Raw genomic sequence first — 113547 nt, forward strand, 5'->3', positions numbered from 1 at the left:
CGAAGCCGAGGCTGCGGGCGCGCTCGCGCAGGATGATGGCCGATGTCAGCCCGCCGGTCTTGTCGAGCTTGATGTTGACGGCGTCATAAAGCCCGAGAAGCTGTTCCAGATCGTCGGGGCCGTGGACGCTCTCGTCGGCGCAGATCGGCACCGGATGCGGGATCGAGCGCAGGATCTCGTCCTTGCCCTGCGGCAACGGCTGCTCGATGAGCGAGACCTTGAATTCGGCTGCAACAAGAAGGTGTTCGCGGATGTTCTCCGGCGTCCAGCCCTCGTTCGCGTCCAGAATGATGCGGCTGTTCGGGGCGGAACTTGCGACCGCATGGATGCGAGCGCGATCGTCCTCGGTGCCGACCTTTACCTTCAGGAGCGGGCGGAACGCATTGGAACGCGCCTGCGCGGCCATCTCGTCCGGCGTTCCAAGCGAAATCGTCATCGCGGTCGACAGGGGACGCGGCGGCATCGCGCAGACGTCCGAATGCGCGCGGCGCCCGCCGATCTTCGATTCGAGATCCCAAAGCGCACAGTCGACCGCATTGCGCGCGGCGCCTGCCGGCATCAGGTCGATCAGCGTGCGCCGATCCGCCCCGTCGCGGATCGCGGGCATGACCGATTCGATCACGGAGCGAACCTGATCGAGACTCTCACCATATCGTGAATAGGGAACACATTCACCGCGGCCGACGTTCTGTCCTTCTGTGATCGTGCAGGTGACGACTTCTGCCTCGGTCTTGGAACCCCGCGAAATCCTGAAACTCCCCGCAATCGGGAACCGTTCTATCTCGGCAGAAATGTCACGCCGCATGAGGGAATTCTCCAGTGCTGAAATCGCGTCCCGGTTGGCAAAGTGACAGCCGAGAAAATCGTGAGTAAGACTTCCGCCATGTTCAGGAAACGTGAACCGGAAGCAAGTCAGGCTTCGGCTGAAAACACATTGGCGCGCCCTGCGGTGGAGTGGCGCGACGAGGGCGGTCGCCTTGTCGCGAGGCTGTCAGGGGACTGGGACACGCAGACCGTCGCCGCCGTCGATCGGGAGATGCGCGATCTCGAAGGCCGGAACACGGCCGGGCAACTGGCCATCGACGTGTCGCGCGTCGGGCGCATGGACACCGCCGGGGCGTGGCTGATCGAGCGGCTTGCCCACGCCCATCGCAGCCGCGGGGCCGAGGTTGCCGTGTCCGGCCAGACCGAATCGCTCGGCATCCTTTTCGATGCGGTCGGCGAGGCGCTGCGAAAGCCGGTCGAGCCCCGATCCGACGATCGAATCTCGATCTTCCTGCGTCCCATCGAGGGGCTGGGAAAGACGATGCACAGCCTCTACGGCGATTTCCTCGCCTCGATGCATATTCTGGGCGCGACGATCCGCGGCGGCCAGTTGAAGCTCGGGCGTGGCCATTCGGTGAACCTTGCGGCGATCTTCAACCAGATCGACCGGATGGGCGTCGGCGCGATACCCGTGGTCGTCCTGATGTCCTTCATCGTCGGGGCCATCGTCGCCCAGCAGGGCGCGTTCCAGCTTCGCTATTTCGGCGCCGAGATTTTCGTCGTGGATCTCGTGGGCATTCTCGTCCTGCGCGAGATGGGCGTGCTGTTGACCGCGATCATGGTCGCCGGTCGCTCCGGCAGCGCCATCACCGCCGAGATCGGCTCGATGAAGATGCGCGAGGAGGTCGATGCGCTGACCGTGATCGGCCTCAACCCCGTCGGCGTCCTCGTCTTTCCGCGGCTGGTGGCGCTGGTGATCGCACTGCCCTGTCTGACGGTGCTGGCGAATTTCGCGGCCATCGGCGGTGCGATGACGGTGACGTGGATCTATTCGGGAATCACGCCGGATGCGTTTTTGGACCGGATGCGCGCCTCGATCGACATCGGAACGATCATGGCCGGTCTGATCAAGGCGCCCTTCATGGCGCTGATCATCGGCATCATCGGTTCCGTCGAGGGCATGAAGGTCGGCGGAAGCGCCGAATCGCTGGGACGACATGTCACGACGTCGGTCGTGAAGTCGATCTTCGTCGTCATCGTGCTGGATGGCCTGTTCGCCATCTTCTACGCAGCGATCAATTTCTGAGGGCGCGATGAGCGAAGCGACGATCCAGACCGCTCCGGTCCACCTGCATCCCGCACCCGAACGCGACGTCGTGCTGCGCGCGCGCGACGTGACGGTTTCCTTCGGCAGGGCGACGGTTCTGGAAAATCTCTCGCTCGACGTCTATCGCGGCGAAATCCTGGGCTTCATCGGACCATCGGGCGCCGGCAAGTCGGTTCTCCTGCGCACGGTCCTCGGCCTCAACCGCAAGCAGGCCGGTGCGATCGAGCTTTTCGGAGTGGACATCGACAGGGTTTCCGACCAGCAGCGCGTCGCCATCGACATGCGACTTGGCGTTCTTTTCCAGCACGGCGCGCTCTTCTCCGCGCTGACGGTGAAGGAAAACATCCAGGTTCCGATGCGCGAATATCTCGACCTGCCCAAAAGGCTCATGGACGAGTTGGCGATGCTGAAGCTCGAACTGGTCGGGCTGAAGCCGGACGCGGCCGCCAAGTTCCCGTCCGAATTGTCGGGCGGCATGATCAAGCGCGCGGCCCTGGCGCGCGCGCTCGCTCTCGATCCCGACATCGTCTTCCTCGACGAGCCGACTTCGGGTCTCGATCCGATCGGCGCGGCCGATTTCGACGAACTGGTCGACAAGCTGCGCAATACGATGGGCCTGACCGTCTACATGGTGACGCACGACCTCGACAGCCTGTTCTCGGTCTGCGACCGCATCGCCATTCTCGGCAACAAGAAGGTGATGGTCGACGGGACGGTCGAGGAACTGATGAATTACGACGAGCCGTGGGTGCAATCCTATTTCCGCGGAAAACGCGCGCGCCAGATCGACATGTCCGCGCGCGGTTGAACGAGAGAAGCTGAATGGAAACACGAGCCAATTACGTCACCGTCGGCATCTTCACGCTTGTCGCCATCCTGTCCGCCTTCGCCTTCGTCTACTGGACCGCGGCGGTCGGCGAGCGCGGCGAGACGGCCAGCGTGCGCATCCTGATACCGGGCTCCGCGTCTGGCCTGGGACGCGGCAGCGCGATCCTGTTCAACGGCGTGCGCGTCGGCGACATTCGCCGCGTCTATATCGATCCGCGCAACCCGGCCGCCGCGATCGCCGACGCCGAGATCGACAGGCTGACTCCGATCACCCGCTCGACGCAGGTCGATGTCGGTCTCGCGGGCCTGACCGGACAGGCCAATATCGAACTGCGCGGCGCCAATCTCGACGAGCCGAGCCTTCTCGACGAGGCCGATGCGAACAACACCGTCGCCGAACTGACGGCCAATCCGTCGGCCGTGACGAACCTTCTCGAAAGCGCCCAGTCGATCTTTCGGAGGGCCGACTCGGTTCTGACGGAATTCGAAGGCTTCGCGACCGACGTGCGCGGCCCCCTCGTCGAATCCGCGCGCAACGCGCAGCGCTTTTCCGAGGCGCTCGGACGCAACGCGGAAGGCATCGACACATTCCTCGCCAGCGTCTCGGACCTCTCCGGCACTCTGTCGCGCGTCTCGGGCCAGCTCGAATCGACGCTCGGCGCCGCCGAGACTTTCATCGCCGCGATCGATCCCGATCGCATCAATGCCGTCGTCGGCAATGTCGAGGAATTCACGGGCGATCTGCGCGTGGCCGGCGACGGCCTTGCCAACATCATGGCCAATATCGATCGCGCCTCCGCATCCGTTGCCGAACTGACCGAGAGTGCTCAGGGCACGTTCACGCGCGTCGACGGCGCCGTCGCCAATGTCGAGGCGATCATCGGCGAAGTCGATCCGCAAGTGATTGGCGACGTCGTCGCCAATTTTTCCGCCGCCAGCGACACCATCCGCCAGGTAGCGGCCGACGTCTCATCCGTCGCCGAAACCGTCAGCGGCAGATCCGACGACATCGATGCAATCATATCCGACGCGCGTCTTCTTGGTGAGCGCCTCAATCAGGCATCTCTGCGGGTCGATTCGGTTCTCATGCGCGTCGACGATCTTCTCGGATCGGGCCAGGCGGATGGCGTGATCGCGGACACGCGTGAGACGCTCCGAAGCTTCCGCCAGGTGGCCGACACGCTCAACGAGCGCATCGACAGCCTGCTCGGCTCGGAAGAGACGGAAGGACTGATTGCCGATGCCCGCCAGACGCTCGATGCCTTCCGCGGCATGGCGAACACCATCGATGCGCGTGTCGACGACGTGCTCGGCTCGGAAAACACGCAAGGGCTGATCGCCGATGCGAGCGCCACGCTCGCCGCCTATCGCCAGGTCGCGAACACGCTCAACCAGCAGGTCGGCGTCATCTCGGGCAACCTGTCGCGGTTTACCGGTCAGGGCTTGCGCGAAGTCGATGGGCTGGTGCGCGACACGCGCCAATCGATCAACCGCATCGAGCGTGCGATCACCGATCTCGAGCGCAATCCGCAGCGCATTCTCGGCGGCGGTGCGGGCGAGGTGCGTCAGTTCGACGGGCGCCAGCGCCGATGAGGGAACCAATCATGTCAAATGATAATTCTATGTCGGCGTGCGCGCGAAAATTGCAGCCTCATGCTGCGAACAATCAGTCGGGGGTTGATCAGTGACATTGCGTTTTCGATTTCTGGCCGCTGCCGGACTTGCTCTTTCCTTGTCCGGCTGTGCGTTGCTGGGCGGCGGCCCGGCTCCGCTCGACACGTTCGAGTTGACGACGACGGCGACTGCGGCGAGCGGACCACAACGCGGGCGAACCCAGGTTCTGATCGCCGAACCGACCGCATTGCAGTCGCTCGACGGGCAGGAGATCGTCATTCGAACCTCACCCGGTTCGATCGAGTATCTGTCGGGCGCGCAATGGTCGGACCGCCTTCCGCGGGTTATCCAGGTGCGGCTGTCCGAGGCGTTCCAGGCATCCGGCCGTCTTGGCGGGGTCGGCCTGCCGGGGCAGGGGCTCGCGATCGATTATCAGATCGTGACGGAGATCCGCTCCTTCGGCGTTCGCGTCGACGGCGGCGCGCGCGCCGATGTCGGCCTCTTCGTCAAGGTGCTGAACGACCGCAACGGTTCGGTCCGCGCATCGCGCCTGTTCACCGCACAGGCGCCGGTGGCCGGAACGGGAAATATCGCTTATGCCGCAGCCCTCGATCAGGCGTTCTCGCAGGCGATAAGCGAACTGGTGCCCTGGGCCCTCTCGGCTATGTAGCGGCCGCGTCGCCGATGCAGGCGCGACGCGTGAGCGAGCGGTTCATCGCGTCGATCTGGCCGATGGCGAGATTGCGCCGCCGCACCTCCTCGGCCCGAAGGTCGGGGATCAGCGGACCGACACCCATGAAGCGCGATTCGGTCGACGGCGTGCGCTTCACCGTCTGCGACAAACCGTATTGCGCGGCCAGCGCATTGCGCTCTCCGATCAGTTGCGGGCAAGGCGTGTCGTCATAACGGATCGAATTGACCACCTCCGCTTCGAGACCCTCGTTCAATGTCGTACAGCCGGAAACTGCAAGAAGGCCGAGAGCGAAAACGAGGTGAATGGTCTGGTGCATGGATGGCGGACTTTCGTGAGTTCGGCGGCATAATGCACGGAATCCGGCCATGTTCCAGCTTGATGACGGTTCGGGATCGCGAATCTGCCGCAATCGGTGCTAGAACTCCGTAACGCAGCGGATTCGGGGTGTTTCCGCGCAATCAGGGCAAATGCTGGAGGGAATCTTGACTTCGATGAAGCTCGCCGTCGCTGCGACGGCTCTCATTTTCGCAGGCGGCTGCACGACGGACCCGTTCACCGGCGAACAACGCATGTCGAACACGGCAGGCGGTGCCGCGATCGGAGCGGGCCTCGGCGCGCTCGCCGGCCTTGCCGTCGGCGGCAGCGACCGCGCGCAGCGCAATGCCGTCCTGATCGGTGCCGGCGTCGGTGCGCTCGGCGGCGGCGCCATCGGCAATTACATGGACCGGCAGGAAGACGAACTGCGCCAGCAGCTTCAGGGCACCGGCGTCTCGGTCACGCGCCAGGGCGACCAGATCGTCCTGAACATGCCGTCCAACGTCACCTTCGATACCGACCAGGATCAGGTTCGCGGCGAGTTCTACAACACGCTGAACTCGGTCGCTCTCGTATTGCGTCGCTATGAGCAGACCGTCGTGGACGTCAACGGCCACACCGATTCCACCGGAAACCCTGCCTACAATCAGGGCCTGTCGGAGCGTCGCGCGCTGTCGGTCGCGAATTATCTCAACGCCCAGGGCATCGACGGTCGCCGCTTCGCCGTCAACGGTTTCGGTGATCGCCAGCCGATAACGTCCAACGCGACGCCGGAAGGGCGCCAGCAGAACCGCCGCGTCGAGATCTACCTCGCGCCGATCACCTGACCGGATAAGCAGACGAAACGAGAAGCCCCGGATTTCGGGGTTTTTCGTCAGAGCGCCTTGGCGATCCTGGCCGCCAGCCGGGCGTTGTTCTCGACCAGCGCGATGTTGGTCTTGAGGCTCGCGCCATCGGTGAGTTCCAGCAGCCGGCCGAGAAGATAGGGCGTCACCGCCTTGCCGCTGATGCCCTTGGGGCCGAGTTCGGCTTGCGCCTGCGCGATGTGGCCGGCCATGATGTCAGCTGGAATTTCCTGGTGCTGCGGCACCGGGTTTGCGATCAACATGCCGCCGCGCAATCCCAATTCCTGTCGCGTCCTGTGGAAGCGCGCAATGTCTTCCGCCTCGTCGAGCCTCAGCGGCGCGGGCAGGGGAGAGCGCGACGACCAGAAGGCCGGCATGACGTCCGTCCGGTATCCGACGACCGGAACACCGCGCGTCTCCAGAACCTCCAGCGTCTTTTCGACGTCGAGAATGGCTTTCGCACCGGCCGAGACGACGATGACCGGCGTGCGCGCAAGTTCGTCGAGATCGGCCGAAATGTCGAAGCTCGTCTCGGCGCCCTTATGGACCCCGCCAATCCCGCCGGTGGCGAAAACCCCGATGCCGGCGAAGTCCGCCGCGATCATCGTCGCGGCGACGGTGGTTCCGCCCGTTTTCTTCTGCGCGACGGCGAAAGCGAGATCGGCGCGCGACAGCTTCATTACATTCCGGGCCTGCGCGAGCGCGTCGCGTTCGCCATCGCTGAGCCCGATCTTTATTCGTCCCTCGACGATGGCGATCGTCGCTGGCACCGCGCCTTCCCCCCGGATGATCTCTTCCACCCGTGCCGCCATCTCGCCATTCTGCGGATAGGGCATTCCATGGGTGATGATCGTGCTTTCAAGCGCGACGATCGGTTTGCCGGCCGCCAATGCTGCGGCGACTTCGGCCGAGAGATCGAGATGAGATTGGCTTGGCGTCATTTCAGGCTCCGGGTCACTTCCGGCACGTCGGCCAGGCGGTTCAGCAATTCGGTTTCACCGAAATTCGCGACGACGGTTTCGCTCTGGATCGTCAGCGATGCGGCGGCGATGCCATGGCGCACCGCCTCGCAAAAGTCCAGCCCTTGCAACATGCGCGCCATCGTCACGCCCGCAAGCGAATCGCCGGCGCCCGTCACGTCGCGTACGTCGGGCGTGCGTGGAGGCGCGAGAATCGCGGGCTGGCCGTTGTCCAGCAGAAGCAGGTGCCCGGCGCCCGCCGTCACGACGGCACGCGCGAGATGCGCCGCATCGAGCGCGGCGATCAGCTGATCGTCGCTCGCCCCCAAGGCAAGCCCGGTGATGGCACAGGCTTCGTTGCGGTTCATGAACAGGACTGCAAACGAACCGAGGATCGGCTTCAGTCGCAATATCTTGGCCGGCGAAACGCCGATTGCAAAAAGCGGCCGCGCATCGATCGAGCCGGCCAATCGTTCCAGCGCCGTCTGTGGCAGGTTGGCCTCAGTCAGAATGCCGCTGGCCCTGCCGAGGGCGTCGCGAAAAGGATGACGACGCAACTGCTTGTCGAACGCCTGTTCGTAGAGCGCCATGTCCGCAAAGCCGCAGACGAGTTCGCCGCTTTCTTCCAGAATGGCTGTGTAGCTCGGCGTCGCGCGGTCCAGAAACGTCGCCGAAAGGTCCTCGATCTTCGCTTCGGCGATCGCCTTTTCGACCAGCCACCCGGCAGCGTCGCCGCCGCGCACTGAGAGCATCGCCCCGCTCGCGCCGATCAGGCAGGCATTTCGCAGCGCATTGAACGCGCCGCCGCCGACCTCCTCACGCATCGCTCCGGGATTGGACGCGCCAGGCCGATAGGCGCCGGCGATGACGCCGCGCCGGTCGATATGCGCACCCCCGATGGCCAGAATCGCAGGTCCCGGACTCATGGCGCGATGCTCCTGCGAAGCCGAAGATGCGCACGATATGACGATGACGCGACCCTGGGGAAGGTGGAGAACATAATTCGAACATGCATGGCGAAACGTTGATGTTTCAGTGGCTTGACCCCACTTGCAAAGTGAGAACAAAAAAGGTACAAAAATCCACGGGACACGGAACTGTCCATCTTCGCTGACCAGCACGGGGTATGTATCATGGCTCAGAATTCATTGCGGCTTGTAGAGGACAGATCTGTGGACAAGACAAAGGCACTCGACGCTGCGCTTTCGCAGATCGAGCGTGCATTCGGCAAGGGCTCGATCATGCGGCTCGGCGCGAACGAGCAGGTGGTGGAGATCGAGACCATTCCCACCGGATCGCTCGGACTCGACATCGCGCTCGGCGTCGGCGGCCTTCCAAAAGGACGAATTATCGAGATTTACGGACCGGAAAGCTCGGGCAAAACGACGCTTGCGCTGCACACGGTCGCCGAGGCGCAGAAGAAGGGTGGCATCTGCGCCTTCGTCGATGCCGAACATGCGCTCGATCCCGTCTATGCCCGCAAGCTCGGCGTCGATCTGGAGAACTTGCTGATCTCGCAGCCCGACACCGGCGAGCAGGCGCTGGAAATCTGCGACACGCTGGTCCGCTCCGGTGCGATCGACGTGCTCGTCGTGGATTCGGTCGCGGCACTTACGCCGCGCGCGGAAATCGAAGGCGAGATGGGCGATTCGCTGCCGGGCCTCCAGGCACGCCTGATGAGCCAGGCGCTGCGCAAGCTGACCGCTTCGATTTCGCGGTCCAACACCATGGTCATCTTCATCAACCAGATCCGCATGAAGATCGGCGTCATGTTCGGCTCGCCCGAGACGACGACGGGCGGCAACGCGCTCAAGTTCTATGCTTCGGTGCGCCTCGACATCCGCCGCATCGGCTCGGTCAAGGACCGTGACGAGGTCGTCGGCAACCAGACCCGCGTCAAGGTCGTCAAGAACAAGCTCGCACCGCCCTTCAAGCAGGTCGAGTTCGACATCATGTATGGCGAAGGCGTATCGAAGACCGGCGAACTGGTCGATCTCGGCGTCAAGGCCGGCGTGGTTGAAAAGTCGGGCGCCTGGTTCTCCTACAATTCCCAGCGCCTCGGTCAGGGGCGCGAGAATGCCAAGCAGTTCCTGCGCGACAACCCGGCCGCTGCCCGCGAGATCGAACTGGCACTTCGCCAGAATGCCGGTCTGATCGCGGAGAAGTTCCTCGATGAAGGAAGGCCCGAGGATGGGGACGGCGATTCCGGTTTCGATGATGCGTCGGGCATGTAGGCGCTTCGCATGATGGATGTTGAAGGCCGCCGGCTCGTCCGGCGGCTTTTTTGATGGAAAGCGCCGCCGGTCCCGGACCGTTCGGAAACGTTCCTTTCGGATTTCTGGACAGCGCCGGGACCCGAGGATAAAAGGCCTTTCCTTCCCTGATGTCGGGGCCAGCCAGCACATAAAGGTTCGCAGATGAGTGGCGTCAACGAAATCCGATCGACCTTCCTCGACTATTTCCGGAAGAACGGTCACGAGGCGGTGGCGTCCAGCCCGCTCGTTCCGCGCAACGATCCGACGCTGATGTTCACCAATGCGGGCATGGTTCAGTTCAAGAACGTTTTCACCGGTCTCGAGAACCGCCCCTATTCGCGCGCGGCCACGGCGCAGAAATGCGTGCGCGCCGGCGGCAAGCACAACGACCTGGACAATGTCGGCTACACCGCGCGCCACCACACCTTCTTCGAGATGCTCGGCAATTTCTCGTTCGGCGACTATTTCAAGGACGAGGCGATTCATTTCGCCTGGAATCTGATCACGAGAGAATATGGGATCGACGCGAGCCGCCTCGTCGTGACCGTCTATCACACGGACGACGAGGCCGCGGCGCTCTGGAAGAAGATCGCCGGCCTTGCCGACGAGCGCATCATCCGCATCGCGACCAGCGACAATTTCTGGGCGATGGGCGATACCGGCCCGTGTGGGCCGTGCTCGGAGATTTTCTACGACCATGGCGAGAGCATTCCCGGCGGTCCTCCCGGCAGCCCGGACGAGGATGGCGACCGCTTTATCGAGATCTGGAACCTCGTCTTCATGCAGTACGAGCAGATTTCGAAGGAGGAACGGATCGACCTGCCGCGCCCGTCGATCGACACGGGCATGGGCCTGGAGCGCATCGCAGCCGTCCTTCAGGGCGTTCACGACAATTACGACATCGATCTTTTCCGCGCCCTAATCCGCGCCTCCGAGGAAGCGACGGGTGTGAAGGCGGAGGGCAAGAGCCGCGCCAGCCACCGCGTTATCGCCGACCATCTGCGTGCCTCGAGCTTCCTCATCGCCGACGGCGTGCTGCCGTCGAACGAAGGCCGCGGCTATGTCCTGCGCCGCATCATGCGCCGCGCCATGCGCCACGCGCAGTTGCTCGGCGCGGCCGACCCCTTGATGTGGCGGCTGGTGCCGGCTCTCGTGCGCGAAATGGGCCAGGCCTATCCCGAACTGGTGCGCGGCCAGGCATTGATCACCGAAACGCTGAAACTCGAGGAAACGCGCTTCCGCAAGACGCTCGCACGCGGCCTTTCGCTGCTTTCCGACGCAACGGAGACCCTCGGCGAAGGCGACCGTCTCGACGGAGAAACCGCTTTCAAGCTCTATGACACCTACGGCTTCCCGCTCGACCTGACGCAGGACGCGTTGCGCCAGCGCGGCATTTCCGTCGATACGGATGCCTTCACTTCGGCCATGGAGCGGCAGAAGGCGGAGGCCCGCGCCAACTGGTCCGGCTCGGGGGAGGCTGCGACCGAAACCGTCTGGTTCGGCATTCGCGACAGGGTCGGCGCGACCGAGTTCCTCGGTTACGACACCGAAGCGGCCGAAGGCGTCATCTCGGCCATCGTCATGCATGGCGCTCAGGTCGACGATGCTTCGCAAGGCGACGAAATTGCGGTCGTCGTCAACCAGACTCCGTTTTACGGCGAATCGGGCGGGCAGGTCGGCGATGCCGGCCGCATGATCGGCGAAGGATTCGCAATCGACGTCACCGACACGCAGAAGAAAGCCGACGGCTTGTTCGTCCATTTCGGCCGCGTGACATCGGGCACGGTGAAGACCGGAGCGGCAGTCGAACTCAAGGTCGATGCGGCGCGCCGCGCGCGCATCCGCCGCAATCATTCCGCGACCCATCTGGTTCATGAGGCGCTGCGCGAGGTGCTCGGCACGCATGTCGCCCAGAAGGGCTCGCTCGTCGCGCCCGACCGCCTGCGCTTCGACTTTTCCCATCCCAAGCCCATCGCGGCCGAGGAACTGGCGCGCATCGAGGAACTTGCCAACGAAATCGTGCTGCAAAATGCACCGGTGACGACGCGACTGATGGCCGTGGACGACGCGATCGCAGAAGGGGCGATGGCGCTCTTCGGCGAAAAATATGGCGAGGAGGTCCGTGTCGTGTCGATGGGCATGGCGCTCCACGGCGACAAGGCCGGCCAGAGCTATTCGACCGAGCTTTGCGGCGGAACGCATGTCGCCGCCACCGGCGACATCGGCATCGTGCGTCTTCTGACCGAGGGTGCCGTGGCCTCGGGCGTTCGCCGCATCGAGGCGCTGACGGGCGAGGCGGCGCGGCAGCATCTCGACGAGCAGGACAAGCGCCTGAAGGCGGCGGCGACCGCGCTGAAAGTCGCTCCGGCGGATGTCGTCACGCGCCTTGAAGCCGTTCTCGACGAGCGCAGGAAGCTGGAGCGAGAACTTGCCGACGCCCGCAAGAAGCTGGCGCTCGGCGGCGGCGCAGGTCCGGCCGGCGCGCAGGAAGCGGAAACGATTGCCGGTGTCGGCTTCCTCGGCCGCGTCGTCTCGGGCGTGTCGGCCAAGGATTTGAAGCCGCTCGCCGATGACGGCAAGAGCCAGGTCGGCTCCGGCATCGTCGTCTTCGTCGGGACGGATGATGGCAAGGCGAGCGTCGTCGTCGGCGTCACCGACGATCTGACGAGCCGCTATAGTGCGGTCGATCTCGTCCGCGCTGCATCTGCGGCCATCGGCGGCAAGGGTGGCGGCGGTCGTCCGGACATGGCGCAGGCCGGCGGCCCCGATGCGGCAAATGCGGACGCGGCCATTGCGGCGGTTCGCGAAGCGCTCGCCGGCTGAATGGCCTGATGCCGGAATGAAAAAAGCCGCGGGAGTCCGCGGCTTTTTGTCCATATGAACGACCGTCGATCAGTCGTTCCAGATTTCCATCGAACCGACTGCGGTAGCATCCGCGTTGAGCACGAGCTGGTTGTTTTCCCAGGTGAACTGGTCAAGCGGGACAACGACGTCCTGATCGGCAAAGCCGCCATTGCCTTCGAAGTCGACCACGAGAGCCGTTGCGGTGCCGGCTTGCGTTCCGACCACCTCTTCGACCTCGCCGACTTTCTCGCCGCCGGCATAGACGTCCCAGTCGTCGATCTGGTCGACGGTCGCGTTGAGCGCGGGAACCTGAACATTGTCTTCGATCTCGACCCATGCCGTCTGTGCGAATGCAGAGCTGGCCAGAAGGGCGGACGAGACGAATGCGAGGGTAACGGTCTTGGCGAACATGGACTGCTCCTTGAAATTGATACTCGCCTTCAATGCACGAGGGATGGTTTGGTTCGCCGAATAACGCGGTTTGTATAAATGAAAGGGCGGCCGAGGAAGCCGCCCTGTTCAATTTACATTCAGCCTGGTCCTCAGGCGGCCATCGCCTTTTGCAGGTTCTCGTCGACCTTGTCGAGGAAGCCGGTCGTCGAGAGCCAGGGCTGGTCGGCACCGATGAGAAGCGCCAGATCCTTGGTCATGTGACCGGATTCGACGGTCTCGATGCAGACGCGCTCGAGCGTCTCGGCGAAGTTCTTCAGTTCTTCATTGTCGTCGAGCTTGGCGCGATGCGCGAGGCCGCGCGTCCACGCGAAGATCGACGCGATCGAATTGGTCGAGGTCTCCTGACCCTTCTCGTGCTGGCGGAAATGGCGGGTCACCGTGCCGTGGGCGGCTTCGGCCTCGACGGTCTGGCCGTCCGGCGTCATCAGCACAGAGGTCATCAGGCCGAGCGAACCGAAGCCCTGCGCGACCGTGTCGGACTGGACGTCGCCGTCATAGTTCTTGCAGGCCCAGACATAGCCGCCCGACCATTTGAGCGAGGCCGCGACCATGTCGTCGATCAGCCGGTGCTCGTAGGTGATCTTCTTTTCCTTGAACTTGTCCAGGAACTCGGTCTCGTAGACTTCCTGGAAGATATCCTTGAAGCGGCCGTCATAGGCTTTGAGGATCGTGTTCTTGGTCGAAAGATAGACCGGATAGCCGCGCAGAAGGCCGTAATTCAGCGAGGCGCGAGCGAATTCGCGGATCGAATCGTCGAGATTGTACATCGCCATGGCGACACCGGAGGCTGGCGCATCGAACACTTCATGCTCGATGACCTGGCCGTCCTCGCCGACGAACTTGATCGTCAGCTTGCCGGCGCCGGGAAACTTGAAATCGGTCGCGCGATACTGGTCGCCGAAGGCGTGGCGGCCGACGATGATCGGCTGCGTCCAGCCCGGAACGAGGCGCGGCACGTTTTTCATGATGATCGGCTCGCGGAAGATGGTGCCGCCGAGGATGTTGCGGATCGTGCCGTTGGGCGAGCGCCACATCTTCTTGAGGCCGAATTCCTCGACGCGCGCTTCGTCCGGGGTGATCGTCGCGCACTTTACGCCGACGCCGTACTTCTTGATCGCTTCGGCCGCGTCGATGGTGATCTGGTCGTCCGTCGCGTCGCGGCTTTCCATGCCGAGGTCGAAATATTTCAGGTCGACGTCAAGGTAGGGGTGGATCAGCTTGTCCTTGATGAACTGCCAGATGATCCGCGTCATCTCGTCGCCGTCGAGTTCGACGACCGGATTTGCCACCTTGATCTTCGCCATGAGAAATGCCTCGCTGTCTGTTGGGAGAAGGCGCGACCAGAGCGGGACGCGCCGGGAATTTGCGGCCCCTATAGCATTGTGCGCCCGGAAGGCAAAGCCGAACGGACGCAAGGCTTTGGACGCAATGGGGAGAGGTTCGAATGAGCGGCGACGTGCGGTTTTTCCGGTTCGATACCGGCCAGATTTCCCTCAATGTCGCCGAGATGGGGGATCGAGGCAAACCACTGATAATCTGCCTGCACGGCTTTCCCGAATATTGGGCGGCGTGGGAAGGCGTGATGCGCGCGCTTGCGGATGATTTCCATCTCGTCGCACCCGACCAGCGCGGTTTCAACCTGTCCGACAAGCCGCAGGGCGTCGACGCCTATCGATCGAAGCACATCGTCGCCGATCTTGCCGCGCTCGCCGACCATCTGTCGCGCGATAGGCCCTTCGTGCTCGCCGGCCACGACTGGGGCGCGTCGATCGCCTATGCCTACGCGTTCGCGCATCCCGAGCGCCTGTCGCATCTCGTCATCGCGAACGGCGTTCATCCTGCGCTTTTCCAGCGCGCGATCTCGCACGATCCGGAGCAGCGCAAGGCGAGCCAGTACATGAACCGCCTGCGTGCCGAGGGCGCCGAGTTGCGCATGGCGGAAGACGACTATCGTCGCACCTTCAACATGCTGTCGGGATTCTCGAAGACGGCGTGGATGAACGAAGACGAACGCACGCGTTATATGGAAGCGTGGAGCCGGCCCGGCGCGATGACCGGGATGCTCAACTGGTATCGCGCTTCACCGATCGCCGTTCCCGCCATCGGTCAGCCGGCCGCACATTCGCCGATCGACGACATGCCGGATGCGGCAATGCGCGTTCGCTTGCCGCATCTTCTGCTCTGGGGCGAGGCGGACGAGGCCCTGCGTCCGGTGACGATCGCGGATCTCGCCGACTATGCGCCCGACCTGATCGTTCGACGCTTTTCCGACAGCGGCCACTGGATCTTGCATGAACGTCCGCAAGCCGTGGCAAGTGCAATCCGCGAGTTCGTCGGCTGACGCCTGTTCCGTTTTTTCCGCGCCTGTGCCAGTGGTGAATCCGCATCGATGAACGGGAAAGACATGGCAGGCACCGACCGCGACCGCACGCTGATCCAGGAAGGACCGGCGATCATCCTCGTCGAGCCGCAGCTTGGCGAGAATATCGGCATGGTCGCGCGTGCCATGGCGAATTTCGGCCTGGCCGAACTGCGCCTCGTCAACCCGCGCGACGGTTGGCCGAGCGAGAAGGCCAGGGCTGCCGCTTCGAAGGCGGATCATGTCATCGACAAGGTCCGCGTCTTCGAAACGCTTGCCGAAGCGATCGCCGACCTGAACTACGTGCTCGCCACCACGGCCCGCCAGCGCGACGGCTTCAAGCCCGTGCGCGGGCCGGTTTCGGCGGCGGGTGAGCTGCGCCGACGGTTCGGCGCGGGCGAGGGGATCGGAATCCTCTTCGGGCGCGAGCGGTTCGGCCTCGACAATGAGGAAGTGGCGCTCGCCGACGAGATCGTCACCTTCCCGGTCAATCCCGCCTTCGCCTCGCTCAACATCGCGCAGGCCGTCCTCCTGATGTCCTATGAATGGATGAAAAGCGGTTCGGAAACCGAGCAGGTGCCTTTTTCCGGCCCCGTCATCGAGCAGGCGCCGAAGGCGATCTTCGCCGGTTTTTTCGACCATCTGGAATCGGCGCTCGACGCGCGCGGCTACTTTCGTCCTGCGGCGAAGAAGCCGCGCATGGTCGACGCCTTGCGCGCGGTGCTGACCCGGCCGGGCTTCAGCGTCGCCGAGATAAAGCTCCTGCGCGGGGCCCTGAACTCGCTCGACTACTACTCCCCGAAAGAGCCGCGCGGCGCGGGATATTCGAAACGCAAGGCCGAGGCGGACGCGCAGGGTCGCGAGCCGGGAGACGCGGATGGCTGACCGGCCGATCATCCTGTTCGATTCAGGGATTGGCGGCCTGACCGTCCTGCGCGAGGCACGCGTCTTGATGCCCGACCGGCGCTTCGTCTACGTGGCCGACGACGCGGCGTTCCCCTATGGCGACTGGGAGGAAGAGGCGCTCAAGGCGCGGATCGTCGAGCTTGCCGGCAAGCTGATCGCCGAGCACGACCCGCTGGTCTTCGCCATTCCCTGCAACACGGCCTCGACCTTGGTTCTCCAGGATCTGCGCGCCTCCTATCCCTCGACACCCTTCGTCGGCACGGTGCCGGCGATCAAGCCGGCTGCCGAGCGTACACGCTCCGGGCTGATCTCGGTTCTGGCAACGCCGGGAACGGTCAAGCGCGCCTATACGCGCAATCTGATCCAGTCCTTCGCGACCAGATGCCATGTGCGGCTCGTCGGCAGCCAGTCGCTGGCGCGTTTTGCCGAGGCGCACATTCGCGGCGAGCCCGTCGATACGGATGCGATCCGCGCCGAGATCGAGCCCTGCTTCGTCGAGCAGGACGGCCGGCGCACCGACATCGTCGTCCTTGCCTGCACGCATTATCCCTTTCTGGCCAACGTGTTCCGGCGACTCGCGCCCTGGCCGGTCGACTGGCTCGACCCGGCAGAGGCGATCGCGCGGCGCGTTCTGGCGCTTCTGGACAACAAGCCGGCCGGCGGCGGCGACCGCAATGTTTTCGACCACGCGGTATTCACCTCGGGCAATGCCGATTTTGCGGTCAACCGGCTGATGCAGGGTTTCGGGCTTCAATCAATCGCCCGGCCTTGAAATCACGGCTCCGTGCCAGCCATATAGGGCTTGGCCATATAGGACTTGGAATGGCGGCTGAAGCCGTGTATTGAGCCGCGTCGCCCCGCGTCACCTTTCGCGGGAGAGAAAAGATCACCCGGATTTTCTTATGCAAACCATCCTCATCGTCATCCATTTGCTCGTCGTTCTGGCGATGGTGGCCGTCGTGCTGCTGCAACGTTCCGAAGGCGGCGGCCTCGGCATCGGCGGTGGGGGCGGCGGCAATTTCGCTGCCGCGCGCGGTTCGGGCAATCCGCTGACGCGGGCGACCGGCATTCTGGCCGCGATCTTCTTTGCGACATCGCTCGGCCTCTCCCTGCTGGCCCGCTACGGCGAACAGCCGACCGATTTCCTCGATCGCATCCCGACCCAGCAGCAAGGCCAGCAGGCGCCCTCGGGCTCGGGCGGCGTGCTCGACCAACTCGGCGGAGACGACATTCCGACCGCCCCGGCAGCGCCTTCCGCACCGTCATCCGACGATGGCGCAGCGTCAGGCGCACCCGCAGCACCGGCAACAGACGAAGCGCCAGCCGCGTCTGCAACGGATACGGATGCGGCACCGGTCGAACAGGATCAGGTTCCCACCGGCAACTGATTCCATTTGGCGAGCTATCATCTGGCGGTTGTGTTCTTGTGATCACAGCCGCCCGATTTCGTTTGCGTCGCAGCATCAAGGGCCTTGCAGCCCTTGAGGGTCGCATGGCGGTTTTGATATGATGGCGATGTCCACGCGTGTCGTGGAACGCATTGGCGCGCGCGGCGCAAAGGGGCTTTCGACATGATCAAGCGTATCGCTCTGGCAATCCTTCTTGCCGGCTTCGCAACCCAGTCCTTCGCGCAGGAGCCGCCGCCGGTGTTCGTGTTTCCGCAGGAGAAGGCGGCGCCCGTCGCGCCGCGTCAGGTCGTCAAGCCGCAGCCGGCCCGCATTGCCGCACCCGCTCCTGCGCTGCCCGTTCAGGACGTCGCTACTATCCGCACCCAAGGCAATATTGGTGAGTTGCGATCGACGGCGATGGTCTCGACCGGCTTCATGCGGCCAATGGAGACGGAGCTTCTGCCCGAAACCCGCGCGCTCGACGAAGTGCTCGGCGAGCGCGAGAAGGTCCGCAAGTTCACACCGAAGCCCGAGCAGATGCCGGTCGTGGTTCCGTTCTCCGGCTATGAGCCCGGCACCATCGTCATCGATCCGCAGGCGCGCGTGCTCTATCTGGTCGAGGATCGCCGCTCTGCACGACGCTATGCGATCGCGGTCGGCAAGGACGGTCTCGAGTTCAAGGGCACCGCCAGGGTCGGCGACAAGCAGGAATGGCCGCGGTGGTTTCCCACCAAGGCGATGCAGGAACGTGAGCCGCAGAAGTATGGCCAGTACAAGGACGGCATGAATGGCGGACCGGACAATCCGCTCGGCGCGCGCGCGATCTATCTGCACCAGGACAAGGTCGACACCCATGTTCGCATTCATGGCACCAATCAGCCCGAGACCATCGGCAGCGCCTCGTCCAATGGTTGCTTCCGCATGATCAACGAGCACGTCATGGATCTCTATTCGCGGGTCAGGGTCGGCGCCGAAGTCGTCGTTCTCTGATCCCTTCTTCCACCCCTAAATGCGCCGGCCGAAGATTTTTGGCTGGCGCATTTTCATTTGTGACGGTAAGCACCGACTCCCATGGCGCGATATGTATTCATCACCGGCGGCGTGGTCTCCTCCCTTGGCAAAGGCATTGCAGCAGCGGCACTCGCCGCCCTTTTGCAGGCCCGTGGCTATCGCGTGAGACTGCGCAAGCTAGACCCCTATCTCAATGTCGATCCGGGCACGATGTCGCCCTATCAGCATGGCGAGGTGTTCGTCACCGACGACGGCGCGGAAACCGATCTCGATCTCGGTCATTATGAGCGCTTCACCGGGCGTTCCGCAAACCAGCAGGACAACATCACCACCGGCCGCATCTACAAGAACATCATCGAACGCGAGCGGCGCGGCGACTATCTCGGCGCGACCGTGCAGGTCATTCCGCACGTCACCGACGAGATCAAGAATTTCGTCCTCGAAGGCAATGAGGACTACGATTTCGTTCTCTGCGAGATCGGCGGCACGGTGGGCGACATCGAGGCGATGCCGTTCCTCGAGGCCATCCGCCAACTCGGCAACGATCTGCCGCGCGGACAGGCGGTTTACATCCATCTGACGCTGATGCCCTGGATTCCGGCGGCCGGCGAACTGAAGACCAAGCCGACGCAGCATTCCGTCAAGGAACTGCGCTCCATCGGCATCGCGCCGGACATCCTGCTCGTGCGCGCCGACCGCTCGATCCCGACCGAGGAGCGCCGCAAGCTCTCGCTGTTCTGCAACGTGCGCGAGACGGCCGTCATCCAGGCGCTTGACGTGTCGCACATCTATGACGTGCCGATGGCCTACCACGCCGAAGGGCTCGATTCGGAAGTGCTGGCCGCCTTCGGCATCGACCCGGCACCGAAGCCACGCATGGAGCGCTGGCAGGAGGTCTCGAGCCGTCTGCACAATCCCGAAGGCGAGGTCACCATCGCCGTCGTCGGCAAATATACCGGCCTCAAGGACGCCTATAAGTCGCTGATCGAGGCCCTGTCGCATGGCGGCCTGGCGAACCGGGTCAAGGTCAAGCTCGACTGGATCGAATCGGAAGTGTTCGAGAAGGAAGACCCGGCGCCGTTCCTCGAAAAGGTCCACGGCATCCTCGTTCCCGGCGGCTTCGGCGAGCGCGGCGCCGAGGGCAAGATCCTCGCCGCCAAATTCGCACGCGAACGCAAGGTGCCGTATTTCGGCATCTGCTTCGGAATGCAGATGGCTTGCATCGAGGCTGCTCGTTCGCTCGCCGGCATCGAGAACGCGTCCTCGACCGAATTCGGCCCCGCCAAGGAACCGGTTGTCGGCTTGATGACCGAATGGCTGAAGGGCAACATGCTCGAAAAGCGCCAGGCGGCCGGAGATCTCGGCGGTACGATGCGCCTCGGTGCCTACAAGGCGGCCTTGAAGGAAGGCACGCGGATCGCCGACATCTATGGCTCGACCGACATTTCCGAGCGCCATCGTCATCGCTATGAGGTCAATGTCGACTACAAGGATCGGCTGGAGGACAGCGGCCTCATCTTCTCCGGCATGTCGCCGGACGGAGTGCTGCCGGAGACGATCGAATATGCCGACCATCCCTGGTTCATCGGCGTTCAGTATCACCCGGAACTGAAGTCGCGTCCGTTCGAGCCGCACCCGCTATTCGCCTCGTTCATCGAGGCGGCGGTCGAGCAGAGCAGGCTTGTATAAGGGCTAGGCAGCGATTGCGCGCAGGAATATCTGCGCGCAGTTTTCCCAGCGAAACCGCTCCGCCTGTCTGCGAGCGGACTCGCGCGGGATATTTAGCGCCGCGAGGCACGCCAGCCGCAGATCCTGATGCATCGCCCCGCTGCCTTCGGTCAGGATGTCGACCGGCCCGGTCACCGGATACGCCGCGACGGGAAGCCCGCTCGCCAAAGCCTCCAGGATCACCAGCCCGAACGTATCCGTGCGGCTGGGAAAGACGAAGACGTCGCTCGACGCATAGGTCCGCGCCAGTTCCTCGCCGAATTGGGGGCCGGCGAAACGCACATGCGGGTAGCGCGCCTTCAGGAAGTCCAGATCCGGACCGCCACCGACCACCAGCTTGGTTCCCGGCAGGTCGAGGTCGAGGAAGGCGGGAATGTTCTTTTCCACCGCGACGCGACCCACATAGAGGAAAACGGGACCTGGCAGCCCCAAATCCGAGCGATTCCCCGGATTGAACTGGTCGAGGTCCACGCCGCGTCCCCAGGGCGCGATGCGCGTGAAGCCACGTTCCTGGAGTTCCGTCACAAGCGAAGGGGTCGCCGCCAGCGTGGCGATGCCGGCATTGTGGAATCGGCGCAGCAGCAGATAGGACAGGCTTTGTGGAATAGGCATTCGCGCGCGAAGATATTCAGGAAGGCGCGTGTGGTAGCTCGTAGAGAACGTCCTGCCCCTCTTGAGGCAGTCGCGGCGGGCCAGAATGCCAAGCGGTCCTTCCGTCACGATGTGGATATGGTCGGCGCGCGCATCATCGATCGCCCGCGCGATGGTCTTCGGCCGCGTTATGGCAAGCCGAATGTCGCGATAGGTTGGCATGGCAAGCGATCGAAAGCCTTGTGGCGTAAGCAGCGTCGTGTGGATGCCGAATTGTTCGAGTGCCGCGATCAGACTTTTCATGGTCCGCACGACACCGTTGACCTGCGGTTCCCAGGCATCTGTCACGAACAGGATTCGCATCTGGCTTCTTTCCAGCCGAGTCGATTGGCCGCAGCCTATTCACACAATGTGACGGATGTGTAACAAATTGCAGACATGATTGGCTGCTCTCGAAGAGGCAGCCATTTTTCGCAAGAGGAACGTCGATCGGCATGATTTCGTTGAAGTCCCCACGCATGATGGCCGCAGCGTTCGTCGTCGCGCTGGGCGGCATTGCGACAATTGCTATGCAGACCGTGCCGGAACTGATCCTTTTTCGCGAAAGGCTGGTGCTCAGCGTCCTTCATCTGGAAAGCGACGCCAAGCTCGAACCCTTCGACATGAAGACCCATGACGGGCTGACCCTGCGGAGCTGGTACAAGCAGCCCGACCCCGGCAAACCGGTCATCGTCTATTTTCCGGGCCGCGTCGGCGACCTGGTCAAGAAGCCGAGCCATCTCTTCAAGCTTGCCGAAGAGGGCTATGGCCTGCTGCTCGCCGGCTATCGCGGATATGGCGGCAATCCCGGCCGGCCGAGCGAGACGCATCTTTATCGCGACGCCGCGGGCCTTCTTGCGAAGCTGGCGGTCGAGAACATGGCGCCCGACGGGACGATCCTCTACGGATATTCTATGGGCACCGGGATAGCGAGCTATGCCGCCAGCCAGATCAAGCCGCGCGCGGTCATCCTCGAAGCGCCGTTCACCAGCTTTCGCGATGCCGTGCGCCAGCAGGCGGGCAGGGCGCCGGTCTGGCTCGTGCGCACCCAGTTCGACACGCGCTCGCGGATCGGCGAGATCGACGTGCCGATCCTGCTGATGGCCGGCGGGCAGGACCAGGTGACGCCCGCGACCTTTGCCCAAAAGCTCGCTTCCCTGAACGAGACGTTCGCATCGCTGCACATTTTCAAGGAAGCCGGTCATGGCGATATGTTCGCCCACGGCGCCCTCGAAGCGGTCACCGGCTTTCTCGAGCAGTTCCGGCTGCCCGAACTCCTGCCGGATCTGGGCGGCGGAACGGCACAGGCCGCGCCGCTGGAACCGGCGACGCACTAGCCTTGCACCCGAGCCCGCTTTGGGGCAAACCGCCGCGATGACATTGACGCTGCGACTTCTCGACCACTGCGTCCTGCCGGTGCCCGATCTGGCAACGGCGCGCGCCCGCTATGAAGCTCTCGGATTCACTGTGGCGCCACAAGGCACGCACCCGTTCGGCACGATCAATTCCTGCGTCTATTTCGCCGACGACACCTTCCTTGAGCCGCTGGCAATCGGGGATGCGATCAAAGTCGCTGAGGCGATCGAGAGCAGGAACGTCTTCGTCGCCCGCGATGCACTCTATCGGCAGGCGGTCGGCGCTGACGGCTTCTCGGCGCTCGTCTTCAAGACGGACGACGCGATGGCGGATCATGCGGGCTTTGACGAAGCGGATTTTTCCGCCGGACCGGTCCTCGATTTCTCACGCGCCTTCGTCGATCCAAAGGGACGAAGCGGCAAGGTCTCGTTCCGGCTCGCATTCGCTGCGGAGCCGACAAGCGATGCCGCCTATTTCTTCACCTGCCAGCGCATCGAGGCTCCAGCATTGGCCGGCCGTGCCGCGCTCGAAACGCATCGCAACGGCGTGGCGGGCATTGCCGGCGTCACGCTGACCGCCGTCGATCCGCAGGCGCAGGAGGCATTCCTGTCCACACTCGCCAACGGGCCGGTCGGCCGGGCAAACGGCGCTCTCTCTGCGCATCTGGGCAATTCGCGGCTTGCGATCGAGCCCGCAGACGGACCGCTTCGCCTTGCCGCCATCCACTTCGCCGTCGCCGATATCGATGCGACTGCCGAAGCGCTTGCGGCAGGAGACGTGGTCTTCGAGCGGGAAGGCGGCAAGCTGACGGTGCGGCCCGCATCCGGTCAGGGCGCGATTTTCACTTTCGAGGACAGATCATGATCCGCCCCAACGCCACCGTATCCGTCGGCAACATCGTCATTGCCAATGATGCGCCCTTCGTCCTGATCGCAGGCCCCTGCCAGCTCGAAAGCCGCGACCATGCCTTCGACATGGCAGGCCGCCTGAAAGAGATCACCGACAGGCTGGGCCTCGGCCTCGTCTACAAGTCATCCTTCGACAAGGCCAACCGCACCTCGCTCAAGGGAACGCGCGGTGCGGGCCTCGACGCCGCTCTCCCGGTCTTCGCCGACCTGAAGCGCGAGTTCGGCTTTCCGGTGCTCACCGACGTCCACACCGAAGAGCAGTGCGCCATCGTCGCGGAAGTGGTCGACATTCTCCAAATCCCGGCCTTCCTTTCGCGCCAGACCGACCTTCTGATCGCCGCCGCGAAGACCGGCAAGGTCGTCAACGTCAAGAAGGGCCAGTTCCTCGCGCCCTGGGACATGAAGAACGTCGTAGCCAAGGTGACCGAATCGGGCAATCCGAACGTGCTCCTGACCGAGCGCGGCGCGTCCTTCGGCTACAACACGCTCGTCTCCGACATGCGCGCGCTGCCGATCATGGCCGGGACCGGCGCACCGGTGATCTTCGACGCGACCCATTCGGTGCAGCAGCCGGGCGGGCAGGGCGGATCGTCGGGCGGCGAGCGTCGCTTCGTCGAGACGCTGGCGCGCGCTGCCGTCGCCGTCGGCGTCGCGGGCGTCTTCATCGAGACCCATCAGGACCCGGACACCGCACCCTCGGACGGGCCGAACATGGTCCCTGTCGAGCAGATGGAAGCGCTTCTGACGCGCCTCGTCGCCTTCGACCGCATCGCGAAATCGTCGGAACATTCACCACGCTGACTGGTTTGATGCTCAACGGGAAACAACCCAAGGAGCAGATCAATGACCACCGCAACGGGCCACACGCAGGCCATCCGCGCATCGCGCGTCATCGGCACCAATGTCTACAATACCGAAGGCCAGCATATCGGCTCGATCGAGGACGTGATGCTGGACAAGACGTCCAACAACATCATGTTCGCCGTCATCGGTTTCGGCGGCTTCCTCGGCATCGGCGAAAGGTACCACGCAATTCCGTGGTCGGCCCTCGACTACGAGAAGAACCAGGAAGGCTATGTCGTCCCGTTCACGCGCGAGCAACTCGAAGCCGCGCCGACGCACGACATCGACGAACTGACCGGTTCGGACGGCAAGGCCGCGCGCGACGCGTCCTATGACTACTACAAGGTCCAGCCCTACTGGTACTGATCCTAATCGATTGATCCCGAAAGGCCCCGCTTGCGGGGCTTTTTGCGTTGGGCCGTCATTGCCTTTTCGCAGCCTTTCGCTAAGAAACCGGCACCATTCCCAGCCAAAGGTGCATCCGCCATGACCGCAATCATCGACATTACGGCCCGCGAAATCCTCGACAGCCGTGGCAATCCGACCGTCGAGGTCGACGTTACGCTGGAGGACGGTGCATTCGGTCGCGCGGCCGTCCCGTCGGGCGCGTCGACGGGCGCCCATGAGGCGGTCGAACTGCGCGATGGCGGCGCCCGCTATCTCGGCAAGGGCGTCGAGGGTGCCGTCGAGGCCGCCAACGGCGAAATCTTCGAGGCGATCGGCGGCATGGAGGCCGAGAACCAGCTTCACATCGACCGCACCATGATCGATCTGGATGGCACGCCCAACAAGGCGCGGCTCGGTGCCAACGCGATCCTCGGCGTTTCGCTCGCCGTCGCCAAGGCGGCAGCGCAGTCCGCCGGCCTGCCGCTCTACCGCTATGTCGGCGGCGCAGGCGCGCATGTCCTTCCCGTACCGATGATGAACATCATCAATGGCGGCGCCCATGCCGACAATCCGATCGACTTCCAGGAATTCATGATCATGCCGGTCGGTGCGGAGAGCTTCCGCGAGGGGCTGCGCTGGGGCGCGGAAATCTTCCACACGCTCAAGAAGGACCTGAAGCAGGCCGGGCACAACACCAATGTCGGCGACGAGGGCGGTTTCGCGCCGAACCTGAAGAGCGCCGAGGACGCGCTCGATTTCGTCACCAGGTCGATCGAGAAGGCCGGCTTCAAGCCCGGCGAGGACGTCGCGCTCGCGCTCGACTGCGCAGCGACCGAGTTCTTCAAGAAAGGCGTCTACGACTATGAGGGCGAGGGCACGAAGCGCGACGGGCAGGCCCAGGCCGAATATCTCGCCAAGCTGTGCGACGCCTACCCGATCATCTCGATCGAGGACGGCATGGGCGAAGACGACTGGGACGGCTGGAAGGCGCTGACCGATCTCGTCGGGGCCAAGGTCCAACTCGTTGGCGACGATCTCTTCGTCACCAATTCGGCTCGCCTCAAGGATGGCATCCGCATGGGCGTCGCCAATTCGATCCTCGTCAAGGTCAACCAGATCGGCTCCCTGTCGGAAACGCTCGATGCGGTCGAGACAGCGCACAAGGCGGCCTACACCGCCGTCATGTCGCACCGCTCGGGCGAGACCGAGGATTCGACCATTGCCGACCTCGCCGTCGCAACCAATTGCGGGCAGATCAAGACCGGTTCGCTCGCCCGCTCGGACCGTCTCGCCAAGTACAACCAGCTTCTGCGCATCGAGCAGGAACTGGGCCGCTCGGCGCGCTATGCCGGCCACTCGATCCTGCGTTCGGGACGCGCTTCGTAACCGTCCATTAAGCATGGCGGGTTCACATGGTTCTGTTCAAGGAATCGCCCCATGTGGACCCGTCATCACAAGCAGCGCAACACCGGCCGCCTGATCGTGCCGGTCGTCGCATCGGCCTTTCTGGCCTATTTCGGCTATCACGCCTTTCATGGGGCATACGGCATCGACGCCAAGCACCGGCTGGAAGAGCGCGTCGCCATCCTCCAGTCCGAGCTGGACCGGCTCGTCGAAGAGCGTGAGGCGCTTGAAACAAAACTCGTTCTCATCAATGATGGAACGATCGAGCGCGACATGCTCGACGAACAGGCGCGCCGGGCGCTCGATCTCGTGCGCGACGACGAGGTGGTGATCTACCTCGATCGTTGATTAACTCAAATCAAGTTAATCGTCTAATTCCACTGTTTTTTCAGCATCTTCGATGAATATCCCCTATGCGAAATCGGCATAGCGGGAACGAAGTCCCCATGCTAGCCTAAGGTCAATATCCGGGTATGCTCACATGCCCGGTCGTCCGCAAAGAGACAGGCTCCGGGAGACCAAGGCATGGCAACAGCCGCCAAGAAGGCGTCGCGCGCAAAGTCCGACGCCAAATCCGCTTCTGCGATCAAGACGCCGCCGCCTCTCGAATTTTCGAAGGAGGAAGAGCACAAGGCTTATCGCGACATGCTGCTGATCCGCCGCTTCGAGGAGAAGGCGGGCCAGCTTTACGGCATGGGCTTCATCGGCGGCTTCTGCCACCTTTATATCGGCCAGGAAGCGGTCGTCACCGGGATGCAGATGGCCCTCAAGGAGGGCGATCAGGTGATCACCGGCTATCGCGACCATGGCCATATGCTCGCCACCGGCATGACCGCGCGCGGCGTGATGGCCGAGTTGACCGGGCGCCGCAGCGGCTATTCGCGCGGCAAGGGCGGCTCCATGCATATGTTCTCCAAGGAGAAGAATTTCTACGGCGGACACGGCATCGTCGGCGGGCAGGTCTCGCTCGGCACCGGCCTGGCCTTCGCCAACCGCTACCGCGAGAACGACAACGTCTCGCTGGTCTATTTCGGCGACGGCGCGGCCAATCAGGGCCAGGTCTATGAGAGCTTCAACATGGCGGCGCTGTGGAAGCTGCCGTCGATCTACATCATCGAGAACAACCGCTACGCGATGGGCACCTCGGTCGCCCGTGCCTCCGCGCAGACCGATTTTTCGCAACGCGGCGCCTCCTTCAACATCCCAGGCATCCAGGTCGACGGTATGGACGTGCGCGCGGTCAAGGCCGCCGGCGACATGGCGGTCGAGTGGGCGCGCGCCGGCAACGGCCCGATGATCCTCGAAATGCAGACCTATCGCTATCGCGGCCATTCGATGTCGGACCCGGCGAAATACCGCTCGAAGGACGAAGTGCAGAAGATGCGCTCCGAGCACGACCCGATCGAGCAGGTGAAAGCGCGGCTGATCGAGAAGAAATGGGCCACCGAGGACGAACTGAAGGCCATCGACAAGGAGGTTCGCGAGATCGTCGCCGATTCGGCGGAGTTCGCGCAGAACGACCCGGAGCCCGATGCGTCCGAACTCTACACCGACATTCTTCTTTGAGGAGCGCGCTCGATGCCGATTGAAATCCTGATGCCCGCGCTCTCGCCGACCATGGAAGAGGGCAATCTGGCCAAGTGGCTGAAGAACGAAGGCGACAAGGTCGTCGCCGGCGACGTCATCGCCGAAATCGAGACCGACAAGGCGACGATGGAAGTCGAGGCGGTCGATGAAGGCACGCTCGGCAAGATCCTGATCGCGGCCGGCACCGAGGGCGTGAAGGTCAACACGCCGATCGCCGTCCTGCTCGAAGAAGGCGAAAGCGCCGACGACGTCGGCAAGGCGTCGAAATCTGCCGCCAAATCCTCCGACGAGCCCGAACAGACAGCCGATGCCGCCGGCGGCAAGGACAAGCAGGCGACGGAAGAGCCGTCTGCCAAGAAGGACGGCGCATCCGTTCCTGCCGCGCCGAAGACGGAAGTTGCCGCCGATCCGGACATTCCTGAGGGCACCGAAATGGTGCCGACGACGGTCCGCGAAGCGCTACGCGACGCGATGGCCGAGGAAATGCGCCGCGACGAAGATGTCTTCATCATGGGCGAGGAAGTCGCCGAATATCAGGGTGCCTACAAGATCACCCAGAACCTGTTGCAGGAATTCGGCGCCAGGCGCGTCGTCGACACGCCGATCACCGAGCACGGCTTTGCGGGCGTCGGCGTCGGTGCGGCGATGGCCGGGCTGAAGCCCATCGTCGAATTCATGACCTTCAACTTCGCCATGCAGGCGATCGACCATCTCGTCAATTCGGCCGCAAAGACGCTCTATATGGCCGGCGGCCAGATGGGCGCGCCGATCGTCTTCCGCGGCCCGAACGGCGCGGCGGCGCGCGTCGGCGCCCAGCATTCGCAGTGCTATGCCGCCTGGTATGGCCACATTCCGGGCCTCAAGGTCGTCATGCCCTATACGGCCGCCGACGCCAAAGGGTTGTTGAAGGCCGCGATCCGCGATCCGAATCCGGTCGTCTTCCTTGAAAATGAAATCCTATACGGCCAGACCTTCGACGTGCCGAAGATGGATGATTTCGTGCTGCCGATCGGCAAGGCGCGCGTTCACAAGACCGGTAAGGACGCGACCATCGTCTCCTTCGGCATCGGCATGACCTATGCGGTCAAGGCCGCCGAGGAACTGGCGGGCGAGGGGATCGATGTCGAGATCATCGACCTGCGAACCATCCGTCCGATCGACATCGACACGGTTGTCGAGAGCGTCAAGAAAACCAATCGTCTCGTCACGGTCGAGGAAGGCTTCCCGCAATCTTCCGTCGGCGAGCATGTCGCCAGCCAGGTGATGCAGCGCGCCTTCGACCATCTCGACGCGCCGATCATCACCGTCGCCGGCAAGGACGTGCCGATGCCCTATGCGGCCAATCTCGAAAAGCTCGCTCTGCCGAGCGTCGCCGAGGTCGTCGAGGCCGTGAAGGCCGTCACTTACAAGGCCTGAGGGAGAGCGGACCATGCCGATCAACATCACCATGCCCGCGCTCTCCCCGACGATGGAGGAGGGCAATCTGGCCAAATGGCTGGTCAAGGAGGGCGACAAGGTCGCGCCCGGTGACGTCATCGCCGAGATCGAGACCGACAAGGCGACGATGGAAGTCGAAGCCGTCGACGAGGGAACGGTCGCGAAGATTGTCGTTCCGGCCGGTACCGAAGGCGTCAAGGTCAACGCGCTGATTGCCGTACTCGCCGAAGAGGGCGAGGATGCGGGGGCGGCCGCCAAGGCGGAGGCGTCGAAGTCGGAAGCAAAGCCCGAAAAGGCTGCCGAGTCGGCGCCGGCGGAAAAGCCGAAGCAGGCCGAGGCAAAGGCCAAGGCGCCTGCTGCGCCGCAGAAATCCACCGGCAGCGAACGCACCTTCGCCTCGCCGCTCGCGCGCCGTCTCGCCAAGTATGCCGACATCGATCTTTCGGCCGTCACCGGCTCCGGCCCGCATGGCCGTGTGGTGAAGGCCGACGTCGAGGCCGCCGCGAAGGGCGGCGCCGCCAAGCCCGCGCCTGCCGCCCCCGCGCCGGTCAAGGGCATGTCGGACGAGGCGATCCTCAAGCTCTTCGAGGAAGGTTCCTACGAACTCGTCCCGCACGACAATATGCGCAAGACCATCGCGCGCCGCCTCGTCGAGGCGAAGTCGACCGTCCCGCATTTCTACCTGACGCTCGACTGCGAGATCGACGCGCTGCTCGCGCTGCGCAAGCAGATCAACGACGCCGCCCCGGTCAGGAAGACCGAAAAGGGCGAGGCGCCGGCCTACAAGCTCTCGGTCAACGACCTCGTCATCAAGGCGATGGCGATGGCGCTCGTCGCCGTGCCGGATGCGAACGTCTCGTGGTCGGAAGGTGGGATGCTGAAACACAAACACGCCGATGTCGGCGTGGCGGTGTCCATTCCCGGCGGACTGATCACCCCGATCATCCGCAAGGCCGACCAGAAATCGCTCTCCGCCATCTCCAACGAGATGAAGGACATGGCCGCCCGCGCGCGTAACAAGAAGCTGAAGCCGGAAGAATACCAGGGCGGCACGACGGCCGTCTCCAATCTCGGCATGTTCGGCATCAAGGACTTCGCCGCCGTCATCAACCCACCCCACGCGACGATCCTTGCGGTCGGAGCGGGCGAGGAGCGGGCAGTGGTGAAGAACGGCGAGATCAAGGTGGCCAATGTCATGTCGGTGACGCTCTCGACCGACCACCGCGCGGTCGACGGCGCGCTCGGCGCCGAACTTCTGGCAGCGTTCAAGCGGCTGATCGAAAACCCGATGGGGATGCTGGTTTAGCAGGGGCTTCATTGATGAAAACCATCCTCTGCTACGGCGACTCAATCACCTGGGGCTCCGACGCCGAAACCGGTGGACGGCATGACTTCGCAGATCGCTGGCCGAACGTATTGCAGACGGCGCTCGGGACGGACATCCAGGTGATCGCCGAGGGCCTTCGCGGCCGCACGACCGCCTTCGACGAGCATCTGGCCGATTGCGACCGCAACGGCGCGCGCATCCTGCCAACCGTGCTCTACACCCACGCGCCGATCGACCTCGTCATCATCCTTCTGGGCTCGAACGACATGAAGCCCGCCATCGCCGGCACCGCGCTTGCCGCGATGCAGGGGATGCGGCGGCTGGTCGAACTGGTGAAGTTCAACGCCATGCGCGACGGCCAGTCCGAGCCGCCGGCGGTGCTCATCGTCGCGCCGCCGCCGCTTTGCGAGACGGCCAACACCGAATACAGCGCCATGTTCGCCGGCGGCGTCGAGCAGTCGCGGATGCTTGCCAGTTTCTACGCCGATCTCGCCGACGAATGGGGCTGCGGCTTCTTCGATGCCGGCTCGGTCGCGCAAACGACGCCGGTCGACGGCGTTCACCTTGATGCGGAAAACACGCGCGCCATCGGGCGGGGGCTGGAGCCCATCGTCCGCATGATGCTCGGAATCTAGGAGCCTGCCATGGCGGATACCGACTACGACGTCATCATCATCGGCTCGGGGCCCGGCGGCTACGTGACCGCCGTGCGTTCGGCCCAGCTCGGTTTCAAGACGGCCATCGTCGAGCGCGAGCATCTGGGCGGCATCTGCCTGAACTGGGGCTGCATCCCGACCAAGGCGCTGCTGCGCTCGGCGGAGATCAAGCACTATGCCGAGCACGCCAGGAATTACGGCCTGACGATTTCCGGCGAGGTGAAGGCGGACGTTAAAGCGGTCGTCGAGCGCTCGCGCGGCGTCTCGGCGCGGCTGAATGGCGGCGTCGGCTTCCTAATGAAGAAGAACAAGGTCGACGTGATCTGGGGCGAGGCGAAGCTTGCCAGGGGCGGCAAGGTGGTCGTCTCGAAATCGTCGAAGAAGCCGATGGAGCCGCAGCATCCTGCGCCGAAGGGCACCAAGGGCGAGGGCACCTATTCGGCTAGGCACATCATCGTCGCGACCGGTGCGCGCCCGCGCGTCCTGCCCGGCATCGAGCCGGACGGTAAGCTGATCTGGACCTATTTCGAGGCCATGGTGCCGAAGGAGATGCCGAAATCTCTGATCGTCATGGGTTCGGGCGCGATCGGCATCGAATTCGCCTCCTTCTACCGCTCCATGGGCGCCGACGTGACGGTCGTCGAACTCCTGCCGCAGATCATGCCGGTCGAGGATGCCGAGATTTCCAAGCTGGCGCAAAAGCAACTCGAGAAGCAGGGCATGAAGTTCCTGCTCGAAGCGAAGGTGACCAAGGTCGAGAAATCCGGCAGTTCCGTCACTGCCCATGTCGAGACCAAGGACGGCAAGGTCCAGAAGATCACCGCCGACCGCCTGATTTCGGCCGTCGGCGTCCAGGGCAATGTCGAGAATCTCGGCCTCGAGGAAGTTGGCGTGAAGGTCGAGCGCGGCACAATTGTCGTCGACGGCCACGGCAAGACCAATGTCGAGGGCGTCTACGCCATCGGCGATGTCGCCGGCGCACCGATGCTCGCCCACAAGGCCGAGCATGAAGGCGTCATCTGCATCGAGAAGATCGCCGGCGTGAAGGGCGTCCATGCGCTCGACAAGGGCAAGATTCCCGGCTGCACCTATTGCCATCCGCAGGTGGCGTCCGTCGGGTTGACGGAAGCCAGGGCCAAGGAAGCCGGTCGCGACATCCGCGTCGGCCGCTTTTCATTCGCCGCCAACGGCAAGGCCATAGCGCTCGGCGAGGATCAGGGCATGATCAAGACCATCTTCGACAGGAAGACCGGCGAGCTTCTCGGAGCGCATATGGTCGGTGCGGAAGTGACCGAACTCATTCAGGGTTTCGTCGTCGCGATGAACCTCGAAACCACCGAAGAAGAACTCATGCACACTGTCTTCCCGCATCCCACTTTGTCGGAGATGATGAAGGAGAGCGTGCTGGATGCCTATGGCCGCGCGCTGAACGCCTAAATTAGCATTTTCAAACGATTCGCCCGGAACCGACGCCGCATTTCTGCGTTTCCCCGGCAGACTGATCCCGCAAAACTAGGAGAGTGGAATGGATCTGAACGGAATGGGCCTTCTGGGCGCAATCATCGTGGGCGGCATTGCCGGCTGGCTCGCCGAACAGTTCATGAAGTCCAATATGGGCCTTTTCATGAACATCATCCTCGGCATCATCGGTGCGGCGTTCCTGAATTTCCTGCTCAGCATCCTGGGCATCTACACCGGAACCGGCGTGCTGATCTATCTCATCGTCGGCTTTATCGGTGCCTGCCTGCTTATCGCGATCGCGCGCGCGATACGGCGATAAACGAACGCTCGATACGCATTTCGTGCAAGGCCGCCATGCTCCATGGCGGCCTTACATTCTTCTAGCGAAATCCTTATAGAACAAGGTGACGACAACCGGCGATAACCGAACCGGAGCATTCATGGTCACCGTACTCGACACCACGCTCAACCGCCCGCGCCCGCGCCACCCGGAAAAGGCCCACCGGCCCGATCAGGACGTACTGCGCAAGCCCGAATGGATCAGGGTCAAGGCGCCGGTGTCGAAGGGCTATCTTGAAACCCGCGAGATCGTGAAGTCGAACAGGCTCGTCACGGTCTGCGAGGAAGCGGGCTGCCCCAATATCGGCGAATGCTGGGACAAGAAGCACGCCACCTTCATGATCATGGGCGAGATCTGCACCCGCGCCTGCGCTTTCTGCAACGTGGCGACAGGCATCCCGATGCCGCTCGACCCGGAAGAACCCGCCAGCGTCGGCCGCGCAGTGGCGCAGATGGGGCTCAACCATGTCGTCATCACCTCGGTCGACCGCGACGATCTGGCGGATGGCGGCGCGCAACATTTCGCCGAAGTGATCCATGCGATCCGCGCGGCGGCGCCCGGCACCACGATCGAAATCCTGACGCCCGACTTCCTGCGCAAGAAGGGTGCGATGGAGATCGTGGTCGCGGCCCGCCCAGACGTCTTCAACCACAATCTGGAAACCGTGCCGTCGAACTACCTGACGGTCCGTCCCGGCGCCCGCTACTTCCATTCGATCAGGCTGTTGCAGCAGGTCAAGGAGATCGACCCGACCATCTTTACCAAGTCAGGCATCATGGTCGGGCTTGGCGAGGAGCGAAACGAAGTCCTCCAGTTGATGGACGATCTGCGCTCCGCCGACGTCGATTTCATCACCATCGGGCAATATCTCGCGCCTTCGCGCAAGCATCATGCGGTCAAGAAGTTCGTCACGCCCGAAGAGTTCAAATCCTTCGAGACGGTTGCATATTCCAAGGGCTTCCTGATGGTCGCGTCGAGCCCGCTGACGCGTTCCTCGCATCATGCCGGCGACGATTTCGCCCGCCTGAAGGCGGCGCGTGCCGCAAAGCTTGCCGCCGCCTGACCATGCCGAAATACGAGACCACGCGGCGGGTTCGCCATAGCCCCGAGCAGATGTTCGCGCTCGTCGCCGATGTCGAGAAATACCCTCAGTTCTTGCCGATGTGCGAGGCCTTGTCGGTGCGCTCGAAGAAGGAACGCCACGGCCTGACGATGCTGATCGCCGATATGACCGTCGGCTACAAGGCACTGCGCGAGACCTTCACCAGCAATGTCGTCCTGAAGCCCGCCGAGAGCGTCATCGACGTCTCCTATGTCGACGGTCCGTTCCGCTATCTCGACAATCGCTGGCATTTCGAGGCCATGGAAGGTGGCGGCACGGCGGTTCATTTCTTCATCGACTACGAGTTCAAGAGCCGAATCCTCGGCGCGATGATGGGCGCGATGTTCGACCGTGCCTTCCGCATGTTCGCCGAAGCCTTCGAAAAGCGTGCCGACGAAATCTACGCGAGCCCTTCAGCTTAGCGCGGAAATTCCCATCACCAGCGCGGTGCGGGCGGTCTCGGACCGGATATGGTCGCGGCCGCCATCTTCGAACTGGCGCTTTTGGACGCGCGTGGGGTGCCCCTTGCGAGCGATCGCGAACCAGACGAGCCCGACCGGCTTTTCCGCGCTGCCGCCATCCGGCCCGGCAATGCCGGTGACCGCGAGCGAAATGCCCGCGCGCGATTTCTTCAGCGCACCTTCTGCCATCTCGCGCGCCGTCTCGGCCGACACCGCGCCATGCGCTTCGAGCGTTTCCGCCTTCACGCCCAGCATCTTCTGCTTGGCCTCGTTGGAATAGGTGACGAAGCCGCAATCGATCATCGACGAGGCGCCGGGGATGTCGGTCAGGAGCGCGATGATCTGCCCGCCGGTACACGATTCGGCCGTGGCGGCCAGCACGCCCTGGCGTTTGCAGGCGTCGAGAAAGTCCTGGGCGAGTTCGGGCAGCACACTCATCATTCTGGCAGCACTCCTGGATAGGCAACGGTCGCGGTGGCGATGGCGGCGATGCCTTCGCCCCGGCCGACGAAACCGAGTCTCTCGTTCGTCGTCGCCTTGATCGAGACCCGGTCAGGCGAAATCTTCAGCATGGCGACGAGCGCATCCGTCATTGACTGTCTAAATGGACCAATCCGCGGCGCTTCGCAAATCAAGGTGATGTCGGCATTGGCAATCCGGCCCTTTCGCGCGCGAACGATCCGCGCCGCCTCTTCGACGAAGATGTGCGAAGCCGCGCCCTTCCATTGCGGATCGGACGGCGGAAAGTGCGTGCCGATATCGCCGGCGCCGCAGGTGGCCAAAAGCGCGTCGGTCAGGGCATGGAGGCCGACATCGGCGTCCGAATGACCCGACAGCTTCCTGTCGTGCGGAATCGCGACACCGCACAGGACGACAGCGTCGCCCGGCTCGAAGGAGTGGACGTCATAGCCATTGCCGGTGCGAATGTCTGGAAACATCGTCGCGTCAATCCTCAGTTTCTGGTCGGCATTGGCGATGTCGCGCGCCCAGGTCAGTTTGACATTGTCGGGCGAGCCTTCGACGAGACGCACGGGAATGCCGGCCCATTCGGCAATTGCTGCATCATCGGTGAAGTCGTCTCGTCCCTCGGCCGCGGCTCGGGCATGGGCGGCATGGAAGGCCGGCAAGGGAAAGCCCTGCGGAGTCTGCGCCCCGAAGAGCCCCGCGCGTGAAACCGTGCGCGCGACAAGACCGTCCGGGCCGGTTTCCTTCAGCGTATCGGAAACGGTGAGCGCGGGGAGACAACCCGCTTGCGCATCGATTCCGCCGATGACCCGCGAAATCATCGCCGCATCGACAAACGGCCGTACGCCGTCATGAACGAGAACCGCATCGGCCGCATCTTCGTCGAGCGCCTGCAATGCGTTCCATGTCGAAGCCTGCCGCGTCGCCCCGCCCGTCACGACGAGCACGCGCTCTCCAAACTCGCCGGCGGCCTCCTGATACAGGTTTTTGTCGTCGGCGTGGATCGCGACAACGACCGTTCCGACCTGTGGATGCGCCACAAATGTCGCGATCGTATGCCCAAGGACCGCCTTGCCGCCGATGCGCCGATACTGCTTCGGGCCTTCATGCGGATCACCTGCGCGCTCGCCCCGCCCTGCGGCGACGATGATGGCTGCGATTTTCGGCTTGGTCATGCTGGTCTCCGACTTGCCGAGCACACATATCAGCGCCTTGCAGAAATGCCAGACCGTGCGAATGCGGCAGTTGCCGTCACGCGCAAAAATGGCTATCAGATAAGCAAGAATAAATGCCTGCCGGGTTTTTGTGCATGACCGATTTTGACCTCTTGGCAAGACCACTGACGATCGGCACCGTCACGGTCCCGAACAGGGTGTTCCTGGCGCCGTTGTCAGGCGTCACGGACGAGCCGATGCGCCGCCGCGCACTCCGGCACGGTGCGGGCATGGTCGTCTCCGAAATGGTCGCAAGCGGCGAACTCGCGCGCGGCCGTGCCGAGTCGGAACGCCGCATCCGCCGTCCCGATGTCGAGACACACGTCGTCCAACTGGCCGGGCGCGATGCGCATTGGATGGCCGAGGGTGCGCGCATCGCGACAGGCGAGGGCGCCGACATCATCGACATCAACATGGGCTGCCCGGCCAAGAAGGTCACCGGCGGCTATTGCGGCTCGGCGCTGATGCGCGAGCCCGATCATGCGCTGTCGTTGATCGAAGCCGTCGTCGACGCGGTCGACGTGCCGGTGACGGTCAAGATGCGGCTTGGATGGGATTCCGAAAGCCTCAACGCGCCCGCCATCGCCGCGCGCGCGGTCGCCGCCGGCGTATGCATGATCACCGTCCACGGTCGCACGCGTGAGCAGTTCTACAAAGGCAAAGCGGACTGGGAGGCGATCCGCGCCGTCAAGGACGCGATTTCGGTACCGCTCGTCGTCAATGGCGACATCGCCGATGCTGCGACCGCAAGGTGTGCGCTCATGCTGTCCGGCGCCGATGCCGTCATGGTCGGCCGCGGCCATTATGGCGCGCCGTGGGCGGGCGCCCGGATCGTCGAGGCCTCCGGCGGCTCGCCCGTCCACGCTATTCCCGGCGAGTCGGAACTCGTCGACTACGTGGTCGCCCATTACGAGGACATGCTGACGCTTTATGGCACGGGACAGGGCCTGCGCCATGCGCGCAAGCATCTCGGCTGGTATCTCGACCGCCACGCGCCGCACACCGATCCTTCCATGAGAACCGCCATCATGACCGGCCTCGATCCGCGCGCTGTCATATCGAGCCTGCGCGAGGCGTTCGCCGCCCCGTCACTTGCAGCCGCCGCATGAGCCAGCCCGCACTCAACTCCGCTCTGTTGATCCTCAACGCGATCCGCCATCCGGTCATCATGGTCGATTCGGAAAGCCGCATCGTTTTCGCCAATGCCGACGCGGAGGACTTTTTCCGTTCGAGCGCTTCGCTGCTCTCGCGCGATCCGATCGAGCGTTTCGTGCCCTTCGGCAGCCCGCTCATCACCCTGATCAACCAGGTCCGCGAGCGGCGCGCGCCCTTCAACGAATATCGCGTCGACATCTCCTCGCCGCGCCTCGGAACCGATCGGCTGGTCGACCTCCATGCCTCGCCGATCGCCGAGATTCCCGGCGCGGTGGTCGTCATGTTCCAGGAACGCTCGATGGCCGACAAGATCGACCGCCAGATGACCCATCGCGGCGCGGCGCGCTCTGTAACGGGGCTCGCCGCCATGCTGGCGCATGAGATCAAGAACCCGCTTTCGGGCATTCGCGGCGCCGCGCAATTGCTGGAAACCGCAGTCGGCGACGAGGACCGGGCGCTCACTCGACTGATCCAGGACGAAACCGACCGCATCGTCTCGCTGGTCGACCGCATGGAAATCTTCTCGGACGAACGACCGATCGACCGTCATCCGGTCAACATCCATGTCGTGCTCGACCATGTGAAGGCGATCGCGCGCAACGGATTTGCCAGCCGCATCAAGATCGTCGAGGACTACGATCCGTCGCTGCCGCCCGTCTTTGCCAATCGTGACCAGTTGATCCAGGTCTTCCTAAATCTGGTGAAAAACGCCGCCGAAGCCATTGGAAACGAACCGTCAGGTGAAATCACGCTCTCGACCGCATTTCGCCCGGGTATGAGGATCGCCGTTCCCGGAACGCGGGAACGTATCTCCCTGCCGCTCGAATTTTGCGTTCACGACAATGGCCCCGGTGTCTCGGAAGACATCCGCCCGATCCTCTTCGATCCTTTCATCTCCACCAAGCAGAACGGATCGGGCCTTGGCCTTGCACTCGTCGCCAAGATCGTCGGCGAGCATGGCGGCGTCATCGAATGCGATTCGACAGGCCGCGGCACGACCTTCCGCATCTTGATGCCGACCTGGAGGGAGCCACGGGGCGGCGCAACGCGCGATTATCAGGAGCAGACAGCATGACCGTTCGCGGCAACATTCTTGTCGCCGACGACGATGCGGCGATCCGCACCGTCCTCAACCAGGCCCTGTCCCGCGTCGGGCATGAGGTCCGCGTCACGTCGAATGCGTCGACGCTCTGGCGCTGGATCGCGGCTGGCGAAGGCGACCTCGTCATCACCGACGTCGTGATGCCGGACGAAAACGCCTTCGACATGCTGCCGCGCATCAAGAAGGCGCGGCCGGACCTGCCGGTCGTCGTTATGAGCGCGCAGAACACGTTCATGACCGCGATCCGTGCCTCGGAAACCGGCGCCTATGAATATCTGCCGAAACCGTTCGACCTGACCGAACTTCTGCAAATCGTCACCCGCGCCTTGTCTGAGCCAAAACGCGTCAAGAGCGAGGTGCGCAGCGAGGAGCAGCCCGAATCGATGCCGCTCGTCGGCAGGTCCGCTGCGATGCAGGACATCTACCGAATGCTCGCCCGAATGATGCAGACCGACCTGACGGTCATGATCTCGGGCGAATCGGGCACCGGCAAGGAACTGGTCGCCCGCGCGCTTCACGAATATGGTCGCCGCCGCAACGGCCCCTTCGTGGCGATCAACATGGCCGCGATCCCGCGTGATCTGATCGAATCGGAACTGTTCGGCCACGAGAAGGGCGCCTTCACCGGCGCGCAGAACCGCTCGTCGGGACGGTTCGAGCAGGCCGAAGGCGGCACACTCTTCCTCGACGAGATCGGCGACATGCCGATGGAGGCGCAGACGCGCCTTCTGCGCGTGCTCCAGCAGGGCGAATACACGACGGTCGGCGGTCGCACGCCGATCCGGACCGACGTGCGCATCGTCGCGGCGACCAACAAGGATCTGCGCACGCTCATCAATCAGGGGCTCTTCCGCGAGGATCTGTTCTACCGGCTGAACGTGGTGCCTTTGCGCCTGCCGCCGCTGCGCGAACGTTCGGAGGACGTGCCGGACCTCGTCCGCCACTTCTTCAAGCAGGCCGAAAGCGAGGGGCTTTCGACCAAGCGCATCGCGCCCGCCGGCATCGAACTGATGAAGCGTTACCCCTGGCCGGGCAACGTGCGCGAACTGGAAAACCTCGTCCGCCGCCTTTCGGCCCTTTATCCGCAGGACGACATCGCCGCCGAGATTATCGAATCCGAGCTCCAGACCGCGCAGGCCAATGACGGAACGGCGGCGGGCCCGAATGGCGATCAACTGACCATCTCGCAGGCCGTCGAGCTTCATTTGCAGCGCTACTTCTCCAGCTTCGGAACCGAATTGCCGCCGCCGGGCCTCTATCATCGCATCCTGACCGAGGTCGAATATCCGCTTGTCCTGGCCTCGATGACGGCGACGCGCGGCAATCAGATCAAGGCGGCCGAACTCCTCGGCCTCAACCGCAACACGCTGCGCAAGAAGATCCGTGAGCTTGGCGTCAATGTCTATCGCGGCGCCAAGGGACAAAACGGCGGATAGCCTTCTGTCATTGCCAAAAATGTTGCACAATGGCCACAATGCGATGCATAGACTCGTCGCTTGCCGGGCACATTGAGCACGATGACGATAGAAACCACCGCACCCGAGGGCGCATTGCTGGGAACCGAAGGCCGCGCCGTCGAAGGGCGCAGGCTTGGCCTCATGCCGGGAATCGTCGCGGTCGTCTGCGCGCTTGTTGCGGCGGGGGTTTCCTTTGCCATTCTGCTCGGCCTGACGCCGGTCGCGCCCAACGCGTCGAACACGCTGATCCTGATAAGCGTCAATACCGGCTTCATTCTTCTGCTGCTCGGGCTGATCGGCTACGAGATCACGCGCATCTATCAGGCCCGCCGGCGCGGCAAGGCGGCGTCCCGGCTCCACGTCCGCATCGTCGCGATGTTCTCGCTGGTCGCCGCGATCCCTGCGATCCTCGTTGCCATCGTCGCCTCGGTGACGCTCGATCTCGGGCTGGACCGATGGTTCGAACTGCGCACCCGCGCGATCGTGTCGTCCTCGCTTTCGATCGCCGAAGCCTATGTGCAGGAGAATTCGCGCAGCCTTCAGGGCACGACGCTGTCGATGGCCTTCGATCTCGACCAGGCGCGTTCGCTCTACAGCCTCGACCGGACCGGCTTTCGCCAGTTGATGAGCAATCATGTCCGCGGCCGCGCGCTCGCCCATGCCGCGTTGGTCCGCTCGGACGGCTCGCTGATCATCGAGGCCGAGACACCGGCCGGCATTCCGATGCCCGATGCGCCGCCCGAAGCGTTGCGCGCGGCTGCCGATGGCCAGCCGGTGCTGATCGAGCCGCGCTTCCGCAATGTCGTCGGTGCAATCATCCGCCTGCAACAGATCGACGACGCCTATCTGTTCACGGTGCGCGAACTCGACCCGGAAGTGATCCGCGCGCGCCAGATCGTTCGCGCCAACACCGACGAATATCGCGGCCTCGAACAGAACCGGATGACGACGCAACTCGCCTTCGCCATCCTCTATCTCGGCGTGACGCTGATCGTGGTTCTGGCCGCGATCTGGACGGGCATCGCGGTGGCCGACCGGATCGTGCGGCCGATCCGGCAACTGATCGGCGCGGCGGACGAAGTGGCGAGCGGCAATCTCGACGTCTCGGTGCCTGTCAAGCAGACGGATGGCGATGTCGGCGCGCTTGGCCTGACGTTCAACGAGATGATCCGCCAGTTGAAGACACAGCGCAATCAGCTCGTTCGCGCCAAGGATGTGATGGACGAGCGTCGGCGTTTTTCCGAAGCTGTGCTGTCAGGCGTTTCGGCCGGCGTCATCGGCGTCGGGCCAAAAGGCGAGATCGCGATCGTCAATCGCTCCGTCGAAAAGATGCTGTCGGTGACGTCGAAATCGCTCGTCGGCCAGCGTCTCCTCGACGTCCTGCCGCAGATTGGCGCAGTCCTCGAAAAGGGACGCGAGCTCGACCGGCCCGTCTATCGCGAACAGGTCGCTTTCTTCCGCAACGGGGCGGAGCGAACCTTCAACGTTCAGGTCACGACCGAGCGCAGTTCGGCGCGCGGTGGCGGGCGGTCCTACGTCGTCACGGTCGACGACATCACCGATCTCGTCCAGGCCCAGCGATCGTCGGCCTGGGCGGACGTCGCCCGCCGCATCGCCCACGAAATCAAGAATCCGCTGACGCCGATCCAGCTTTCCGCCGAGCGCATCCGCCGCCGCTACGGCAAGGTCATCACCGAGGACCGCGAGGTCTTCGATCAATGCACCGAGACGATCATCCGCCAGGTTGGAGATATCGGCCGCATGGTGGACGAGTTCTCGTCCTTCGCGCGGATGCCCAAACCCGATATGCAGGACGTCGATCTGCGCGAGCCGCTTCGCGAGGCGTCCTTCCTCATCGAGGTCAGCCGGGCGGATATCGAGTTCAAGCGCGATTTCGGACCCGACGCGCTGATGGGCCGTTTCGACAGCCGCCTGCTGGCGCAGGCATTCGGCAACATCGTCAAGAACGCTTCCGAGGCGATCGAGCAGGTGTCGGATCGGCCCGGCGCGATCTTGGTGCGCGCCCGCCGCGCGGGTGCGAGTGCCGTCGTCGAGGTGCTCGACAATGGCAAGGGTCTGCCGAAGGAGAATCGCCAAAGGCTGCTCGAGCCCTACATGACCACGCGGGAGAAGGGCACGGGCCTTGGCCTTGCGATCGTCAAGAAGATCGTCGAGGACCACGGTGGCACGCTGCAACTCCTCGACGCGCCCGCCAGTTTCCATGGCGGCGTCGGCGCCCTCGTGCGGATGGTATTTCCCCTCGGGGAGAAACAAGAGGCGGCGGCATCGACCGCCCCCGAGACTGAAGAGGTGACAGATGGCGTCTGATATTCTGATTGTCGACGACGAGGAGGATATCCGCGAACTCGTGTCCGGCATCCTGTCCGACGAAGGTCACGAAACGCGGACCGCATTCGACAGCGACAGCGCGCTCGCCTCGATCGCCGACCGCGCGCCGCGCCTGGTCTTCCTCGACATCTGGCTGCAAGGTTCCAAGATGGACGGGCTGGAACTGCTCGACGCCATCAAGACCATGCACCCCGAATTGCCGGTGGTGATGATTTCCGGCCACGGCACGATCGAGACCGCCGTCTCGGCGATCCGAAAGGGCGCCTATGACTTCATCGAAAAGCCGTTCAAGGCCGACCGGCTGGTGCTGATCGCCGAACGGGCGCTCGAAACCTCCAAGCTGCGCCGCGAGGTCTCGGACCTGAAGAAGCGTTCGGGCGACAGCTTCGATCTCATCGGCACGTCCAGCGCGATGGCGCAGCTTCGCCAGACCATCGACCGCGTCTCGCCCACCAACAGCCGCATCATGATCATCGGCCCGTCCGGCTCCGGCAAGGAACTGGTCGCGCGCGCGATTCACGCGGCCTCGGCGCGCAAGAGCGCGCCCTTCGTCGCCGTCAACTCCGCGGCGATCACGCCCGAGCGCATGGAGATCGAACTTTTCGGCACCGAGGCCAACGGCGCCGAGCGCAAGGTCGGCGCGCTGGAACAGGCGCATGGCGGCATCCTCTATCTCGACGAGGTCGCCGACATGCCGCGCGAGACGCAGGCAAAGATCCTGCGCGTGCTCGTCGACCAGCAGTTCGAGCGCGTCGGCGGCACCAAGCGCGTCAAGGTCGACGTGCGCATCATCTCGTCGACGGCCTACAATCTGGAGGATCTGATCGCGCAGGGCCGGTTCCGCCAGGACCTCTACCACCGTCTCGCCGTCGTTCCGGTCATGGTTCCGCCATTGGCCGAGCGGCGCGACGACATCCCGTTTCTCGTCGATCATTTCATGCGCCAGACGGCGCAGCAGGCCGGTATCCGAATGCGGCGCATCGGCAATGATGCCATGGCCGTTCTCCAGGCGCATAACTGGCCCGGCAACCTGCGTCAGTTGAAGAACAATATCGAGCGGCTGATGATCCTCTCGCGCGACGGCGAGGACGACAAGCCGATCACGGCCGATCTTCTGCCGTCCGAGATCGGCGACGTGATGCCGCGCACGCCGACCCAGTCCGACCAGCACATCATGGCCCTTCCATTGCGCGAGGCTCGCGAACTGTTTGAAAAGGAATATCTGCTGGCGCAGATCAATCGTTTCGGCGGAAACATTTCGCGCACGGCCGAATTCATCGGCATGGAGCGTTCGGCGCTTCATCGAAAATTGAAGTCTCTCGGCGTTTGATGCGGGTCTGAGCCTGGGCTAGAAGGGGCGGATCTAAATGACGGGACCGGACTTCATATGCGCGTAATCATCTGCGGGGCGGGGCAGGTCGGCTACGGCATCGCCGAACGCCTGTCGGCCGAGCACAACGACGTGTCGGTCATCGACACCTCGGCGGAACTGATCCAGTCCGTGCGCGACAATCTCGATGCGCGCGGGTTCGTCGGGCACGGCTCACACCCCGACATGCTGGCGGCGGCCGGTGCCGAGGAAGCCGACATGATCATCGCCGTGACCTTGTATGACGAGGTCAACATGACCGCGTGCCAGGTCGCCCATTCGCTTTTCAACGTGCCGACCAAGATCGCCCGCATCCGGGCCCAGTCCTATCTCCAGCCGCACTATATGGACCTGTTCTCGCGCGAGCATCTGCCCATCGACGTGATCATTTCCCCCGAGCTGGAAGTCGGGGAAATGGTGTTGCGCCGCATCGCGCTGCCGGGGGCGACCGACGTCGTGCGTTTTGCGGACAACAAGATCGCCATGGTCGCGATCGAGTGCATGGAAGACTGCCCGGTCATCAACACGCCGCTGTCGCAACTGACCGATCTCTTTCCAGATCTGCCGTCGACCGTGGTCGGCGTTTCGCGCGAAGGGCGGCTCTTCATTCCGCATTCGGCCGATCAACTGGTCGCCGGCGACCTTGCCTATGTCGTCACGACCAAGGACCAGGTTCGGCGCACGCTCAGTCTGTTCGGTCACGATGAGCAGGAGGCGACCCGCATCGTCATCGCCGGCGGCGGCAATATCGGTCTCTACGTCGCCCGCACCATCGAGCTTCGCCAGAGCCGCACCAAGGTCAAGATCATCGAGGCTTCCCGCCGCCGCGCCGTCGCGATCGCAGATGAATTGCGCCGCACGGTCGTTCTCAACGGCAGCGCTCTCGACCAGAAGCTCTTGCAGGAGGCCGATATTGCCGAAGCCGACCTGATGGTCGCGGTCACCAATGACGATCAGGTCAACATCCTGTCCTCGGTGCTGGCCAAGCAACTCGGCTGTAAGTCAAATCTCGTCCTCATCAACAACCCGACCTATCACGACTTCACCGACATGCTCGGCATCGACGCGCATGTGAACCCGCGCACGGTCACGATCTCGCGCGTCTTGCAGCATGTGCGGCGCGGCCGCATCCGCGCGGTTCACTCGGTCCAGCGCGGCGCTGCCGAGATCATCGAGGCCGAGGCGCTGGAAACCTCGCCCTTGGTGGGGCCGGAGCTGCGCGAACTGGAACTGCCGGACGGAATGCGCCTTGGCGCCATCTACCGCAATGGCGAAGTGCTGAAGCCTTCTGGCACAATGCGTATCAAGCCGAAGGACCGTATCGTCATGTTCGCCATGGCCAAGGCCGTGAAACAGGTCGAACAGCTCTTCCGGGTCAGTCTCGAATTCTTCTAGGAAAAGTCGATGCCGAAAATCGCCTATGTCAACGGTCGCTACCTGCCGCATCGCGACGCCGCCGTCCATGTCGAGGATCGCGGCTACCAGTTCGCCGACGGCGTCTACGAGGTCTGCGAGGTCGCGCGCGGCTACATCATCGACATGACGCCGCATCTCGACCGGCTCGACCGCTCGCTGCGTGAGTTGAAGATCGGTTGGCCGATGTCGCGCTCGGCGCTTCAGACGATCATGCGCGAGGTCGTTTCGCGCAACGGCGTCGTCAACGGCCTCGTCTATCTTCAGGTGACGCGCGGCGTAGCACCCCGCGACCATGTCTTTCCCGCCGCGCACACGCGCCCGTCTCTCGTCGTCACCGCCAAGAAGGCGAGTCCGCAGGCCGCCGCCAGGCGAGCCGAGACCGGCATCAAGGTCATCACCGTTCCGGAAAACCGGTGGGAGCGCGTCGACATCAAGTCCGTCGGCCTCCTTCCCAACGTGCTTGCGCGCCAGAAGGCGAAGGAAGCGGGCGCCCAGGAAGCCTGGTTCGTCGATCCCGACGGCACGGTCAAGGAAGGCGCCGCCACCAATGTCTGGATCGTGACGAAGGACGGCAAGCTGAAGACGAGGCCGGCCGAATCCGGCATTCTCAAGGGGATCACGCGATCCACGGTGATGCGCGTGGCCGAGACGCTCGGGCTCGAAGTCGAAGAGCGAGGATTCACCGTCGATGAGGCGAAAGGCGCCCGCGAAGCCTTCATCACGGCGGCGACCACTCTCGTCATGCCGGTGGTCGAAATCGACGGCCAACCGGTCGCCAACGGGCATCCGGGCTCCATCACACTTTCGCTGCGCAGGGCCTTTTTTGACGTTGCGGAGAAAAGTGCGGCCTGATAACCACTTGACGGGGCCGGGATCTTCAAGTCGACGGGCTTTTCAGGCCGGTTGTGCGTTCGAAAAGAGCCGATTATCTTGGCACTTGAGCACTTTCGCATTCAGGTGTGCAGAGCCTGGATGCGTGGTTGTTCAGCCATCAATAACGATATGCTTCAGCGCATCGGCGAAAGAAAAAAACAATGGCGGAACGTACGCAAAACCTCCAGGACCTGTTCCTCAACTCCGTACGCAAGAGCAAGAATCCCCTCACGATCTTCCTGATCAACGGCGTCAAGCTGACGGGTGTCGTGACCTCCTTCGACAATTTCTGCGTGCTGCTGCGCCGCGACGGGCATTCGCAGCTCGTCTACAAGCACGCCATCTCGACCATCATGCCGAGCCAGCCCGTGCAGATGTTCGAGGGCGAAGAAAACGGCCGGGACGGCTGATTGAACGCACCTGACACCGAGGGGCGCAAGCCGCGCCGCGCACACGGTCCCGTCGATGACGGAACGATGGCGCCGCCGACGCGCGCCGTCGTCATCGTGCCCGTTCTCACCAGGGCGCCGCGCGGGCAGGAAGACGAGCGCGTCTCCGCCGCTCTGATGCAGCGCAGTCCCGAGGCGCGGCTCGAAGAGGCCGTGGGCCTCGCGCTGGCCATCGAACTCGAAATCGCCGACCGCCAGATCGTGACGATCGCCGACCCGAAACCCGCCACCCTGATCGGGAGCGGCAAGGTCGATGAGATCGGCGAGGCGGTCAAGACGCATGAGGCCGACCTCGTCGTCGTCGATCATCCGCTGACGCCGGTGCAGCAGCGCAATCTCGAAAAGGCGTGGAACGCCAAGGTGCTCGACCGCACCGGCATCATCCTTGAGATCTTCGGTCGCCGCGCACGCACCAAGGAAGGCGTGTTGCAGGTCGATCTGGCGCATCTCAACTACCAGCGCGGCCGGCTCGTTCGCTCCTGGACCCACCTCGAGCGCCAGCGCGGCGGCGCCGGTTTCCTCGGCGGCCCCGGCGAAACGCAGATCGAGGCCGATCGGCGGATGCTTCAGGAGAAGATCACCAGGCTGAAGCGCGAACTCGAAACCGTTCGGCGCACGCGCGACCTGCACCGCGCAAAACGCCGCAAGGTGCCGTATCCGATCGTTGCCATCGTCGGATACACGAATGCCGGCAAGTCGACGCTTTTCAACCGCCTGACGGGCTCCGAAGTGCTGGCCGAGGACATGCTTTTCGCCACGCTCGATCCGACATTGCGCCGCGTGCGCCTGCCGCATGGCAGCGTCGTCATCCTCTCCGATACGGTCGGCTTCATTTCGGATCTGCCGACGCATCTCGTCGCCGCCTTCCGCGCGACGCTGGAAGAGGTGGTCGAGGCCGATCTCGTCCTTCACGTGCGCGACATTTCGGACCTCGACACCGCCGCGCAGGCCGCCGATGTCGCGCGCATCCTCTCCGATCTGGGCGTCGAGGCCGGCGACAGCCGCCATGTGCTCGAAGTCTGGAACAAGATCGACCTGCTCGACGATCAGGCGCGCCAGAACCTGCCGCGCGAACAGGTCGACGAAGGCCCGATCCTGATTTCGGCGATCACGGGCGAAGGGGTCGACCATCTGCTCGATGTGGTGGAGGCGCGGATTTCCGGCTCCCTCGACGAGGCGCAGTTCACCTTCGGCCCGCAGGATGGACCGGCCATCGACTGGGTCTACCGCAATGGAGCGGTGATTGCCCGCGAGGATCGCGAGGACGGCTCGGTCGCGCTCAAGGTCCGCGCGCCATCGGCCGTCATCAGCGAGATCGCCAAGCGCCGGAAATCAGCGGAAAAGTAGAATCAGGCGCGCTTTGCCGCCTGCCAGTGACCTTCCATCTCGTCGAGACTCGCCTCATTGAGACTGCTTCCATTGGCGCTCAGCGCGCGCTCGACATGGTGGAAGCGCTTGCAGAACTTGTCGTTGGTCCCGCGCAGCGCTTCCTCTGCATCGATGCCGAGATGCCGGCCGAGATTGACCAGCGCGAACAGCACGTCGCCGAATTCGTCCTTGATCGCCGCCGTCTCGCCCGCATCGAGCGCGCCTCGCAACTCGTCGACCTCCTCGGAAATCTTGTCTAGTATCGGCCCCGGCTCCTTCCAGTCGAAGCCGACCTTCGCCGCGCGCTGCTGCAATTTCAGCGCCCGCGTCAGCGCGGCGTGGCCGACAGGCACGTCGTCGAGATAGCCGTGTTCGGCGACCGTGATGCCGCGCGCTTCGCGTTCCGCCTTCTTCTCCGCACGTTCCTCCGCCTTGATTTTCTCCCACATGCCCTTGGCCAGCTTCGCGCCACGAACGGCGTCCGGACCGAAGACATGCGGATGGCGGCGTATCATCTTCTTCGTGATTGCCTCGACGACATCGCCGAACGCGAACGCGCCCTGTTCCTCGGCCATCCGCGAATGGAACACGACCTGAAGCAACAGGTCGCCCAGTTCATCACGCAGGTCGGCCAGGTCGCCGCGTTCGATCGCGTCGGACACCTCATAGGCTTCCTCGATCGTATAGGGCGCGATCGACGCGAAATCCTGTTCGATGTCCCACGGACAGCCCGTCTGCGGGTCGCGCAGCGCGGTCATGATTTCGATCAGGCGGGAAATGTCGCGGGAGGGCTGCATATCGGGTATGTCTCCAGAAGACGCCTTGATAGCGCAGTCGCGGCACATGAAAAAGGCCGCAGTCGCGCTCGGCGGCTGCGGCCTTGCTTCCGTTTGCGGTGCCCTATTTCAGGCGGCCGCTCGCATGGGCAAGCATGGTGTAGACCTTGCCGGTATCCGATGTCAGATAGGTCTGCGACATCATGTTGTCGCGGTCGTTCTTGGCCACATCCGAAAGCAGCTTCTCGAAGTCCTGGCAGTATCGATCGACCGCACCGCGGAACTCGCCATCGTTCTGATACTTGCGGCGGATGTCGTCGAAGGTCTGCTGGCCCTTCAGCGTGTAGAGGCGGCGCGTGAAGACGTTGCGCTCGCCCTTGCGGTAGCGGTCCCAAAGTTCGACCGATGCCTCATGGTCGATCGCCCGCGCGATGTCGACGGACAGCGAGTTGAGCGATTCGACCATCTGCAACGGCGAGCGCTGCGGCTGGACCGGCTTCGGTGCGGGCGCTTCGTCCTTGGATGCACCGCGCAAGAGCGCTCCGACCCAGCTTCCACCGGCCTGTTCCTGCACCGGCTCCGCCAGCGAGCCGCGCAACTGGGTCGCGGCTTGCGGGGCCGGAACGGGCGCAGCAGGCCGCGCGGCCGGCGGTGCCTGCCGCTCGATTCGTGCCGGCGACACGTCGAAGGAGCGGCCCGATTTCGAGACGATGTCGGACAGTTCCTTCAGCGCCTTGATCTGCTCGGATACCGCCTTGCGCATGGCGCTCGTCGATTCCTTCGTCTCCTCGGGCAACTGCATCACGCCCTTTTTCAGTTCCGCGCGCGTCTGGTCGAGTTCGGTGCGGATCGTGCCGGCGGTCTTGCGGATTTCGTCGGTCGCGTCGGCAAAGCGCTTGGTGGCGCTTTCGACGACTTCCGAGATCGCATTTCGCATCTGTTCCGTCGAAACCTTGGTGCGGCCTTCCGCGCCTTCCAGCGCCTTGCCGACGACGCCTTCGAACGAGCGCATGACGCGTTCGATCTCTTCCGACTTCTTGACGAGGCCGGAGGCCAGCGTTTCGAGGGCGGTCTGCCGGTCGTCGAGCGTGGTCGCAAGGGTCGACTGGGCCGAGTTCAGCAACTCGCGCGCATTGGTCAGCATCTTGCCGTGATCCTCGAAGCGCGCGGCGATGCCGGCAACGTCGCGCAGAGTCGTGGAGGACAGTTCCGACAGCTTGCCCGCCTGCGCCTCGATGATCCGCGCAGACGAAGCGAAGGACCGCGCGGCCTTTTCGGTCGTCTCGGCAAACTGCTCCGTCGTGCCGGCGAGCTTTTCGTCGACGCCGCCAAGATTGGCCGATGCCGTTTCGACGAGTTCGCCGAGCCGCGCATTGGAGGCCGAAAGCCGACCGAGAAGGCCGTCTACGCCGCGCGTCAGATCGCCCTGCGCCCGTTCGACGGCCGAAAGCGTCTCGCTCGTCTTGGCGTCGAGCGCCGATACGAGGGCGCTGTTGCCGGACTGGAGCCGTTCGGCTGCGGCCTGCGTGATCTCTTCGAGATTGCGCTGGAGGTCGGTGCTGCTTTCGGTGAAGCGGTCGACCAGCGGCCGCGCCGTCTCGTCGAGGATCCGGGCGATCTCGGAGGAGCGCGCCGAAAGCATCGCGTTGAGCTGGCGGGTCTTCTCGTCCAGCTTGCCGGAAGCGCCTTCGGTGCTCTCGTCGATGTGGCGGTTCATCGCGGCGAAGGTCTCGGCGATCGTATTGGCGCGTTCGACGAGTTCGGATTCGACGCGCGCAACCTGTTCAGCCAGGCGATCGCCGACATTGGCCGCGCCATGTGTCAGGCGTTCCTCGGCAGAGGCGACCTGGTTTTCGATGCGCGACGTCAGGAGACTGGTGCGATCGGCAAGCGCCTGATCGGCTGCGGCAAGTGCTTCGGCGATCGCCGCGGCACGGGCGTCGAGTTCTGCCGAAGTCTGGTGCGTGCGCGCCATGATTCGCTGTTCGGCCATATCGAAGGTGCGGGCAAGTTCATTCGCGCGCTCTTGCAGGCGCTCGTCCGAACCGTCGAGCACACTCGCGATCTCGCCGGCGCGCGCCGACAATGCGGCCTGTGTCTCGTCAAGGCGAACCACGATCCGGCGATCAGCGTCGGCAAAGACGTTCGACAGGTCACTGGCGCGCGATGCGAGCGTATTCGCCGCCGCATCGGTGCGCGAGAGGAGGGCGCTGCCGGCCTCGTCGAAGCGGCCGACCACGTCGTCCGCGCGTCCTTCGAGGGCGCGGGCGGCATCTTCGGTCCGATTGGCCAGAGATTGCCCGACTTCGTCGAAGCGGGACACGACCTCGTCGGCACGCGAGAGCAGGCTGACGCGGATTTCATCGGCCTTGCCGGCAAGATCGCGGTCGGCGTCCTCGACGATCCGGGCGAAGTCGCCGGCGCGTTGCGAAAGCGAATGAGCCGCGTCCTCGACGCGCGCGGAAAGGCTGCGTTCGGCCGTCTCGAAGGCGGCAACCACTTCGAAGGACTTGGCGCCGAGAGCCTCGGCGCGTTGTTCGGCGCGGGCGGCCAGCGTTTCATCGGCCTCGGCGAAACGGTCGACCATCTCGGCTGCGCGCGCGAAGAGCGTCTGCGTGCGTTCGTCGAAGCGACCCGCAAGCACGCGATCCGCATCCTCGAGGCGGACAGCAATCTCGTCGGCCTTGGCACCGAGCGCCTCTGCCGTTTTCTGGACGCGATCGGCGATCTTCTGATCGACGTCGATGAAGGCCTGGCCGGCCTGTTCGCCCATGGCCGCGGTCGCTTCGAGAACCTTGTCGCGCAGCGAACCGGCAACGACCACGGCGCTGCTTTCGAGAGCGCTGCGGACATTGTCGACGCCGATCTTCAAGGCGCGTTCCATCGTGTGGGTGCGTTCCTCGATCACACCGGTCTGGCGACCGAACGCATCCTCGATCCGGCCGATGTCACTGGTAACCGAATCGGTGATCAGCGCGCGTCGTTCTCCCAGCGCTTCGATGTGGCGGGCAAATGTGTCCTCGACCTTGTTCATGTCGCTATTGATCGCCGCCGCAAGTTCGTTCTGCTTTTCGGCGAACAGGGCGATCTGGCGGAGGAACGTCTCGTCGATCCGTCCCATGTCGGCGTTGATTGCGCCCGTCAGTTCCTCCTGACGCGTGGCAAGCGTCGCGATATGGCGCGCGAACGCTTCCTCGACCTGCCGTGCATCGCCTGCAATGGCGTTCGACAGTTCCGACTGGCGGTCGCCGAGCTGTCGGGCGAGCTGACCGAACAATTCGCCGAAACGCTCGGCGCCGCGATGCACCGCGTTCTCCATCTCCGATTGACGCTGGGAAATCGCCTCGACCTGCCGCGCGAAAGCCTCGTCGATCCGAGCGACGTCGCCCTCGACACGGGTGCCGAACTCGCTCTGGCGGGCGGTGAGAGTGTCGAACTGGCGGTCGAATGCGGAAGAAAAGCGTTCCATATCGGCGTCGATCGCGGCGGAAAGGCCCGACTGGCGCTCGGCCAGACGTGTGATCTGCCGGTCGAACGCCTCGTCGATCCGCGAGACGTCGTTGCTTATTGCGGCTTGCAATTCGCCCTGGCGTGCACCGAGCGTCTCGATGCCCCGCAGGATCAGATCGTCCATGCGTTCCGCATCGGCCGCAATCGCCGCCGACAGATCGGCCTGGCGTTCCGCCATGCGGTCGATCTGGTTGGCGAAAGCGTCCTCGACGCGGGCCGTGCCGGAAGCGAGTGCGGTCGTCAGATCGGATTCGCGCTCCGCGATCGTGCGGACATGCTGCGAGACGGCATCGTCGAGCCCGCGACGCGTCGCGTCGAGAAGATCCATATCGTCCTTCAGCGCGACGGCAAGGCGCTCACGGCCTTCCGTGAGGCTCGAAATCTGCCGATCGATAGCCTCATCCATGCTGCGCTGGGTGTCGGCGAGGCGCACGATGTCGTCATTGAGCGCATTCGCCAGCAGCGACCGGCCTTCGGCCATGCGCTCGACATGGCTGGTGATGGCATCGTCCATTGCCTGGCGCGTCTCCGCAAGGCGCTCGAGATCGTCGTCGAGCGCAGCGCTGATCAGGTTGCGGCTTTCGCCGAGCTTGACCGAGAAGTCGGCTGTCCGCGCCTCGAGCATGGAGGAGGTCGAGGTGACGAGGTCGGAAAGGTCGGCCTCGATGCGCGCCTTGGTCTCGTCGAGCAGAACATTGACCTCCTGCTTGCCGTTGGTGAAGGTCTGCGCGATCTCCTTGGTGCGCTCGATCAGTGTGTCGTTGATCTGCTTGGCGCGCGCTTCGAGCGCGGCGTTGAGCTTTTCCGTACCGGTGTCGAGCGCCTGGGCGCGCGTTTCGAATTGGGAGAGCAGCGACTGGCCGCGTTCCTCGAGCGTCCGCTCGATGTCGCGCAGCCGCGTATCGAACTCGTCCGAGAGCGAGCGGGTCGAACTGCCCAGAAGCGAAATCATTCCGGTCGTGCGATCATCCAGCATCTGCGACAGCGAGCGGGTCGCGTGGTCGGTCGCATCCGTCAGCGAAGCGATTCGCGTATCCAGCAGGTTCGCCATCGCGTCGCCCGACGTCGATATGCGATCCGAGATCGCGCCGATGCGCAGATCGAGCGCATCGTTGAACGCCGTTCCGCTGTGATTCATGCGCTCGATCAGCGATGCGCCGCTGTCGGCGATCGTGCCGGAAAGCTGGCCGGAAACATCGACGATGTTCTTGCGAATGACATCGCTTGCCGCCGACAATTCGTCCTTGAGCGTTTCATGCGCGCCGGCGATCGAGGCGCGGACGCGCTCGGCATGGCTGACGACCGCTTCACGCTCGCTGCCGAGACCGTCGACCAGCGCCCGGATACGGGTCTCGTTCTCCGAATACGCCCGTTCAAGCTCGTTGACTTCGATGTGGACGAGGGTTTCCAGTTCGACCGCACGGGCAAGCGTGCGCTCGATTCCTTCACCCATGGCCTGCACCTCGCGGCGCACGGCTTGGCCGACCATCATGACCCGATCCGTGGCGATATGCTCGGGTTCGGCAAGGCGGAAGGCGACTTCCGTCATGGATTGCGCGGCATGGCGCATTTCCTGCGCGCGGCGGATCATCACCGCGAAACCCCAGAACAGGATGACCGGCACGATGATTCCGAGTGCAAGGCCAATCGCATAGGGCGCGGCGATCAGATCTGCGAGCGAACCGATCTGCCAGATCTGCGGCGAAAAGAGGAGGTGGCCGACGACAAGGCCGGATGCGGCCCAGACGACCGAGAGCAGCGCGACGACCCAGTAGACGGTCCTCGGCACTGGCTTTGAAATGTTCTGGACGAAGCTCTTATAGTCTTTCTGGCGATCGTCATTGGCGGCGGCGAAGGCGGAGGGCCGGGCCGACGCCTGCGCTTCGACGGGCTGAAGGTCGGCGATCCGTGTCGGCCCGTCATTGGCGGCTTTTGCGAGGACGGGTGCTGCGGCCGCGGCAGTCGCTTCGGCAGGTGCGGAGCCATCGCCATCCGTTTCGGCCTCGCGATTCTCCATTGCGAGTTCTTCGGCCGCCCGGGAAATCTGCGCCTCGAAATCCTCCATCGACGCGGCGATATCGAGGTTCTCTTCCTGTGGCGCCTCGGCCTCGTCGTCGTCCATGACGAGCTCGATATCGAGAGCGTCTTCGAGCTCCTTTTCGATATCGGTGTCGAGTTCTTTGTTCGTCGCCGGTTTCGTCGCCATGCCGCTCTACCCTGTACGATCGCAGCGGGTCACCGTATTCGGCTTGAAACCACCCGCCAGTTGAGGCCCAATTTGCCCGTTTCGTATCGTATCGGGACAGGCGCGGTATGGGAACTCGCAATTCCGGCCATGTGTAAAACTTTAAACATAAGGTTAATGGCGCTCAACGCAGATGAAAGATTCCTTGGCAGTTTGCTGCCAATGCGCCCGCCCGCGTTAACCGACCATCCATATGGCGCATACACGATCCCGGAATGACACAGATGAACGATTCGCGGACAGACCTGATCGACGGGCGGCATCTTGACCGTCAGACCATGGGCGATCCACGTCTTGCCGCCGAACTTCTGGGGATGTTCGTCGTGCAGCTCGATGCGGCCTTGCGCGAACTCGCCGATGCCGGGCCGCAAAGGCGGATCGCGATCGCCCATGCCCTCAAGGGGACGGCGCGCTCGCTCGGCATCCCGGCGGTGGCCGATTGTGCCGTTGCGCTCGAATCGCCTCTGGCAGACCGGACGATCGTGGACCGCCTCTCACGCATCACTGCCTTGCTGAGGGAAGAGGTCGGGCGGCGGGAGTCGCATCCGGGTTGACACCCGGTTTCCAGCCATTATGTCATCGCCGCAACGTGCGCCGGCCCCGCGCCGACAATGAACGCGCCACTTTTCGACAGGTTTTTCAATGACCAGGCTTACCTTTGTCGCCTTTGACGGCACGCGCTTCGACGTTGAGGCCGAAAACGGCTCGACCGTGATGGAAAATGCGATCAAGGCGGGCGTGCCGGGCATCGAGGCCGAATGCGGCGGCGCGTGCGCCTGCGCGACGTGTCATGTCTATGTCGACGAGGAATGGTCCCCGGCTGTTGGTGAGCCGCAGGCGATGGAAGAGGACATGCTCGACTTTGCCTATGACGTGCGTCCGACCTCGCGCCTGTCGTGCCAGATCCGGGTCGCCGACGCGCTGGACGGGCTCACCGTTCACGTTCCCGAACGTCAGGGCTGACGCCCGTCCTCGATCTTTTCGAGGCGGTATTCCAGAAGCCGCAGCATCCGGCTTTCGAAATTGATGCTTTCGACATTGTCGTAACGCGCCTGTTCGGCGTCGTGTTCGGCGAGCAGGCGCTTGCTGATCCCTTCCGCCGCTGCCGCAGCCTCCTGGCACGATGACGCGTGGCGCACTCCGAGCAGCGCTTCTTCCATGCGCTGCGCATAGGTTCGGGCAATCACGATATGTCCTTCCTCGTGGCGCCTGATGTCGGCCGAAAGCGTGTCCCACATCAAGGCGGTATCGATCTGCGCGCCGCGTCGGTTGCGCCATCGCGGCAGGTGGACTTCGGCCGAAATACGCACATCGGCCTCGCTCACGCTGCATCGACGGCCGTCTTCCTGGTAGCCGATGCGCGTCTTGAACTCCATGCGCGTGGCGCCGGGATGCCGATTGCCGGTCGATCCGAGAAGGGGTCCACGCCGCTGCAACTCGGTCTCGATCTCGCTCAGCGTCTGACCGCCTATGGAAAAATAGCTGTAGGAGCGCGACACCGAAGCTGCGTCGGCGACGAGGGTCGTCGCAAGAATGGCGATTCCGCCCGCCAGCATGTGCTTCATGATCGTCTCCTTGGCCCATTCATGCGGCCCGCGCCTGCATGAGGCAACGTTCGACGCGCAAAATTCGCATCACGATTGCACGCAAAGCTGAAGAATTGCTGCGCAAGGCGCGAAAACCGTTGATCTTGAGCGGTGCGTCGTTCCATAGCGACGCCATGTCGATCGATCCCTTCGCCAAACACGTCTGGCCGCTGGCTCATGGCCGCACGCTCGCACTCGGTCCGCGCGCGGTTCTCATGGGCATCCTCAACGTGACGCCGGACAGTTTTTCAGATGGCGGAAAGTTTGCCGCGCTCGACAGCGCCTTGCGCCAAGCCGAGGAGATGGCGGCCGCCGGCGCCGTCATCATCGATGTCGGCGGCGAATCCACGCGACCGGGCGCCGACCCCGTCTCGTCGGCCGAAGAGCAGGCGCGCGTGCTACCCGTGATCGAGGCGCTGGCCCGGCGCAGCGACATGATCCTGTCGGTCGATACGTATCGGGCAGATACCGCGCGTCTGGCGATTCAGGCCGGAGCTCATATCGTCAACGATGTCTGGGGGCTCCAAAAGGAGCGCGGCCTGGCCGGAATCGCGGCCGAGACCGGCGCCGGTCTCGTCATCATGCATACGGGACGCGAGCGTGAAAAGCTTCCCGATCCGGTCGAAGACCAGTTCCATTTTCTCAACCGCTCGCTTGAAATCGCGGCCGAGGCCGGTGTCCGGCCCGATCAGATTGTCCTCGATCCCGGTTTCGGGTTTGCCAAGGACACCAGTGAAAACATCACCTTGATCGCGCGGTTTGTCGAATTGCGCGAACTTCGCCACCCATGGCTCGTCGGCACGTCGCGCAAGCGCTTTCTCGGCAAGATCACCGGCCGGGAGGCGGCGGAGCGCGGCGTCGGTACGGCGGCAACGAGCGTCGCATTGCGACTTGCGGGCGCCGCCATTTTTCGTGTTCATGATGTCGCGATCAACGCCGACGCGTTAAAGGTCGCCGATGCCATTCTGGCGCGGCGCGCCTGACGGGAGATTACCTTCGACCATGTATACGATCCGATTGAAGAACTGCGCGTTCTTCGCCCGCCATGGCGTCTTCGTCGAAGAAGAAACGCTCGGCCAGCGCTTCTACATCGATGCCGAACTGACAATCGTGCCGGAGGGATCGCTCGACAGCGATTCCATCGAGGGAACGGTCGACTACGGCGCGGCCTTCGTCGAGATCGAGAAAGTCGTCACCGGCGCCCGCCGTTTCCTGATCGAGAAACTTGCGGTCGATGTGGCCAAGGCGCTGTGCGCGCGCTTCCCGCAGGTGACCAAAGCCTCGATCACGGTGCGCAAGCCGAGCGCACCTGTTCCCGGCGTCCTTGATTTCGTCGAGGTCAATATTGTCTGGCCGCAATAGGGTGCGGGCCTATCTGGGCCTTGGAGGCAATCTGGGCGATCCGCAAGCGGCCATGGCTGCGGCCCTCGCCATGCTCGATGCCGAGCACGAAATAGCCGTCATGCGCGTGTCCTCGCTCTACCGCACGCCGCCTTGGGGGCTGGTCGACCAGCCGGACTTCCTGAACGCGGTTGCTGAAATCGAGACGACGCTTGTGCCGCGCCTGTTGCTCGACGCCTGCCTTGCGGCGGAGCGGGCGCTGAAGCGCGTGCGCAACGAGCGCTGGGGGCCGCGGGCCATCGATATCGACGTCCTGATCTACGGCGATCTCTCCATTCACGAGGACGGGCTGACCGTTCCACATCCGCGCATTGCCGAGCGCGCCTTCGTGCTCGTGCCGCTGCTGGAAATCGCGCCCCACCTCATGATCGCGGACCGCCCGCTCGACGCGGCGCTACAAACCCTGGATGTGAGCGGAATCGAACGCCTCGATCTGGCCCCTGACTGGTGGCGAGCTGGACGCTAGCGGGAACCTGTTTTTTCCCTTTCCTGCGCGATGATTGCGGCAGTCTCCTCACTCAACGCCTGACCGCTTTGGCGGGGCGTTGCCAGCGGCGTTGGCGTCGGCGCGTTGCCGCGCAGAAGAGCGTTTCCGGCATAGATGCCGCCGGCGACCTGCAAATCGAGCCGCGCAGCGTCGCGCACCCGCACTTCCTGCATGATTTCGTCGATCTCGTCGTCGTTGATCCCGATTGTGCGCAGCGATTGCGCGCCGAACTGGAAAGCCGATTCCAGCGTCTCGCGCATCTGGTATTCGACCCCCGTGTCGATCAGCGCGATCGCAGAGCCCCGGTCGTAAGCGCGCGCCAGGACCGGCAACAGCGGATATTCGCCCTTGATGAGTTCGGCGATCCGAACAGCCGCCTCCGGTTTGTCGACGCAGATCATCACCGCCTCGACCTTTCCGATGCCCGCGGCGTGCAGGATGTCGAGCCGGGTTCCATCGCCGAAATAGACCTTGAATCCGAAACTGCTCGCCGCCTGGATCATCTCGACGTCATTGTCGATGATCGAGACGTCGATGCCGCGCAGCAGCAGAGGCTGGCTCGCGATCTGCCCGAACCGCCCGAAGCCGATCACGAGAACGCTGCCCTCCAGCCCATCCGCAATGTCGACGCCATCGGTGGAAAGTGTCCGTTCCGGCATCAGCCGCCGCAATGCCATGATGACGAAGGGCGTCAGGATCATCGACAGGATGACATTGGCGGTGAAGATCGCGTTCAGGGACTGGTCGATGACGCCGACCGAAGCCGCCGTCGCGAAGAGCACGAAGGCGAATTCGCCGCCCTGCGCCATCAGACCGGCGCGTTCGAGCGCTTCGCCGTGCGGCGTGCGCAGCAGCCGTGCGATCGCATAGATGCCGAAGCCCTTGAGAACCATGTAGACCACGACGAGCCCGGCCACGAGAGCGGCATTCTGCACGATGACGGAAAGATCGAGCGCCATGCCGACGCCGAGGAAGAAAAGGCCGAGCAGGATGCCCCGAAACGGCTCGATATCGGCTTCGAGCTGATGGCGGAACGTGCTTTCGGAAAGGAGAACCCCGGCAAGGAATGCGCCCATTGCCATGGAAAGCCCGCTCATCTGCATCAAGAGCGCGGAGCCGAGCACGACGAGCAGCGCCGCCGCCGTCATCACCTCGCGCGCTTCGGCCTGTGCCAGAACCCGGAAGAGGGGGTTGAGCAGATAGCGTCCGACGAGCACAAGCGCGGCGATTGCGGCAAGCGCGATTGCGATGGCGATGCCACGCGATCCGGCATCGCCGTCTTCGCCCCCCGGCGCCAGAAAGGCGACCAGAGCCAGAAGCGGAACGATCGCGATGTCCTCCAGAAGCAGGATCGAGACGATCCGTTGGCCCTTGGGCGTCGACAATTCACCCTGATCATTGAGGATCTGGAACACGATGGCCGTCGATGTGAGCACGAAGCCCGTGCCCGCGACGAAGGCGACCAGCGGGGAAAAGCCGAACGCGATGCCGGCGCCGGTCAGGAGCGCACCGCAAATGGCGACCTGCAACACACCGAGACCAAGGATTTCGCGTCTTAGCCCCCAAAGCCGCGACGGCTGCATTTCCAGCCCGATGACGAACAGGAACATGACCACGCCGAGTTCGGCTACGTGGATGATTGCTTGCGGGTCGGAAAAAAGGCCGATGCCGAACGGGCCGATGACGATACCTGCGGCCAGGTAGCCGAGCACGGAATCGAGCCCGAACCGCTTGAAAAGCGGCACGGCGATCACACCGGCACCGAGTAGCGCGACGATCGGAACGAGATCGACGCCGTGGGCAGTCTCGACGGCCATGACGGCCTCCTGAAAAGCGAAAGGACCGGGCGATGAGGCCCGGTCCGTTTCGATCTTGTCAAGCCGTCAAAGCGCTATCGTCAGTGATTGGCGACGGAGCCGACCGCACCCCTGTCGACGCGCTTCAGGTTCATTCCGATCACCGGCACCATCTGTTCGTCGACGAGGACGGAAACGGTTACGGTCATCGTGTTGTCGTCGGGCAGGCGGGCGAGCATCGCGCCGTTGAGCTGGTTGCGATTGAGCGTCAGCGTGACCTTTCGGCCATCTACCCGTCCGCCGACCACGTCGAGGCCGGTGCCGTCGGACCCGTCCATGAACGAGCCGCGATAGCCGGCGCGGCCCTGATGCTCGACGCTGGCCTGCATCTTTTGCGTGAAAAGGCCGACGCGGCAGCCGCCGTCGAGCGACATGCCGATCTTGTCTCCCGGCGTCGCGCCGGTGAAATTACAGACGAACTTGGTGCCCTTGTATTTGCCGGCGACGATCTCGCCGGGGCCGGACCACGAGCCTTCCACGGAGGAAAAGAACTTCCGGTCTTTTTCCGACGCCGTCGCGGGCGCGGCAAGACCGATCACGGTTGCGGCCGTGGCCGCCAGGACGGAAGGGGCGAGGCGTAGGACGGTCATCGAACGGGCACCTGTGAACGTGGCGTGGCTGGGCAAGCTTGGCCGCGAATGGTTAATGATTTGCACGACGAAGCAGCAATGCGCCCGACAATGAGTCAGCTTCGCGGCGGGCGCAAGCCTATTGTTGAGGCGCCTGCGCTTCGCGTCCGCGCCGTGTCGCAAAAGACGCAAGGCTTGTGATGAAGTCGGCGACGCTCGGCCGCTTGACCGCATGGAAGGGCAGGGGCCGCACGACTTCCATCGCGGCCAGGCCGACACGCACGGTCATCACGCCGTTGACGACGCCTTCGCCGAGCTTGGCCGACAGCCGCGCGGCAAGCCCCTGGCCGACGACCTGGTGGACGAATTCGTCACCTACCGCCATCACCCCCGTGACCGCCAGATGCGCGAGCACGTTCCGCACCAGACGGAAGTAGCCCAGCGTGCCGGGGCGGGCGCCGTAGAGTTCGGCGAGGCGGCGGATCAGGCGTCCCGATTCGAACAGGATGTAAGCGACGTCCACCAGTGCGCGGGGGCTGACCGCCGTCACCACGCTGACGCGTTTGGCCGCGTCGAGAATCAAGCGCTTCGCCTCGGCATCGAGCGGCGCGACGAGTTCGGTTTCGGCGAGGCGAACGAGATCGGGTCCGTCCATCACATCGTCGCGCAAGGCGTCGAGATGCGCGCGACCGGCCGCCGTCTCGGGTCGCGCCGCCAGATGGGCCTTGAGCCTGTCGGCAAAGGCGCGAGCCTCGGACAATCGCCCGTCCCGAAGAACGCGTTCGCAGTCGCCGCGCAGGCGCGTCACCGATTGCAGGCGCGCCAGCGCCACTGCCTCGCGGATGAGGATTGCAAACAGGGCCAGCGCTGCAATTGCGGCAAGTCCGATTCCGACGAAGCCGAGCGCATCCGAGCGTGCGAAAAGGTCCGCGATCACGCGCTCGGCCCACAGCCCGGCGGCCAGGCTGACGAGAAGCCCGAACGCACCGGCGAAGACGCGGCCGAGCCGCAATCCGCGTCGGCGCCGCGGCAAGGCGGGCGGCGGCGCTTCGGTGTCGACTTCGTCGAAGACGTCGATCTCGGCTTCTTCGATCCGCTCGAGATCGCGTCCGGAAATGGCACGCGGCTCGCGCGGCAGGGCGACGGTCGGGGTGGGCCTTGCACCCGGCACGGCAAAGGATTGAGGTTCACGCTCGCGGCTCATGCCAGACGATCTCCAAGCAGGAATTGGAACGCGCGGTCGAGCCGGATATGTGGGAGTGAAAGCGTCAAGCCTTCGCTCGTGCGCTCCAGTTTCGGCGGCCGGAATCGCACGAAACGGATCGGCGCACGACTGCCGCTTTCCTCCAGCGCCACTTTCGGATCATGCGGCAAGTCACCGGGAAATATCGCCGTTTCGGTTTCACCGTCAAACGTGTCGCGGCCGATCGTTTCGCCTTCGAGCGGCGTTCCGATGATGACCGGCAACGCATCGCCATTCTCGCGCACCGTGCCCTCGCGCGTCGCCCGCACCGCCGCCATCGCCAGCACCTCGATTTCGGCCCCGCTGGCGCTCGCCCGCGAGATCGCCCGGTCGGCAAGCCGCCGCACGATCGCTTCCAGCCGGTCATGGCTTTCGTGATGCAGATGGTCGGCCTTGGTCGCCGCGATCAGGATGCGGTCGATCCGGCGCAGGAAGAGGTCCGTCAGGATGCTGCGCGCGCCGGGACGAAAGCACGAGAGGATTTCCGTCAAAGCGCGTTCCAGGTCGGCGACGGCGGCAGGCCCGGCATTCAGCGCCTGAAGCGCGTCGATCAGAACGATCTGCCTGTCGAGTTTGGCCACATGGTCGCGAAAGAACGGCCGCACCACATGCGATTTGTACGCCTCGTAGCGCCGGGCCATCATGGCGTGCAGCGAACCGGGGGGCGGGCGCTCGTCTCCAAGGCCCGGCAGAGGCGAAAAGGTGAGCGCGGGAGAGCCTTCGAGGTCCCCGGGCATCAGGAACCGTCCGGGCGGCAGGGTCGACAGCGCGCTGCGGTCGTCCTTGCCGGCCTTGAGATAACGCGTAAACGCCTCCGCGAGCCGCCGTGCGGCCATCTCGTCCGCATCGCTCGCAGGATCGATGGTCGCGGCCAATTCGCGCCATTCGCCCGACAGTCCCGCGCGCACCGGCAACCGGGCGAGGGACACCGCGTCGCGTGAGAATTCTTCATAGGTTTTGGCAAGAAGCGGCAGGTCGAGCAGCCATTCGCCGGGATAATCGACGATGTCGAGCGACAGTTTCCCGGGCGAGAACAGCCGGCCCCAGCCGGAGGCGGATTCATAGTCGATGGTCAGCCGCAATTCGGAGATCGCGCGCGTGGAATCCGGCCAGACGCGCTCGCCGACAAGCGCGGCGACATGATCCTCATACTGGAAGCGCGGCACCGCATCGTCCGGCTGGTGTTCGAGGTAGCTCTTCGCGATCCGGCCGGATTTCATCGCGTCGAACATCGGCAGCCGCCCGCCATGCAGCATGTTGTGGACGAGCGAGGAGATGAAGACCGTCTTGCCGGCGCGCGAAAGGCCGGTCACGCCAAGCCGCAGCGAAGGCGACAGGAGGCCGGCGGTGCGCCCGGCGAAGGTTTCGAGTGCGAGACGGGCTTCATCGCCCAGGGTGGTCTGCGATGCCAAATGCGAATTCCCAGGCTGCCTGTCAGATCAGGAGATAGGTGCGATGGCGCGTCCGCAACAGGGGCGAGCCCTATTTCACGCCCGCAGGCGTCCAGAAGAGTTCGAGAATTCCGGCATCCGGCTCGATGGAGGAATGCGCGGCATCGAAGGCGATGACCGCCAGGCCGCAGGTTGGAAATCCGGCCTGCAAGGCATCGGCGTCTTCACCGACAAGCGCGGCCGCCAAATCCTCCATCACCGGATTGTGGCCGACGATCATCAGATCGCCGCCGTCCGATTCGGCACGCACGATTTCCAGAGCCTGGACGGCGGTGGCTTCGTAAAGCGTGTCGAGATAGGCGATCCGATCGTCCGGAACGATCCCGTCGAGCGCGGCCACCGTTTCCCGCGTGCGCCGCGACGAGGAGGCCGCGATACGCGCCGGCTTCAACCCGTGTTCTTTCAGAAAAGCGCCGAGCCGTTGGGCGTCGGCAATCCCGGAGACATCCAGCGAACGGTCGAAATCGCGCTGTCTAGGCTCGGCCCAGCGCGCCTTGGCATGGCGCAGGAGATAAAGTCGCAGCATCCGTTTCCCCTGTCGCTTCCTGCCGAAGACCCTACGAACTAGCGTCCCGGCCCGACAGGCACAAGCCTTGGTGCCGGCTCAATCTCGCCTTTCGGGCAAGCTGACAAATGCGTGAAAGCTCAATTCTTAGTGCTTGTGCGGTGCTGGCCCCCCGAATATATAGGCGCCGGATTGCTTCTGTGGGGTGAGTCTGATGAGCAAGGCTATCGAGTCTGACTATATGCCATCCGAAGATGAGCCGTTCATGAATGAACGGCAGAAATCATACTTCCGAACCAAGCTCGTTTCTTGGAAGAACGACATTCTTCGCGAGGCGCGCGAAACGCTGGACATCCTTCAGCGCGAAAACGCCAATCACCCCGATCTTGCCGACCGTGCCTCGTCCGAAACCGATCGCGCGATCGAACTTCGCGCCCGCGATCGGCAGCGCAAGCTCATCTCGAAGATCGACGCCGCATTGCAGCGTATCGACGAAGGCACCTATGGCTATTGCGAGGAGACCGGCGAGCCGATCTCCCTGAAGCGCCTCGACGCGCGCCCGATTGCCACGCTTTCCATCGAAGCGCAGGAACGCCACGAGCGCCGCGAAAAGGTCTATCGCGACGAGTGAGCGTCAGCGCCGCTCGCGCGGCGCTTCGTTGAGAAGGCGATCCATCTCGTCCTCGATCGTGGGCTCCCGACGCTGCGAAGCCTGCGTCGACTGGAAATCCCGCTCGAATTCCGAAACCATCGCTTCATCGACGGTCGGCTCGCTGGCCGCGACGCGTTCTGCGATGGCCGGTTCCGAGCGCGGCTCGGCGCGCGGCGCTCCAGTCGCGCTCGCCACCGGAGCGAGCGGCTGGCGTCGCTCGATGCGCGGTTCCTCGGCGACATGGCGGGCAGGCGCCGGGCTCGGCTCCCGATGGATGGGCGGCGAATCGGCAACAGGCGGCTCGGTCCGGGTGGGTTCGGTCTGGCGCTCGGTCCGAGGCACCCTGGCAACCGGCGCTTCGGCAACCGGCAGCGCTGCGCTGCGCCCAGGCCCGGTTATGTTCTGCTCGATCACGATGTCGGTCGGCCCGCCGATCATGATCAGATGTTCGACTTCGTCGCGACGCACCAGCACGAGCCGGCGCTGCGTGTCGACTTCGGCGGCATCCATCACCGCTAGGCGGGACCGATAGCTTCCCGCGGACGCGAACGAACCGCCCGAAACCCTCCGCACGATCTTGATGATCAGCATGATGACGCCGAGCGCCACGAGTGCGACCAGCGTCCACATGACGGCCCCCGCATATCCGGGGCCCGCAATATCCTCAAACCATGTCGGCATGTCTGTCTCCGCTCGTAAATAAGTAGACGCTAAACTCCGCAACGCGTCAGTCGTCAACCGGTTGCGTCGAGACTGGAACGAAGCTTTCCCCAACGCCGTGCCATCCTTGCAGCCGCGCATTGCGATGATGTATGCCGGTTGTCATCTCGAATGATCCGATCGGTTGGGGGACCGCCTTGATGGCGCAGAAGAATGGCGGCGATCTCAATCCGGCGCCGATCGTCGACCAGAACGCTCGCTTGTCGACCCTATCGCGGCTGATCGGGTTCATCATCGCGCTCGTCATCTGTGCGGTCGTCCTGATCGTCTTCAACGATCTGCTGAGCCCGAATACCTTGCTTGGCCTGCTTGGCGTACTGGCGATGATCGGCGTCGGCTTCCTGTTCGCTGCCGCCATCGGCTTCGTCCATCTTGCCGGACGCTCGACCTCCGACAATCTGTCGCGTGCGCTGGTCGACAGTTCGGCGCAGGGCATGGTCGTCACCGATGCCAAGGGGCGCATTCTCTATGCGAACCGCGCCTATGCCGACCTCACCGGCGCGACGTCGCCGGAGGAAACACGCACCATCGAGGCGCTTCTGGCCGACAGTCCCGAAGCCGCGCAGGTGATCTACAAGCTTGCGGCCGCGATCCGCGACGGCCGCAATGCGGACGGCGAATTCCGCCTCCCGCGTCCGCTGCGCACCGGCGGCGAGGGCGGCGCGCGCTGGTATCGCGCCTCGGCCCGCACGTTCCGAATTCCCGAGATGCGCCAGCCCGCTGCACTGTGGACCCTCATCGACATTTCGGACGAGCGCGCCGAGCAGGAGCGCTTCTTCCTGGACCTGCAAAAGGCCATCGACCATCTCGATCATGCCCCGGCGGGCTTTTTCGCATCCGATTCCGGCGATCGCCTGACCTATCTCAACGCCACGCTCGCCGATTGGCTGGGAATCGATCTTGCCAGTTTCGTGCCCGGTTCGGTGCGTCTGTCGCAGATCGTGGCCGGTGACGGGATGGCTCTGCTGTCCTCGGTGAAGGCCGAGCCTGGAACGACGCGCGACGCGGTAGTCGATCTCGATCTGATGGCGGTCTCCGGCGCCGCCATTCCCGTGCGCATCATGCACCGCGTCGCAAGTTCGCGCGAAGGCGTGGCGGCGACCAGCCGCACCATCGTGCTCAACCGCGCCGAAGGCACCGATTCGTCCGCAGAGTTGCGGGCTTCGGAGATACGCTTCACCCGCTTCTTCAATTCGACCCCGATGGCGATTGCCGGGATCGACGGCGAAGGGCGCATCCTGCGCACCAACGCGCCGTTTCTGTCGCTGTTCTCCAGCGTGGTCGACCGCGATGCGATCGACGGCCGCGCGCCTCTCGACCGCGTCATCCACGCGCGCAACCATGATGCCTTCCGTGCGGCACTGGATGCGGCCAAACAGGGCCAGGCGGACATCTCGCCCATCGATACAGTCCTGCCCGGCAACGAGGAGCGCTATCTACGCTTCTACATCAACGCGGTCGCCGATGCCGGCGGCGAGGACGGCGCGGAGGAAGCCGCGATCGTCTACGCCGTGGAAACGACCGAGCAGAAGGCGCTCGAAGGCCAGATGGCGCAAAGCCAGAAGATGCAGGCCGTGGGCCAGCTCGCCGGCGGCATCGCGCATGATTTCAACAATGTCCTGACCGCCATCATCATGGCGTCGGACCTCCTGCTCACGAGCCACCGGCCATCGGACCCGTCTTTCGCCGACATTATGAACATCAAGCAGAACGCCAATCGCGCCGCCTCGCTCGTGCGCCAGCTTCTCGCCTTCTCGCGCAAGCAGACGCTGCGCCCCGAAGTGCTGAACCTCACCGATGTTCTGGCCGATCTGCGGATGCTGCTCGTCCGCCTTGTCGGAAAGGACATCCAGTTGTCCGTCGAGCATGGCCGCGATCTTTGGCCGGTCAAGGCCGACATCGGCCAGTTCGAGCAGGTCGTCGTCAATCTCGCTGTCAATGCGCGCGATGCGATGCCCGAGGGCGGTATGCTCGCCGTTCGAACCCGAAATGTGCATATGGCCGACTGCGCCGCATTCGGCTATCGTGAACTGGCGCCGGCCGACTACGTCATGGTCGAAGTCGAGGATTCCGGCACCGGCATTCCGTCCGAAGTGATCTCGAAAATCTTCGAACCTTTCTTCACGACCAAGGAAGTCGGCAAGGGAACCGGTCTTGGCCTGTCGATGGTCTACGGCATCATCAAGCAGACAGGCGGCTACATCTTCTGCGATTCGGAAGAGGGCACCGGGACGACATTCCGCATCTTCCTGCCGCGTCACGTCGCGGTCGCGCTCGCGCCCGATACGGCTGCGGGCGAGCTTCCGGCCGAGGCTCCTGCGGCAAAGCAGAATGGCGCGGCAAAGGACCTTTCGGGCACTGCCACCGTGCTTCTGGTGGAGGACGAGGACGCGGTGCGCATGGGCGGTGTGCGCGCCTTGTCGTCACGCGGCTACACCGTCCACGAGGCGTCGTCGGGCGTGGAGGCGCTCGAAATCTTCCACCAACTCGACGGCAAGGTCGACATCGTCGTCTCGGACGTCGTCATGCCCGAGATGGACGGGCCGACGCTTCTGGGCGAACTCCTGAAGATCCAGCCCGACATCAAGTTCGTCTTCGTGTCGGGCTATGCCGAGGATGCCTTTGCCAGGAATTTGCCGCCCGAGGCGAAATTCGGCTTCCTGCCGAAGCCCTTCTCCCTCAAGCAGCTTGCGACGGTGGTCAAGGACATGCTCGACCAGCCGTGAGCACTATTCCGGCATCTTGACGGTTACCTCGATCGATTCGTACCACGCCGCGACATTCGCGATCTGCTCGGCGGTCAAATCCTTGACGACGACCGACATCATCGCATTCTCGCGTTTGCCGTCCTGGAACGCCTTCAACTGCGTGGCCAGATAGATCGCGCTTTCGCCTGCAATGTTCGGCGCGATGGGAAGCCGAGCGATGCCGTCGATGCCGTGACAGGCCTGGCAACGCGCCGCAACCTTGCGCCCTTCGGCCGGGTCGGCGGCCAACGCGCCTGACGTCGCGAGGCCCAGCGCGCCTGCGACAAGAACTGAATATTTCATGGATGCTCCCGTGATGCCGCCCCCCGACCTCCCGAGCGCAATCGCTCGGAAGGTCGTTCGGCGTCGTTTAGTTGCCGTAGGAAATGCGGTAGAGCGCGCCGACGAGATCGTCGGAGACGAGGATCGATCCGTCGCGCAGTTGCGCCACGTCGACGGGCCGGCCGAGATATTCGCCGTTCTCGTCGAGCCAGCCATCGGCGAAGACTTCCGTCTCGCCGGCGCTGCCGTCCTCGTTCACTGCGGTAAACATCACCCGTGCGCCGACGGGCGTCGTCCGGTTCCAGGAGCCGTGCTGGGCCGAGAAGATGCCGCCACGGTACTTTGCCGGAAACTGCGTGCCCGAATAAAAGCTCATGCCCAGATCGGCGGCGTGGGCATCCATCTCCACGGCCGGCATCACGGTATCGGCCGGCGGCTCCTCGCTCTTGTACTCATTGGTCCGGGTCGACCCGCCTCCATACCAGGGGAAGCCGAAATGCTGACCCGCTGCCGTCTGACGGTTGAGTTCGCCGGGCGGAATGTCGTCCCCCATTCCGTCGACCTGGTTGTCGGTGAACCAGAGTTCGCCATTGGCCGGGTTGAAGTCGTGGCCGACCGAATTGCGCACGCCATACGTATAGACCTCGCGGCCCTTGCCATCCTGGCCGACCCGGATGATGCCGCCGATGCCTTCGCGCTCGTAGAGATCCTTCTTCTCGGGCGGCGGCACGTTGAAGGGCTGGCCGAGCGAGATGTAGAGCTTGCCGTCAGGCCCGACGCGGCAGACGCGCGCGGTGTGGTTGTAGGAAACCTCCGCTTCCGGCACCAGCGTCTCCATCACCTTGAAGGCCGCGACGTCGGGGCTTTCATAGAAGAACTCTGCGGCGGGGTAGGAGAGAACCCGGTTCTGCTCGGCGATGTAGAGAACACCCTCCGGCGAGAAGCACGGCCCGTTCGGTATGGCCATGGCCAGCGAAGGCGCGAAGTCCTTGACCTCGTCGGCCACCCGGTCCTTGTCGCGGTCGGTTACGGCCCAGACCTTGGTCTTGCGCGTGCCGACGAATGTGACGATCCCCTGCGGCCCGACAGCCATGTGGCGCGCATCGGGGACGATCGCATAGAGATCGATCTTGAAGCCGCTTGGCACGCGCACCTTTTCGAGGATCCTGCGGATCGCCGCGGCCTTCTCGCCGCCCTGCTCGATCACCTGGAATTCGCTGGTTCCCGTCGTCTGGAAATTGCTCAGCCGCTCGAGATTGGAATCTTGCGTCTGTGCGAAGGCGAGCGTCGATGCACCCGCCAATAGAAGTGCTGCCGCGAGCAGACTTGTCGTTTTCATGGCTTCCTCCCAGAATTACCTTACGGAAGGAAGATCAGACCCGGCGGTTGAACAGTGGTGGTAGCCCGCTGCTACACGAAAATTATGCCGCCTCGTGCCGCAGCGCTTCCAGTTCCGCGTCCTGCGGTCGGTGACCGCGCAGATAGAGTGCGCAGGTCGTGCGCAGCATTGACGCGAAGTTCGGGATCTCGCCATTGATCTCGATCGCCTCGTCATAGAGCTTCGACAGGAATTTCGGCGTCGACAGCCCTTGGCTTTGCGCAATTTCATCCAGCAGCAGCCAGAACGTGGCCTCGAGTTGGATGCTGGTCGAATGACCGCCGATCCGCACCGAGCGGTTGACCGGCCGGTAACCTTCCGGATCTTGTCCGGCAAACACTCTGCACATGGCATTTTCCTCCGCAGATATTGTTTTTCTTGGCCCATTGATCGGCGCCGCTTCATGCCTGCCTGCCGGCTCCGCTCGAAGTGTCCGGGAAGGCAGGCTTAAGGGCAAGTCGTACTTTAGCACGGCAATTTGCGCTCCGCTTCATCCGTAGTAGCCCGCTGCCACCACAGGCCGTCACGACGGACCATAATCCTATCCACAATCATCACTCGGAGGCCGATTTGGCGAAAGCAATCCATTCGATGATCAGGGTTCTGGAGGAGGCGAGGTCGGTCGACTTCTACCGGACGGCATTCGCGCTCGACATTGCCGAGCGGTTCGATTTCGAAACGTTCACGCTTGTCTATCTGCGCAACGCCGAGGCCGATTTCGAGGTCGAGTTGACGATCAACAAGGGCCGCACCGATCTCTATGAACTCGGTGACGGCTACGGCCACATCGCCTTTTGCGTCGACGATCTCGATGCCGAACACGCCCGTTTCAAGGCGAGCGGTCTCGCCCCGCGCGACATCGTCGAGTTCAAGAACGAGGGCAGGCTCATCGCCCGCTTCTTCTTCGTCGCCGATCCGGACGGATACAAGATCGAGGTGCTGCAAAGACACGGAAGATACGTTTGAGATCGCGGCCGCGTTGGGAGGCGCGGCCGTAGCCAGTCAATCGCGCCGATGGGCGCGACCAGCAAGCCAGGGAGGAAACCATGGTTACAGTCTATCGAAGAGATCCCGGCAGGGAGCCCGTTCTTTCGCGACGGGCACTTTTGAAGGGAAGCGGCGCCGCGCTTGTTCTTGTGGTCACGGGGAGCGCCGTCGTCAGCCCGCAGCAGGCCTGGGGCATGGAGCCCGCAGCCTTGAAACCCGAAACGATGGCGACGCTCATCCAGATGGCGCGCGACATCTATCCGCACGACCATGTGGCCGAGCGCTTCTATGTGATCGCGATGAAGGATCACGACACCAAGTCGGGCAGCGACGCAGCCCACAAGGAACTGATCGAGACCGGCATCGCCGATCTCGACCGGCGGGCAGGCGAGGGCGGCTATCGTGGCATCGGCTGGGAGGAAGATCGCGTCAAGCTGCTTCATGAGATTGAGGCGACGCCCTTCTTCCAGACGGTTCGCGGCGGAATGGTCGTCGGGTTCTACAACCAGAAGGAACTGTGGCCTCTGTTCGGATACGAAGGCGAGTCCTTCTCCCAGGGCGGCTACATGACCCGCGGCTTCGACGACATCGAGTGGCTCTGACCCCGCTCGACCCGATCATTCAGCCATAGACAGGTTTCCGGGAGGATATCATGCCTGCTCCTTATGCACTTTCCGACGACACTGTCGTCGTCATCATCGGTTCGGGCGCCGGCGGCGGCACGCTGGCCAACGAACTCGCCCAGAAGGGTGTCGATGTGGTCGTGCTCGAAGCCGGGCCGCGCATCGAATATGAGGACTTCATCAACGACGAATGGGATTCATTCGGCCAGTTGGCTTGGCTTGACAACCGTACCACCTCCGGCAGTTGGCGCGTGGCGAAGGACTTTCCCAATCTGCCGGCATGGATCGTCAAGGCAGTCGGCGGCACGACGACCCACTGGGCCGGCGCCTCGCTGCGCTTCCAGGAGCACGAATTCAAGACGCTGACCAATTACGGGCCCGTCGAAGGCGCCAGTCTTCTCGACTGGCCGATCACTCTTGCCGATCTCGAACCCTACTACGAGAAGGCAGAGGACAAGATGGGCGTGACCCGGACCCACGGCATCGAGGGTCTGCCCGGCAACAACAACTTCAAGATATTGAAGGCCGGGGCCGACAAGCTCGGCTACACCGATTGCCACACCGGCAACATGGCGATCAATTCCGGCTTCCGCGATGATCGCATGGGATGCCAGCAGACGGGTTTCTGCTTCCAGGGCTGCAAATGGGGCGCGAAATGGTCGACGCTCTATACCGAGATTCCCAAGGGCGAGGCGACCGGCAAGCTGGAAGTGCGGCCTGAAAGCCATGTCATCAAGATCGAGCATGATGACAGCGGCAAGGTGACAGGCGTCGTCTATGCCGACAAGGACGGCAATTTGCAGGAACAGAAGGCCCGCATCGTCGCCGTGGCCGGCAATTCGATCGAAAGCCCGCGCCTGCTCTTGAACTCGGCTTCGTCGAAATATCCTGACGGGCTCGCCAATTCGTCCGGCCAGGTCGGCAAGAACTACATGCGTCACACGACCGGTTCTGTCTACGCCATCTTCGATCAACCGGTCCATTTCTACCGCGGCACGACCATGGCCGGCATCATCCGCGACGAGGCGAAGCACGATCCGTCGCGCGGCTTCGTCGGCGGCTACGAATTGGAGACGCTGGCGCTCGGCCTGCCCTTCATGGCCGCCTTCCTCAATCCGGGCGGCTGGGGCCGGTCCTTCGCATCCGCGCTCGACCAGTACGACCACATGGCCGGGCTGTGGATCGTCGGCGAGGACATGCCGCAGGAGAACAACCGCATTTCCCTTCACACGGAACTCAAGGACAAATACGGGATGCCCGTTCCGGACGTCGCCTTCACCGACCATCCGAACGATACCGCGATGCGCGACCACGCCTACAGCCGAGGCATCGCGCTCTATGACGCCGTCGGTGCGACCCGCACCTTCCCGACGCCGCCCTATCCCTCGACCCACAATCTCGGCACCAACCGGATGAGCAAGAAGCCCGAGGACGGCGTCGTCAACCAATGGGGCCAGACCCACGACATCGCGAACCTGTTCGTCTCCGACGGCAGCCAGTTCACGACCGGCGCGGCCGAGAACCCGACCCTGACCATCGTCGCGCTCGCGATCCGTCAGGCGGACCACATCGCCAGGGAGATGTCGTCCGGCACGATTTGATTCCGATCCCCCGCAAACTTGGGCGGTACCGCTTGTCGGTATCGCCATTTTTTGCGTGGTTATGACAAACTGCACTGCGTGAGCCCGGACGACCCCGATCTACGCCGCTTCCAGCGGCCGGATTGCCTTCCCCCTGCAACCTTCACACGTCACCTTGCGTTTTTGCCGGGCGAGGGCTTGCGGCCTTGCCGCCTTCGTCATACGCAAACGAGCCGACCGCGACCTGACCAGAAGGTCGATCCCTTCACCCGACACTCTCAAGCTCCATTCGAACACCCATGGAGGCGCCGATGACTGCCAACGACATAGAGACCGGCGGCGGCGAAGAGGCTCGGCCCGAAATCTACAATGAGGACGGCGCGATCCGGCAGGACTTCCTTGCCCGGATCACCGATGCCATCGACGGATTGGACGCCGATACGCTGAAAAGCGAAGTCGCGGTGCTCCACCAGTCGGAAATCGGCGATCTGCTCGAAGCATTGCCACCCGAAGCGCGTCGCAGCCTCGTCGTTCTCATGGGCGATGAGTTCGACTTTACAGCCCTGACCGAAGTCGACGAAGCGATCCGTCTCGACATCGTCGAGCATCTGCCCAATGCGCAGATCGCGCAGGCCGTCCAGGAACTCGATTCGGACGACGCGGTCTACATTCTGGAGGATCTCGACCGCGAGGATCAGGACGAGATTCTCGAGCAGCTTCCCTTCACCGAGCGGATCAGGCTGCGCCGCTCGCTCGACTACCCGGAGGAAACGGCCGGTCGCCGTATGCAGACCGAGTTCGTCGCCGTGCCCCCTTTCTGGACGGTCGGCCAGACGATCGACTACATGCGCGAGGACAGGAACCTCCCGGATTCCTTTCACCAGATCTTCGTCGTCGATCCGACCTTCCGACTGATGGGGGCGGTCGATCTCGACCGCATCCTGCGCTCGCAGCGCACGGTCAGGATCGAGGACGTGATGCACGAGACGCGTCACGCCATTCCGGCCACGATGGATCAGGAAGAGGCGGCGCAGGAGTTCGAGCAGTACGATCTTCTCTCCGCCGCCGTCGTGGACGAGAACGAACGCCTCGTCGGCGTGCTCACCATCGATGACGTCGTCGACGTCATCCAGGAAGAGGCTGAGGAAGATCTTCTGCGCATGGGCGGCGTCGGCGACGAGGAATTGTCGGATTCGGTTCGCACCACCTCGCGCTCCCGCGTGCCGTGGCTTTTGATCAACCTCGTCATGGCCTTTCTGGCCGCTTCGGTCATCGGGCTTTTCGACGCGACCATCCAGGAGATCGTCGCGCTCGCGATCCTGATGCCGATCGTCGCCGGCATGGGCGGCAATGCGGGCTCGCAGACCATGACGGTCACCGTGCGCGCGCTCGCCACCCGCGACCTCGACATCTACAATGCCGGCCGCATCATCCGCCGCGAAATGGGCGTCGGGCTGATCAACGGCCTTTTGTTCGCGGTCCTCGTCGGCGGTATCGCATCGTTCTGGTTTTCGACCGATATCGGCCTTGTCATCGCCGCCGCGATGTTGATCAACCTGTTCACCGCAGCCCTCGCGGGCATTCTCGTGCCCCTGCTGCTCGACAAGGTCGGCGCCGACCCGGCCGTCGCCTCGGCCGTCTTCGTCACCACCATCACCGATGTCGTCGGCTTCTTCGCCTTTCTCGGTCTCGCGACATGGTGGTTCGGCCTGCTTTAGCCATCGGACCGAAAAGTGGAATCCGGTTTTCGGGTCGTTCCGATACCCGACATTGAGCCGGCGCAATTGACTTTTACGTAAATGCCGTGGCAATCTCGCGCAGGTTTCAAGTGCTTGATCGGATAGGTGAATGCGGGAATTCTACACGATCACCGAGCTCACGCGGGAGTTCGGCGTATCGACCCGCACCTTGCGGTTCTATGAAGACGAAGGACTGGTTCTTCCGGTGCGGCGCGGCCGCACGCGCCTGTTCCGTCCTGCGGATCGCCATCTGATCAAGCAGATCATGCGCGGCAAGCGTCTCGGCTTTTCCATCAACGAGATTCGCGAAATCATCCAGATGTATCGCGAGCCGCCGGGCGAGGTGGGTCAGCTCAAGTTGATGATCAAGCGCATCGAGGAAAAACGCGAGGATTTGCGCCAGAAGCGGCGTGACCTCGAAGAAACCCTGTCCGAACTCGACGGCGCGGAGGAAGCCTGCGTCGAGCGCCTTGCCGAACTGGGCGTCACGACATAGCTAAAACCAGCGCCGTACCCGTTTCGAGTAGTCGCGATAGGCCTTGCCGAAGCGCCGGTCGAGATGGCGTTCTTCCGGGCGTATGGCTATGAAGCTGATGGCAAGTCCGGCGGCAAAACCTGCAAGGATGAACCAGGGATTGCGCGTGACCGGGGCGAGCCCGATCAGGATCGTGACGCCGCCGAGATAGATCGGGTTGCGGCTGATCGCGAACGGTCCGTCCGTAACGAGGCGCTGGGCGGCGGATGTCGGCGCAACCGGCGTTCCGGTTTTCCGGAACCGCGTGACGGCCAGCACCGCGAGCGTCGCGCCGCCCACGATGAACAGCGCACCGATCCCGGCAAGAAACTCGGCGAAAGGGCCGCGCAGCCAGGGCAGCGGCGCCATCGTGCCGAGAAGGATCGCCAGCGCCACGGCTGACAGGAGAATGACGGGCGGCCAGGAAAAACGCATCGGCGGCTGATCGGCGGTTCTCATTCATACTCTCCCGGAGCGTCCAGATCGGTCGAAATCGAGCACTGAGCGGCAATCTCGCTGAGCCACGCCGTCGCAGTCTCGCTCGGCGCACCAGTATAAATCTCTCCGGCGCGCGCGTCGCCGTCGATCTCGGCAACCACGCATCCGCAATACGCCTCGCAGAACGCTGCATCGCGCATCTGGACGCATTGGGCCTCGCAGGCCCGAAGGAAGCCGGTACGTGGCTCTTCCGCTTGTGGCGGCACGACCAGCGAGGCGAGAAAGATCAGGCCGATCAGGATCGGCTGATGCAGCAGATAGACCGCAAGGCTGTGCCGGCCGGCAAATTGCAGTGGCCCCGTCCAGCCGGGAAGCGGCGTGCCCGCCTTGCGTTCCGTCCACCCCGATCCGAGCGCGACCTTCGCCGCCGCCATGCCGAGCATAACCGCGCCGAACCATGGAAAAAGAGGCACGAAATCGTTGGACCGCGGATTGACCGACGCAAGCCCCGTCCAGGCGAGCGCCATGCCGTTGAAGACATCGCTCCGCCACACCGCAGGCAGGACGATCACGCCGGCCGCAAGGGCTGCGACGGCCACGGCCGGCAGGCGCAGGAAGAATAGCCCCACGAGGCTCGCCACTGCGATGTGATGCAGGATGCCGAAAAAGATGAAGGCGTCCGGCGTCGCGAAATAGGTGACGAGCGTGATCGCCACGGCGGCCCCGCCCACCTGAAGCAAACGCCACCAGAAGGGTTGCCACCGCACCCCCCGCACATGCGCGAGAAAGAGGCTGAAGCCGACGAGAAACAGGAAGGACGAGGCTATGGACCGTGCGAAAAGCCGCCACCCGCCGACTGCCGTCATGCCGGGCGTCGCATAGCCGAAGAATTCGAGATCCCAGGCGAAATGATAGATCGCCATCGCGACCAGGGCGAACCCGCGCGCGGCGTCGATCAGTTCGATCCGGGATTTGTTTTTGGGCGCGCTGTGCATTAGGTCGGTCATTCAAGAATCTCGATGTCACCCGTCGGTAGCATGAAATCGCCCGACGCGGCCAAGCATAAGGATAGACCGGACCATGCACAGAATTGACGCGAACGGCGCCAGCATCCCGGCCATCGGTCTCGGCACCTGGACGCTTAAGGGCGAGGATTGTGCCGATCTCGTCGCCCATGCTCTCGAAATCGGCTACCGCCATCTCGACACGGCGGCCATGTATGGCAATGAGGCCGATGTCGGCGAAGGACTGCGCCGGGCCGGGATCGCGCGAAACGAGGTCTTCCTCACCACCAAGGTCTGGTGGACCGACCTGGCCGCCGCCGATTTCCGACGCTCGGTCGAGCAGAGCCTAGAGCGTCTGAAGCTCGACGAGGTCGATCTTCTGCTGATCCACTGGCCGAACCCGGACATCCCGCTGGGCGAGACGATCGAGGCGCTCAATCAGGCCAGAAGCGACGGGCGGACGCGCCATATCGGCGTCTCGAACTTCCCGACCGGCCTCCTCTCCGAAGCGCTGGCGTTGTCTGATGCGCCGCTCGTCGCCAATCAGGTCGAGCATCATCCCTATCTGGACCAGTCGAAAGTCCATGCCGCCTGCGCCAAGGCCGGCATGGCGATGACGTCCTACTGCCCGCTGGCGCGCGGCGGCGACCTTTTCGCCGAGCCTGCCGTTGCGAATGCTGCGGCGGCGCACGGCAGGACGCCGGGTCAGGTCGTGCTGCGCTGGCACGTCCAGCAGGACGGCGTCGTCGCCATCCCGCGCACGACGCGCAAGCAACGGCTCGCCGAAAATCTCGACATCTTCGACTTTGCCCTGACCGGCGCCGAAATGGCCGCGATCTCGGGGCTTGCTGCGCGAAACGCCCGAATCTGCGACTTCGATTTCTCCCCGCAATGGGATGCCGCCTGAGGAGTGGCAAACCGCTCATTGGTCCAGATGAAATTGCGTCACCCGATGACGATTTCCTTCTAACCCGATCACCGCCGCCGCCGCATAGCTCCTTCTGGATCAGGGAGGTAGCAGTGGTTGCGCAGGTCCGTCATCCGATCTGGCTTCCGGCCGCGCCCGCCGCCGGCGCACGCACCTTTGCGGTCCTCTTCACGCTGGAATCCTTCGCCCGCGCGTCGGTCGCAAGCGTCATACCGATCCAGGCCTATGAGCTTTTGCGCAGCGAGCAGGCCGTCTCGCTGACCTATACGCTCGTCGCTCTGCTTGGCCTGTCCGCTACCCTTTTCATGCCGCTCGCGATCGATCGTTTCGCACGCAGGCGCGTCTACACGGTGGGCGTCCTTCTCTTGGGGCTGGGCTCGCTTTGCCTGGTCACCGGCACGCTGGCCGGCCAGCTCGGCGGTATGCTTGCGCGCGTCATCGGCGCGTCGGCGCTGTCGATCACGCTCAACCTCTACATCATGGACCACATCCGCAAGACGCAGTTCATCCAGTCGGAATCGCTGCGCATGGCCTGGTCCACCATCGCCTGGACGTGCGGTCCGACGCTCGGCGTCACGCTCTATGCCCACTTCGGCTTGTGGGCGGCACACGGCGCCGTGGCGATGTTCGCGGCGGTCCTCCTGTGCTTTTTCTGGTATTTTCGCCTGTCGGACAATGCCGCCATTCGCCCCGGCAAGACCAGGCCCGCCAATCCGCTGGTCAATATCGGCCGCTTCGTCGCACAGCCGCGTCTCAGGCTCGCCTGGTTCATCGCCTTCGGCCGCTCCTGCTTCTGGACGAGCTTTTTCGTTTATGCGCCGCTCTTGATGGTGGTGACTGGACAGGGCAGCCTTGCCGGCGGGCTCATCGTCTCGGCCGGCAATGCGCTGCTTTTCACGGCACTCTTCTGGGGACGACTTGGCGCACGCTTCGGCGCGCGCCGCACGATGGCCGTGGCGTTTGGCGGCATGGCGATCGGGCTCACGGTCGCGGCGATCGCGGGCGAAACGTCTCCGTGGGTCGCCGGCGCGTTCCTGCTTGTCACGGCCTTCTTCGGCGTCGCGCTCGACGCGCTCGGCTCGGTCGTCTTCATGCGCGCCGTGCGTACCCATGAACGCGCGCAGATGACGGCGGTCTACCGCACCTATCTCGACCTGTCCGAATTGATGCCGCCGCTGGTCTATTCCATCATTCTGATCTTCTTCGGCCTCGGCGGCGTTTTCGCCTCGCTCGCGGTCCTGATGGCGGTCTGTGCGGTGGTGACGTGGCATTATCTGCCACGCCGCATCTGACTACCGCCCGCGAATGCGCGGATCGAGCGCGTCGCGAATGCCGTCGCCGATATAGTTCACCGAAAGCACGGTGAGCGAGATCGCCAGTCCCGGCCAGATCACGCGCGACGGATTGATCTGCATGAAGTTTACGCCGTCGAAGAGCAACCGGCCCCAGGTCGGGTAGTCCGACGGGAAACCGAGGCCGAGGAAACTCAGCGCCGATTCCGTGATGATGGCGGTCGCTATGCCGAGTGTCGCCGACACCATGATCGGCGACAGGACGTTGGGCAGGATATGCCGGCTGATGATCCGCCTTTCGCGCGTGCCGATGCTCTTGGCGGCGAGCACGAATTCCTGCTCCTTCACCGACAGCACCGCGCCGCGCACGATGCGCGCCGTCTGCATCCAGCTCGTGATGCCGATGACGAAGACGATCAGCAGGAATATGCCCGTCTCCGGTCCGAAGGAACGCCGCAGCGTATCGCGGAAGAGCATGATGATGACGAGCAGAAGCGGCAGCAGAGGCAAGGCGAGGAACAGGTCCGTCAACCGCATCAGCGGACCTTCGAGCTTCCTGAAATAACCTGCCAGGACGCCGATTGCCGTGCCGAGCAACAGCGACAGAAGCATCGCGGTTACCCCGACGGCAAGCGAGGTGCGCCCGCCGGCAAGGATTTGCGCGAAGGTATCCCGGCCCAGATTGTCGGTTCCCATCGGGTGTGCCCACGACACGCCGGCATTGCGTTCGCGCACATTGAGCGCCGAAGGATCGACGCCGTGGATCGAGGGGCCGAAGACGACCAGGAAGATGATCGTCAGGAAGACGATTGCGCCGATAACGCCGCCCTTGTGCTGGCGGAACTGGCGCCAGACATCGGCCGTCAGCGTGCGCTGCTTGCGCGGTTCGGCGGCGACGGGCGAGCCGGGCGCGGGCGGAATGACCTTTTCGGGTGCCATCGAGACCTGATCAGTCATAGCGAATCCTCGGATCGAGAATGCCGTAAAGGATGTCGGCGATCAGGTTGCACAGGATGATGAGCACGGCGAAGATGAAGGTCAGCGTCTGAACGAGCGGAATGTCCGCGCCCTGGATCGCGATGATCAGTAGCTGGCCAAGCCCGTTCACCCGGAAGATCTGCTCGGTGATGATCGCGCCTGAAAAGATCGTCGGGATGCCGAGCGCGATGACGGTCACGACCGGGATCAGACTGTTGCGCAGCACGTGGACCAGCAGGACGACCTTCTCCTTCATGCCCTTGGCGCGGGCCGTGCGCACATAGTCCTGGTTGAGATTGTCGAGCATCGACGCGCGGACGAACCTGCTCAACTGGGCCGCGTTGTAGAGCGCCAGCACCATCACCGGCAGCACCATCTGGCGCACCTGTATCCAGAAACTGTTCCAGTCCGTCACACGATGCGTGGTGTCGTAGATCGACGGGAACCAGCCGAGATAGACCGAGAAGACGACGATCAGCACCACGCCGGTGAAGAAGGTCGGGACCGAAAAGCCGACCATCGATACGAAGGTGCCGATCTGGTCGAACCAGGAATATTGCCGGTAGGCCGAGATGATGCCGACGGGCAGGGCGATCAGGATGCCGACGACATAGGACATGCCGACGACCCAGAGCGTCTGCGGCAGGCGCTCGACGATCAGGTCGACGACCGGGCTGCGCGTCGCCCAGGAGCGGATGCGCACGCGCTCGGCCGAATTGCCGATCTCGATGCCGAAAGCCTGCTGGATGAAATTGAGCGGTTCGGCCACGAAGAACTGCTGCAACCACTTGAGATAGCGGATGTGAAACGGCTCGCCCAGACCGAGGGACATGCGGATCTGCTCGCGCACCTCAGGCGGGATCGTCAGCGGCAGGTTGCCGGTCGGATCGTTCGGCGCAAGGTCGAGCAGCGCGAAAATGATGAAGCTGATGACGAACAATGTCGGCACCGCGAACATCAGGCGCCTCAGCGTATAGTGAAACATGTGACCGAACTCCGGCCGACGCGTTCAGACGCGCGGCTTTGCTTCATGCCCGTCAAAAGGCATCCGCATGGGTCACATGCGGATGCCGGTTTCGGGTCTATTCAGCGCGGGTCCAGTCGGCCGCGTTCCACAGCTCGGAGTCCCATGAATTCATCAGGACGCCGTTGAGTGTCATCGCCCTTGCGGAAACGTCACCACGGTGGACGAGTGGGATATGCGCGCCTTCATTGGTCAGGATATCGTTCATCTGGATGGCGAGCGCCTGGCGCTCCTCGAGCGGAGCCGTCTCACCCATCTTCTTGACCAGCGCGTCATATTCCTCCGAGCAGAACCGGGGAATGTTGGCGCCCAGCCAGCCATTCTGCGGCTTCGGAGCGTCTGCGCAGATCCATTCGGCCATGTATTTCTCGGGATCGGTTCCGTCGAAATTGTTGGTGTACATCTCGACATCGGCAAAAAACTTCTGGAACGTGTCAGGGCTTGCCGGATCGCCGCCGAAGAAGACCGCCGCATCGATATTGCGCAATTCGGTCTCGACGCCGATCTGCTGCCACATGTCCTTGACGAGCGCCTGCGTCGCCTGACGCACCGAGTTTGTCGAGGTTTGGTAGAGGATCGACAGGCGAACGCCGTCCTTCTCGCGGATACCGTCGCCACCCGGCATCCAGCCGGCCTCGTCGAGCAGGCGGTTGGCTTCCTCGATGTCCTGCGTCAGGCACCAGTCGACATTGGTCGATGCGTAGGCTTCCGGCGCCGGCAGGATGTTGCAGGTCGGACGTCCCGTCTCGCCATAGCCCGCTTCCACGATGAGTTCGCGGTCGAGCGAGATGGACAGCGCGCGGCGAACGGCCGGATCGGACAGGAACGGATGCGGCCCTGCCTCGACGGTCGAGCGATCGGCGCCCTTGTCCGGGCTCGGATCGGTCATGTTGAGGTTGATGCGTTCGACGGACGTGCCGAAGGACGAAATCAGTTCGCCGCGTCCGGCAGCTTCCATCTGCGCCAGGATTTCCGGCTCGACCTGAAGGTTCCAGGCATAATCGAATTCGCCGGTTTCGAGCACCGCGCGCGCCGCCGAGGCTGCATCGCCACCGCCCTTGAGCGTCACCGTCGCGAATGCTGGTTTGGCCGCATCGCGATAATTCGGATTGGCTTCCAGCTCGATCACGTCATTGGCGGCAAAGCGCGTGACGACGAACGGACCGGTGCCGATCGGGCCGAAATTGGCCTCCGTGCATTCGGGTGCGCGCGCACCAACGCAGTTTTCGAATTGCGCCTTCTGGATGATCGGTGATTGAGCGCCGACGAACGGGCCATAGGGATAAGGCTTGGCGACCGAGAAATTGACCTTGACCGTGCGTTCGTCGACGGCCTCGACGCTCTCGACGTCGGTGAAGTTCGCGACCTGCTGGCAGCCGCCATCTTCGGCCATGCAGTATTCGGCGGTGAACTTGACGTCTTCCGCCGTCACCGGCGTACCGTCGGACCACATCAGTCCTTCGGAGATGACCCAGGTGATCGACCTCAGGTCTTCGGCGACACCGCCATTTTCCACCGTCGGGATTTCGTCAACGAGGGCAGGGACCATCTCGCCCTTCTCGTTGAACTTGGCCAGCGGCTCGATGATCAGCGAGGAGCCTTCGACATCCTTCGTGCCGCCCGAAAGGAACGGATTGAGGATCGAGACAGCCTGCCAGTAGAGAATGTTGAGATGGCCGTCGCTGCCGCGCTCGGCCTGGGCGGCGCCGGCCGTCATGGCGATGGCTGCTGCCGTTCCCGTCAGGAAAATCGTCAGTTTCTTCATTGCATTTCCCCTTACGATATTATTGATTTTGCTGGTCTTTCGCATCGCTTTGGCTCCCATCCTCCACGGTGCGACATGCGGAAATTCCTACGTCGTGCTCGACGCCTCTCCTCCTTCGATACGATGACATGCGGCAAAATGGCCTGGCTGCACCTCGCGCCAGGCCGGTTCCTCGACCCGGCAGCGGTCGAAGACCTCCGGGCAGCGTGTGCAGAAGCGGCATCCTGCCGGCGGGTTGGCCGGATCGGGAATGTCGCCCGTCAGGATGATGCGGCGCCGGTTCGCCTCGATCTTCGGATCGGGGACAGGCACGGCGGACAAAAGCGCCTTGGTGTAGGGATGCTTCGGCGACGCGAACAGGGTCTCGACATCGGCCAGTTCGACCATCTTGCCGAGATACATCACCGCGACGCGGTCGGCGATGTGCTTGACCATGGAAAGGTCGTGGCTGATGAAAAGATAGGTCAGACCGAGCTTGGCCTGCAAATCCTCCAGCAGGTTCACCACCTGCGCCTGGATGGAAACGTCGAGTGCCGCGATCGGCTCGTCGCAGACGATGAATTCGGGATCGAGCGCGAGCGCCCGTGCGATGCCGATTCGCTGGCGCTGCCCGCCGGAAAATTCGTGCGGATAACGGTTGACGTAGTCGGGGTTCATCCCGACCGCATCGAGCAGTTCGCGCACCCGCGCCTTGCGGCCCTTGGCGTCCATCACGCCATGTTCGACGAGCGGTTCGGCGATGATCGCGCCGACGGTCATGCGCGGGTTGAGCGAAGCCTGCGGATCCTGGAAGATCATCTGCATCCGGGGACGCTGACGCCGCAGGGCATCGCCTTCGAGCGACGCGATGTCGGTGCCGTCGAAGACGATCCTGCCGTCGCTGGCGCGGTAGAGCCGCAGCAGAGCGCGGCCCGTGGTCGACTTGCCGCAGCCCGATTCCCCGACGAGACCCAGCGTTTCGCCCTTCTTGATGTCGAAGGAGAGCCCGTCGACGGCCCGTACCGCCCCGGCCTTGCGGCGCAGGATGCCCTTGTGGATCGGAAAATGGACTTTGAGATTGTCGATCGCGACCAGCGTCCGGTCGGTCGGGGCATGATGCGCGGCGCGTTCAATCGTCTCAGCCGACATCGCGCGCGCCTCCGGTTTCCGGGTCCCACCAGCAGGCCGAGCGATGATCCCCCTTGACGGCGATCAGCGGCGGATTCTGTCTCAGGCATTTGTCGAAGACATGACTGCAGCGCGCGGAAAACGGACAGAAATCCGGCTGGTTCAAAAGCAGGGGCGGCTGACCGGCGATCGAGCGCAGCTTTTCGTGCGCCTGGTGGCTGCCGGGCAAGGAATCGAGCAGCGCGCGCGTATAGGGATGCTGCGGATCGTCGAAAAGATCCCCGACCGCCGCATGTTCGACGATCTGGCCGCCATACATGACGACGATCCGGTCGGCGATGCCGGCCGCCACGCCCAGATCATGCGTGATCCAGATGATCGCCATGCCGAGCTTGTGACGCAGTTCCTTGATCAGCTCGAGAATCTGCGCCTGAACCGTCACGTCGAGCGCGGTCGTCGGTTCGTCGGCGATCAGCACTTTCGGATCGCAGGCAAGCGCGATGGCGATGACGACGCGCTGGCGCATTCCGCCGGAAAACTGGTGCGGATAGTCGTCGATGCGCTGGCCGGCCGCCGGTATGCCGACGAGTTCGAGAAGCTCGATGGCCCGCTTGCGGGCCTGCTTCCTCGACAGGCCCATATGCTCGCGCAGCGGCTCCATGATCTGGTAGCCGACGGTGAACACGGGGTTGAGCGAGGTCATCGGGTCCTGGAAGACGAAGCCGATGCGCGAGCCGCGCACCTGGCGGATCTGCGAAGCCTTCAGCTTGATGAGATCCTGGCCCTGGAAAGTCACCTTGCCCGACGCGATTTCGGCGGGCGGCATCGGCAGGAGCTGCATCAGCGACATCATCGCCACGCTCTTGCCCGATCCGCTTTCGCCGACCACGGCGAGGAGTTCGCCTTCGTCCAGATGGAAGCTGATGCCGTTGACGGCGTGAACCACACCGTCCTGGGTGTGGAAGTGAGTACGCAAATCGCGAACTTCGAGGACCTGGCTTATCGTATCTACTCACGAAACGGGCTGCGGTGAGCAGCGGCTGCGGGCAATCGAAAAGTCGTCTTGCCCGCATGTGAGCATCGCCGCTCGCGCATTTCAAGCCGGGAATCGAGCAATTTCGCCGGTTGCGGAATTTTTGATCAGCTATGCTGATTTATCAGACGGTTACGGGCTGTCGGACACGTTCCTTTCCGCCGAAGACACGCAGATAGCGCTCGATTTCGCCCGCGTCGCCCGTCGCCTTTTCCGGATTGTCGGAAAGCTTCACCGCCGGCCGGCCATTGACCGATGTCACCTTGCAGACGAGCGAGATCGCCTTCAGCGCTTCGTTGCGTTCCGGCGCGCAGTCGTGGAAATCGTTGGTCAGGTTCGTTCCCCAGCCGAACGCCATGCGCACGCGGCCATTGAAATGCAGATAGGCCCGTTCGATCGTGTCCACGTCGAGCCCGTCGGAAAAGATGATCAGCTTTTCCTGCGGATCGACACCGCGCTCCTTCCACCAGCGGATGATGCGCTCCCCGCCCTCGATGGCCGGTGCGCTGTCGGGCCGGAAACCCGTCCACTGGCCGACCCAGTCCGGCGCGCCGCGCAGGAAGGATTCGGTGCCGAATGCGTCGGGCAGGACGATCAGGAGGTTGCCGCCATAATAGCTTTGCCAGTCCTGCAGCACGCGATAGGGCGCGCTCATGAGTTCGGCATCCGAATTCGCCATCGCCGCCAGCACCATCGGCAGTTCGTGCGCGTTGGTGCCGAGCGCCTCGAGGTCGGTGTCCATGGCCAGAAGAACGTTCGACGTGCCGGTCAGGGAAGGGCCGATCCCTTCCTTCAGGGCTTCAACGCACCAGCGCTGCCATAGATGCGAATGCCTTCGTCTGGTGCCGAAATCGGAAATGCGCAAATCGGGATAGGCGCGCAGCCGCTCGACCTTTTCCCAGACGCGTGCCTTCGCCCGCGCATAGGTGACGTCCAGCGCGAAGCGACCCATCGATTTCAGCGCCGCGCGCGAGCGCAACTCGTTGATGATCGCGAGTGCCGGGATTTCCCACATCGTCGTGTCGTGCCAGCGGCCGTGGAACGTCAGCTCGAACTGCCCGTCTTTGCGGGTCAGCTCGTATTCCGGCAGCCGGAAATCGGCCAGCCAGCGCAGGAAGTCGTGCCGGAAGATCTGGCTCTTGCCGTAGAAGGTGTTGCCGCCGAGCCAGATCATCTCCTTCTTGGAGAACCGCAGTGAGCGGGCATGGTCGAGTTGCGCGCGCAGTTCCCCCTCGTCGATCTCGTCGGCGAGGCGCACGGATTTCGTCCGGTTGATCAGCGTGAAGGTCGCATCCACATTCGGATAGACGCCCCGGATCATCTGCAGCATCAGCAGCTTGTAGAAATCCGTATCCAGCAGGCTGCGGATGATGGGGTCGAGCTTCCAGGTGTGGTTGTAGACCCGGCGCGCGATGTCGGTCTTGATCATGATGCGTGTCTTTTCCCTCAGCGCCTTGGGCGCTCCTTGGGAAGGCCAGCACGAAAGCTGGCCAAACTCAAGCTACGCCTTTTGGCCCAGATGGCGGTGCGCGGCATAAAGCGCGATCGCCGCCGCATTCGACACGTTGAGCGAGCGTATCGCGCCGGGCATGTCGAGCCGGGCGAGGGCGGAAACGGTTTCGCGCGTCTTCTGGCGCAGCCCCTTGCCCTCCGCGCCCAGTACGAGTGCGATACGCTCGCCGGCGAAGCTGTCTTCAAGCACGGCCGGCCCGTCGGAATCGAGCCCGACCGTCTGGAAGCCGAGTTGGGAGAGTTCGCCGAGCGCGTCGGCGAGGTTGCGCACCTCGATATGGTCGACATGCTCCAGCGCGCCGGAGGCCGATTTCGCCAGCACGCCCGATTCCTGGGGGCTGTGCCGGCCCGTCGTGATCAGCGCGCCGGCCGAGAATGCGACGGCCGAACGCATGATGGCGCCGACATTGTGCGGATCGGTCACCTGGTCGAGCACGAGAAGAAGGCGCGTGTCCTTCAAGTCCGCCAGTCGCTTGGGTTTGAGCGGCAGCGTCTCGACAAGCGCGCCCTGATGAACGGCGTCGGAGCCGACGAGCTTGTCGATATCGCGCGGCTCCACGATCTCGGCCGGGTAGGGCAGATCGAGCGGCTCGCTCAGTTCGAGACGCGCCAGCGCATTGCGCGTCACGAGCAGGCGGTTGATCTTGCGGCGCGGATTGTCCAGCGCCGCGCGAACGGTGTGGATGCCGTAAAGCCTGATCGAGCCGTCTTCGGGCTGCGGACCCGCTTCTATGGGCGCCCTCGGCCTGAAGACCGGACCGCCGGCCTTCTCGTCGCGAAACTTGCGGCGCAGCTTTGCGTAATGGGTGTCTCGGGCCGTGCCGGCCGGGGGCGTTTTCTTCTCGCTCATGGCCCTCTATAGCGAGCGCGACGACCCTTGGACATGGGGCGACGCTGGGTCATGGCGAATTTCCGGACAATCGGCGCGGGCGCGGTTGACAGCTTTTCGCCATGCCGCCATAAGGCGCATCGCAGATTTCGCTTGAACTTCGGTTCCGGTGCGGTCTGCAAGCCAAGCCTCGTTGCACGGCTCCGATGCGGTCTTACGGAGGGGTGTCCGAGTGGTTAAAGGAGACGGACTGTAAATCCGTTCGCTATGCGTACGCTGGTTCGAATCCAGCCCCCTCCACCACCGGTCCGCATCGTCAGTTGTACCTCGCAAGAGGCGGGTATAGCTCAATGGTAGAGCAGCAGCCTTCCAAGCTGAATACGCGGGTTCGATTCCCGCTACCCGCTCCAGCCTGTTTCGCGAGGATGGCTATTGGCGCCGCGACCCGGTGCGTTGCTCCAGCTTCTCCATGCGATCGTCCACGGCATCGAGCGCGCGCAAGAGCCGTAGCCGCAGCGTTTGCAATTGCTGGAGCGCGTCCTCGGAAGGCTCGTTGATCAGAAGCGCGATGGCATTTTCCACGAGCAGGTCCAGCGGACGGCCAGTCAGGCGATTTTCGCGAAACTGCGTGTCCAGCACGCCTTCCTCGAGGCCATCCGGGCAAGGGTAGACGACCCCGTCGGGATGGCAAAGCGTCGAAATGGTCAGTTCGGAAAAGACGACATTTTGCAGCGTTGCGCGGCACACGCGGTAGCTTTTGCTGTTTCCGACCTTGTTGTGGAGGGCGAGTTGCGAAAGCGGTTGTCCCGGCACGGGATGAAGGTCGGTGACCCAGACGGTCGGCGCGGACGCTTGCTTCATCGAAGATGCCCTGAACGTGAACTAAACTTCAACCAACTATCAAATGACGACTGCGGAACGCAAGTGGCCAGTTGTAAGCCATTCGGGTTAGTGCTCGTTCGGAACTGGTCGAAGGTGACCTTGCGGGTTCGCGTGCGCCCGCAGCGTCGAGCCAAGCTGCGAACTTACCACGCAGCCATCCTGAATCTTGATCCAGGCCGAATTGTTCAACACCATGCCGCAGCGCGCCAGTTGCGGGGCGCACGGAATATCAAGGCAGGCGACCTCTCCCTGACCGAAAACGAGGCCGTTCGCATGGCAGGTCGGGCCCGTGGCGACGGGAGCCTCCGTTGCCGAGCCGAGCATCATCGCTGCGATGAACAGAATATCGAACATGCCGCAACATAGCACAGTCGATGACCGTGCGTCATCTCAGGCAGCTTGCGCGAAATCCATATCGAGATCGATGACGACCGGGACGTGGTCGGACGGTTTTTCCCAGGCTCGGACGTGTTTTTCGATGTCCGACGATCGAAGCCGTGCGGCCGCTTCCGGCGACAGCATCAGGAAATCGATGCGGATGCCATTGTTCTTCTGCCAGGCACCCGCCTGATAGTCCCAGAAGGAGTAGGCGTCGCGCGCATCGGACACCGATCTGAACGCATCGATGAAGCCGAGATTTCCAAGCCGTCGAAAGGCCTGACGGGTTTCAGGCTGGAAAAGCGCGTCGCCGATCCAGTTCTCGGGGTGGCGCGCGTCCTGGGGTTCGGGAATGACATTGTAGTCGCCCGCAAGCACCAGGGGCTCTTCAAGAGAAAGCCGCGCCTGTGCCCAGCGTTCCAGCCGTTCCATCCAGCCGAGCTTGTAGGGAAATTTGTCGGTATCCACCGGGTTGCCGTTCGGCAGATAGAGCGAGACCACGCGCAGCACGCCCCGGTCCGTCGAAAACACGCCTTCGATGAAGCGGGCCTGCACATCCTTCTCGTCCCCGGCCAGCCCGCGATTGACCTCGTCGAAGCGCAGCTTGGACAGGATCGCAACCCCGTTGAAACCCTTCTGTCCGTGCGTCTCGACGTGATAGCCGAGGGCTTCGATTTCCATCCGGGGGAAATTCTCGTCGACCGACTTGATCTCTTGCAGGCAGGCGATGTCGGGCTGGCTCTCGGAAAGCCAGTGCAGGAGGTTATCGATGCGCGCCTTGACGCCGTTGATGTTCCAGGTCGCGATCTTCATTCAGATGGCAAAGCTCGTGCCGCAGCCGCAGGACGCGACCGCGTTCGGATTGCGGATCTGGAAGGACTGGCCCATCAGATCATCCACGAAATCGATCACCGATCCGCCCATATAGACCAGCGAGATCTCGTCGATCAGCACCTTGGCGCCATCGCGCTCGATGACGAGATCGTCGTCGTTCTGGCTCTCCACCAGATCGAAAGTGTAGGAGAATCCCGAGCACCCGCCGCCCTCGACGGCAACGCGCAGTGCGGTCTTTCCCGGCTCGTCGCGCAGGATGGTGGCCACGCGGCGGATCGCGGCGTCGCTCACTTCCACGGATTTCATGTCGGTCTTGGCGTCCATGCCCATGGCGTCACCTTGCGTTCGCATTCGCACCATAGGTATGAAGCCGGCGGGGACAAGTCAACGAAGCGGCAGCAGGTGACGGCAAGGTGAACACGACCGAGATCGGTTTCGGCTACCGGCCGCGAGCGGACTATGCGAGCGACCCGGCGCAAACCCGCGGCCGCCTCGTGCCGGAGCCGGAAAGCGCAACGCGCACGCCCTTCCAGCGCGACCGCGACCGGATCATCCACTCGACAGCCTTTCGGCGGCTGAAGCACAAGACGCAGGTCTTCATCGCCCATGAGGGCGACCATTTCCGCACGCGGCTGACCCATTCCATCGAGGTTGCCCAGATCGCGCGGGCATTGGCGCGCGCGCTGCGCCTCGACGAAGACTTGGCCGAAGCCGTGGCGCTCGTCCACGATTTCGGCCACACGCCCTTTGGCCATACGGGTGAGGACGCACTCGACGAGAAGATGCGGCCCTGGGGCGGCTTCGACCACAATGCGCAGTCGATGCGCATCGTCACTGAACTCGAGCGCCGCTACGCCGATTTCGACGGCCTCAACCTGTCGTGGGAAACACTGGAAGGCCTCGTCAAGCACAACGGCCCGCTGACCGGCGACATCCCGCCTGCTATAGTCGAATACAACCTGCGCCACGACCTCGAACTCGACCGACACGCCGGCCTCGAAGCGCAGGCGGCCGCCATCGCCGACGACATCGCCTACGACACGCACGACATCGACGACGGCCTGCGCGCCGGGCTGATCTCGCTCGACATGCTGGAGGAGGTGCCGCTCTGCGCCGGAATCCTCGCCGGCGTGCGCAGGCAGTACCCCGCTCTCGACCCTGTCCGCACCGCCCACGAACTGATGCGGCGCCAGATCACATTGATGGTCGAGGACGTCATCGCAACCGCAAGCGACAGGATCGAACGCCTCGCGCCCCGATCCGCCTCCGACGTGCATACCGCGGGCACAACGCTCGTGACCTTCTCCGAACCGATGCGACGCGCCGAAGCGGAATTGAAATCCTTCCTTTACGGCCACTTGTATCGCCATCCTCAAGTGATGCGCGTACGCGCCTCCGCGGACCTCATCGTCCGCGAGCTGTTTGATCGCTACATGGCCGACGACACCGCCTTGCCGGACGACTGGCGCGACCCGCGCGCGCTGCTCGACGAAGGTGCACGCGCCCGCCTCGTCGGCGATTTCCTCGCCGGCATGACCGACACCTACGCGCTGCGCGAACACCGCCGCCTGTTTGACCATACCCCCGATTTGGGCTAGGGCCGCGCCATCGCGCGGGCCTCGCGCGCGCATTTCATCTGACGAGATTGGCCTTCGATGAACATCTTCGCCGAATTCAACGCACGGATCGCACGGATCGTGCAGAGCTTCGACCTGCACACGGAGTCGGGCACGGTCGATCTTTCGCGCGTGACGGTGGAGCCACCGCGCGATCCGAGCCACGGCGATCTCGCGACCAACGCCGCGATGGTGCTGGCGAAGCCTGCCAGAACCAACCCCCGCGCGCTGGCCGAACGCCTCGCCGAAGCGCTGAAGGCGGACCCGGATGTCGCCGCGGTCGATGTCGCCGGCCCCGGCTTCGTCAATCTGCGCCTGAACGACGCCTTCTGGCAGGCCCGCCTCGGCGAAATCCTGGATGGCGGCAAGGATTACGGGCGGTCCAGCCTCGGCGCCGGGCGCAAGGTCAATGTCGAATATGTCTCCGCCAATCCGACCGGCCCCATGCATGTCGGCCATTGTCGCGGCGCGGTCGTCGGCGATGCGCTCGCCAATCTCCTCGCCTTCGCCGGCCATGACGTGACCAAGGAATATTACATCAACGACGCCGGCGCGCAGATCGACGTGCTGGCGCAGTCGGTGATGGTGCGCTATCGCGAGGCGCTCGGCGAACGCATCGGCGAAATCCCGGCCGGCCTCTATCCGGGCGATTACCTCGTCCCGGTCGGCCAGGCGCTGGCGGCCGAATTCGGTTCGAAGCTCCTCGAAATGCCGTCGGAGGAAGCGCTCGCCATCGTCAAGGACCGCACGATCGACGCCATGATGGCGATGATCCGTGAGGATCTCGCCGCGCTCAACGTCCATCACGACGTCTTTTTCTCCGAGCGCAGCCTGCACGGCGCGAATGGCGGCGCGATCCTGTCGGCGATCAATGATCTGACGCTCAAGGGTCATGTCTACAAGGGCAAGCTGCCGCCGCCGAAGGGCCAGTTGCCCGACGATTGGGAGGACCGCGAGCAGACGCTGTTCAAGTCGACCGGCGTCGGCGACGACATCGACCGGCCGCTGATGAAGTCGGACGGCCAGTTCACCTATTTCGCCGCCGACGTCGCCTACATGAAAGACAAATATCAGCGCGGATTCGAGCAGCTCGTTTTCATCCTCGGCGCCGATCATGGCGGCTACGTCAAGCGGCTGGAGGCGCTCGCCAAGGCTCTGGCCGGCGACAAGCTTGAGGTCAAGGTCCTGCTGTGCCAGCTCGTCAAGCTCTTCCGGGGTGGCGAGCCGGTGCGCATGTCCAAGCGGGCAGGGGAGTTCGTCACCCTTCGCGACGTCGTCGACGAGGTCGGCCGCGACGCGATCCGCTTCATGATGCTCTACCGCAAGAATTCCGAGCCGCTCGATTTCGATTTCGCGAAGGTCACCGAGCAGTCGAAGGACAATCCCGTCTTCTACGTCCAGTATGCTTCCGCGCGCTGCCATTCGGTGTTCCGCCAGGCCAAGGAGCAGCTCGGCACGGACTGGATCGACGAAGCGGCGATGAAGGAGGCCGCCCATCGCCTCACCGACGAGGGCGAACTGGCGCTGATCCGCAAACTCGTCGAATTTCCACGGCTGATCGAATCGGCAGCCCTTGCCCAGGAGCCGCACCGACTGGCATTCTATCTCTACGACCTTGCCAGCGCGCTTCACGGCCACTGGAACCGCGGGACGGACAACAACGACTTACGCTTTATTAAGGTTAACGACCCAGAATTGACGCGTGCCAGGCTCGGAATGGTGCAGGCGGTGTCCAACGTTCTTTCGTCGGGGCTCGCGCTGGTCGGGGCGGATGCTCCGTCCGAAATGCGCTGATTGCCTTAGAGGAAAGTGTCACCTTTTGCCCACATTGCCTTGGTAGCGGCCAAGACCCCTTGAGACGTCGCCGGCGTCCGACCGAGTGCGAGTGCGGGAAAAAGCATGGCAGACAATCCTTTCAAGCGCCCCGACGAGTCCGGCTTCCTGGACAATGATCCCTTTGCCGAATTGATGCGCATGGCCGATGCGCCGCGCCCGGCGACGCAGGAAGCTTCCTTTTCGGCCAATGAAAGCTTCGACATCGACCTGGAGCGCGAACTGCTCGGCGATTTCGACGAGCCGGACCAGGCTTCGTCGGCTGGAACCGTTGCGGATCATTGGTCGCGCGAGCCTGAAGCCGAAGCGACGGGCACCGAAGCCGAACCGCATCTCGAAGGCGATGAGCCTGTCGATGAAGCGATGCTCGACGATCTCGACATGGCGTTCGAAATCGACATGACCGATGAAGGGCCGCATTTGCCACTGTCCACGGCGGACGGCATCGACGAGCCCTCAGATATCGTCGATGAGGAAGACGATACGGTGCTTCCCGAGGATTTCGACGCGCGCTCCCATGCGCTTTTCGCGGCTGTTCCCGAACTGGCGGACGAGCCGGACGCCCGGAGCCCGGCCGCCATCGACGAGCCTGCCGGCGACGAATTCGACCAGGTCTTCGCCGATTTCGACATTGCCGGCGATCTGGAGCCTGAAATCGCCGCTGAGCCGCAGCTTGTCGCCGACCCGATTTCGTTTGATGACCTGAACGAGGAACGCGATCCGGTTCTGGAGTCGGCGCCGCTGAATCTCAGGCCCGCCGAAACCGATGGCGGGACAGTTTCCGACGACGACATCGATTTCGCATTCGACGCGGAACTGGAAATCGCCGAAGAGGATGAAGATCGGGCAGGCGCGCCGATCGCCGGTGACGCCGTTGAATGGCGCACCGAAGAAGGCGCGCTCGATCCGGCGTCACTTGCCGAGCGAGGCTGGTCGCAGGGCGACGCCGAACCGTCCGGCAATGTCGAAGCGGCAGACGCGGCTCCGTCATTCGGCCATGACGACGTTCTGCAAGCCGGTCCCGCCGCAGACCATGAACGGCAGTCCGAATATGCATTGGCACCGGAAACTGCACACGATGCGCGGCCGGATCTCGCATGGAAGCCTCTCGACCTTCAGCCGGAAGGCCCGGTCGAGCCGGTATCGTCTCATGTCGAACCTGAACGTTCGTCGCCATTCGAGCCGCAATTGCGACGCGATATCGCCGATGACGACGACATTTTGAACGACATCGAAAACTGGCTGGGGACAGATGCCAAGCCGGAAACGCCGCGGGCGGTCGAGCCTGCTCCGGCTTCCGTGCCGCCGGTAGAGCAGCCGGTTGCGGGCGCCGCACGGGCGCCTGTCGCGCCCGATCCGCAGCCGCTGAGCCTTGAAGACGAGTTGAGCGCGCTTCTGGGAGATGAAGCAGCGCCGGTTCATGCCGTCGCCGACGAGCCCGCAAAATGGGAACAGCCCTCCGCTTTCGACGCAGCGGAAATCGACCTGGCGCTCGATCTCGAATTTGACGAACCGGAATTGCAGGACGTGGAGCCTGACACTTTCGATCTGAGCGATTTGGACGCTGACGACTGGCAGGATGAAGCCGATTCCGCTTCCTTCGAACCCGATGAGACGGCGGACGCCTTCGAGGAAGTGCCCGTCACAACTCATGCGGGGAGGCCGACCGAAGAGCCGGTCGTCGCCAGGAAAACCGGTCCACTGGCGATGCTGGCCGCTCTCGCGCCGGCGGCAATGGCGCGGTTCGGTGGCGGCGAGCGGTCGAGCATCCCGCGCCAGGCGGACGCTCCGCAGCCGGCGACGCCGCTCTTCGGCATGGCACGCGCCAACCGTCCCGTCGCGCCGGAGATCGAAACCGTCGATGTCGAGGAGCAGCCGGTCGCGCTCGTCGACGATCTTGAAATTCCCGAACTGTCCGAACCTGAGGAAGTCGCGCCGCTCTTTTCGCCCGACGATCTCGAAGCGGAGCTCGATGTGGCCTTCGGCAGCCTTGCGACGGAAGACGACACAGCTACCCAGCCTGCTGCCTCGGTCTCCTCCGCGACGCCGGAGCAGATGCCGCTCCAGGGTTATTTTGTCGACGGGGAATATGCTTACGCGCCAGAGCAGAATGCGGTCCCCGGCACAGGCGAGTTCGGCGATGTCGATTTCGACGACGACCCGGATGCCGAATTCGAGGTTCAGCAGCCTGCGCCGAAGGACGGGCTGCGCCGTAAATACTTCATCCTCGGTGGCGTAGTCGCCGTCGCGATCGTCGGCGGCCTCGGATACTTCATGGCCGGTGGGCCGGCGGGCAGTGGTCTGCCTGTCGTTGTCCGGGCCGATTCCGAGCCGGTTCGCGTACGGCCCGAAAATCGCGGTGGCGCCACTGTTCCCAACCAGAACAGCCAGGCATACCAGCGTGCGACCGGCGCAACGGGTGTGCCTGGCGGCGGCCAGGAACAACTCATCACCTCGGCCGAGGAGCCGATGGATGTCCGCGCGGCCGTCACACCGTCCGAACCGATGAACGATTTTCCGCTTGTCGGCATGGAAGAAATTCCGATGCTCGACGAGGCCGAGGCGACGAACATGCTCGCTTCGGTCAAGAGCAACGAGCGTCTCGGCAGCGTCGAGGACATTATCGAGGAGGATGGCATCGCGGTCGCGCCGCGCCGCGTCCGCACCATGGTCGTGCGCCCGGACGGCACGCTTGTTCCCCGCGATGAGGTGCCTGCCGCCGCCACCCGTGAAGAACTCGAGGCGACGGCGATTGCCGCAACCGCCGGGCAGGGAACGGCCGTTCCGTTGGTCCAGGATGCGCAGCCGATCGGCACGGTCATGCCGCGGGGCGAAGTCCTCGCCGACGACCCCGTCATGCCGGATACGGTCGGCGTCGTCCCTTCGCGACCGCAGGCATCGGCAGCGCCAGCCGCCCAGCCGGCGCCCGTTCAGGTCGCCGCTGCCGCGCCTGCAACTCAGACGCCCGTGGCGCAGAGCGCGTCCGCAGCGCCGGCCGTCGGCGAATGGTCGATGCAGATCGCCTCCCAGCCGACCGCCGAAGGCGCGCAGAGCGCCTATCAGGATCTCGCTCGCCGCTATGGCTCGGTGCTCGAAGGCAAGGGCGTCAACATCGTGCGCGCCGACATCGACGGCATGGGCACGTTCTATCGGGTCCGAATTCCCGCCGCGACGCGCGACGAGGCCATCCGCCTTTGCGAAAGCTTCAAGAGCGCCGGCGGCAACTGCTTCGTCTCGCGGTAGACACCCAAGGCCGGGCCGATCGCCCGGCCTTTTGCTTCAAGGGCCGATTGACGGCCGAAAACGCCATGCCATGGTTGGGACATGACCGATTCGAAAGCTCTCATTGTGGGTGCCTCGGGCACTGTTCTGTCGCCGCATGAGCGTGACTTCTTCAGGGGCGAGGCGCCCTGGGCCTTCATTCTCTTCGCGCGCAACCTTTCCGAACCGGAGCAGATCCGCGATCTCGTCGCCGAAATGCGCGATTGCGTCGGCCGCCCGGACGCGGCGGTCTTCATCGATCAGGAAGGCGGCCGGGTCCAGCGCCTGCGCCCGCCGCTCGCCGGCCACTATCCACCGGCGAACATTCTCGGCCGCATCCATGAGTCCGACCCGCAAGCCGGCATCCGCGCGTCATGGTTGATGTCGCGCCTCCACGCGCTCGATCTGATGCAGTACGGCATCAACGCTGACTGCCTTCCCGTCCTCGACGTACCGATCGATGGCGCACATGATGTCATCGGCGACCGCGCCTATGCCCGCGACCCGCAAGCCGTCGCGGTCCTCGGCAAGGCGGCGGCGGACGGGCTTCTGGCCGGCGGCGTGATGCCCGTCATCAAGCACATTCCCGGCCACGGCCGCGCCTTCTCCGACAGCCACCACGCGCTGCCGGTCGTAGACGCAACGCTGGACGAGTTGCGCAGGCACGACTTCTTGCCCTTCAAGGCGCTGAAGGATGCGCCGGCCGCCATGACGGCCCATGTCGTCTACACCGCCATCGACGCAGAAAACCCGGCAACGACGTCGCCCCGCGCGATTCGCGATTTCATTCGCGGCGAGATCGGCTTCGATGGTCTCTTGATGAGCGACGACCTGTCGATGAAGGCGCTTTCTGGGGATTTCGCCAGCCGCACGCGCTCTTCGCTTGCCGCAGGCTGCGACGTGGTCCTTCACTGCAATGGCGTGATGGAGGAGATGGCTGCGGTCGCCTCGGCGGCGCCCCTCCTGTCGGGATCGGCCAGGGAACGGGCCGCGCGCGCCATGGCTGCCATCGCCAATGGGGGCGACGAGGACGGGATTGCACTGCGCCGCGAATTCGAGGATCTGCTCGCGCCGGCGGCTTAGAAGGACGAGGATTGGCCAAGGAGACGCCGAAAGCTGCGACGACGCTCCCCCTGGAGGAATTCTGGGACGAGAGCGGTCGCGCCGCATCCGATCCGGCGCTCGTCGTCGACGTCGACGGCTTCGAAGGCCCGCTCGACCTGCTGCTGCACCTCGCCCGTGGCCAGAAGGTCGATCTCGCCCGTATATCGGTCCTCGCCCTTGCCGAACAGTATCTGACCTTCATCGAGCGCGCGCGACATCTGCGCATCGAACTCGCCGCCGACTATCTCGTCATGGCCGCCTGGCTCGCTTTCCTGAAATCCAAACTCCTGATTCCGCACAAGAAGACGGACGAGGGCCAGAGCGGCGACGAACTGGCGGCCGTGCTGCAATTTCGTCTGCGCCGGCTCGAAGCCATGCGCGAGGCGGGAAGCCGGTTGATGAACCGCGACCATCTCGGCCGCGAAATCTTCGCGCGCGGGATGCCTGAGCCGATCGCAATCCACCGCGAAAGCACCTATACCGCCTCGCTTTACGATCTTCTGACGGCCTACGCCTCCCAGCGCCAGCGCGCGGCGGTGACCCGCGTGCGGATCGCCAAGCGCGGTGTCTGGTCGCTGAAGGACGCGCGCGAATTGCTGACGCGCCTGATGGGAAGCTTCACTGAGTGGACCGCCCTCGACCGCTTCCTGATCGACTACGCCGTTCCGGCCGAAGAACGTGCGAGCGCGATCGCGAGCTCGTTCGCCGCGACGCTCGAACTCGTCCGCGAAGGACAGTTCCAGGTCCGTCAGGACGGTGCCTTCGCACCCCTCTATCTGAAGTCGAAGAGCGCCTGAGATGGACCAGAACACCGGAAAAATCATCTCATTCTCGGGACAAACGAGCTCGAAATCGCCCGATTCGGAGCTTTTTGAAGCCATTCGGATGGCCGAAGCGCTCATTTTCGCCTCGTCAGAGCCGGTTTCAGCCCGTCATTTGAGGGACAAGCTCCCAAATGACATCGACATCGCGACCGTCCTGACGGAACTCCAGAAGCTCTATTCGGCGCGCGGCGTGAATCTGATCCGGGTGGGGGAAGGCTGGGCCTTCCGCACCGCAGCGGACCTGTCCTTCCTTCTGACGCGCGACGAGGTGCAGCAGAAAAAGCTCTCCCGCGCCGCCCTCGAAGTCCTGGCCATCATCGCCTATCACCAGCCGGTCACCCGCGCGGAGATGGAGGACATCCGCGGGGTCGAGACCGCCAAGGGAACGCTCGACACGCTGCTGGAAACCGGTTGGGTCCGGATGCGCGGTCGCCGCAAGACGCCCGGTCGCCCGGTCACCTACGGCACGAGCGAAGCCTTCCTCGACCATTTCGGCCTCGGTGAAATCCGCGATCTTCCCGGCATGGACGAATTGCGCGGGGCAGGGCTGCTTTCGGCGCGGCTGCCGGCAAATCTGCAAATTCCGCAGCCACCTGCCGATCCGAGCCTCTATGGCGAGGACGAGGAACCGCTGACCGACATCGACCTGGAGGAACTCGGCCTGTTGACACCCAGCATCGAGGATGATTGACCCGAAACACCGCGACAAGCGGTGTCGGAGGTCCGGTGGCTGAAACGCTCGAACGCAGGCAGGATGGACGCGTTACGGCGGGCGTGGCGTTTGCCTCGCGACTCGCCTTCGAGAACGTATCCCACGCCTTCAATTCTCATGCCGAGACCCTGCGGGATGTCTCGCTGGCGGCAGAACCCGGCGAAGTGCTTTGCCTGCTCGGCCCTTCGGGTTCCGGCAAGACCACGCTCCTGCGGATTGCGGCGGGGATCGAGACGCAGACGAGCGGTCGGGTCCTGTTGAACGATCGCGAGATCTCCGGCCCGAATGTCTTCGTCCCGCCCGAAAAACGGTCGGTCGGGCTCGTTTTTCAGGATTTCGCGCTCTTTCCGCACCTGACGATCCTCGAAAACGTCAAATTCGGCCTGACCGCCCTGTCGCGTGAAGAGGCGCGGCGAGAGGCGCTGATCTCGCTCGAGCGCGTCGGCCTCGAAGCCTATGCCGACACCTATCCGCACGTTCTTTCCGGCGGCGAACAGCAGCGCGTGGCACTCGCCCGCGCGATCGCCCCGCGTCCGGGCGTCCTTTTGATGGATGAACCCTTTTCGGGCCTCGATTCGCGCCTGAAGGACCAGGTTCGGGCCGAAACCCTCGCAATCCTTCAGCAGAGCCGTTCGACGGCCGTCGTGGTGACCCATGACGCGGAGGAAGCGATGCGGATGGGCGACCGGATCGCGCTCTTGAAGGATGGCAAACTCGTCCAGACCGGCACCGCGGAGGAACTCTTCGATGCGCCCGTCAATCTTTTCGCTGCAGGTTTCTTCTCGGAACTGAATATTTTCGAAAGCCGTGCGTTGTCCGGTCGGGTGGAGACGCCGATCGGTATTTTCGACGCAAACGGGTTTCAGGATGGCGTTGCCGTCGCCGTGGCGACGCGCCTTTCGGCATTCGATGTGTCGGAAAGCGTTGGCGAAATCCCGGCGCGGGTGGTATCACGCCGTTTCCTCGGGGTGGTGGAATTGTTGGAACTGGCGGTTCAAGGGGCAGAGCGTCATGTGCGGGCACGCATCCGCTGCGGCGCATTGGCCCGATCGAGCCGGGATGTCTGGCTAAACGTCAGAAAGTCTGATGTTCTCGTGTTTGAAAGCCGTTCCGAAAACGCTTAAGTCAAGAACGAACGAATTGTTCGAAAGAGAGTGATCATGGGTAGCTTTTCGATCTGGCACTGGCTCATCGTGCTCGTCGTCGTCCTTCTCCTCTTCGGTCGGGGCAAGATTCCCGAGCTGATGGGCGACATGGCCAAGGGCATCAAGAGCTTCAAGAAGGGCATGGCCGACGATGAGGATGTCGGCACCAAGACGCTCGATCATCGCGCCGACGAGCCGATGGCGCCGACCGGCAAGGACAAGGTCGGAAAGACGTCGTCCTGATCGCGAGAAGGCCGCAACGCCTGACGCGGACATGAATGATGATCGATCTTAGCTGGTCCGAAATCCTCGTCGTCGCGATCGTGTTGATCGTGGTCGTGGGCCCCAAGGATTTGCCGCGCCTGTTGCGCTCCTTCGGCAAGACCATGTCGACGGTGCGCTCCATGGCGGGCGATTTCCGCAAGCAGTTCGACGAGGCGATCAAGGAAGCCGATCTCCAGGACCTGAAGTCGCTCGCCGATGACGCGCGCAAGCTCAATCCGGCTTCGGAGATCAAGAAGGCGCTGAACCCGATGGAGCAGGCGGCGAAGGACGTGCGCTCCGGCCTCGACAAGGCAATGAAGCCGGCGACGCCGATCTCCGCCGAAAAGCCGGCCTCCACGCCGCAGCCCGCCGCCCCGCAAAAGGCAGGCGCGACGGCGATGCCCGATGCAATGACCAAGGCGCCGGCAGCACCAGCCGCTGAGGCCACGAAAGCCCCGATCAAGACGGCACGGGTTGTGGGGCCGAAATCGGTTTCGAAGGGCAATGGGGCGGCCACGCCCGCGAAGGAAGCGGTGACCAAGCCTGTCGCCGCAAAGACCAGGCCGGCGACGACCAAGACCAGAACGCCCAAGGCGAAGGCAGACAAGTGACCACCAATGACGACGACCTCGAGTCGAGCTCTGCGCCGCTGCTCGACCATCTGATCGAACTGCGTTCGCGGCTTATCCGTGCGCTGATCGGCTTCTTCGTCGCCTTCCTGGTCTGCTTCTTCTTCGCCCGCGAACTCTTCAATCTGCTCGTCATTCCCTTCCAGTGGGCGACCGAATGGGCCGGTCTCGACCCGAAAAGCGTCGACCTCATCTACACCGCGCCGCAGGAATTCTTCTTCACCCAGATCAAGCTCGGCATGTTCGGCGGCATGGTTCTGGCCTTTCCGCTGATCGCCAACCAGGTCTACAAGTTCGTCGCGCCGGGGCTCTACAAGAACGAACGCGCCGCCTTCCTGCCGTTCCTGATCGCATCGCCGATCCTGTTCCTGATGGGCGCGGCGATGGTCTATTTCTTCTTCACGCCGATGGTGATGTGGTTCTTCCTATCGATGCAGCAGGTCGGCCCCGATCAGGAAATCCAGATCTCGCTTCTGCCGCGCGTTTCGGAATATCTCAGCCTGATCATGACGCTGATTTTCGCGTTCGGGCTGGTCTTCCAGTTACCCGTGGTGACGACGCTGATGACGCGCGTCGGCATGGTCACGGCGGCCGGTCTGGCGGACAAGCGCAAATACATGATCGTCGCCGCCTTCGTCGTCGCGGCCGTCATCACGCCGCCCGATCCGATCAGTCAGATCGGTCTTGCGCTGCCTACGATCCTTCTCTACGAGGTCTCCATCTGGATTGCCCGCAGGATCGAACGCAATCGCGAACGGGAACGCATCGCCCGCGAAAAGGCGGAAGAGGCGTCCTCCAAGGTCTAGGCGCTCGCCGGACCCCTCGTCGTTCGGTTGCGGCCATTCCCTGAAATGCACCGGGACGCTCTGCCAATGCTCGACATCAAATGGATTCGCGAAAAGCCCGAAGCGCTTTCCGCAGCACTCGTGAAGCGCGGCTGGTCGCAGGAAGAGGCCGCGGCCAAGGTCGGGGAAATCATCGGCCATGACGAGGCCCGCCGCGCCCATCTCGTCGCGCTTCAGGAAAAGCAGGAACGCCGCAATGCCGCGTCGAAGGAAATCGGCAACGCCATGCGCTCCGGCGACATGGAGCTTGCCGAGCGCCTGAAGGCCGAGGTGGCCGACATCAAGATCTTCGTCCAGAACGGCGAGGCGACCGAGCGCGAGTTCGACCGGCAGATGAGCGATGCGCTTGCCGTCCTGCCCAACATCCCGCTCGACGACGTGCCCCTCGGAAAGGATGAGCACGACAATGTCGAGGTCCGGCGGATCGGCGATCCGAGGCCGAAGGCCAACTGGACGCGCGAGCATTTCGAAATCGGCGAAGCGCTCGGCGAGATGGATTTCGAGCGCGCGGCGAAGCTTTCGGGCTCGCGCTTTACGGTGCTCTCCGGGCAGATCGCGAGGCTGGAGCGCGCGCTCGGCCAGTTCATGCTCGACCTGCACACGGGCGAACACGGATATACGGAAATGCAGGTGCCGTTGCTCGTGAAGGACGATGCGCTGTTCGGGACCAACCAGCTTCCCAAATTCGAGGAAGACCTTTTCTTCGCCAGACATGGCGAGAGCAGGCTCGGCCTCATCCCCACCGCCGAAGTCTCGCTCACCAACATGGTCCGCGAGGAGATCGTCGCGAACGACCGTCTCCCGCTGCGCCTGACGGCGCTGACGCCGTGCTTCCGCTCGGAAGCGGGTTCGGCCGGACGCGACACGCGCGGCATGTTGCGCCAGCATCAGTTCTACAAGGTCGAACTCGTCTCGATCACCGCGCCGGAGGACTCGATCGCCGAGCACGAACGGATGACGGGCTGCGCCGAGGAAGTGCTCAAGCGCCTCGACCTGCCGTTCCGCACCGTGACGCTTTGCACCGGCGACATGGGCTTCGGCGCGCGCAAGACCTACGACATCGAGGTCTGGCTGCCGGGCCAGAACGCCTATCGCGAGATTTCGTCCTGCTCGGTTTGCGGCGATTTCCAGGCGCGGCGCATGAACGCGCGCTATCGCCGCGCGGACGGCAAGGGCACCGGCTTCGTCCATACGCTGAACGGCTCGGGCGTCGCGGTCGGCCGCGCATTGATCGCCGTGATGGAAAATTACCAGAACGAGGACGGCAGCGTCACAGTCCCGCAAGCCTTGCGGCCCTATATGGGCGGGCTGGAAAAGATCGGCACCAGATAAGGGAGACTAGCCTTGCGCATTCTGCTCACCAATGACGACGGCATCCACGCCGAAGGCTTGAAGGTTCTGGAGCGGATTGCCCGGCAACTCTCCGACGATGTCTGGGTGGTGGCGCCGGAGACCGACCAGTCGGGCTTCGCCCATTCGCTGTCCCTGTCCGAGCCGCTGCGGATGCGCAAGATTTCCGACCGGCATTTCGCCGTGCGCGGCACGCCGACCGACTGCGTCATCATGGGCGTGCGCGAAATCCTGCCCGAACCGCCGGACCTCATTCTTTCCGGCGTCAATTCCGGCTCCAACGTCGCCGACGACGTGACCTATTCGGGCACGGTCGCGGGCGCAATGGAGGGAACGTTGCTCGGCATTGCCTCCATCGCGCTCAGCCAGGGCTACAACGTGACCGAGGAAGGCCGCACCCTGCACTGGGAAACGGCCGAAAGACACGCGCCTGCGGTCCTGACGAAAATGCTCGACGCCGCCATTCCGGCCGATATCTTCCTCAATATCAATTTCCCGAACTGTCCTGCCGGCGAGGTCAAGGGCACGCGCGTCACCGGACAGGGCAAGCGTGTCCACGGCCTCTGGCTCGACAAGCGCAAGGACGGGCGCGGCTTCCCCTATTACTGGCTGCGATTCGGCCGCGAGCCTTCCGAAATTCGCGAAGGCACCGACCTGGCCGCCTTGCGGGACAATTACATCTCGATCACCCCGCTCCATCTCGACCTGACCGCCAACGAGATCAAGGATCAGCTTGCAAAGGCGCTCGCGTCATGACGGACCAGGTCGAGCGCGAAGGCTTTGCCGCATTTCTCCTGCGCGCCCGCGCGCTGGGAATCACCGGCCGCGAACTGATCGCCGCGATCGAGGCGACGCCCCGGCAGGGTTTCGTTCCGAACCAGTGGCAGGCCGACGCCTGGTCGAAACGCCATGTTCCGATCGAATGCGGCGAGGCGATCGAGGGCATCGACCTTCAGGCGCAGTGCCTGGCGGCGCTTAATGTCCAGCCCGGCCAGCGCGTCTGCGAAATCGGCACCGGTTCGGGCTATACGGCGGCGATCCTCGGCCGCATCGCGGGCAGGGTACTTTCGCTGGAACGCTACAGGACGCTCGCCGAACTGGCGCAGGGCCGGATCGAGACCCTGGCGCTCCAGAACGTCGTCGTGCGCCATGCGGACGGACTTTCGGGCATCAGTGCCGAAGGTCCGTTCGACCGCATCATCGCCTGGTGCGCCTTCGACGCCATGCCGCGCCATTTCGTCGACCAGCTCTCGAGCAACGGCATCATGATCGCCGCGATCGGTCCAGCCGAGGACGAGCAGGCGCTTGCACGGCTGACCAAGGTCGGCAGCCGCTTCGAGCGCGAGGATATCGGCCGTGTCCGATTCCAGCCGATCGTCAGGGGACTGGCGTCCGTCATCTGATTTCCGCTGAAATGCCACGATTATGCCGCCGAATTTAACCGTGCAGTAAGATTAACGCGCTTTAATCCAGATCAATCGGTATCGGGTAATTGCGGGTTCTGCCATGTGCTTCGGCCTTTCTCATCAGACGCGACGGATTCTCCTGCGCAGCGCCGCAATCGCGGTGGTTGGCGGTCTGGCTGCCGGCTGCAGCTCGAACGTCCAGCGCTTCCAGGATTCACTCTTCACCGGATCTTCGAACAGCACGGCTGCGGTCGCGCCGGTTTCCCAGCCTTATCCGGGAGACGTCAGGCAGGTTGCCGGCGTCGACCAGACCTACACCGGCTCCGTCGCCCGCAATGGCACGCGCGGCGCTCCGGTCCCGGCGGCGACCGTCGGCGGCGGTCAGCTCGTCTATCAGGCACAGCAGCAACCGGTCTACCAGCAGCAGCCGGTCTACGCGAACCAGGGCGTCGCCGCCTCGCCGGTGGGCCGTTCGACGCTTGCGCCGCCCTCGGGTAGCCAGATGGCGGCCGCCCCGCAAGTCAACCAGCCGGCGCCCATTCAGCCGACGTCGAACGCGCTGCCATCGCCATCGCCTTCGCAGCCCCAGCCGCAGCAGCCCAGCCAGACGCAGGTCGCGGTGTTGCCGCAGACCCCGAAGGTGGGCGATGCCGGTCAGGCGCAGCAGCCGCAGACGGCTCCCGCCCCTGGGGCCTCGGGCGGAACGAGCTACACGGTCGTCTCCGGTGACACGCTTTCGGCGATCTCGCGCCGCACCGGCGTATCGGCCGACGCGATCAAACGTGCGAACAATCTCGACAGCGGACTGATCCGCATCGGACAGACGCTCACGATTCCTGGCGGCTCAGGCCAGGCGACGACGCAGGTGGCGAGCGCCGCGCCCAAGCCCGATCCGGTCGTCACCAGCGGAACGGTTGCCCCGCAAAAGCCGGCCGAAACCGCGCAACCGCAGGCGGTCGCCTACGCTCCGGCGCAATCGGTCGAATCCGCCGTCAAGGACGGCGCGGCCGTCGCGCCCGGCTCGACCGGCGTCGGCAAGATGCGCTGGCCGGTCCGCGGCCGCGTCATCTCGAATTTCGGTTCCGCGCAGAGCGGCGACGGCATCGATATCTCCGTCCCGAGCGGCACGCCGGTAATGGCTGCCGAAAACGGCGTCGTGATCTATGCCGGAGACGGTCTCAAGGAGTTCGGCAACACGGTTCTGGTCCGCCATGACGATGGGCTCGTGACCGTCTACGGCCATGCCAGCGACCTGAAGGTGGCGCGCGGCGAGAAAGTGACGCGCGGTCAGCAGATCGCGACATCCGGCATGAGCGGCAATGCGCAGGCGCCTAAGTTGCGCTTCGAGGTCCGCAAGGACTCCGCGCCCGTCAACCCGGCAGCCTATCTGGAATAGCCGGGCAATGATTTGGCCACATTTGTGCGGTGCGAGGTACAGACGCCTCGCCGCACGGAGCGGCCGGCGTTCGACGCTGCCTGTTTAGTCTCCAGTCCAGGATCGCGTCTGCCCGTCCCGCTTGCGGGGCGGGCAATCTGCATTGCGCGTCAAAGGCTGCGGCCCAGCCGGCCCGCCAGGTCCTGCGTGAACTGCCACGCCACGCGGCCCGAGCGCGCGCCGCGCGTCGTCGCCCATTCGAGCGCGTCCCGGTGAAGCTCCTCCCGCGGCACGTCCAGCACGAAATGCGCGGCGTATCCGTCGATCATCGCCAGATAGTCGTCCTGCGAGCATTTGTGGAAGCCGAGCCAGAGGCCGAAGCGGTCGGACAGCGACACCTTCTCTTCCACCGCTTCGGACGGATTGATGGCGGTCGACCGCTCATTGTCGATCATGTCTCGGGGCAGGAGGTGGCGACGATTCGACGTCGCGTAGAAGACGACATTGTCCGGCCGGCCCTCGACGCCCCCTTCGAGCGCGGCCTTGAGCGATTTGTAGGAGGTATCGTCGTGGTCGAAGGAGAGGTCGTCGCAAAACAGGATGAAGCGGTAGGGCGTGTCCTTCAGGAGGCCGAGCAGCCGGGGCAGGGTGCCAATGTCCTCGCGGTGGATCTCGATCAGTTTCAGGCCGGGCTCACGCGCTGCGGCTTCGGCGTGAGCGGCCTTGACGAGCGAGGACTTGCCCATGCCGCGCGCGCCCCACAGGAGGACGTTGTTGGCTGCATGGCCCGCCGCGAAGCGTTGCGTGTTTTCCAGAAGGATGTCGCGGACGCGGTCGACGCCCTTGATCAGCCCGATGTCGACGCGGCTGACCTTCGCGACAGGATCGAGAGCGAGTTCCTCGGCGTTCCACACGAAGCAACCGGCTGCGTCGAACGCGGGCACGGCGACCTGGCGCGGCCCCATGCGTTCGAGGGCTTCGGCGACGCGGTCGAGTTGCGTCATCAGGCGGGCGACGTCAGGACGATCCAACTTGCTCTTCCTTAGGCTTTTGCGATGCTGCGGCTCTATCACGCAGGCACGCGAGCGCAAAGCGGTGTAACGGGCGGCAACAAGAGTTGCATTGATGGCCTTAGCGACTATATTCGCGCCGATTTCACGGGACCGCGCCATGCGGTCCCTTCGCGTATTTTCACCAGGAGCAAACGATGTTCGTGACCCCCGCATATGCGCAGGCAGCCGGCGGCGCCCCCGACATTTTCGTCAGCATTCTTCCCTTCCTCCTGATCTTCGTGATCATGTATTTTCTGATCATCCGCCCGCAGCGGACCCAGTTGAAGAAGCGTACGGAAATGCTCTCCGCCATTCGCCGCGGCGATACGGTCGTCACCGGCGGCGGCCTGATCGGCAAGGTCACCAAGGTGATCGACGACAATGAACTCGAAATCGATCTCGGCAACGGTCTCAAGGTCACGTCTCTTCGCTCGATGATCGCGGATGTGCGCGTCAAGGGTGAACCCGTCGCCAACCAGAATGCCAAGAAGTAGTCGCAATTGGGGGCCATCGAGAACCGATGGTCCCGGAGCGCCGCGCAACGCCCTGGCCGGATCGCGCCGGATTTGCTTCGATTGAACCGATAAGCCGATAATGTGTGGCGCGGGGCGGCCAAGCCCCGTCGCAAAACCGCCCTACGAGGCCCAATGCTTTATTTTGCCCGCTGGAAAACGATCTCGATCTGGCTCGTGGTGCTGTTCGGCGTCATCTTCGCTCTGCCGAACATGGCTTCGCAGTCGACGCTCTCGGCATTGCCGGACTGGCTGCCCAAGCGCCAGATGACGCTCGGCCTCGATCTTCAAGGCGGCTCGCACATGCTGCTTCAGATCGATCGGCAGGGGCTGGCCGATGATCGCCTCGAGGTCGTTCGCGACGACGTACGCACATCACTTCGCAATGCAGGCATCGGCTATACGGGCCTGACCGAAAGCGGCAGCACCGTTCAAGTGCGCGTGCGCGACGAAGCGCAGATCGAGGCTGCTCGCACGGCGCTCCAGACACTCGCCGAGCCCGTATCGTCGGGTCTTTTCGGCACCGGGGTGGTCACGGAAGTCGAACTGGCCGAGACGGAGCCTGGCCTCTTCCGGCTCTCGCTCAGCAATGAGGGCGTCGCCTACAGACTCAATTCCGCACTCAACCAGTCCATCGAAGTTGTTGGGCGGCGCGTGAACGAACTCGGCACGACTGAGCCGATCATTCAGCGTCAGGGCGAGGACCGCATACTCGTGCAGGTGCCGGGCCTTCAGGACCCTGAACGGCTGAAGGAGATCCTCGGCCAGACGGCGCAGCTCACCTTCCAGATGGTCGACCAGACCAATTCGGTGGAAGACGCGATTGAAGGGCGCCCGCCCGCGGGCACCCGCGTCCTTTATTCGACCGACGAGCCGCGTATTCCCTACCTGATCGAAAATCGCGTCATCGTGTCGGGTGAAAACCTCGTCGATGCACAGGCGACGTTCGACCAGCGGACGAACGAGCCCGTCGTCTCCTTCCGCTTCGACAATCAGGGTGCGACGCGATTCGGCCAGGCGACGCAGCAGAATGTCGGCCGTCCCTTCGCCATCATCCTTGACGGGGAGGTGATCTCGGCGCCGCGCATTAACGAGCCGATCCTCGGCGGCTCGGGTCAGATTTCGGGCAACTTCACCGTGCAGGGCGCAAACGATCTTGCCGTCCTGCTGCGCGCCGGCGCGCTGCCGGCCGATCTGACGATCATCGAGGAGCGCACCGTCGGTCCGAGCCTCGGCCAGGATTCGATCGAGGCCGGCCAGATCGCCTCGCTTCTCGCGGGCTTTCTCGTCCTGGCCTTCATGATCGTCGCCTATGGCAAGCTCGGCATCATTGCGAATATCGCATTGATCGCCAATCTCGCCATGATCGTCGCGATCCTTTCAACGCTCGGCGCCACGCTGACGTTGCCGGGCATTGCCGGCATCGTGCTGACCATGGGTATGGCGGTCGATTCGAACGTCATCATCTTCGAACGCGTGCGTGAAGAGCGCCGGCAGGGACGCTCCCTCGTCCAATCGCTCGATTCGGGCTTCCAGCGTGCGCTGTCCACCGTCATCGACGCCAATCTGACAACCTTCATCGCGGCGTCGATCCTGTTCTTCCTCGGCTCCGGCCCGGTGCGCGGCTTTGCCGTCACGCTCGCGATCGGCATCATCACCACCGTCTTCACCGCCTACACGCTGACGCGCTGGCTCATCGCCTGGTGGCTGCGCCGGCAGCGCCCGACCGAAATGCCGGCGGGCGCGGTGGGATACATTCCCAGCGACACCAAAGTCCCCTTCATGAAGTTCCGCAATTGGGGCTTTGCGATTTCGGGGGCGCTCACTGTCGCCGCCATTGCCCTGTTCTTCACCGTGAACATGAATTACGGCATCGATTTCCGAGGCGGTTCGGCTATCGAGGTGCAATCACGCGAAGGGCCGGCCGATGCCGGCGACGTTCGCGGACGACTGACCGCCCTGGACCTCGGCGAGGTCCAGGTGCAGGAATTCGGCAGCCCCAACGAGCTTCTGATCCGCATCGGCACGCAGGACGCCCAGAGTGACACCGCCGAGCAGGCCGCCGTCCAGCAGGTTCGAAGCGTTCTCGAAGCGGATTACGAGTTCCGCCGAGTCGAGATCGTCGGCCCGACCATCTCGAGCGAACTTGCACGCAATGGCACGATCGCGGTGATCGTCGCGATGCTGGCAATGCTGGTCTATATCTGGCTGCGCTTCGAATGGCAGTTCGCCGTCGGGGCCATCGTCTCGACGCTGCATGACGTGATCATGCTGATCGGCTTCTACGTGCTGCTGGGGCTCGAATTCAACCTGACGAGTATCGCCGCCGTGCTGACCGTCGTCGGCTATTCGATCAACGATACGGTCGTCGTCTACGACCGTGTGCGGGAAAATCTGCGGCGTTTCAAGAAGATGCCCATCGCCGACATTCTCGATCTGTCGCTGAACCAGACCCTGTCGCGCACGATCCTGACCGGCGTGACGACGTTGCTTGCCCTGTTTGCCCTCTATCTCTTCGGCGGCGAGGTCATCGCATCGTTCACCATCGCCATGATCATCGGCATTCTGATCGGCACTTATTCCTCGGTGTTCGTTGCGGGACCGCTGCTGATCCTGTTCAACCTTCGTCCGGCGAAGGTCGAGAAGGACGAAGCAGCCGACGCCCCGCCGGTCCAGCCAAGCCAGGCCTGACACCGGATGGCGCACGGCCTGATCATACGGGATGCCCATTTTCCCGGCCGTGCGCCGATCGACGCCTATGGCAATGGCGGGTTTCGATTTGCCGACATGTCGCATCGCGGCTCGATCCTGTGCCTGCCGTCGGGCATCCATGGCTGGCAGCCAACGGACCCCGGCGCGCTGACGATCGCTGATTTCGAGCCCCTGCTTGCCGAAAGCGATGCCATCGAAATCCTGCTCGTCGGCATGGGACCCGATCTGAAACCGTTGCCGGCAACGCTTCGCCAAAGCCTTCGCGCGGCAGGTATTTCCGCCGATCCGATGTCGACCGGCGCAGCCGTGCGAACATTCAACGTGCTGCTTGCCGAGGAACGTGCCGTCGCCGCTGCCTTGATCGCGGTCGACTGATGGACAGTGCGGCCTTCGTCCGCGACTTCGTTCGCCGAAACGATCCGGACCGGTTCTTCGCCAGCCTCTTCGCCCCTGCCGACAAACGGGCGCAACTACTGGCGCTGGCGGCATTCGATACCGAGATCACCTCGCTGCGCGGCAAGGTGCGCGAGCCGATGGCCGGCGAGATTCGCATTCGCTGGTGGCAGGATCGCATCGACGCCGAAGACGAGAGCGCAACGGGCAATCCCCTCGCGGATGCCCTCGTTGCGGTCATTCGCGTTCACGACCTGCCAAAGAGCGCCTTTTCGGCCTATCTGGAGGCGAGGTTGTTCGACCTTTACGACGACGGCTTTCCGACACGGGGCGATCTCGAAGCCTATTGCGGCGAGACGAGCGGGATCATGATTCAGCTTGCCGTGATGATCCTCGACAGGACCGAGGCAGCGCGCGCGGCCGATGCCTGTGGCCATGGCGGATGCATCCAGACGATGGCACGCGCCTTGCGGTGGCAAGGCGAGCCGGCAAGGCTGCAACCCTTTTTGCCGGGAGATCTGCTGGCTGCCCTCGGGCTCGAGCGGGCGCAGTTCGGGCAAGCCGGACATGAGGAAGCGTCGCAGGCGGCACTGGAAGGCTTCCGGGCAATCGCCCGCGAGCATCGCGCCGCGTTTCTCGGCGCCGTTTCGAGGCTTCCCCAAAAGCAGCGGACCGCCCTCATCCATCTCGCTCCAGCCCTTGTTTCCATCGGTTCGGGCAGGGCATCGACGGGGCCGCTCCGGCGGCAATGGCAGATGTTGCGGATGGCTGTCGGAGGATGGCCGGCGCGTTGACGCAAACGTCAATGCTGCCTAGACTTTCAGGGCAATCCGGATCGGGAGGAGGTCCAGACATGAACCTTATCCTGCTCGCCTCGATCGTCGTCGTCGGCATCGCGGTCGTGGTGCTCGCCGTCCATTATACGGGCGGCAGCCGGCCGGGCCGGTTCGAGACCGTCTTCGACGCGATCGCCGCCTATCGCGGCGACTACCCGGAAACCGAAGTGCTCGACGGGCGGCTGACGCAGGGACGCGATGCAGCCTTTCTTCGCCTGGCATCGCCCGACCGCGTCGGCTTCGTTCAGGTGTTCGGCCAGCATTTCCTGACGCGCGAGATCGGCCCGGCCGACCTTGCCGCGTCGGTCGCCGCGAACCATGCGACCATCAGCGTCTCGCCGCGGGATTTCACCTGGAGAGGCGGGCAGTATCTGTTCGACGACACGGCGACCGCGGCCGAAGTCGCCGGTTGGTTTCCAAAGGCTGCGCTTGACGCGCCGCGCCATCACATCGGGTCCGTCCGGCATGGCTGAGTATCAGTTTCCCTCGGTGACGCAGCTTGCGATCCCGTTCTTCGTCCTCGCCATGCTGATCGAATTGTGGCTGGTGCGCACGGGCAGGGCCAAGGGCGACTTTTCCACCCGCGACACGCTGACGAGCCTGCTCATGGGCACCGGCAACGTGGTCGCCGGCATCCTGCTCGGCATCGTCTCCTTCACCGCGCTGTTGTGGGTATGGCAGTTCCGGCTGTTCGATCTCGGCCTCGGCTGGTGGGTGTTCCTCGCCGCCTTCCTGCTCGACGATCTGCGCTACTATGTCTATCACCGCATCGCCCATCGGGTGCGCTGGGTCTGGGCAGAGCACGTCAACCATCATTCGAGCCAGCACTACAATCTGTCGACGGCGCTGCGGCAAAGCTGGACCGGGCTTTTCACCGGCATGTTCGTGCTGCAAGTGCCGCTGGTTCTGCTCGGCTTCCACCCGGCGGTGATCGCCTTCGTCTTCGGCTTCAACCTCGTCTGGCAGTTCTGGATTCACACCGAGACGGTCGGCAAGATGTGGCGGCCGATCGAGTTCGTCATGAACACGCCATCGCACCACCGCGTCCACCACGCGACCAACCCGCGCTATCTCGACGCCAACTATGCCGGGACGCTGATCATCTGGGACCGGATGTTCGGGACTTTCGTCGAGGAACTGCCGGAGGACGCGCCGCGCTACGGGATCGTCAGGAACATCGGCACCTACAATCCGGTGAAGGTGGCGTTCCACGAATGGGTCGGCATGTTCAAGGATGCCGCGCAGCCCGGGCTGACGGTTCGGGAGCGGCTGAACTATCTGTTCCAGCCGCCCGGCTGGAGCCATGACGGCTCGCGCGACACGTCTGAGACGATCAAGGCCGCCTATGTGAGGCGCCATCCAGGCGAGGCGGGCAAGCCGGGCCTGCCGCCCGCCGGATAGCTATTCGGCAGCTTCGCGCGCAGGTGCGATGCCGAGCCATTCGCGCGCATCGACGAGTGCCCGCGCGGTGATCGCGCGGCGCCTGGCGTTGGTCTTTTCCTTGCCGCGCAGGCGCTTGCCTTCCGATTTCGGCGCCTCGATCTGTGGGAAGAGGCCGAAATTGACGTTCATCGGCTGGAACGAGCGCTTGCCCGGCTCCTCGTCGCTGACGATGTGGCCGCCGGTGATGTGATTGAGCAGCGCGCCGAAGGCGGTCGTGACGGGCGGCAACGGCAACGGCCGGCCGAGGCGTTCGGCAGCGGCGAAACGGCCGGCCAGAAGGCCGATGGCGGCGCTCTCGACATAGCCCTCGCAACCGGTGATCTGGCCGGCAAAGCGCAGCCCCGGCCGCGACTTCAGTTGCAGCGACCCGTCGAGCAGTGTCGGCGAATTGAGGTAGGTATTGCGGTGAAGGCCGCCGAGGCGCGCGAACTCTGCATTCTCCAGCCCGGGAATCATCTTGAAGATGCGCGTCTGCTCGGCATATTTCAGCTTCGTCTGGAAGCCGACCATGTTGTAGAGCGTGCCGAGCGCATTGTCCTGGCGAAGCTGGACGACGGCATATGCCTTGACCTCGGGATTGTGCGCGTTGGTCAGGCCCATCGGCTTCATCGGGCCGTGCCGCAGCGTCTCGACCCCGCGCTCGGCCATGATCTCGATCGGCAGGCAGCCGTCGAAATAGGGCGTGCCCTCCCATTCCTTGAACTCGGTCTTGCCGCCGTCGATCAGCGCCTCGACGAAGGCGAGGTACTGATCCTTGTCCATCGGGCAGTTGATGTAGTCCTTGCCTGTGCCGCCGGGGCCGACCTTGTCGTAACGCGACTGGAACCAGGCGGTGTCGAGATCGATGGAATCGAAATGGACGATCGGCGCGATGGCGTCGAAGAAGGCGAGCGCATCGGCGCCCGTCGCCTCGGCGATCGCGGCAGCGAGCGACGGAGCGGTGAGAGGGCCGGTCGCGATGATCGTCTTGTCCCATTCGGCCGGCGGAAGGCCCTCGACCTCCTCGCGCACGATGGTGACGAGGGGATGAGCCTCGAGCTTCGCGGTCACGGCGTCGGAAAATCCGTCGCGGTCGACCGCGAGCGCGCCGCCGGCCGGTACCTGGTTGGCGTCGCCGCAGGACATGATCAGCGAGTTGGCGAGCCGCATCTCGGCATGGAGCAGCCCGACCGCGTTGGTCTCGGCGTCGTCCGAGCGGAACGAGTTCGAACAGACGAGTTCGGCAAGCCCTTGCGTCTTGTGCGCGTCGGTGCCCCGAACGGGGCGCATCTCGTGCAGGATGACGGGAACGCCAGCTTCGGCGAGTTGCCACGAGGCTTCGGAACCGGCAAGACCGCCGCCGACGACATGTACGGGTTGTGTGCTCATGGCGGCGAGATAATCCACAGCGCGCGCCATTGCAAATCAAAGCTCGATTGCGATGCGTGCCGCGGATGCTACGAAGGCCAATGGCTTGGATGGCGCGATTCGTCTCTCTGATTGCACTGGCAGGAATTGCAGGCGGCTGCACCTCCGTATCCTCCAACTACAATGACGACATCGCGGACGTCTCGAGTGGTCGGTTGACGGTCTGCCACGGCTTCGACTGCCGCAACCAGACGGCGCTGACCTTCTCAGCCGACGAGGAACGGCGCTTGCGCGCGCTCTTCGTCGGAACATCGAATGACGCGGCCGAGCGCGAGGCGATCCGCAAGGCGGTACAGGTCTTCGAGAATGCGACGACCGCGCGGCTCGGCGTCGCGGACAAGCCAAAATCCGACCTGTCGCAGACCGGCCAGCACGGCCAGATGGACTGCATCGACGAATCCACCAACACCCGCACCTTCCTGCGCTATCTCTCATCGCACGGATTGCTGAAGCATCATGAGGTGCGGACGAACGTGACGCGCGGCGTCATCTTCGACGGGCGTTATTTCCACGCGACCGCCGTCATCCGTGACGGAAGCGGACAGCGCTGGGCCGTGGATAGCTGG

General features: G+C 63.8%; 108 protein-coding genes and 2 tRNA genes (2 of these 110 only partly in view). 73 read left to right on the forward strand and 37 right to left on the reverse strand.

What is annotated here, in order from left to right; all coding sequences use genetic code 11:
* A protein-coding gene (gene dgcA / locus PZ895_RS09085) for an N-acetyl-D-Glu racemase DgcA (protein ID WP_275838697.1) crosses the window boundary here: on the reverse strand, positions 1 to 805 show its 5' portion. It extends 179 nt beyond the left edge of the window; the window shows 805 of its 984 coding nt (coding positions 1-805); the start codon lies at positions 803 to 805; its stop codon lies beyond the left edge, outside the window.
* 78 nt (positions 806 to 883) lie between these two features.
* Here dgcA and PZ895_RS09090 point away from each other — a divergent pair, with 78 nt between their 5' ends.
* The 4 genes from PZ895_RS09090 to PZ895_RS09105 all read left to right on the forward strand — a co-directional run bounded on the left by PZ895_RS09090 (position 884) and on the right by PZ895_RS09105 (position 5204).
* The gene (locus PZ895_RS09090; RefSeq protein ID WP_275838921.1) at positions 884 to 2071 is read left to right on the forward strand and encodes an MlaE family lipid ABC transporter permease subunit; all 1188 of its coding nucleotides are present in this window, start codon (positions 884 to 886) and stop codon (positions 2069 to 2071) included.
* A 7-nt stretch (positions 2072 to 2078) separates the two neighbouring features.
* Positions 2079 to 2900, forward strand: a complete 822-nt coding sequence (locus tag PZ895_RS09095) for an ABC transporter ATP-binding protein (RefSeq protein WP_275838698.1) — start codon at positions 2079 to 2081, stop codon at positions 2898 to 2900.
* A 14-nt stretch (positions 2901 to 2914) separates the two neighbouring features.
* Positions 2915 to 4513: an MlaD family protein gene (locus PZ895_RS09100; protein ID WP_275838699.1), complete on the forward strand. Its 1599-nt coding sequence runs from the start codon at positions 2915 to 2917 to the stop codon at positions 4511 to 4513.
* 91 nt (positions 4514 to 4604) lie between these two features.
* Complete coding sequence (locus tag PZ895_RS09105; protein ID WP_345803521.1) at positions 4605 to 5204, forward strand: ABC-type transport auxiliary lipoprotein family protein; 600 nt, start codon at positions 4605 to 4607, stop codon at positions 5202 to 5204.
* On the opposite strand, the gene PZ895_RS09110 is transcribed toward PZ895_RS09105, so the two are convergent.
* Positions 5197 to 5544, reverse strand: coding sequence for a hypothetical protein (locus tag PZ895_RS09110; RefSeq protein ID WP_275838700.1), 348 nt, complete (start codon positions 5542 to 5544; stop codon positions 5197 to 5199). The two genes, PZ895_RS09105 and PZ895_RS09110, sit on opposite strands and share 8 nt — an antisense overlap.
* A gap of 175 nt (positions 5545 to 5719) precedes the next feature.
* Here PZ895_RS09110 and PZ895_RS09115 point away from each other — a divergent pair, with 175 nt between their 5' ends.
* Entirely contained in the window at positions 5720 to 6370 is a 651-nt protein-coding gene (locus PZ895_RS09115) for an OmpA family protein (protein ID WP_275838923.1), read from the forward strand.
* A gap of 47 nt (positions 6371 to 6417) precedes the next feature.
* On the opposite strand, the gene PZ895_RS09120 is transcribed toward PZ895_RS09115, so the two are convergent.
* Positions 6418 to 7329 carry a pseudouridine-5'-phosphate glycosidase gene (locus tag PZ895_RS09120; protein WP_275838701.1) on the reverse strand — a complete coding sequence of 304 codons (912 nt, stop codon included), beginning with the start codon at positions 7327 to 7329 and terminating at the stop codon, positions 6418 to 6420.
* Positions 7326 to 8273, reverse strand: a complete 948-nt coding sequence (locus PZ895_RS09125) for a carbohydrate kinase family protein (RefSeq protein ID WP_275838702.1) — start codon at positions 8271 to 8273, stop codon at positions 7326 to 7328. The genes PZ895_RS09120 and PZ895_RS09125 overlap by 4 nt, the downstream gene beginning before the upstream one ends.
* A gap of 207 nt (positions 8274 to 8480) precedes the next feature.
* Between PZ895_RS09125 and recA the strand changes: the two genes are divergently transcribed.
* Positions 8481 to 9581: a recombinase RecA gene (gene recA / locus PZ895_RS09130; RefSeq protein ID WP_275838703.1), complete on the forward strand. Its 1101-nt coding sequence runs from the start codon at positions 8481 to 8483 to the stop codon at positions 9579 to 9581.
* 183 nt (positions 9582 to 9764) lie between these two features.
* Entirely contained in the window at positions 9765 to 12425 is a 2661-nt protein-coding gene (gene alaS / locus PZ895_RS09135; protein WP_275838704.1) for an alanine--tRNA ligase, read from the forward strand.
* Between the two features lie 69 nt (positions 12426 to 12494).
* Here alaS and PZ895_RS09140 read toward each other — a convergent pair whose 3' ends face one another.
* Together PZ895_RS09140 and PZ895_RS09145 are read right to left on the reverse strand one after the other, a co-directional pair.
* The gene (locus PZ895_RS09140; RefSeq protein WP_275838705.1) at positions 12495 to 12857 is read right to left on the reverse strand and encodes a PRC-barrel domain-containing protein; all 363 of its coding nucleotides are present in this window, start codon (positions 12855 to 12857) and stop codon (positions 12495 to 12497) included.
* 131 nt (positions 12858 to 12988) lie between these two features.
* Positions 12989 to 14203, reverse strand: coding sequence for an NADP-dependent isocitrate dehydrogenase (locus PZ895_RS09145; RefSeq protein ID WP_275838706.1), 1215 nt, complete (start codon positions 14201 to 14203; stop codon positions 12989 to 12991).
* Between the two features lie 140 nt (positions 14204 to 14343).
* Between PZ895_RS09145 and PZ895_RS09150 the strand changes: the two genes are divergently transcribed.
* The 6 genes from PZ895_RS09150 to PZ895_RS09175 all read left to right on the forward strand — a co-directional run bounded on the left by PZ895_RS09150 (position 14344) and on the right by PZ895_RS09175 (position 20252).
* Positions 14344 to 15240 (forward strand): alpha/beta fold hydrolase, encoded by an 897-nt coding sequence (locus PZ895_RS09150; RefSeq protein ID WP_275838707.1) that lies wholly within the window; start codon positions 14344 to 14346, stop codon positions 15238 to 15240.
* 63 nt (positions 15241 to 15303) lie between these two features.
* A complete protein-coding gene (locus PZ895_RS09155) occupies positions 15304 to 16143 on the forward strand; it encodes an RNA methyltransferase (RefSeq protein WP_275838708.1) in 840 nt (279 codons plus the stop codon).
* Positions 16136 to 16936, forward strand: coding sequence for a glutamate racemase (gene murI, locus PZ895_RS09160; protein WP_275838709.1), 801 nt, complete (start codon positions 16136 to 16138; stop codon positions 16934 to 16936). The genes PZ895_RS09155 and murI overlap by 8 nt, the downstream gene beginning before the upstream one ends.
* A gap of 130 nt (positions 16937 to 17066) precedes the next feature.
* On the forward strand, positions 17067 to 17552 hold the full coding sequence (gene secG / locus PZ895_RS09165) for a preprotein translocase subunit SecG (protein WP_275838710.1): 486 nt from the start codon (positions 17067 to 17069) through the stop codon (positions 17550 to 17552).
* Positions 17553 to 17735: 183 nt separating this feature from the next.
* Entirely contained in the window at positions 17736 to 18542 is an 807-nt protein-coding gene (locus PZ895_RS09170) for a L,D-transpeptidase (RefSeq protein WP_345803522.1), read from the forward strand.
* An 81-nt stretch (positions 18543 to 18623) separates the two neighbouring features.
* Positions 18624 to 20252: a CTP synthase gene (locus PZ895_RS09175; protein ID WP_275838711.1), complete on the forward strand. Its 1629-nt coding sequence runs from the start codon at positions 18624 to 18626 to the stop codon at positions 20250 to 20252.
* Between the two features lie 3 nt (positions 20253 to 20255).
* Here PZ895_RS09175 and PZ895_RS09180 read toward each other — a convergent pair whose 3' ends face one another.
* A complete protein-coding gene (locus tag PZ895_RS09180) occupies positions 20256 to 21245 on the reverse strand; it encodes a glycosyltransferase family 1 protein (protein WP_275838712.1) in 990 nt (329 codons plus the stop codon).
* A 131-nt stretch (positions 21246 to 21376) separates the two neighbouring features.
* On the opposite strand from PZ895_RS09180, the gene PZ895_RS09185 reads away from it, so the two are divergent.
* From PZ895_RS09185 to PZ895_RS09250, 14 genes are all read left to right on the forward strand, one after another.
* Positions 21377 to 22258: an alpha/beta fold hydrolase gene (locus PZ895_RS09185; RefSeq protein WP_275838713.1), complete on the forward strand. Its 882-nt coding sequence runs from the start codon at positions 21377 to 21379 to the stop codon at positions 22256 to 22258.
* Between the two features lie 37 nt (positions 22259 to 22295).
* Positions 22296 to 23141, forward strand: coding sequence for a VOC family protein (locus tag PZ895_RS09190; RefSeq protein ID WP_275838714.1), 846 nt, complete (start codon positions 22296 to 22298; stop codon positions 23139 to 23141).
* Positions 23138 to 23986 (forward strand): 3-deoxy-8-phosphooctulonate synthase, encoded by an 849-nt coding sequence (gene kdsA, locus PZ895_RS09195; protein WP_275838715.1) that lies wholly within the window; start codon positions 23138 to 23140, stop codon positions 23984 to 23986. The genes PZ895_RS09190 and kdsA overlap by 4 nt, the downstream gene beginning before the upstream one ends.
* 42 nt (positions 23987 to 24028) lie before the next feature.
* Positions 24029 to 24394 (forward strand): PRC-barrel domain-containing protein, encoded by a 366-nt coding sequence (locus PZ895_RS09200; RefSeq protein ID WP_275838716.1) that lies wholly within the window; start codon positions 24029 to 24031, stop codon positions 24392 to 24394.
* A gap of 120 nt (positions 24395 to 24514) precedes the next feature.
* Positions 24515 to 25801 (forward strand): phosphopyruvate hydratase, encoded by a 1287-nt coding sequence (gene eno / locus PZ895_RS09205; protein ID WP_275838717.1) that lies wholly within the window; start codon positions 24515 to 24517, stop codon positions 25799 to 25801.
* A gap of 51 nt (positions 25802 to 25852) precedes the next feature.
* Entirely contained in the window at positions 25853 to 26167 is a 315-nt protein-coding gene (locus PZ895_RS09210) for a septum formation initiator family protein (protein ID WP_275838718.1), read from the forward strand.
* 177 nt (positions 26168 to 26344) lie between these two features.
* The gene (gene pdhA / locus PZ895_RS09215; protein ID WP_275838719.1) at positions 26345 to 27385 is read left to right on the forward strand and encodes a pyruvate dehydrogenase (acetyl-transferring) E1 component subunit alpha; all 1041 of its coding nucleotides are present in this window, start codon (positions 26345 to 26347) and stop codon (positions 27383 to 27385) included.
* Between the two features lie 12 nt (positions 27386 to 27397).
* Positions 27398 to 28822: a pyruvate dehydrogenase complex E1 component subunit beta gene (locus PZ895_RS09220; RefSeq protein ID WP_275838720.1), complete on the forward strand. Its 1425-nt coding sequence runs from the start codon at positions 27398 to 27400 to the stop codon at positions 28820 to 28822.
* A gap of 13 nt (positions 28823 to 28835) precedes the next feature.
* Positions 28836 to 30149 (forward strand): pyruvate dehydrogenase complex dihydrolipoamide acetyltransferase, encoded by a 1314-nt coding sequence (locus PZ895_RS09225; protein WP_275838721.1) that lies wholly within the window; start codon positions 28836 to 28838, stop codon positions 30147 to 30149.
* 14 nt (positions 30150 to 30163) lie between these two features.
* Positions 30164 to 30805 (forward strand): SGNH/GDSL hydrolase family protein, encoded by a 642-nt coding sequence (locus PZ895_RS09230; protein WP_275838722.1) that lies wholly within the window; start codon positions 30164 to 30166, stop codon positions 30803 to 30805.
* A 9-nt stretch (positions 30806 to 30814) separates the two neighbouring features.
* Positions 30815 to 32263: a dihydrolipoyl dehydrogenase gene (gene lpdA, locus PZ895_RS09235; RefSeq protein ID WP_275838723.1), complete on the forward strand. Its 1449-nt coding sequence runs from the start codon at positions 30815 to 30817 to the stop codon at positions 32261 to 32263.
* Between the two features lie 88 nt (positions 32264 to 32351).
* Positions 32352 to 32606: a GlsB/YeaQ/YmgE family stress response membrane protein gene (locus PZ895_RS09240; RefSeq protein ID WP_275838724.1), complete on the forward strand. Its 255-nt coding sequence runs from the start codon at positions 32352 to 32354 to the stop codon at positions 32604 to 32606.
* A 121-nt stretch (positions 32607 to 32727) separates the two neighbouring features.
* Entirely contained in the window at positions 32728 to 33690 is a 963-nt protein-coding gene (gene lipA / locus PZ895_RS09245) for a lipoyl synthase (RefSeq protein WP_275838725.1), read from the forward strand.
* Between the two features lie 2 nt (positions 33691 to 33692).
* Positions 33693 to 34151 carry a type II toxin-antitoxin system RatA family toxin gene (locus PZ895_RS09250; RefSeq protein ID WP_275838726.1) on the forward strand — a complete coding sequence of 153 codons (459 nt, stop codon included), beginning with the start codon at positions 33693 to 33695 and terminating at the stop codon, positions 34149 to 34151.
* On the opposite strand, the gene PZ895_RS09255 is transcribed toward PZ895_RS09250, so the two are convergent.
* Both PZ895_RS09255 and PZ895_RS09260 read right to left on the reverse strand, forming a co-directional pair.
* Positions 34143 to 34631, reverse strand: a complete 489-nt coding sequence (locus PZ895_RS09255; RefSeq protein ID WP_275838727.1) for a CinA family protein — start codon at positions 34629 to 34631, stop codon at positions 34143 to 34145. The genes PZ895_RS09250 and PZ895_RS09255 overlap by 9 nt on opposite strands.
* A complete protein-coding gene (locus PZ895_RS09260) occupies positions 34628 to 35830 on the reverse strand; it encodes a bifunctional 2-C-methyl-D-erythritol 4-phosphate cytidylyltransferase/2-C-methyl-D-erythritol 2,4-cyclodiphosphate synthase (protein WP_275838728.1) in 1203 nt (400 codons plus the stop codon). Before PZ895_RS09260 ends, PZ895_RS09255 begins: the two co-directional genes overlap by 4 nt.
* A gap of 134 nt (positions 35831 to 35964) precedes the next feature.
* Between PZ895_RS09260 and dusB the strand changes: the two genes are divergently transcribed.
* The 9 genes from dusB to hflX all read left to right on the forward strand — a co-directional run bounded on the left by dusB (position 35965) and on the right by hflX (position 47386).
* A complete protein-coding gene (dusB, locus tag PZ895_RS09265; protein ID WP_275838729.1) occupies positions 35965 to 36978 on the forward strand; it encodes a tRNA dihydrouridine synthase DusB in 1014 nt (337 codons plus the stop codon).
* Positions 36975 to 38099 carry a nitrogen regulation protein NR(II) gene (locus PZ895_RS09270; RefSeq protein ID WP_275838730.1) on the forward strand — a complete coding sequence of 375 codons (1125 nt, stop codon included), beginning with the start codon at positions 36975 to 36977 and terminating at the stop codon, positions 38097 to 38099. The genes dusB and PZ895_RS09270 overlap by 4 nt, the downstream gene beginning before the upstream one ends.
* Positions 38096 to 39562: a nitrogen regulation protein NR(I) gene (ntrC, locus tag PZ895_RS09275; RefSeq protein ID WP_275838731.1), complete on the forward strand. Its 1467-nt coding sequence runs from the start codon at positions 38096 to 38098 to the stop codon at positions 39560 to 39562. The genes PZ895_RS09270 and ntrC overlap by 4 nt, the downstream gene beginning before the upstream one ends.
* A gap of 81 nt (positions 39563 to 39643) precedes the next feature.
* Positions 39644 to 41911 carry a PAS domain-containing sensor histidine kinase gene (locus tag PZ895_RS09280; protein ID WP_275838732.1) on the forward strand — a complete coding sequence of 756 codons (2268 nt, stop codon included), beginning with the start codon at positions 39644 to 39646 and terminating at the stop codon, positions 41909 to 41911.
* Entirely contained in the window at positions 41901 to 43262 is a 1362-nt protein-coding gene (locus PZ895_RS09285; protein ID WP_275838733.1) for a sigma-54 dependent transcriptional regulator, read from the forward strand. Before PZ895_RS09280 ends, PZ895_RS09285 begins: the two co-directional genes overlap by 11 nt.
* Positions 43263 to 43319: 57 nt before the next feature.
* Positions 43320 to 44696 (forward strand): Trk system potassium transporter TrkA, encoded by a 1377-nt coding sequence (trkA, locus tag PZ895_RS09290; protein WP_275838734.1) that lies wholly within the window; start codon positions 43320 to 43322, stop codon positions 44694 to 44696.
* Between the two features lie 9 nt (positions 44697 to 44705).
* A complete protein-coding gene (locus PZ895_RS09295) occupies positions 44706 to 45569 on the forward strand; it encodes a D-amino-acid transaminase (RefSeq protein ID WP_275838735.1) in 864 nt (287 codons plus the stop codon).
* Positions 45570 to 45751: 182 nt separating this feature from the next.
* Entirely contained in the window at positions 45752 to 46000 is a 249-nt protein-coding gene (gene hfq / locus PZ895_RS09300) for an RNA chaperone Hfq (protein ID WP_024585735.1), read from the forward strand.
* Positions 46001 to 46066: 66 nt separating this feature from the next.
* Positions 46067 to 47386, forward strand: coding sequence for a GTPase HflX (gene hflX, locus PZ895_RS09305; protein WP_275838924.1), 1320 nt, complete (start codon positions 46067 to 46069; stop codon positions 47384 to 47386).
* Between the two features lie 2 nt (positions 47387 to 47388).
* Here hflX and mazG read toward each other — a convergent pair whose 3' ends face one another.
* Positions 47389 to 48204, reverse strand: a complete 816-nt coding sequence (gene mazG / locus PZ895_RS09310; RefSeq protein ID WP_275838736.1) for a nucleoside triphosphate pyrophosphohydrolase — start codon at positions 48202 to 48204, stop codon at positions 47389 to 47391.
* Positions 48205 to 48307: 103 nt separating this feature from the next.
* Complete coding sequence (locus PZ895_RS09315; RefSeq protein WP_275838737.1) at positions 48308 to 53899, reverse strand: kinesin; 5592 nt, start codon at positions 53897 to 53899, stop codon at positions 48308 to 48310.
* 254 nt (positions 53900 to 54153) lie between these two features.
* Here PZ895_RS09315 and PZ895_RS09320 point away from each other — a divergent pair, with 254 nt between their 5' ends.
* Together PZ895_RS09320 and PZ895_RS09325 are read left to right on the forward strand one after the other, a co-directional pair.
* Positions 54154 to 54492: an Hpt domain-containing protein gene (locus tag PZ895_RS09320; RefSeq protein ID WP_275838738.1), complete on the forward strand. Its 339-nt coding sequence runs from the start codon at positions 54154 to 54156 to the stop codon at positions 54490 to 54492.
* An 88-nt stretch (positions 54493 to 54580) separates the two neighbouring features.
* Positions 54581 to 54901, forward strand: a complete 321-nt coding sequence (locus PZ895_RS09325; RefSeq protein WP_275838739.1) for a 2Fe-2S iron-sulfur cluster-binding protein — start codon at positions 54581 to 54583, stop codon at positions 54899 to 54901.
* Here the strand turns inward: PZ895_RS09325 and PZ895_RS09330 are convergent.
* Together PZ895_RS09330 and PZ895_RS09335 are read right to left on the reverse strand one after the other, a co-directional pair.
* On the reverse strand, positions 54892 to 55503 hold the full coding sequence (locus PZ895_RS09330; protein ID WP_275838740.1) for a DUF922 domain-containing protein: 612 nt from the start codon (positions 55501 to 55503) through the stop codon (positions 54892 to 54894). The two genes, PZ895_RS09325 and PZ895_RS09330, sit on opposite strands and share 10 nt — an antisense overlap.
* 19 nt (positions 55504 to 55522) lie before the next feature.
* Positions 55523 to 55660, reverse strand: coding sequence for a hypothetical protein (locus PZ895_RS09335; protein ID WP_275838741.1), 138 nt, complete (start codon positions 55658 to 55660; stop codon positions 55523 to 55525).
* Between PZ895_RS09335 and folP the strand changes: the two genes are divergently transcribed.
* Genes folP through folK form a run of 3 tightly spaced genes read left to right on the forward strand, consistent with a single transcriptional unit; the run spans position 55659 to position 57391 of the window.
* Positions 55659 to 56507 carry a dihydropteroate synthase gene (gene folP / locus PZ895_RS09340; protein WP_275838742.1) on the forward strand — a complete coding sequence of 283 codons (849 nt, stop codon included), beginning with the start codon at positions 55659 to 55661 and terminating at the stop codon, positions 56505 to 56507. The genes PZ895_RS09335 and folP overlap by 2 nt on opposite strands.
* 19 nt (positions 56508 to 56526) lie before the next feature.
* Positions 56527 to 56886 carry a dihydroneopterin aldolase gene (gene folB / locus PZ895_RS09345; RefSeq protein ID WP_275838743.1) on the forward strand — a complete coding sequence of 120 codons (360 nt, stop codon included), beginning with the start codon at positions 56527 to 56529 and terminating at the stop codon, positions 56884 to 56886.
* Positions 56870 to 57391 (forward strand): 2-amino-4-hydroxy-6-hydroxymethyldihydropteridine diphosphokinase, encoded by a 522-nt coding sequence (folK, locus tag PZ895_RS09350; RefSeq protein WP_275838744.1) that lies wholly within the window; start codon positions 56870 to 56872, stop codon positions 57389 to 57391. The genes folB and folK overlap by 17 nt, the downstream gene beginning before the upstream one ends.
* Here folK and PZ895_RS09355 read toward each other — a convergent pair.
* The 5 genes from PZ895_RS09355 to PZ895_RS09375 form a co-directional block, all read right to left on the reverse strand.
* Entirely contained in the window at positions 57388 to 59229 is a 1842-nt protein-coding gene (locus PZ895_RS09355; RefSeq protein WP_275838745.1) for a monovalent cation:proton antiporter-2 (CPA2) family protein, read from the reverse strand. The genes folK and PZ895_RS09355 overlap by 4 nt on opposite strands.
* Before the next feature lie 80 nt (positions 59230 to 59309).
* Positions 59310 to 59858, reverse strand: a complete 549-nt coding sequence (locus PZ895_RS09360; RefSeq protein ID WP_275838746.1) for a hypothetical protein — start codon at positions 59856 to 59858, stop codon at positions 59310 to 59312.
* Between the two features lie 118 nt (positions 59859 to 59976).
* Positions 59977 to 61041 (reverse strand): TIGR01620 family protein, encoded by a 1065-nt coding sequence (locus PZ895_RS09365; RefSeq protein ID WP_275838747.1) that lies wholly within the window; start codon positions 61039 to 61041, stop codon positions 59977 to 59979.
* Positions 61038 to 62492, reverse strand: coding sequence for a YcjX family protein (locus tag PZ895_RS09370; protein WP_275838748.1), 1455 nt, complete (start codon positions 62490 to 62492; stop codon positions 61038 to 61040). The genes PZ895_RS09365 and PZ895_RS09370 overlap by 4 nt, the downstream gene beginning before the upstream one ends.
* 70 nt (positions 62493 to 62562) lie before the next feature.
* On the reverse strand, positions 62563 to 63057 hold the full coding sequence (locus PZ895_RS09375) for a histidine phosphatase family protein (protein ID WP_275838749.1): 495 nt from the start codon (positions 63055 to 63057) through the stop codon (positions 62563 to 62565).
* A gap of 193 nt (positions 63058 to 63250) precedes the next feature.
* Here PZ895_RS09375 and dksA point away from each other — a divergent pair, with 193 nt between their 5' ends.
* Positions 63251 to 63667: an RNA polymerase-binding protein DksA gene (dksA, locus tag PZ895_RS09380; protein ID WP_024585722.1), complete on the forward strand. Its 417-nt coding sequence runs from the start codon at positions 63251 to 63253 to the stop codon at positions 63665 to 63667.
* A gap of 3 nt (positions 63668 to 63670) precedes the next feature.
* On the opposite strand, the gene PZ895_RS09385 is transcribed toward dksA, so the two are convergent.
* Entirely contained in the window at positions 63671 to 64369 is a 699-nt protein-coding gene (locus PZ895_RS09385; RefSeq protein ID WP_275838750.1) for a flagellar biosynthetic protein FliO, read from the reverse strand.
* 179 nt (positions 64370 to 64548) lie between these two features.
* On the opposite strand from PZ895_RS09385, the gene PZ895_RS09390 reads away from it, so the two are divergent.
* Positions 64549 to 67134, forward strand: coding sequence for an ATP-binding protein (locus PZ895_RS09390; protein ID WP_275838751.1), 2586 nt, complete (start codon positions 64549 to 64551; stop codon positions 67132 to 67134).
* Between the two features lie 3 nt (positions 67135 to 67137).
* On the opposite strand, the gene PZ895_RS09395 is transcribed toward PZ895_RS09390, so the two are convergent.
* The 3 genes from PZ895_RS09395 to PZ895_RS09405 all read right to left on the reverse strand — a co-directional run bounded on the left by PZ895_RS09395 (position 67138) and on the right by PZ895_RS09405 (position 69164).
* On the reverse strand, positions 67138 to 67458 hold the full coding sequence (locus tag PZ895_RS09395; RefSeq protein WP_275838752.1) for a cytochrome c: 321 nt from the start codon (positions 67456 to 67458) through the stop codon (positions 67138 to 67140).
* A gap of 67 nt (positions 67459 to 67525) precedes the next feature.
* The gene (locus PZ895_RS09400; protein WP_275838753.1) at positions 67526 to 68776 is read right to left on the reverse strand and encodes a PQQ-dependent sugar dehydrogenase; all 1251 of its coding nucleotides are present in this window, start codon (positions 68774 to 68776) and stop codon (positions 67526 to 67528) included.
* An 82-nt stretch (positions 68777 to 68858) separates the two neighbouring features.
* Entirely contained in the window at positions 68859 to 69164 is a 306-nt protein-coding gene (locus tag PZ895_RS09405; protein WP_275838754.1) for a ribbon-helix-helix domain-containing protein, read from the reverse strand.
* A 221-nt stretch (positions 69165 to 69385) separates the two neighbouring features.
* Between PZ895_RS09405 and PZ895_RS09410 the strand changes: the two genes are divergently transcribed.
* The 5 genes from PZ895_RS09410 to PZ895_RS09430 all read left to right on the forward strand — a co-directional run bounded on the left by PZ895_RS09410 (position 69386) and on the right by PZ895_RS09430 (position 74240).
* Complete coding sequence (locus PZ895_RS09410; protein WP_275838755.1) at positions 69386 to 69781, forward strand: VOC family protein; 396 nt, start codon at positions 69386 to 69388, stop codon at positions 69779 to 69781.
* 80 nt (positions 69782 to 69861) lie between these two features.
* Positions 69862 to 70404 carry a twin-arginine translocation signal domain-containing protein gene (locus PZ895_RS09415; RefSeq protein WP_275838756.1) on the forward strand — a complete coding sequence of 181 codons (543 nt, stop codon included), beginning with the start codon at positions 69862 to 69864 and terminating at the stop codon, positions 70402 to 70404.
* A 50-nt stretch (positions 70405 to 70454) separates the two neighbouring features.
* A complete protein-coding gene (locus tag PZ895_RS09420) occupies positions 70455 to 72026 on the forward strand; it encodes a GMC family oxidoreductase (RefSeq protein ID WP_275838757.1) in 1572 nt (523 codons plus the stop codon).
* 290 nt (positions 72027 to 72316) lie between these two features.
* The gene (gene mgtE / locus PZ895_RS09425) at positions 72317 to 73723 is read left to right on the forward strand and encodes a magnesium transporter (protein WP_275838758.1); all 1407 of its coding nucleotides are present in this window, start codon (positions 72317 to 72319) and stop codon (positions 73721 to 73723) included.
* Positions 73724 to 73853: 130 nt separating this feature from the next.
* On the forward strand, positions 73854 to 74240 hold the full coding sequence (locus PZ895_RS09430; RefSeq protein WP_275838759.1) for a MerR family DNA-binding transcriptional regulator: 387 nt from the start codon (positions 73854 to 73856) through the stop codon (positions 74238 to 74240).
* On the opposite strand, the gene PZ895_RS09435 is transcribed toward PZ895_RS09430, so the two are convergent.
* Positions 74241 to 74717, reverse strand: a complete 477-nt coding sequence (locus tag PZ895_RS09435; RefSeq protein WP_275838760.1) for an isoprenylcysteine carboxylmethyltransferase family protein — start codon at positions 74715 to 74717, stop codon at positions 74241 to 74243.
* Positions 74714 to 75691: a heparan-alpha-glucosaminide N-acetyltransferase gene (locus tag PZ895_RS09440; RefSeq protein WP_275838925.1), complete on the reverse strand. Its 978-nt coding sequence runs from the start codon at positions 75689 to 75691 to the stop codon at positions 74714 to 74716. Before PZ895_RS09440 ends, PZ895_RS09435 begins: the two co-directional genes overlap by 4 nt.
* Positions 75692 to 75776: 85 nt before the next feature.
* Here PZ895_RS09440 and PZ895_RS09445 point away from each other — a divergent pair, with 85 nt between their 5' ends.
* A complete protein-coding gene (locus PZ895_RS09445; protein ID WP_275838761.1) occupies positions 75777 to 76607 on the forward strand; it encodes an aldo/keto reductase in 831 nt (276 codons plus the stop codon).
* A 113-nt stretch (positions 76608 to 76720) separates the two neighbouring features.
* Positions 76721 to 77920 (forward strand): MFS transporter, encoded by a 1200-nt coding sequence (locus tag PZ895_RS09450; protein ID WP_275838762.1) that lies wholly within the window; start codon positions 76721 to 76723, stop codon positions 77918 to 77920.
* Here PZ895_RS09450 and PZ895_RS09455 read toward each other — a convergent pair whose 3' ends face one another.
* The 7 genes from PZ895_RS09455 to PZ895_RS09485 all read right to left on the reverse strand — a co-directional run bounded on the left by PZ895_RS09455 (position 77921) and on the right by PZ895_RS09485 (position 86189).
* Entirely contained in the window at positions 77921 to 78877 is a 957-nt protein-coding gene (locus PZ895_RS09455; RefSeq protein ID WP_275838763.1) for an ABC transporter permease subunit, read from the reverse strand.
* A complete protein-coding gene (locus PZ895_RS09460) occupies positions 78870 to 79883 on the reverse strand; it encodes an ABC transporter permease (protein WP_275838764.1) in 1014 nt (337 codons plus the stop codon). The genes PZ895_RS09455 and PZ895_RS09460 overlap by 8 nt, the downstream gene beginning before the upstream one ends.
* A 97-nt stretch (positions 79884 to 79980) precedes the next feature.
* Positions 79981 to 81687: a peptide ABC transporter substrate-binding protein gene (locus PZ895_RS09465; protein ID WP_275838765.1), complete on the reverse strand. Its 1707-nt coding sequence runs from the start codon at positions 81685 to 81687 to the stop codon at positions 79981 to 79983.
* An 87-nt stretch (positions 81688 to 81774) separates the two neighbouring features.
* Positions 81775 to 82815 (reverse strand): oligopeptide/dipeptide ABC transporter ATP-binding protein, encoded by a 1041-nt coding sequence (locus tag PZ895_RS09470; protein WP_275838766.1) that lies wholly within the window; start codon positions 82813 to 82815, stop codon positions 81775 to 81777.
* Positions 82805 to 83770, reverse strand: coding sequence for an ABC transporter ATP-binding protein (locus PZ895_RS09475; protein ID WP_275838767.1), 966 nt, complete (start codon positions 83768 to 83770; stop codon positions 82805 to 82807). Before PZ895_RS09475 ends, PZ895_RS09470 begins: the two co-directional genes overlap by 11 nt.
* Positions 83771 to 83951: 181 nt before the next feature.
* Complete coding sequence (pncB, locus tag PZ895_RS09480; RefSeq protein ID WP_275838768.1) at positions 83952 to 85256, reverse strand: nicotinate phosphoribosyltransferase; 1305 nt, start codon at positions 85254 to 85256, stop codon at positions 83952 to 83954.
* A 72-nt stretch (positions 85257 to 85328) separates the two neighbouring features.
* Positions 85329 to 86189, reverse strand: a complete 861-nt coding sequence (locus tag PZ895_RS09485; protein WP_275838769.1) for an RNA methyltransferase — start codon at positions 86187 to 86189, stop codon at positions 85329 to 85331.
* A gap of 197 nt (positions 86190 to 86386) precedes the next feature.
* On the opposite strand from PZ895_RS09485, the gene PZ895_RS09490 reads away from it, so the two are divergent.
* Both PZ895_RS09490 and PZ895_RS09495 read left to right on the forward strand, forming a co-directional pair.
* Positions 86387 to 86471: transfer RNA gene (locus PZ895_RS09490), tRNA-Tyr, on the forward strand.
* Positions 86472 to 86504: 33 nt separating this feature from the next.
* Positions 86505 to 86578, forward strand: a tRNA-Gly gene (locus PZ895_RS09495).
* A 19-nt stretch (positions 86579 to 86597) separates the two neighbouring features.
* On the opposite strand, the gene PZ895_RS09500 is transcribed toward PZ895_RS09495, so the two are convergent.
* The 4 genes from PZ895_RS09500 to erpA all read right to left on the reverse strand — a co-directional run bounded on the left by PZ895_RS09500 (position 86598) and on the right by erpA (position 88592).
* Positions 86598 to 87029 (reverse strand): hypothetical protein, encoded by a 432-nt coding sequence (locus PZ895_RS09500; RefSeq protein ID WP_275838770.1) that lies wholly within the window; start codon positions 87027 to 87029, stop codon positions 86598 to 86600.
* Between the two features lie 87 nt (positions 87030 to 87116).
* Positions 87117 to 87404, reverse strand: coding sequence for a hypothetical protein (locus PZ895_RS09505; protein ID WP_275838771.1), 288 nt, complete (start codon positions 87402 to 87404; stop codon positions 87117 to 87119).
* 36 nt (positions 87405 to 87440) lie between these two features.
* Positions 87441 to 88241, reverse strand: coding sequence for an exodeoxyribonuclease III (gene xth, locus PZ895_RS09510; RefSeq protein WP_275838772.1), 801 nt, complete (start codon positions 88239 to 88241; stop codon positions 87441 to 87443).
* Positions 88242 to 88592, reverse strand: coding sequence for an iron-sulfur cluster insertion protein ErpA (gene erpA / locus PZ895_RS09515; RefSeq protein WP_275838773.1), 351 nt, complete (start codon positions 88590 to 88592; stop codon positions 88242 to 88244).
* A gap of 83 nt (positions 88593 to 88675) precedes the next feature.
* Here erpA and PZ895_RS09520 point away from each other — a divergent pair, with 83 nt between their 5' ends.
* The 14 genes from PZ895_RS09520 to PZ895_RS09585 all read left to right on the forward strand — a co-directional run bounded on the left by PZ895_RS09520 (position 88676) and on the right by PZ895_RS09585 (position 104647).
* Entirely contained in the window at positions 88676 to 89860 is a 1185-nt protein-coding gene (locus tag PZ895_RS09520; protein ID WP_275838774.1) for a deoxyguanosinetriphosphate triphosphohydrolase, read from the forward strand.
* Between the two features lie 57 nt (positions 89861 to 89917).
* Positions 89918 to 91672 (forward strand): arginine--tRNA ligase, encoded by a 1755-nt coding sequence (gene argS / locus PZ895_RS09525; RefSeq protein ID WP_275838775.1) that lies wholly within the window; start codon positions 89918 to 89920, stop codon positions 91670 to 91672.
* A 105-nt stretch (positions 91673 to 91777) separates the two neighbouring features.
* Positions 91778 to 94954: an SPOR domain-containing protein gene (locus PZ895_RS09530; protein ID WP_275838776.1), complete on the forward strand. Its 3177-nt coding sequence runs from the start codon at positions 91778 to 91780 to the stop codon at positions 94952 to 94954.
* Between the two features lie 81 nt (positions 94955 to 95035).
* Positions 95036 to 96055, forward strand: coding sequence for a beta-N-acetylhexosaminidase (nagZ, locus tag PZ895_RS09535; protein WP_275838777.1), 1020 nt, complete (start codon positions 95036 to 95038; stop codon positions 96053 to 96055).
* A gap of 50 nt (positions 96056 to 96105) precedes the next feature.
* Complete coding sequence (locus PZ895_RS09540) at positions 96106 to 96873, forward strand: ScpA family protein (RefSeq protein ID WP_275838926.1); 768 nt, start codon at positions 96106 to 96108, stop codon at positions 96871 to 96873.
* Position 96874: 1 nt separating this feature from the next.
* Positions 96875 to 97591, forward strand: coding sequence for an SMC-Scp complex subunit ScpB (gene scpB, locus PZ895_RS09545; protein ID WP_275838778.1), 717 nt, complete (start codon positions 96875 to 96877; stop codon positions 97589 to 97591).
* 35 nt (positions 97592 to 97626) lie between these two features.
* Entirely contained in the window at positions 97627 to 98736 is a 1110-nt protein-coding gene (locus tag PZ895_RS09550) for an ABC transporter ATP-binding protein (protein ID WP_275838779.1), read from the forward strand.
* 36 nt (positions 98737 to 98772) lie between these two features.
* Positions 98773 to 99000, forward strand: a complete 228-nt coding sequence (locus tag PZ895_RS09555; RefSeq protein WP_024585633.1) for a twin-arginine translocase TatA/TatE family subunit — start codon at positions 98773 to 98775, stop codon at positions 98998 to 99000.
* A gap of 35 nt (positions 99001 to 99035) precedes the next feature.
* Positions 99036 to 99632 carry a Sec-independent protein translocase protein TatB gene (gene tatB / locus PZ895_RS09560; RefSeq protein ID WP_345803523.1) on the forward strand — a complete coding sequence of 199 codons (597 nt, stop codon included), beginning with the start codon at positions 99036 to 99038 and terminating at the stop codon, positions 99630 to 99632.
* Entirely contained in the window at positions 99629 to 100456 is an 828-nt protein-coding gene (gene tatC / locus PZ895_RS09565; RefSeq protein WP_275838780.1) for a twin-arginine translocase subunit TatC, read from the forward strand. Before tatB ends, tatC begins: the two co-directional genes overlap by 4 nt.
* Before the next feature lie 66 nt (positions 100457 to 100522).
* On the forward strand, positions 100523 to 101827 hold the full coding sequence (gene serS / locus PZ895_RS09570; protein ID WP_275838781.1) for a serine--tRNA ligase: 1305 nt from the start codon (positions 100523 to 100525) through the stop codon (positions 101825 to 101827).
* Between the two features lie 12 nt (positions 101828 to 101839).
* Positions 101840 to 102601, forward strand: coding sequence for a 5'/3'-nucleotidase SurE (gene surE, locus PZ895_RS09575; RefSeq protein WP_275838782.1), 762 nt, complete (start codon positions 101840 to 101842; stop codon positions 102599 to 102601).
* The gene (locus tag PZ895_RS09580; protein WP_275838783.1) at positions 102598 to 103248 is read left to right on the forward strand and encodes a protein-L-isoaspartate(D-aspartate) O-methyltransferase; all 651 of its coding nucleotides are present in this window, start codon (positions 102598 to 102600) and stop codon (positions 103246 to 103248) included. Before surE ends, PZ895_RS09580 begins: the two co-directional genes overlap by 4 nt.
* 103 nt (positions 103249 to 103351) lie before the next feature.
* Entirely contained in the window at positions 103352 to 104647 is a 1296-nt protein-coding gene (locus tag PZ895_RS09585; RefSeq protein ID WP_275838784.1) for a M23 family metallopeptidase, read from the forward strand.
* A gap of 149 nt (positions 104648 to 104796) precedes the next feature.
* On the opposite strand, the gene PZ895_RS09590 is transcribed toward PZ895_RS09585, so the two are convergent.
* On the reverse strand, positions 104797 to 105630 hold the full coding sequence (locus tag PZ895_RS09590) for an ATP-binding protein (RefSeq protein WP_275838928.1): 834 nt from the start codon (positions 105628 to 105630) through the stop codon (positions 104797 to 104799).
* Between the two features lie 203 nt (positions 105631 to 105833).
* On the opposite strand from PZ895_RS09590, the gene yajC reads away from it, so the two are divergent.
* From yajC to PZ895_RS09620, 6 genes are all read left to right on the forward strand, one after another.
* Positions 105834 to 106172 (forward strand): preprotein translocase subunit YajC, encoded by a 339-nt coding sequence (gene yajC, locus PZ895_RS09595; RefSeq protein WP_275838785.1) that lies wholly within the window; start codon positions 105834 to 105836, stop codon positions 106170 to 106172.
* 153 nt (positions 106173 to 106325) lie between these two features.
* The gene (secDF, locus tag PZ895_RS09600; RefSeq protein WP_275838786.1) at positions 106326 to 108881 is read left to right on the forward strand and encodes a protein translocase subunit SecDF; all 2556 of its coding nucleotides are present in this window, start codon (positions 106326 to 106328) and stop codon (positions 108879 to 108881) included.
* 6 nt (positions 108882 to 108887) lie between these two features.
* The gene (locus tag PZ895_RS09605) at positions 108888 to 109277 is read left to right on the forward strand and encodes an Mth938-like domain-containing protein (protein ID WP_275838787.1); all 390 of its coding nucleotides are present in this window, start codon (positions 108888 to 108890) and stop codon (positions 109275 to 109277) included.
* Entirely contained in the window at positions 109277 to 110089 is an 813-nt protein-coding gene (locus PZ895_RS09610; protein ID WP_275838788.1) for a squalene/phytoene synthase family protein, read from the forward strand. The genes PZ895_RS09605 and PZ895_RS09610 overlap by 1 nt, the downstream gene beginning before the upstream one ends.
* A 59-nt stretch (positions 110090 to 110148) precedes the next feature.
* Positions 110149 to 110604 (forward strand): hypothetical protein, encoded by a 456-nt coding sequence (locus tag PZ895_RS09615; RefSeq protein ID WP_275838789.1) that lies wholly within the window; start codon positions 110149 to 110151, stop codon positions 110602 to 110604.
* Positions 110597 to 111532, forward strand: a complete 936-nt coding sequence (locus PZ895_RS09620; RefSeq protein ID WP_275838790.1) for a sterol desaturase family protein — start codon at positions 110597 to 110599, stop codon at positions 111530 to 111532. The genes PZ895_RS09615 and PZ895_RS09620 overlap by 8 nt, the downstream gene beginning before the upstream one ends.
* Here PZ895_RS09620 and trmFO read toward each other — a convergent pair whose 3' ends face one another.
* Positions 111533 to 112942: a methylenetetrahydrofolate--tRNA-(uracil(54)-C(5))-methyltransferase (FADH(2)-oxidizing) TrmFO gene (gene trmFO / locus PZ895_RS09625; RefSeq protein WP_275838791.1), complete on the reverse strand. Its 1410-nt coding sequence runs from the start codon at positions 112940 to 112942 to the stop codon at positions 111533 to 111535.
* 89 nt (positions 112943 to 113031) lie between these two features.
* On the opposite strand from trmFO, the gene PZ895_RS09630 reads away from it, so the two are divergent.
* On the forward strand, positions 113032 to 113547 hold the 5' portion of the coding sequence (locus tag PZ895_RS09630; protein WP_275838792.1) for a hypothetical protein. It continues 78 nt past the right edge of the window; 516 of the gene's 594 nt are visible here — the first part of the coding sequence; it begins with the start codon at positions 113032 to 113034; the stop codon falls past the right edge of the window.

The sequence above is a fragment of the Mesorhizobium sp. YIM 152430 genome (genome assembly GCF_029210365.1).
In the GTDB taxonomy this organism is placed as follows: Bacteria; Pseudomonadota; Alphaproteobacteria; order Rhizobiales; family Rhizobiaceae; genus Aliihoeflea.

Coding starts and splice junctions, on each gene's coding strand:
- PZ895_RS09145 (WP_275838706.1), bottom strand. CDS start 14,203: ATGGCGAAGATCAAGGTGGCAAATCCGGTCGTCGAACTCGACGGCGAC.
- PZ895_RS09200 (WP_275838716.1), top strand. CDS start 24,029: ATGACCACCGCAACGGGCCACACGCAGGCCATCCGCGCATCGCGCGTC.
- PZ895_RS09530 (WP_275838776.1), top strand. CDS start 91,778: ATGGCAGACAATCCTTTCAAGCGCCCCGACGAGTCCGGCTTCCTGGAC.
- PZ895_RS09400 (WP_275838753.1), bottom strand. CDS start 68,776: ATGAAAACGACAAGTCTGCTCGCGGCAGCACTTCTATTGGCGGGTGCA.
- PZ895_RS09260 (WP_275838728.1), bottom strand. CDS start 35,830: ATGACCAAGCCGAAAATCGCAGCCATCATCGTCGCCGCAGGGCGGGGC.
- PZ895_RS09095 (WP_275838698.1), top strand. CDS start 2,079: ATGAGCGAAGCGACGATCCAGACCGCTCCGGTCCACCTGCATCCCGCA.
- alaS (WP_275838704.1), top strand. CDS start 9,765: ATGAGTGGCGTCAACGAAATCCGATCGACCTTCCTCGACTATTTCCGG.
- PZ895_RS09140 (WP_275838705.1), bottom strand. CDS start 12,857: ATGTTCGCCAAGACCGTTACCCTCGCATTCGTCTCGTCCGCCCTTCTG.
- PZ895_RS09435 (WP_275838760.1), bottom strand. CDS start 74,717: ATGAGAACCGCCGATCAGCCGCCGATGCGTTTTTCCTGGCCGCCCGTC.
- PZ895_RS09090 (WP_275838921.1), top strand. CDS start 884: ATGTTCAGGAAACGTGAACCGGAAGCAAGTCAGGCTTCGGCTGAAAAC.
- PZ895_RS09180 (WP_275838712.1), bottom strand. CDS start 21,245: ATGCGAATCCTGTTCGTGACAGATGCCTGGGAACCGCAGGTCAACGGT.
- PZ895_RS09445 (WP_275838761.1), top strand. CDS start 75,777: ATGCACAGAATTGACGCGAACGGCGCCAGCATCCCGGCCATCGGTCTC.
- recA (WP_275838703.1), top strand. CDS start 8,481: ATGGCTCAGAATTCATTGCGGCTTGTAGAGGACAGATCTGTGGACAAG.
- PZ895_RS09320 (WP_275838738.1), top strand. CDS start 54,154: ATGACACAGATGAACGATTCGCGGACAGACCTGATCGACGGGCGGCAT.
- PZ895_RS09375 (WP_275838749.1), bottom strand. CDS start 63,057: ATGCTGCGACTTTATCTCCTGCGCCATGCCAAGGCGCGCTGGGCCGAG.
- PZ895_RS09325 (WP_275838739.1), top strand. CDS start 54,581: ATGACCAGGCTTACCTTTGTCGCCTTTGACGGCACGCGCTTCGACGTT.
- kdsA (WP_275838715.1), top strand. CDS start 23,138: ATGATCCGCCCCAACGCCACCGTATCCGTCGGCAACATCGTCATTGCC.
- PZ895_RS09210 (WP_275838718.1), top strand. CDS start 25,853: ATGTGGACCCGTCATCACAAGCAGCGCAACACCGGCCGCCTGATCGTG.
- nagZ (WP_275838777.1), top strand. CDS start 95,036: ATGACCGATTCGAAAGCTCTCATTGTGGGTGCCTCGGGCACTGTTCTG.
- folB (WP_275838743.1), top strand. CDS start 56,527: ATGTATACGATCCGATTGAAGAACTGCGCGTTCTTCGCCCGCCATGGC.
- PZ895_RS09485 (WP_275838769.1), bottom strand. CDS start 86,189: ATGAGCGAGAAGAAAACGCCCCCGGCCGGCACGGCCCGAGACACCCAT.
- PZ895_RS09150 (WP_275838707.1), top strand. CDS start 14,344: ATGAGCGGCGACGTGCGGTTTTTCCGGTTCGATACCGGCCAGATTTCC.
- hfq (WP_024585735.1), top strand. CDS start 45,752: ATGGCGGAACGTACGCAAAACCTCCAGGACCTGTTCCTCAACTCCGTA.
- PZ895_RS09395 (WP_275838752.1), bottom strand. CDS start 67,458: ATGAAATATTCAGTTCTTGTCGCAGGCGCGCTGGGCCTCGCGACGTCA.
- tatB (WP_345803523.1), top strand. CDS start 99,036: ATGATGATCGATCTTAGCTGGTCCGAAATCCTCGTCGTCGCGATCGTG.
- PZ895_RS09465 (WP_275838765.1), bottom strand. CDS start 81,687: ATGAAGAAACTGACGATTTTCCTGACGGGAACGGCAGCAGCCATCGCC.
- PZ895_RS09170 (WP_345803522.1), top strand. CDS start 17,736: ATGATCAAGCGTATCGCTCTGGCAATCCTTCTTGCCGGCTTCGCAACC.
- PZ895_RS09255 (WP_275838727.1), bottom strand. CDS start 34,631: ATGATGAGTGTGCTGCCCGAACTCGCCCAGGACTTTCTCGACGCCTGC.
- PZ895_RS09120 (WP_275838701.1), bottom strand. CDS start 7,329: ATGACGCCAAGCCAATCTCATCTCGATCTCTCGGCCGAAGTCGCCGCA.
- PZ895_RS09110 (WP_275838700.1), bottom strand. CDS start 5,544: ATGCACCAGACCATTCACCTCGTTTTCGCTCTCGGCCTTCTTGCAGTT.
- PZ895_RS09610 (WP_275838788.1), top strand. CDS start 109,277: ATGGACAGTGCGGCCTTCGTCCGCGACTTCGTTCGCCGAAACGATCCG.
- scpB (WP_275838778.1), top strand. CDS start 96,875: ATGGACCAGAACACCGGAAAAATCATCTCATTCTCGGGACAAACGAGC.
- PZ895_RS09250 (WP_275838726.1), top strand. CDS start 33,693: ATGCCGAAATACGAGACCACGCGGCGGGTTCGCCATAGCCCCGAGCAG.
- PZ895_RS09460 (WP_275838764.1), bottom strand. CDS start 79,883: ATGTTTCACTATACGCTGAGGCGCCTGATGTTCGCGGTGCCGACATTG.
- hflX (WP_275838924.1), top strand. CDS start 46,067: ATGGCGCCGCCGACGCGCGCCGTCGTCATCGTGCCCGTTCTCACCAGG.
- secDF (WP_275838786.1), top strand. CDS start 106,326: ATGCTTTATTTTGCCCGCTGGAAAACGATCTCGATCTGGCTCGTGGTG.
- eno (WP_275838717.1), top strand. CDS start 24,515: ATGACCGCAATCATCGACATTACGGCCCGCGAAATCCTCGACAGCCGT.
- PZ895_RS09280 (WP_275838732.1), top strand. CDS start 39,644: ATGACGATAGAAACCACCGCACCCGAGGGCGCATTGCTGGGAACCGAA.
- PZ895_RS09500 (WP_275838770.1), bottom strand. CDS start 87,029: ATGAAGCAAGCGTCCGCGCCGACCGTCTGGGTCACCGACCTTCATCCC.
- mgtE (WP_275838758.1), top strand. CDS start 72,317: ATGACTGCCAACGACATAGAGACCGGCGGCGGCGAAGAGGCTCGGCCC.
- PZ895_RS09360 (WP_275838746.1), bottom strand. CDS start 59,858: ATGACCGTCCTACGCCTCGCCCCTTCCGTCCTGGCGGCCACGGCCGCA.
- mazG (WP_275838736.1), bottom strand. CDS start 48,204: ATGCAGCCCTCCCGCGACATTTCCCGCCTGATCGAAATCATGACCGCG.
- PZ895_RS09605 (WP_275838787.1), top strand. CDS start 108,888: ATGGCGCACGGCCTGATCATACGGGATGCCCATTTTCCCGGCCGTGCG.
- pdhA (WP_275838719.1), top strand. CDS start 26,345: ATGGCAACAGCCGCCAAGAAGGCGTCGCGCGCAAAGTCCGACGCCAAA.
- PZ895_RS09365 (WP_275838747.1), bottom strand. CDS start 61,041: ATGAGCCGCGAGCGTGAACCTCAATCCTTTGCCGTGCCGGGTGCAAGG.
- PZ895_RS09125 (WP_275838702.1), bottom strand. CDS start 8,273: ATGAGTCCGGGACCTGCGATTCTGGCCATCGGGGGTGCGCATATCGAC.
- lipA (WP_275838725.1), top strand. CDS start 32,728: ATGGTCACCGTACTCGACACCACGCTCAACCGCCCGCGCCCGCGCCAC.
- PZ895_RS09615 (WP_275838789.1), top strand. CDS start 110,149: ATGAACCTTATCCTGCTCGCCTCGATCGTCGTCGTCGGCATCGCGGTC.
- PZ895_RS09430 (WP_275838759.1), top strand. CDS start 73,854: ATGCGGGAATTCTACACGATCACCGAGCTCACGCGGGAGTTCGGCGTA.
- PZ895_RS09315 (WP_275838737.1), bottom strand. CDS start 53,899: ATGGCGACGAAACCGGCGACGAACAAAGAACTCGACACCGATATCGAA.
- PZ895_RS09420 (WP_275838757.1), top strand. CDS start 70,455: ATGCCTGCTCCTTATGCACTTTCCGACGACACTGTCGTCGTCATCATC.
- PZ895_RS09470 (WP_275838766.1), bottom strand. CDS start 82,815: ATGTCGGCTGAGACGATTGAACGCGCCGCGCATCATGCCCCGACCGAC.
- pncB (WP_275838768.1), bottom strand. CDS start 85,256: ATGATCAAGACCGACATCGCGCGCCGGGTCTACAACCACACCTGGAAG.
- PZ895_RS09330 (WP_275838740.1), bottom strand. CDS start 55,503: ATGAAGCACATGCTGGCGGGCGGAATCGCCATTCTTGCGACGACCCTC.
- PZ895_RS09415 (WP_275838756.1), top strand. CDS start 69,862: ATGGTTACAGTCTATCGAAGAGATCCCGGCAGGGAGCCCGTTCTTTCG.
- secG (WP_275838710.1), top strand. CDS start 17,067: ATGCAAACCATCCTCATCGTCATCCATTTGCTCGTCGTTCTGGCGATG.
- dksA (WP_024585722.1), top strand. CDS start 63,251: ATGAGCAAGGCTATCGAGTCTGACTATATGCCATCCGAAGATGAGCCG.
- PZ895_RS09100 (WP_275838699.1), top strand. CDS start 2,915: ATGGAAACACGAGCCAATTACGTCACCGTCGGCATCTTCACGCTTGTC.
- PZ895_RS09115 (WP_275838923.1), top strand. CDS start 5,720: ATGAAGCTCGCCGTCGCTGCGACGGCTCTCATTTTCGCAGGCGGCTGC.
- PZ895_RS09240 (WP_275838724.1), top strand. CDS start 32,352: ATGGATCTGAACGGAATGGGCCTTCTGGGCGCAATCATCGTGGGCGGC.
- PZ895_RS09175 (WP_275838711.1), top strand. CDS start 18,624: ATGGCGCGATATGTATTCATCACCGGCGGCGTGGTCTCCTCCCTTGGC.
- PZ895_RS09285 (WP_275838733.1), top strand. CDS start 41,901: ATGGCGTCTGATATTCTGATTGTCGACGACGAGGAGGATATCCGCGAA.
- PZ895_RS09190 (WP_275838714.1), top strand. CDS start 22,296: ATGACATTGACGCTGCGACTTCTCGACCACTGCGTCCTGCCGGTGCCC.
- trkA (WP_275838734.1), top strand. CDS start 43,320: ATGCGCGTAATCATCTGCGGGGCGGGGCAGGTCGGCTACGGCATCGCC.
- PZ895_RS09585 (WP_275838784.1), top strand. CDS start 103,352: ATGTGCTTCGGCCTTTCTCATCAGACGCGACGGATTCTCCTGCGCAGC.
- ntrC (WP_275838731.1), top strand. CDS start 38,096: ATGACCGTTCGCGGCAACATTCTTGTCGCCGACGACGATGCGGCGATC.
- PZ895_RS09405 (WP_275838754.1), bottom strand. CDS start 69,164: ATGTGCAGAGTGTTTGCCGGACAAGATCCGGAAGGTTACCGGCCGGTC.
- argS (WP_275838775.1), top strand. CDS start 89,918: ATGAACATCTTCGCCGAATTCAACGCACGGATCGCACGGATCGTGCAG.
- PZ895_RS09335 (WP_275838741.1), bottom strand. CDS start 55,660: ATGGCGTCGCTATGGAACGACGCACCGCTCAAGATCAACGGTTTTCGC.
- PZ895_RS09295 (WP_275838735.1), top strand. CDS start 44,706: ATGCCGAAAATCGCCTATGTCAACGGTCGCTACCTGCCGCATCGCGAC.
- PZ895_RS09230 (WP_275838722.1), top strand. CDS start 30,164: ATGAAAACCATCCTCTGCTACGGCGACTCAATCACCTGGGGCTCCGAC.
- PZ895_RS09455 (WP_275838763.1), bottom strand. CDS start 78,877: ATGACTGATCAGGTCTCGATGGCACCCGAAAAGGTCATTCCGCCCGCG.
- PZ895_RS09225 (WP_275838721.1), top strand. CDS start 28,836: ATGCCGATCAACATCACCATGCCCGCGCTCTCCCCGACGATGGAGGAG.
- PZ895_RS09220 (WP_275838720.1), top strand. CDS start 27,398: ATGCCGATTGAAATCCTGATGCCCGCGCTCTCGCCGACCATGGAAGAG.
- xth (WP_275838772.1), bottom strand. CDS start 88,241: ATGAAGATCGCGACCTGGAACATCAACGGCGTCAAGGCGCGCATCGAT.
- PZ895_RS09155 (WP_275838708.1), top strand. CDS start 15,304: ATGGCAGGCACCGACCGCGACCGCACGCTGATCCAGGAAGGACCGGCG.
- PZ895_RS09440 (WP_275838925.1), bottom strand. CDS start 75,691: ATGCACAGCGCGCCCAAAAACAAATCCCGGATCGAACTGATCGACGCC.
- PZ895_RS09385 (WP_275838750.1), bottom strand. CDS start 64,369: ATGCCGACATGGTTTGAGGATATTGCGGGCCCCGGATATGCGGGGGCC.
- PZ895_RS09590 (WP_275838928.1), bottom strand. CDS start 105,630: ATGACGCAACTCGACCGCGTCGCCGAAGCCCTCGAACGCATGGGGCCG.
- PZ895_RS09390 (WP_275838751.1), top strand. CDS start 64,549: ATGGCGCAGAAGAATGGCGGCGATCTCAATCCGGCGCCGATCGTCGAC.
- folP (WP_275838742.1), top strand. CDS start 55,659: ATGTCGATCGATCCCTTCGCCAAACACGTCTGGCCGCTGGCTCATGGC.
- erpA (WP_275838773.1), bottom strand. CDS start 88,592: ATGGGCATGGACGCCAAGACCGACATGAAATCCGTGGAAGTGAGCGAC.
- PZ895_RS09270 (WP_275838730.1), top strand. CDS start 36,975: ATGAGCCAGCCCGCACTCAACTCCGCTCTGTTGATCCTCAACGCGATC.
- yajC (WP_275838785.1), top strand. CDS start 105,834: ATGTTCGTGACCCCCGCATATGCGCAGGCAGCCGGCGGCGCCCCCGAC.
- PZ895_RS09185 (WP_275838713.1), top strand. CDS start 21,377: ATGATTTCGTTGAAGTCCCCACGCATGATGGCCGCAGCGTTCGTCGTC.
- murI (WP_275838709.1), top strand. CDS start 16,136: ATGGCTGACCGGCCGATCATCCTGTTCGATTCAGGGATTGGCGGCCTG.
- lpdA (WP_275838723.1), top strand. CDS start 30,815: ATGGCGGATACCGACTACGACGTCATCATCATCGGCTCGGGGCCCGGC.
- PZ895_RS09555 (WP_024585633.1), top strand. CDS start 98,773: ATGGGTAGCTTTTCGATCTGGCACTGGCTCATCGTGCTCGTCGTCGTC.
- PZ895_RS09580 (WP_275838783.1), top strand. CDS start 102,598: ATGACGGACCAGGTCGAGCGCGAAGGCTTTGCCGCATTTCTCCTGCGC.
- PZ895_RS09620 (WP_275838790.1), top strand. CDS start 110,597: ATGGCTGAGTATCAGTTTCCCTCGGTGACGCAGCTTGCGATCCCGTTC.
- PZ895_RS09355 (WP_275838745.1), bottom strand. CDS start 59,229: ATGGCCGTCGAGACTGCCCACGGCGTCGATCTCGTTCCGATCGTCGCG.
- PZ895_RS09505 (WP_275838771.1), bottom strand. CDS start 87,404: ATGTTCGATATTCTGTTCATCGCAGCGATGATGCTCGGCTCGGCAACG.
- dusB (WP_275838729.1), top strand. CDS start 35,965: ATGACCGATTTTGACCTCTTGGCAAGACCACTGACGATCGGCACCGTC.
- serS (WP_275838781.1), top strand. CDS start 100,523: ATGCTCGACATCAAATGGATTCGCGAAAAGCCCGAAGCGCTTTCCGCA.
- trmFO (WP_275838791.1), bottom strand. CDS start 112,942: ATGAGCACACAACCCGTACATGTCGTCGGCGGCGGTCTTGCCGGTTCC.